Origin of the sequence: Escherichia sp. KTE31, from assembly GCF_000407925.1 — a bacterium.
GTDB classification, from domain to species: Bacteria; Pseudomonadota; Gammaproteobacteria; order Enterobacterales; family Enterobacteriaceae; genus Escherichia; species Escherichia ruysiae.
Genome location: NZ_KE136726.1, coordinates 816001 through 916354, shown reverse-complemented (window position 1 = coordinate 916354; position 100354 = coordinate 816001). Strand labels below are relative to the sequence as shown.

Sequence of the window (100354 nt, the reverse complement as noted above, 5' to 3'; positions counted from 1 at the left end):
GTAGGTGAAGCGACTTGCTCGTGGAGCTGAAATCAGTCGAAGATACCAGCTGGCTGCAACTGTTTATTAAAAACACAGCACTGTGCAAACACGAAAGTGGACGTATACGGTGTGACGCCTGCCCGGTGCCGGAAGGTTAATTGATGGGGTCAGCCGCAAGGCGAAGCTCTTGATCGAAGCCCCGGTAAACGGCGGCCGTAACTATAACGGTCCTAAGGTAGCGAAATTCCTTGTCGGGTAAGTTCCGACCTGCACGAATGGCGTAATGATGGCCAGGCTGTCTCCACCCGAGACTCAGTGAAATTGAACTCGCTGTGAAGATGCAGTGTACCCGCGGCAAGACGGAAAGACCCCGTGAACCTTTACTATAGCTTGACACTGAACATTGAGCCTTGATGTGTAGGATAGGTGGGAGGCTTTGAAGCGTGGACGCCAGTCTGCGTGGAGCCGACCTTGAAATACCACCCTTTAATGTTTGATGTTCTAACGTGGACCCGTGATCCGGGTTGCGGACAGTGTCTGGTGGGTAGTTTGACTGGGGCGGTCTCCTCCTAAAGAGTAACGGAGGAGCACGAAGGTTGGCTAATCCTGGTCGGACATCAGGAGGTTAGTGCAATGGCATAAGCCAGCTTGACTGCGAGCGTGACGGCGCGAGCAGGTGCGAAAGCAGGTCATAGTGATCCGGTGGTTCTGAATGGAAGGGCCATCGCTCAACGGATAAAAGGTACTCCGGGGATAACAGGCTGATACCGCCCAAGAGTTCATATCGACGGCGGTGTTTGGCACCTCGATGTCGGCTCATCACATCCTGGGGCTGAAGTAGGTCCCAAGGGTATGGCTGTTCGCCATTTAAAGTGGTACGCGAGCTGGGTTTAGAACGTCGTGAGACAGTTCGGTCCCTATCTGCCGTGGGCGCTGGAGAACTGAGGGGGGCTGCTCCTAGTACGAGAGGACCGGAGTGGACGCATCACTGGTGTTCGGGTTGTCATGCCAATGGCACTGCCCGGTAGCTAAATGCGGAAGAGATAAGTGCTGAAAGCATCTAAGCACGAAACTTGCCCCGAGATGAGTTCTCCCTGACACCTTAAGACTCCTGAAGGAACGTTGAAGACGACGACGTTGATAGGCCGGGTGTGTAAGCGCAGCGATGCGTTGAGCTAACCGGTACTAATGAACCGTGAGGCTTAACCTTACAACGCCGAAGATGTTTTGGCGGATTGAGAGAAGATTTTCAGCCTGATACAGATTAAATCGGCATGTCAGAAGAGGACGTGTTGATAAAACAGAATTTGCCTGGCGGCCGTAGCGCGGTGGTCCCACCTGACCCCATGTCGAACTCAGAAGTGAAACGCCGTAGCGCCGATGGTAGTGTGGGGTCTCCCCATGCGAGAGTAGGGAACTGCCAGGCATCAGATAAAGCGAAAGGCCATCCGGAAGGATGGCCTTTTTGCGCTGGTGCAGAAAAAAGTCCGGATGCGACGCTGGCGCGTCTTATCCGTCCTACGCAGGGTTACGGTAGGGGGCAACAGCGCATTATTCCCCCACATACGCCAGATTCAGCAACGGATACGGTTTCCCCAAATCGTCCACCTCAGAGCGTCCTGTAACCTTAAACCCCATCTTCTTATAGAACCCAACCGCCTGCGTATTTTGCTCATTAACGTTGGTTGTTAGTTCCGGTGTCATTGAGAGCGCATGTTTCACCAGCATTCGACCCACGCCAGCGCCACGCACATAAGGATCGATAAACAGCGCATCCATATGCTGCCCGCTTAGCAACATAAACCCAACCGGCCGATCCCGCTCATTAACCGCGACCCACAATGGCGCTTCCGGCAGAAACGAACGTACCAGCTCTTCCAGTTCAGCCCGATACTCTGCTGATAAAAAATCATGGGTGGCATCGACAGAACGACACCAAATCGCAACCAACTCTTCCCCTTCCTCATGCCGTGAGCGGCGAATACTAATAACCATTTTCTCTCCTTTTATTGGTGCTTATATCCTAACGCAATCTTTTCCTTGAAACTTTCTCACCTTCAACATGCAGGCTCGACATTGGCAAATTTTCTGGTTATCTTCAGCTATCTGGATGTCTAAACGTATAAGCGTATATAAAGAGGTAATCAGGTTATGCCGATTCGTGTGCCGGACGAGCTGCCCGCCGTCAATTTCTTGCGTGAAGAAAACGTCTTTGTGATGACAACTTCTCGCGCGTCTGGTCAGGAAATTCGTCCGCTTAAGGTTCTGATCCTTAACCTGATGCCGAAGAAGATCGAAACTGAAAATCAGTTTCTGCGCCTGCTTTCAAACTCGCCCTTACAGGTCGATATTCAGCTGTTGCGCATCGATTCCCGCGAGTCGCGCAACACGCCCGCAGAGCATCTGAACAACTTCTACTGCAACTTTGAAGACATTCAGGAGCAGAACTTCGATGGTCTGATTGTAACTGGCGCGCCACTGGGTCTGGTGGAGTTTAATGACGTCGCTTACTGGCCGCAGATCAAACAGGTGCTGGAGTGGTCGAAAGATCACGTCACTTCAACGCTGTTTGTCTGTTGGGCGGTTCAGGCCGCACTCAATATTCTTTACGGCATTCCTAAGCAAACCCGCACGGACAAACTCTCTGGCGTTTACGAGCATCACATTCTCCATCCTCATGCGCTTCTGACGCGTGGCTTTGATGATTCATTCCTGGCACCGCATTCGCGCTATGCTGACTTTCCGGCAGCGTTGATTCGTGATTACACAGATCTGGAAATTCTGGCAGAGACAGAAGAAGGGGACGCATATCTGTTTGCCAGCAAAGATAAGCGTATTGCCTTTGTAACGGGGCATCCGGAATACGATGCGCAAACGCTGGCGCAGGAATATTTCCGTGATGTTGAAGCCGGGCTAAACCCGGATGTACCGTATAACTATTTCCCGCATAACGACCCGCAAAACAAACCGCGAGCGAGCTGGCGCAGCCACGGCAATTTGCTGTTTACTAACTGGCTCAACTATTACGTCTACCAGATCACGCCATACGATCTACGCCATATGAATCCAACGCTGGATTAATCTTCTGCAGCAAAGGATCGTTAAGCGTTTCAGCACCTTGAATCAAGCACCTTCGGGTGCCTTTTTTATTTCCGAAACACACCTCAATAGGTGAATAAATTTTATTCTTATTGTTATCAGTGAGTTAAATTCAATTTAAATTAAAAATGGAAATTGTTTTTGATTTTGCATTTTAAATGAGTAGTCTTAGTTGTGCTGAACGAAAAGCGCACAACGATCCTTCGTTCACAGTGGGGAAGTTTTCGGATCCATGACGAGGAGCAGCACGATGACTGAACAGGCAACAACAACCGATGAACTGGTTTTCACAAGGCCGTATGGCGAGCAGGAGAAGCAAATTCTTACTGCCGAAGCGGTAGAATTTCTGACTGAACTGGTGACGCATTTTACGCCACAACGCAATAAACTTCTGGCAGCGCGCATTCAGCAACAGCAGGATATTGATAACGGAACGTTGCCTGATTTTATTTCGGAAACAGCTTCCATTCGTGATGGCAATTGGAAAATTCGCGGGATTCCTGCGGACTTAGAAGATCGCCGCGTAGAGATTACCGGGCCGGTTGAGCGCAAGATGGTGATCAACGCGCTCAACGCCAATGTGAAAGTCTTTATGGCTGACTTTGAGGATTCACTGGCTCCGGGCTGGAACAAAGTGATCGACGGGCAAATTAATCTGCGCGATGCGGTTAACGGCACCATCAGTTACACCAACGAAGCCGGCAAAATTTATCAACTCAAACCCAATCCGGCGGTTTTGATTTGTCGGGTACGCGGTCTGCACTTGCCGGAAAAACATGTCACCTGGCGCGGTGAAGCCATCCCTGGCAGCCTGTTTGATTTTGCACTCTACTTTTTCCACAACTACCAGGCTCTATTGGCAAAAGGCAGCGGCCCTTATTTCTATCTGCCGAAAACCCAGTCCTGGCAGGAAGCAGCATGGTGGAGCGAAGTTTTCAGCTATGCCGAAGATCGCTTTAATCTGCCGCGCGGCACTATCAAGGCGACGTTGCTGATCGAAACGCTGCCTGCCGTGTTCCAGATGGACGAAATTCTCTATGCGTTGCGCGACCATATTGTGGGTCTGAATTGCGGTCGCTGGGATTACATCTTCAGCTATATCAAAACGTTGAAAAACTATTCCGATCGTGTCCTGCCAGACAGACAGGCTGTGACGATGGATAAACCGTTCCTTAATGCCTACTCACGCCTGTTAATCAAAACCTGCCATAAACGCGGCGCATTTGCGATGGGCGGCATGGCGGCGTTTATTCCGAGCAAAGATGAAGAGCGCAATAACCAGGTGCTCAACAAAGTGAAAGCGGATAAATCGCTGGAAGCCAATAACGGTCACGATGGCACATGGATCGCCCATCCTAGCCTTGCTGACACGGCAATGGCGGTTTTCAACGACATCCTCGGTTCCCGTAAAAATCAGCTTGAGGTGATGCGCGAACAAGACGCGCCGATTACTGCCGATCAGCTGCTGGCACCTTGTGACGGTGAACGCACCGAAGAAGGTATGCGCGCCAACATTCGCGTGGCTGTGCAGTACATCGAAGCGTGGATCTCTGGCAACGGTTGTGTGCCGATTTATGGCCTGATGGAAGATGCGGCGACGGCTGAAATTTCCCGTACCTCCATCTGGCAGTGGATCCATCATCAAAAAACGTTGAGTAATGGCAAACCGGTGACCAAAGCCTTGTTCCGTCAGATGCTGGGCGAAGAGATGAAAGTCATTGCCAGCGAACTGGGCGAAGAACGTTTCTCCCAGGGGCGTTTTGACGACGCCGCACGCCTGATGGAACAGATCACCACATCCGATGAACTAATTGATTTCCTGACCCTGCCAGGCTACCGCCTGTTAGCGTAAACCACCACATAACTATGGAGCATCTGCACATGAAAACCCGTACACAACAAATTGAAGAATTACAGAAAGAGTGGACTCAACCGCGTTGGGAAGGCATTACTCGCCCGTACAGCGCGGAAGATGTGGTGAAATTACGCGGTTCGGTCAATCCGGAATGTACGCTGGCGCAGCTGGGCGCGGCGAAAATGTGGCGACTGCTGCACGGTGAGTCGAAAAAAGGCTACATCAACAGCCTCGGTGCACTGACTGGCGGTCAGGCACTGCAACAGGCGAAAGCGGGTATTGAAGCGGTTTACTTGTCTGGCTGGCAGGTCGCGGCAGACGCTAACCTCGCGGCCAGCATGTATCCGGATCAGTCTCTCTACCCGGCAAACTCGGTGCCAGCCGTGGTGGAACGGATCAACAACACCTTCCGTCGTGCCGATCAGATCCAGTGGTCTGCTGGTATTGAACCGGGCGATCCGCGTTATGTCGATTACTTCCTGCCGATCGTCGCCGATGCGGAAGCCGGTTTTGGCGGTGTTTTGAATGCCTTTGAACTGATGAAAGCGATGATTGAAGCCGGTGCAGCGGCAGTTCACTTCGAAGATCAGCTCGCGTCCGTGAAGAAATGTGGTCACATGGGTGGCAAAGTGCTGGTGCCAACTCAGGAAGCTATTCAGAAACTGGTCGCAGCGCGTCTGGCAGCCGACGTGACGGGCGTTCCAACTCTGCTGGTTGCACGTACCGATGCTGATGCAGCAGACCTGATCACCTCTGATTGCGATCCGTATGACAGCGAATTTATTACCGGCGAGCGTACCAGCGAAGGCTTCTTCCGTACTCACGCAGGCATTGAACAAGCGATCAGCCGTGGCCTGGCGTATGCGCCGTATGCCGACCTGGTTTGGTGTGAAACTTCTACACCGGATCTGGAACTGGCACGTCGCTTTGCGGAAGCTATCCACGCGAAATACCCGGGCAAACTGTTGGCCTATAACTGCTCGCCATCGTTCAACTGGCAGAAAAACCTCGACGACAAAACTATCGCCAGCTTCCAGCAGCAGCTGTCGGATATGGGCTACAAATTCCAGTTCATCACACTGGCGGGGATCCACAGCATGTGGTTTAACATGTTCGACCTGGCAAACGCCTATGCACAGGGCGAGGGTATGAAGCATTACGTCGAGAAAGTGCAACAGCCAGAATTTGCTGCTGCGAAAGATGGCTATACCTTCGTTTCTCATCAGCAGGAAGTGGGCACAGGCTACTTCGATAAAGTGACGACCATTATTCAGGGCGGCACGTCGTCAGTTACCGCACTGACCGGCTCCACCGAAGAATCGCAGTTCTAATAACCAACGCCCCTTTCCGTAAGGCGAGGGGCGAATTAAGGAGAGGCGATGCCGCGTGGCCTGGAATTACTGATTGCACAAACCATTTTACAAGGTTTCGACGCCCAGTATGGTCGATTCCTCGAAGTGACTTCCGGGGCGCAGCAGCGTTTCGAACAAGCCGACTGGCACGCTGTCCAGCAGGCGATGAAAGACCGTATCCATCTTTATGATCATCACGTGGGGCTGGTAGTGGAGCAACTGCGCTGCATTACCAACGGCCAAAGCACGGACGCGGCATTTTTACTGCGTGTCAAAGAGCATTACACCCGGCTGTTGCCGGATTACCCGCGCTTCGAGATTGCGGAGAGTTTTTTCAACTCCGTATACTGCCGGTTATTTGACCACCGCTCGCTTACTCCCGAGCGGCTTTTTATCTTTAGCTCCCAGCCGGAGCGCCGTTTTCGTACCATTCCGCGCCCGCTGGCAAAAGATTTTTATCCCGATCACGGCTGGGAATCTCTGCTGATGCGCGTTCTCAGCGACCTGCCGCTGCGTCTGCGCTGGCAGAATAAAAGCCGCGATATCAACTACATCATTCGCCATCTGACGGAGACGCTGGGGACAGACAACCTCGCCGAAAGTCATTTACAGGTGGCGAACGAATTGTTTTACCGCAATAAAGCCGCCTGGCTGGTGGGCAAACTGATCACGCCTTCCGGCACGTTGCCCTTTTTGCTGCCGATCCATCAGACGGACAATGGCGAGTTATTTATTGATACCTGCCTGACGACGACCGCCGAAGCGAGCATCGTCTTTGGCTTTGCGCGATCCTATTTTATGGTTTACGCGCCGCTGCCAGCTGCGCTGGTCGAGTGGTTACGGGAAATTCTGCCGGGCAAAACCACCGCAGAACTGTATATGGCTATCGGCTGCCAGAAACACGCTAAAACCGAAAGTTACCGCGAATATCTCGTTTATCTACAGGGCTGTAATGAACAGTTTATTGAAGCGCCGGGCATTCGTGGAATGGTGATGCTGGTGTTCACGCTGCCGGGTTTTGATCGAGTATTTAAAGTGATCAAAGACAAATTCGCGCCGCAGAAGGAGATGTCTGCCGCTCATGTTCGCGCTTGCTATCAACTGGTTAAGGAGCACGATCGCGTAGGGCGAATGGCAGATACCCAGGAGTTTGAAAACTTTGTACTGGAGAAGCGGCATATTTCCCCGGCATTAATGGAATTACTGCTCCAGGAAGCGCCGGAAAAAATTACCGATCTCGGCGAACAGATTGTACTTCGCCATCTCTATATCGAACGGCGAATGGTGCCGCTCAATATCTGGCTTGAGCAAGTTGAAGGCCAGCAACTGCGCGACGCTATTGAAGAGTATGGCAACGCCATTCGCCAGCTCGCCGCCGCCAATATCTTCCCCGGCGATATGCTGTTTAAAAACTTTGGCGTCACTCGTCACGGGCGCGTGGTGTTTTATGATTACGATGAAATTTGCTACATGACGGAAGTGAATTTCCGCGACATACCGCCACCGCGCTACCCGGAAGACGAACTCGCCAGCGAACCGTGGTACAGCGTCTCCCCCGGCGATGTTTTCCCGGAAGAGTTCCGTCACTGGCTATGCGCCGACCCGCGCATTGGCCCGCTGTTTGAAGAAATGCACGCTGACCTGTTCCGCGCCGACTACTGGCGCGCGTTACAAAACCGTATCCGTGAAGGGCATGTTGAAGATGTCTATGCGTATCGGCGCAGGCAAAGATTTAGCGTACGGTTTGTATAAATAGGAGGCGAAAAGTTACCGCATTCCACCATACGCCAGCGTGACTTCCTTCGCCGCTTTAATCACCATTGCGCCAAACTCGGTTACGCGGTCATCGGTAATACGTGAAATCGGCCCGGAAATCGAAATTGCGGCAAACGGTTCGCGATGCTCATCGAAAATACACGCCGCGAGACAACGAAGTCCCAGCGCATGTTCCTCATCGTCAAATGAATAACCCCGCTTGCGCGTTTGCGCGAGGTCTTCTTTTAAATGCACAGGAGAAACCAGCGTTGCGTGGGTATAGGCATGTAACCCTTTACGATGCAGCAGTTTCGTCACCTGTTCTTCGCTCAGTTGGGCTAAAAAGGCTTTACCGGCACCGGAAGCGTGCATCGGTAATTTACCGCCGATAGGAGCGGACATACGCATCAGATGCGTACACTGTACCTGGTCGATAATAATCGCTTCGTGATCGCTTTGATCCAGCACCGCCATATTGACCGTTTCGCCAGACTCTTCCATCAGGTTGCGCAGAATAGGATGGACAATGGCTAACAAATTACGGCTCTGGAGAAAGCTGCTACCGACCATAAAGGCATGTGCGCCGATCGCCCAGTGACCCAGTTCGCCAACCTGACGGACGAAGCCCTGCTGTTGCATCGTGGTTAGCAGTCGGTGGGTGGTAGAGTTGGGTAATCCGGCTTGTTGCGCCAGTTCGGTTAACGCTACGCTGCCATTGGATTCGGCAATCCACTCCAGTAATTTCAGGCCACGCGTTAAAGACTGAACCTGTCCGGTCGCAGGTGCGGTGGCAACGGCGGGTTTTCTGCCGCGTTTTGCGGGGATGGGTGCGACCATGACAGCCTCCTTTTTCTGTATCGTGGAAATCATTTTCATTTTTATTGTTAACTAATGCAATAGCTGCTGCACTGATCCGATGAGTTAATGTTGAACAAATCTCATGTTGCGTAGTGGTCGCTTTTACCACAGATGCGTTTATGCCAGTATGGTTTGTTGAATTTTTATTAAATCTGGGTTGAGCGTGTCGGGAGCAAGTGTGAGCAGCAAAGTGGAACAACTGCGTGCGCAGTTAAATGAACGTATTCTGGTGCTGGACGGCGGAATGGGCACCATGATCCAGAGTTATCGACTGAACGAAGCCGATTTTCGTGGTGAACGCTTTGCCGACTGGCCGTGCGATCTCAAAGGCAACAATGACCTGCTGGTGCTCAGTAAACCGGGCGTGATTGCTGCTATCCACAACGCTTACTTTGAAGCGGGCGCGGATATCATCGAAACCAACACCTTCAACTCCACGACCATTGCGATGGCGGATTACCAGATGGAATCCCTGTCAGCGGAAATCAACTTTGCGGCGGCGAAACTGGCGCGTGCCTGTGCCGACGAATGGAGCGCCCGCACGCCAGAGAAACCGCGCTACGTTGCTGGTGTTCTCGGCCCAACCAACCGCACGGCATCTATTTCTCCGGACGTAAACGACCCGGCATTCCGTAACATTACCTTTGATCAGCTGGTGGCAGCCTATCGCGAATCCACTAAAGCACTGGTGGAAGGCGGTGTAGACCTGATTCTGATTGAAACTGTCTTCGACACCCTCAACGCTAAAGCGGCGGTCTTTGCGGTGAAAACGGAGTTTGAAGCCCTGGGCGTGGAATTGCCGATTATGATCTCCGGCACCATCACCGACGCCTCCGGCCGCACGCTCTCCGGGCAAACCACCGAAGCGTTTTACAACTCTCTGCGCCATGCCGAAGCCCTGACTTTCGGCCTCAACTGTGCGCTGGGGCCCGATGAACTGCGCCAGTATGTGCAGGAGCTGTCGCGAATAGCAGAATGCTACGTCACCGCTCACCCGAATGCCGGGCTGCCTAACGCCTTTGGTGAATACGATCTCGACGCCGACACGATGGCAAAACAGATTCGCGAATGGGCGGAAGCGGGCTTCCTGAATATCGTCGGCGGTTGCTGCGGCACCACGCCACAACATATTGCAGCGATGAGCCGTGCAGTAGAAGGATTAGCGCCGCGCAAACTGCCTGAGATCCCCATAGCCTGCCGTTTATCCGGCCTGGAGCCGCTGAATATTGGCGACGATAGCCTGTTTGTGAACGTCGGCGAGCGGACTAACGTCACCGGTTCTGCCAAATTCAAACGCCTGATCAAAGAAGAGAAATACAGCGAGGCGCTGGATGTGGCGCGTCAGCAGGTGGAAGACGGCGCGCAGATTATCGATATCAATATGGATGAAGGAATGCTCGACGCCGAAGCGGCGATGGTGCGTTTCCTCAGCCTGATTGCGGGTGAACCGGATATTGCCCGCGTGCCGATTATGATCGACTCTTCAAAATGGGACGTCATTGAAAAAGGGCTGAAGTGTATTCAGGGCAAAGGCATTGTTAACTCCATCTCGATGAAAGAGGGGGTCGATGCCTTTATCCATCACGCAAAACTGTTGCGTCGTTACGGTGCGGCAGTGGTGGTTATGGCCTTTGACGAACAGGGCCAGGCCGATACCCGCGCGCGGAAAATCGAGATTTGCCGTCGGGCGTACAAAATCCTCACCGAAGAGGTTGGCTTTCCGCCGGAAGATATCATCTTTGACCCGAACATCTTCGCGGTCGCAACTGGCATTGAAGAGCACAATAACTACGCGCAGGACTTTATCGGCGCGTGTGAAGACATCAAACGCGAACTGCCGCACGCGCTGATCTCCGGCGGTGTTTCCAACGTTTCCTTCTCGTTCCGTGGTAACGATCCTGTGCGCGAAGCCATTCACGCGGTGTTTCTCTACTACGCTATTCGCAACGGCATGGATATGGGGATTGTCAACGCTGGGCAACTGGCGATTTACGACGACCTGCCCGCTGAACTGCGCGACGCGGTGGAAGATGTGATCCTCAACCGGCGCGACGATGGCACCGAGCGTTTACTGGAACTTGCCGAGAAATATCGCGGTAGTAAAACAGACGACACCGCTAACGCCCAGCAGGCAGAGTGGCGCTCGTGGGATGTGAAAAAACGCCTGGAGTACTCACTGGTTAAAGGCATTACTGAATTTATCGAACAAGACACCGAAGAAGCGCGCCAGCAGGCTACGCGCCCGATTGAAGTGATTGAAGGGCCGCTGATGGACGGCATGAACGTGGTCGGCGATCTGTTTGGCGAAGGGAAAATGTTCCTGCCGCAGGTAGTGAAATCGGCACGCGTTATGAAGCAGGCGGTGGCATATCTCGAACCGTTTATCGAAGCCAGCAAAGAGCAGGGCAAAACCAACGGCAAGATGGTGATCGCCACCGTGAAGGGTGATGTGCACGATATCGGTAAAAATATCGTTGGCGTGGTGCTGCAATGTAATAACTACGAAATTGTCGATCTCGGCGTTATGGTGCCTGCGGAAAAAATTCTCCGCACCGCCAGAGAAGTGAATGCCGATTTGATTGGCCTTTCGGGGCTGATCACGCCGTCGCTGGACGAAATGGTTAACGTGGCGAAAGAGATGGAGCGTCAGGGCTTCACCATTCCGCTATTGATTGGCGGTGCGACCACCTCAAAAGCGCACACGGCGGTGAAAATAGAGCAGAACTACAGTGGCCCGACGGTGTATGTACAAAACGCCTCGCGCACCGTTGGCGTTGTGGCGGCGCTGCTTTCCGACACTCAGCGTGACGATTTTGTCGCTCGTACCCGCAAAGAGTACGAAACCGTGCGTATTCAGCACGGGCGCAAGAAACCGCGTACACCGCCGGTCACGCTGGAAGCGGCGCGTGATAACGACTTCGCTTTTGACTGGCAGGCTTACACGCCGCCGGTGGCGCACCGTCTCGGCGTGCAGGAAGTCGAAGCCAGCATCGAAACCCTGCGTAATTACATCGACTGGACGCCGTTCTTTATGACCTGGTCGCTGGCCGGGAAGTATCCGCGCATTCTGGAAGATGAAGTGGTAGGCGTTGAGGCGAAACGCCTGTTTAAAGACGCCAATGACATGCTGGATAAATTAAGCGCCGAGAAAACACTGAATCCACGCGGTGTGGTTGGTCTGTTCCCGGCAAACCGTGTGGGCGATGACATTGAAATCTACCGCGACGAAACGCGCACCCATGTGATCAACGTCAGCCACCATCTACGCCAACAGACGGAAAAAACCGGCTTCGCCAACTACTGCCTTGCGGATTTCGTGGCACCAAAGATTTCTGGTAAAGCGGATTACATTGGCGCATTTGCCGTGACTGGCGGGCTGGAAGAGGACGCGCTGGCAGAAGCGTTCGAAGCGCAGCATGATGATTACAACAAAATTATGGTGAAAGCTCTTGCCGACCGACTGGCCGAAGCTTTTGCGGAGTATCTCCATGAGCGTGTGCGTAAAGTTTACTGGGGCTATGCGCCGAACGAGAATCTCAGCAATGAAGAGCTGATCCGCGAAAACTACCAGGGCATCCGCCCGGCACCAGGCTACCCTGCCTGCCCGGAACATACGGAAAAAGCCACCATCTGGGAGCTGCTGGAAGTGGAAAAACACACCGGCATGAAACTCACGGAATCTTTCGCGATGTGGCCTGGTGCTTCGGTTTCGGGTTGGTATTTCAGCCACCCGGATAGCAAGTATTACGCCGTGGCGCAAATTCAGCGCGACCAGGTCGAAGACTATGCCCGCCGTAAAGGAATGAGCGTTGCTGATGTTGAACGCTGGCTGGCGCCGAATCTGGGGTATGACGCGGACTGATTCACAAATCTGTCACTTTTCCTTACAACAAACAGGGCGCTCAATGAGTGCCCTGTCTCTTTATTAATATGAAACACTTATACTGGTCTTATATCAGACCGGAAAAGCGCAGCTCGCCCCCTTCGGTATCTGTTTCAGGAGCATATAACGATAAGGAGAACCTGAACTCGTGTTAACACTGCTTCACCTGCTTTCTGCCGTCGCCCTGCTGGTCTGGGGGACGCATATTGTTCGTACCGGCGTAATGCGCGTCTTCGGTGCGCGCCTACGTACTGTTCTTAGCCGGAGCGTCGAAAAGAAGCCACTCGCCTTTTGCGCGGGAATAGGTGTTACCGCACTGGTACAGAGCAGTAATGCCACCACCATGCTGGTGACCTCGTTTGTCGCTCAGGATCTGGTTGCCCTCGCACCGGCTCTGGTGATTGTGCTGGGGGCAGATGTCGGGACGGCGCTAATGGCGCGTATTCTTACCTTCGATTTATCCTGGCTGTCACCGTTACTTATTTTTATCGGCGTGATTTTTTTCCTCGGACGCAAACAGTCGCGCGCCGGGCAACTGGGGCGCGTCGGTATCGGTCTTGGGCTGATTTTGCTGGCACTGGAGTTGATTGTGCAGGCCGTAACGCCGATCACCCAGGCAAACGGCGTTCAGGTGATCTTTGCCTCGCTGACTGGCGATATTTTACTGGATGCGCTGATTGGCGCGATGTTCGCCATTATCAGCTACTCCAGCCTTGCCGCCGTACTGCTGACCGCCACTCTGACTGCCGCAGGTATTATCTCTTTCCCGGTGGCGCTCTGTCTGGTGATTGGTGCTAACCTTGGCTCCGGCCTGCTGGCGATGCTTAACAACAGTGCCGCCAATGCCGCTGCACGCCGTGTGGCGCTGGGTAGCCTGCTGTTTAAGCTGGTGGGAAGCCTGATTATCCTGCCGTTTGTCCATGTTCTGGCTGAATCCATGGATAAACTGCCTTTGCCGAAAGCGGAACTGGTAATCTATTTCCACGTCTTCTACAACCTTGTGCGCTGTCTGGTAATGCTGCCATTTGTTGACCCGATGGCGCGGTTTTGCAAAACGATTATTCGCGATGAACCCGAACTGGATGCCCATCTGAAACCGAAACATCTGGACGTTAGCGCGCTGGATACGCCAACGCTTGCTCTGGCCAATGCGGCCCGCGAAACATTGCGCATCGGTGACGCTATGGAACAGATGATGGAAGGGCTGAATAAAGTGATGCACGGCGCGCCTCGTGAAGAGAAAGAGCTGCGTAAGCTGGCGGATGATATCAACGTGTTGTATACCGCGATTAAACTTTACCTGGCGCGGATGCCAAAAGAGGAACTGGCGGAGGAAGAGTCTCGTCGCTGGGCGGAAATCATTGAAATGGCGCTCAATCTGGAACAGGCTTCCGATATTGTCGAGCGTATGGGTAGTGAAATTGCTGACAAATCGCTGGCAGCGCGGCGGGCATTTTCGATTGATGGGTTGAAGGAACTGGATGCGCTCTATGAGCAATTGCTCAGTAATTTAAAACTGGCAATGTCGGTTTTCTTCTCTGGCGATGTCACCAGCGCCCGTCGTTTACGCCGCAGCAAGCATCGTTTTCGCATTCTTAATCGCCGTTATTCCCACGCTCACGTAGATCGCCTGCATCAGCAGAACGTGCAGAGTATTGAAACCAGTTCGCTACATTTAGGCTTGCTGGGAGATATGCAGCGTCTGAACTCGCTGTTTTGTTCAGTCGCTTACAGTGTGCTTGAACAACCAGATGAAGATGAGGGACGGGACGAGTATTAATACCGTGACCCTGTAGGCCTGATAAGACGCGTCAAGCGTCGCATCAGGCATTGTGTACAAGATGCCGGATAATGCATCCGGCAATTTCATTTAAAAACGGTGCCCAGCTTCCAGCGGAACCGCTTCTTCACCAGCCTTAAACACATAGGTGGTATTCGGGCCGCCCAGCGTAGCGTGACCTTTACTCACCGTGATCCAGTTACCTTCCGGCAGACCAATAATCGTCAACTCTGGCGCGACCACCAGCAGTTCGCGAATACGCTGCTCGCGCGTTTCACCTTTATGGCCTTCCGGCAGCGCGTTGGTGAAGTGCGGGTTGATTTGCAGCGGGAACAGATCCAGCGCATCGAAACCTTGTGGATCGACAATTGGCATATCGTTGGTAGTACGGATAGTCGGACAGGCAAGGTTAGCTCCTGCACTCCAGCCAATGTACAGCGCGCCGCGTTTCACCACGTCAACAATTGGTGCCAGCAGACCGCGCACACGGCATTCCTTCAGTAACTGGAAAGTGTTGCCACCGCCGACAATCACGATTTCCGCATTTTCAATTGCGGCAACTGGATCGGCAACGCTATGAATACCGGTGACAGAAACACCCAGCGGAGCGAGAACCGCAGCCGTTTTGGCGGTGTAATCATCCCAGGTTTGCGTTACGCCAGCGAAAGGAATAAACACCGCTGAACGGCGCCCCTGCAACTGTTCAGCAATCAGCGGCAGCGCATGTTCCAGCCAGGCTTTTCCCGGCAGCGTCGAGTTACTCAATAAAAGCAGTTCCATTACTTCTCCGGTTAGTAAGAAATCACGGGAGCCATGCTACCACTGTGATTTTAACCGCTTACTGACATGGCTCACGATGTCGCGTATTGCTTCTGGAAAGCGCCTCGCAAGTTTGAATGATCAGGCGTGACAGGTATTCGTAGTAGATGTATTTTTCGACAAATTTCTAAGGGAACTGGAGGAAAAATGCTCGTTAATTACGCTACTTTTAGACAGAGTATGCGCATCATGATGGAGGGAATTATGCGCACAATATCGAAGGTGAAAAAATCTGTTAATGCCTCGCTGCCACCATAGATTCTGGAAGAAGCTCGTAAACTCAAACTCAATCTCTCGGCGGTATTAACCGAAGCGTTACTGGAAAAAATCCGTCAGAATCAGAGAGAAACCTGGTTGCGAGAAAACAAAGAATCTGTCGACGCGGTTAATCAGTGGGTGGATGAGAACGGTTCATTTAGCGATTACCAAAGGTCATTCTAATGGATCAATATTGTGCTTATGAGAACCTGGGGAGTGGGCGGCACGTTTATCCTTATCTCATCAATCTCCAGCATCCTGTCGCCAATGTATTAAAGCATACCATTGTTGCTCCGGCGGTCAGGCTTGATCGCCGGTAAAAGTTTGTCCGGTGGTTTCAATTGCAGGCCTGGATCACATGGTAATGGCACACATGATGACAGGAATACCGCTAAAAGAGTTGGGAGAACGTTAGTCAACAGCGAATCGTACTGCGTGATGCTATCGATTTTCTATTAAACGGCTATTAATGCAGACGCGTAACTTATCGCATCCCGCATAAATCCTGTTTTTTGGGAGGAAGAGGTACGGTATATTCCGCGTTTTACAGGAGAATTTATGCTGCCCGACTCATCAGTCCGTTTAAATAAATACATCAGCGAAAGCGGAATTTGCTCACGCCGCGAAGCGGATCGCTATATCGAGCAAGGCAATGTGTTCCTTAATGGCAAGCGTGCCACCATTGGCGATCAGGTGAAACCCGGCGACGTTGTGAAAGTAAACGGTCAGTTGATTGAGCCTCGGGAAGCCGAAGATTTAGTGCTTATCGCCCTGAATAAGCCTGTGGGGATTGTCAGTACCACGGAAGATGGTGAGCGCGACAACATTGTCGATTTCGTTAACCACAGTAAACGCGTATTCCCGATTGGTCGCCTTGATAAAGACTCCCAGGGGCTGATTTTCCTCACCAATCACGGCGATCTGGTGAATAAGATCCTCCGTGCGGGTAATGACCATGAGAAAGAGTATCTGGTGACGGTGGATAAACCGATTACCGATGAATTTATTCGTGGCATGGGCGCAGGTGTGCCGATCCTCGGGACGGTGACCAAAAAATGCAAAGTCAAAAAAGAAGCGCCATTTGTCTTTCGCATTACCCTGGTGCAGGGGCTGAACCGACAGATTCGTCGCATGTGCGAGCACTTTGGCTACGAAGTGAAGAAGCTGGAACGTACTCGGATTATGAACGTCAGCTTAAGCGGCATTCCGCTGGGGGAGTGGCGCGATTTAACTGATGATGAGTTAATCGACCTCTTTAAGCTCATTGAAAATTCCTCTTCCGAGGCAAAACCCAAAGCGAAGGCCAAACCGAAAACGGCGGGTATCAAGCGCCCGGTGGTGAAGATGGAAAAAACGGCGGAAAAAGGTAGTCGCCCGGCATCAAACGGTAAGCGTTTCACCTCGCCGGGGCGGAAGAAAAAAGGGCGCTAATCAGCGTTTGCCGCGCGTCGATGTATTTGCCGACCAACTGAATGACGCTTCGGGGTCCGGTTTATAAGCCTGCTTTTTCTTCAACTGGCGGGCTTTTTTCGCTTCAGCCTCACGCTCAACCATCAGCTTATCAATGTACTCTTTTTTAATGCTATTGGTTTCGGCATTGGTCAACACGCGACCATGCGCAATACGCGCCCGATCCAGCAGCGTCTTTAATTCGCGCTGTTCACGCTCGGTCATTTCTTTTTGTGTAATACGGGGGAGTGCCATGATGGTGCCCTCAGTGAGCCAGAGGGTTCAGTGTACGGGAATTTACCCCAGAGCAGAATAGGAGAATGAGTCAGGATGTTTTTTTTTGAAAAAATTATCCATTTGACTGTTTCTTTTAATTCGTGGCTTCAGATCTGGTTGTGATTTTAGGATAAAAAGTAATATACCGGGCATACAGCCCGGCATTGTTTTCTTACCATATCAGTAGTATTTCTGAAAATAAAATTCGTCGCTAAAGTTTTAATTGGAACAATCAAACCAATTGCTAATTACAGTTTCAAACTTGTGAGTAACTTGCCACCATAAATAATTTTCCAGGACAAATTGTTTTCCGTGATGGGCAATACTAAGTAAATCAGGATTGTTAAGTGTTTTTTCTATATCCACAGCAATCGTTTTGGGGGTCATCAGCTCTTGCAGGTGATAGCCAGTATCTTTATCTTTTACAAATTCTATCATTCCACCTCGAGTACTCACCAGTACAGGTTTACCTGCACTCATAGCTTCTATTGCCACCATACAAAATGGCTCCTGAAATTGAGATGGAATAACAACTAAATCAGCCAAACAATAATAACGATGCATTTCCTCAGGAGCGACACCTCCTAACATATGGCAGTGTGAACCTAGTTGCTTTGCTAATTCTCGAATTTTCTGTTGGTAAATTCCTTTTTCACCCTTACTTTTGCTCGCATAATCTCCGATAACAACCAGCTCTATATCATCACGGGTTCTGATGAGTAGTTCAAACGCTTGTAAAAGTAACATCAATCCTTTTTCAGGAGATATTCTTCCCGCATAAAATATAATCTTCTTGTCAGAGGGTATGTTCAGTTCAGATCTGTTGATTTTGGCACAGTGCTTATCCGTATTATATGGATCTGTTCCATTTGGAACTATAGCGATATCTGCATCAGGAAGAAAACCCTGATAATAGTCTTTTAAATAGTTACTGGGGACGAGCATTTTGACATTAGCATCCATTCCTTTTGGCTCATAAGCGTTATGCATATGCATCACTATTTTTGCATGAGGTGAACGCTCACGAATCTGGCTATATAATTTCATGCTATTATGTACAACGATTACACTGTTATCCGTAATATTGAAATCGTTAGCGACATTCAAAATTCGTTGAGAATAAGGCAGGGGGTCTATACGCGTCAATTTCTGAAATATGCGTTTATAAATTCGACCGAATCCGATGCGATGAATTGAGCATCGTTCACTGACAGTAGTGATATCAGAATAACCTTCTTCTTTTATACAAACAATTCTATTCGGTATTCTTGTCATCTTAGCAACCTGATAAATCCAGGTCTCTACAGCAGCAGCGCAACGTGGAGGAATGGAAAAAATTGGCGTAACAGTGAAAATTATTTTATCAACCATGACGTACTATCCTTTCTATTGTTACCTTGCTTTATTGAATTTTTATAAGCAAATGAGGAATCAGTGTATATGCATAGTATGTGAATGTTATCCTACTTAAGCCTCTATCTTTGTGGCGTGCCAGCGGCAACGTGTTATCTGACTCATTTTTATTAGTGATAACCTTACTTTTCCAGAGGAGTGAGGCAGTAAACACGCTGTTTCCTCGCATCGTCTATGAGGGTACCAAAAGGACAAACTATATTTGAAGTGATTTATAACGCAATATATTTATTTTTAAAAATTTATTTTTATTCTTCACATGAATGTTTTGTTTGGAATAATATTTTTTATAAATATGTTATAGCCTAATTCTAAATAGCCAAGCGGAATAGCTCTCCATTTTCGGTCAGCCCTTTCGGAGTAAGGCGCAGAGACCATTTTCTCTGTCTGACCGTGCTTGCATCGGGGAGGTGTCCATATAAGCTATTTAGAGTATATAAGGAACCGGGCATTGTGCCCGGTGTGATTTACGGATGGGATTGCCAGCTACTTACTAAGGCATACAGGTGATTGGGTGAGTATCGCCAGCTGTCTTTTAATTGCAGAAATTCAGCACAAAATTCACTGCAAAACAGGCGATCGCACTGTTCTTTATTGCCGGTGATAATTCCTAAGGCTCCGCGCCAGTCATAGCGTTTGCCATCATGTTTACGGAAAAAAGTTTCCACATCCTGAAGGCTGGCCTGGAGCGGCAATAGATCCCACTTATCCGCAGGTAACGGCATTATCTTTCCGCGTACACCGCGATCGCGCAGTGATGCAGAGTAACAAAGGTAACTCTTTTCACCATGCTTAACGGCTAATTCACAGTGGGAATAACTACCGCGTGTGATTTTACGGGTAAGCCAGTCAGCCAGTCGGGCAATACCACGGTGCTCTGTTCGGCCCTTATAACAAGCGAGCCAGACAGTGGTTTTACTCATGGTTGCCAGCCTGTGGAGTAATCGTAGTCGAGCACTGCCTGAATATCGTCCAGAGCTTCCACCGCCGCGATATGACGCTGGGCGTTGGCGAACAGGCGCATATCGTGATCTATTGTTACCGATTCAAACTGGGCAGCGATTTCGTTGGTTAACTCAATCAGACCGTTATTTTTAGTTTTCCACATTAAACCTGGAAGGATTTTTTTCTCCGCTCCCATTTTAGTGAGTGAAAGCTGTTGGATACGGCTATTTGTATCACTGTGGAAGTGATGGTTGTTGATGATGATGTAATCGGTTGTGATGGTGTCGCGTTGATTTTTGATATCCTCTACTTTATTTTTTTTAGCGGTTACGATTGTTACAGAGCTGATTATACTTTCGCCATTCCAGAGCCATTTCCCATTTGTTGAAAAATCATCAGGAACATTCTCAGATGAGATCTCACTGATAGATAAATTTATTGGCCAAATCGCTGAGGCATCAGTATCCGCAATGCAAATTCTACCTGTGCTATCATAAGCAATTTTTAACGTTTCGGTAGAAAAGTTTTTTTGTGCCTCGTACCAATCAACATCGTCAGCAGATTTTAGATAAAAAATACCACCAATACTTTCTGTTGGTTTATAGAGTGTAAAATTTTTATATTCCATTAAAGTTGCCCTACCGTATACCAAGAATTTCTAACCTTTATCTGAAGTGGGCGAAATATAGCGAGATCATCTCCATCTACTTCTCCGATAATTCTCAACCCAGTCAGAACATTACCAGAGAATTCATAGCGCCCCCCTTTTGCCATAACCTGATCAAATTTAGCACCTAGTCTGACATCTGATATAGATGCAGTGGTGTTATTCAACGCTGTATTTGCTTTGTCCATTGCTGCCTTCACCGCACTGGGTGTCGCTGCCTCTGTCGTACTGGTGCTGTTTGTTGTGTTATTAAGCTTCACAATCCCTTTTTGCGTCAGCGTACCGTCCGGGATACCAGTAATTTGATTCCATGGATGAGCATGGCTTGCCGGAGCTTTAGTGTTCGCAAGGTCATAGGCAACCTTAACTGAGTATGGCGTTGCTGCTTCTGTTGTACTGGTACTAGGGACGATACTGCTTAGCTGAACAATTCCTTTCTTACCAAGAGTTGCGTCGGGAATGTTGGTAATCTGCTCCCATGCGTGCGTATGACTTGCCGAAGCCTTGCCATTAGCAAGGTCATACACCGCCTTAACCGCACTTGGCGTTGCAGCTTCCGTCGTACTGGCGCTATTTGTCGTGTTGTTAAGTTTAACGATCCCTTTCTGCGTCAGCGTACCGTCAGGGATACCAGTAATCTGATTCCAGGCATGAGTATGACTAGTGGCGGCTTTACTATTTGCCAGGTCATACACCGCCTTAACCGCACTTGGCGTTGCAGCTTCCGCCGTACTGGGGCTATTTGTCGTGTTGTTAAGTTTAACGATCCCTTTCTGCGTCAGCGTACCGTCAGGGATACCATTAATCTGATTCCAGGCATGAGTATGACTAGTGGCGGCTTTACTATTTGCCAGGTCATATGCCGCTTTTACCGCTTTTGGCGTGGCCGCTTTGGTTTCATCATCGCTATTGGTCGCATTACTCAGCAGCGTAAAACCTTTCTGCGTCAGCGTCGCATCAGGATGATTCCGTGATTGTTGATGTTCTTTCAGCGTTTCATCGACATATTCTCTGGTTGCTATAACGACTGAAGGGTCGATCAAAAGCGTCACCGCGTCAGCATTGGTCACTTCCATAACTGCGCGAATAACAATTTGCTTACTGGCACCTGCAGGTAATAGCGGTTTATAGGTTTCCGGAAATTTGCCAATAGCAACTAGTGTGCCGTCAGCATCCAGTAGCCCAACCTCGCGGACGTACCAGCCACCTACTTGTTCAGGAATAATCGTCTCTGCGATAACCCAGGCTGGATTATCAGGCGCAATTTTTAAGGTATTTAGTTGCCCACGCCAGACTTCATGCACAACTTTGGTTTGACTTTCTGTCGGCTCGACATAATGACCATTGCCATCGCCGACCACCATAGTTTGTAGGCGGATCTGTTTTTGCTCCGCCAGCGCAGAGGCAATTTTTGATTTGCCTGCGGTGGTTAATATTGTAAAAAATTCACTTGCCATACTTACTCCGGGTATACAGACATAATTTCGGTACTCCAGTATCCTGTGCCGACATGAATCGGTTGGGATTGTGTAATGCGATCAGGTTGATACGGAAAGAGATTTATGTATTCCTCAACACAGTAACCTGTCGCTAAAAATAGTGTCGATGACTGCCAAATACTCTCCGCAATAGGGGGTAATACAGTAATAACCTCCCCACCCTGGATTGCGCTGCCAATAACTGGCATTTGACTTTGGTTAATAAGCCAGATGGTAATGCTTTCAAGTTTTGAACGAACATTTTTATATTCGTGAATTAATGCGATAAGTGCATTAAATTCATCTTCATTTAATCCTTTTTCCTCTAGTGTAATATCAACCTTAAAAAAATAAGCCTTCCCCCCATATTCAAACCATTCTGAAATAGTTCCTGGTAGCGAAAGTATTTCCAGCACCCGCCGTACCGCCCAAATCGTTCCTTTATATTTATGCAGCTCAATGGCTTGCTTAATTAACTCGCGCTTCTCCCGTTCATCAGTGGTAAATAACCAACCTTCCAGCCCCTGAACGTGAAATTGTTCTGCAAGGGCAGGTAATGCCGAAGCATCAACCAGGTCTACCAGATAAACCATCAACGCTGTCAGATCGAGTTGGGCAAAACGCTCGGTGGCGATATTTGCCAGAGTTGAAAAACGCTCATCGCTGGCAAGCGGCGGTGGCGGCAGCAATTTATCCATCGCTGACTCCGGCAATCGTGACGTCTATCGCGGTGCATTCCGCCCACTCATGCGCCTGCAAAATACGTTTTGTAGGCATATTCAGCGCAACGTCATAGACACCATCGACTTGTAACACTTTGATTATCTGGTTTGGCACAATGTCCTGTCCCAGATGTTTCTGCCGCTGTTGCGTCCAGAGGCTAATCGCTTTACGCGCCGCAGCCAGCGTTGTCTCCTGATCGGCAGTGGTAAACAGTGTGAGCTGCGCACGGATTTCATACGGCACCCTAACGGCGCATTTCGCACTTACTTTGTCGGTCAGCGGACGTTTTTTCTCCTTGCTAACCTCCAGTTCAATTTGCGCGAGCAGTTCCACGCCCGGCAGACCATTCAGCGTTAGCGGGTAGATCTCCACGCAGCCTTCTGGCAATCCTTCGTCCGGCCCCAGTACCGCGACGTCAATAATCGACTGGCTTACGGAAAGCGTATGAAAGCGGTAGGCACCATAGCTGCCCGCATTGCTGAAACTTTCCGGCGCCAGTTGGATCCGCTGGCGTAGTGCGTCATCGCTCTCTTCACCGCAGCCGCCGGTTGAGGCCGTCAGGTTGGTCACGCTGATATCGTAATAACCAATCCTGTCAACAAGGGCGCTAATCTGTGCAGGCTGCCAGCCATTGCCCGCTTCGCCTGTTGCCAGACTGGTGGCGGGAACGGCTATATGCAAACTTCCCGCCGGAATCAGAACATCTTCATCGGTAGCAAACATCACGCTGTCAGAGGCGCTGGCACGTGTTCCTTGTGGAATTAGAATGTTATTTCGATTCTTACTGGCTACCGAAAACTGCAACGTGGTTTTTGCCGGTTGTGCAGGTAAGCGGTGAACGCCCACCAGCTCACCTAAATAATCCAGCATTGGCGCGCGGGAATACGCGACCAGATTCTGTTTCGCCACTTCCTGAATGGCGATGCGTACAAGGTTTTCACGATAGGCAAAAAGGTCAATCAGCAACCGCTCGGCCTGTGCCGGGTAGAGCTTTTTGCCGCTGGCATCTTCGTACTGCGCAATCATCTCGCTGGTAATTTGCGCAGGATCGCGGTCAATAAAATCGGGTTCGGCTATCGCCATAACACCTCCGTTGAGTTGATTACGCCGTCAGCGGCGCGCCATTGCACACGTAACGTCAGATGTTCCCCGTCGATTACCGGTGTCACCTTCAGCAACCGGCAGCGCGGTTCCCACTGGCGGATGGCCTCTACCGACTCCCTTACCACATGCGGGATCGCCCGCTCGATGGGATAATCGATGTAGTGCCACAAGTTGCTGCCAAACAGCGGTCTGTGGGGATCACTGCCGCGCGGTGTGCGCAGAATGATGTGTATTGCCTGGTGAATATCATCCAGTCCGCAGACGTATTCTTCAGGCCGCTGCAAGGCGGGTTGCCAGTGCAGCGTAGAGGGGCGTGTTTTCGTGTTCATGAGGGTATTTTCGCCCTGAACAGGCGGCGGGGATATTAAAGCGATTTAGAAAACTGATTGATTAAAAAGAGAAAACCCGCCATCAGGCGGGTTAAACGTCAGTGTGAATGGTGGTTGGAGTTGCCACCGCTGTCCTGCAATGTGCCGCTGGCCTGAACGTTACCAATCACGTTGACATTGCCGGTTATCGTGGCGGCGTTGCCGATGCCTCCACTTCCTGCCATGCCACCAAGCCAGGTGAGTTTTTTCATCACCGTGACGTTGCCGGTAAAGGTGCTCATGGGCGCATCTACCGTCACTGCTGCCGCTTTAACATCGACCTTACTGGCTTCAATGCTGACATCGGTGGCTTTCACATCAACAGTGTCGGAAGTCACGGTGACGTGTTGGGCTTTAACCTCAACGTTGGGCGATGTCAGGCTGGTACGGTCAATAACCTCAATCACGATTTTTTCGATGCCACCATTAATCGTAAGCTGGTGGGTGCTGCGGTCATATTCAAACGCTGCGCCATCAGAAAACTGGACATAGCGTTTGTCGCGCGATGCTACTGGCGCAGTGTCTACCGTTGAATATACTGCGCCCAGCACCACGCCATCTTCACCGTTATCATCCAGCAGAACTTCCACCTGTTCGCCCATATCCGGTAGCCAGTAATCCTTATTGTCCTGAGAATTGCGCTGCAGCACCGCAAGCCAGTTACTCTTCAGATTGTCACACTCTGGTAGCGTGACCCGCACCCGAACGCTGGTTTCGTCAATATCGCTGATAATCCCCGTTTGCCGGGTTACTCCTTTCATATTGCCTCCTTACTGGCTGGTTGCTGGCCCGCGTGAAATGTCGATTTCAGTGATATAGCCGCTGCGCACAAAACTGTGAGTCGATTTATCAATCAGCCACTGACCGGAAAGTACACCAAAATCGGTTAGCTCGATTTTATTGCCTGCCGTCAGTTCCGGGCAGCCCATCATCCTGAGCGTTCCGGTTTGTTGATATTCGTTGTGGCTGTCGAGCGCGGCGTTGGCCTTTGCCTGCGCCGCGCCAACGTCCGGCGCCCGACTGTTCAGTTTCAGCGTGTCGGCACTGGTGCCGACTCCACGGGCAGACGGCTTTTGCTGGCTGTCGTGAGTGTAGATAACCAGTTCTTTTTTCTTACTATTTTGATGCTGTACGGTGGCGTTTTTGTAGATGCGGTTAATGGTATCTTTGAAGGTGAAATGCGAAACGTCTTTGCGGTCGATCTTTTTCACCGGCGCCAGGCAGCGCAGCGTGGGTAAATGCGAAAAAATCAGTTCTTTGGTGGTCACCTTTACCGCATAGCCATATTCGCTGGCCAGGCGCTTGAGAAATCCGACATCGGTTTCGCCGTACTGTGTCACCCGGTCAATCGTCAGCGGCTCGATTTTGCCCACCAGCGTCAGGCCGTGAGTTTGCGCGATACGGCTGGCGATGGCTGAAAGCGTTGTCTCTTCAAAGCCCTGACTGTTACGGGTGCGCAGCGCCTGATTGACGGAAGTGGCGATGCCATCAATATTTACCGTGGAAGGTGGTGCTGAAATGTCAATTTTATCAATGATATATTGACCACAATCGAGCAGTTTTTCCCCCTGATAACCTATGTGCAGCGCCAGCGTATCGCCTTTGCCGGGATACCACTCTTTTATCCAGCGTCCATCGGTGTCATCCAGTGTAATCGCGATGGTATCCGACTCGTTTTTAATACTGTCCTGGTAACTGATGCTGGTGACATAAGGCGTGATGTCATAAGTGATATCTTTATGCCCATACCAGAGGGTAAAAATGGGCGCGAGCGTGGCAAAGACGCCGCCAGTTACGCTTATCTCAGCCATGGTGGGATCTCCGATACGGTCTTGTTGACGGTAATGACCGGAATAATGAGCTGAATACCGGCAGGCAGTACCGGATAAATGGCGACATGTGGATTGGCGGCGATAATGCGTTCATAAGCCAGTGCATCACCGTAGTAATGCCATGCCAGGTTATCCCAGCGTTCGCCGTCGGTGGTGATATGTTCAAGGTATCGCATTACCAGCTCCTCGTAATGGTCGCGGCAGCGAGCTGAGTCACTGCGGGAGTGGTTTGCTGTACCGTTGTACGCGCCTGCTCAACCAACGTTGTGGCTTTATCGAAAGTTGCTTCGGCGATGGCGCTGGTGATGCTGCCAAACAGTTCTTGTGCATGGTCAACCAGTGTCCCGGCGTCTTTGGCGCAGTCGCGGATACCCGGCAGGCTACCCAGCAATGCTTTAATCTGCGCCGACAACGCTTTTGGTAATCCTGCCAGCGTTTGCAGATCCATCGGCTGTTTAAACAGGGTTTCGATGGCATCGATAGTCTTTTTCAACGACGTAATTATCTTTTCACACTTTTCTTTTAACGCTTTGGCCTCTTTAATCAGTGCTTTAACCTTTGCCACTGTTTTTTTAATATCTTCAATGGATTGCGCCAGTTCATCGATCATCTCTTTGGCTTTGCGCATACCTTCTTCAATGGCGTTCAATATCTGATCCAACCAGGACTCCACCTTGTCCGGAAAATCGCTCGCCTTTTCGTCAATATTAGGCTCCTGGGTGGTAATCGCCGGGGGCAGGAGTGGGTTTTTCGGATCGCCGGTATACTCCTGGAGCGACATTGTTCCGCTTTGGGCAATGACATTGCCCCAGGGATCGGTGTGCTGGTGAGTGGCGGTTAACTCTGTAATTACAAACCAGCCGCGATAATCACCGTTGCCAAACACCAGCGCCATTGCTTTGTGGGCAAGCATGGCTTCACGCAGTCGATTCAGCTCTGTTGTGGGTTGGCAAAACTGGCTGTGCAGGGAAAATTCCAGCGCCAGCATGTCCAGCTTATCGCCAATAAACTGCACGCCAGGTTTGCCTTCAATACGGGCATGTGTGGCGTAATCCACGCCCATTGTGCTTTTAAAGCCGTCCCAGAATGTGACAACCTTAAATTCAATCTCTCCTAAAACGGCATACATCAGGCATACCCCCGGCGCTGTTGCTGCGCCATTACGTCGTTAATCATTCTTTCCAGTTCGCGTTTACTCATCGTCAACACGTTCTGAATGTCTTTAGTGGTGTTTTGTCCGTTACCCTGCACGGTAATTTGTGGCGAAAAATTCACCTGGACTTTTCCTGGGGAACGGGAGGGTAGCGTCGCCGGTTTGGTTACGGATTTACTTGGTAAAGAGGCCGACGCGGGTTTTGCCACTGGCGCCGATGACGGCGTTGTCGTTTTGCTGGATGGCGCGAGTTGTTTGCCCACAGGCGGCGTTAAAAGCGCACCGGCAACGCCTGGAACAACGGTCGCGGGGGAGACTGATGCGGTATTAGTCGTGCCTGTAACAGTCGCAGCCGATGCTTCTGTGCCGATCCCCATTGTGGCTTTTAGCCAGTCTGGCATGGCGTTTTTGACCTGATCAATAATGCCTTTCAGAGCGGGGAAAGCATTCATTATGCCGTCGGCCAGGCTACCCAGTATATTGCTGCCGAACTCGCTAAAACTCGCAGGCATCTCAACACCAAACCAATTCATCACACCGGAAAAGGCGCTGTAGAACAGCCCCAGTGGCGACCAGTCGAGAATCAACCGGCTAATACCTGCAATGCCACCGTCAAAGGCCGTGGTAATACGTTTCCAGATGGCGGAAAAGAACCTGGTGATAGGTTCCCAGTTGCGATAAATCAGATAAGCCGCGCCCGCAATCGCAGTGATGACCAGACCAATGGGATTCATCAGTAGCACCCGGCCTAGTGAGAGAACGGTCCGACCAACCAGTTTCAATGCTCCGCTCAGGCCACGACCAAGCAGTTGCGTTAGCCATTTTGCGCCGCCACCCAATGACTTAACCGCCGATAGCACCTTACTCGCTGCGCCTCCGAGCGCCAGACTTGCCCTGACTTTCAGGAAGATATCGACCAGACGAATAAACGGCGAGGCGATGAAGTTCGCGCCCAGCTTTAAAACATTCAGCGCACCGTTAAACAGCCAAATCGCCCCGACGATTTTCGCAATGTTTTGCACTAGTGCCGGGTGTTCGCGTAGCCAGGCGCTGAACTGGCGAATAACCGGCGCAAGGCTTTGCGCCAGCTCGCCAATCGCCGGCATAAGCTGCAAGCCAATGCTGAGCCATAAATCATTTAACGCCAGTTGTAACGCTTTAGTCTGTTCAATGGGCGAAGCCATTTGCGCAGAAAAGTCGGCATCAATCAGATTCTTGCTGGTGGCTTGCATGGCAGAGGCTTTTAGCTGGCGATACTCTTCCATGTTCGCCAGCATAGGGGCCAGGAATTCCACCGTTTGCGCATCGCCGAACATTTCGCCCAGATTAAACTGCGTCACCATCGATTGCAGCGCATTGCTGCGGGCAGATAAATCTTCAATCTGCATGGTGCGTTTGAAGGTATCGAGGATCGCCGGATTCATCTTCTCAAGCTGCATTTGCACGATATGAGTCATAGCTTCGCTAACACCCATACCGTTTTGCTGATGCTCCAGCAGAGAACCTTGCAGATCGACGCCCTGGCTGGCGAACCAGTTATCGGTTTTTTTCGAAAATGTGGTTTGTAGAAAATGGTCGAAATTCTCCGCCGCTGCACTGGCGCTGGCACCGTTTTTCATGGCGATCTGCATGGTGGCGGTCAGTTCAGCCATACCTTCCAGACCCTGAGCGCCGGTTTTACCTGCAAATTTCTCTATCCACTGCGTTTGTTCGGCAATGGCAGGCCCACCGCTTTTGGTAACGCTGTACATCATGTTTTGCGCAGCGTGGAAATTTTCCGGGGCAATATTCAGTCGATCATGAGTCGCGAGCGCGGCTTTCGCCCATGTTTCGGCGCTGTCGCGCGTGGCGGTGGCGGCTTTGGCGATCTCCGGCATATAGCGGTTGAGATCCTGCAAGGACGATATGTTGCCTTCAACTAAGGTCAGAGCGGCGGACTGTAACGTGGTCTGCTGCTGGTTAAAATCCATACTCCAGTCGCGCAGATTAAGGCTGAGCGTCTCGCGAGTGGCATCACTCATCCCACCTTTGGTCGCCATATTGACCATATTGTCCTGAAACTCATACGGCAACTTCCAGTCGGGGGCTTCAACATTGAATACTTTGCTAAATTGCCCGGCAAATGTTTGGGTTTTCTCCATCAGATTAGCGCGGCTGCGGCTATTTTCCTCCAGGCGGAGAGCGGAATCGGCAAGTCGCTGCGTTAGTTTGATAACTGTCGCTTGCTGAGTAGAGAGAGTTAACAATGTTCTGGCGTTGAGTGAGCCGTAACGGGCTATTGCCTGCGTCAACGTCTCATTACGCGCCTGAAGCTGGGTAATAATATCGTTGGCCAAAATTGTTTCTCTTTAAATATTGATAATGGCCCGCTGGTTATTTTTCTAAAAAAAAGGGCAGGGAAGAAATAAACCTGACGGGCTTGGGAAACTCGCAGACATCAGGTCTGCGAGTCATATTCGATTTTTATTTGGGCGTTGGCTTCATCCAGCCAGTTGCTAAAGTCATCGACGGTAAGGGCGTCTATCTCACTGGGCGGAAAGCGAAACCATCTCGCCAGTAACGCCATCGCTTGCCATAACAGTGGCGGATTCTGTAGCCACGCTAAGCATGGATTGAAATCGTTTCTGCAATGCCTGGTAATCCAGCAAATCCATTTCAGCTAAATCTTCTGGCACCAGTCCGGTCATTGCAGCCATTAGCGGTTCATCCCATTCTTCTGGTTTTTCGCTGATCCGGCGCGCGTTGCGCATATCTTTTACTTTCAGGCGACGTAATTGCAGAGTGTTAATTACGTCTCCCGCCGCTGAAGTAAACGGGAACTGTAAGGTATAATGTTCTTTCATTTTGTATCCTTATTGGTCATGCGGAAATCGGGGCCGTAGCCCCGAATAACTTAGCCACCGATGTTATTGCGATAGGTACTTAATTGATCCACGCCGTTAACGCGGAAAATATTCGCCAGGTAATCCAGTTCCAGTAGTGTTTCACCATCGACCACCTGTTTAATATAGGTACAACCAAAGGCGCTGCTGAATTCCGGGTTTTCATTCTGTTTAAATGTTCCCAATGGATTCTTTTTAAACATAACAGTCAAATGAGTGACTAACGCTAATTGATTCGCTTTCCCCTGGGAGTTATAGCAATCAATACTGGAGCGGCACTGTAATGCTACCGCCTGCCACGGGTTTGCCGTTTTACGCATGACGTCTTGATAAAAGGAGTTCCATTTAATTTCCCCTTCCAGTTTATCGAAACCTGCCGGGAGTTCGATTTTGCCGACCATGCCCAGTGCTTTATGCTCCTGCATAATTAAACTGACATCCGGTAATTTAATTTCGGTTGCACGACCTAAAAGGTTATTACCATCGAGATAAATATTGGCATTGGTAATACGGTTAATTTGAATTTTTCCAGCCATTAGCTATTGCTCTCCAGAGAGACTAAATATTCAGAGGTAATTTCAGTTTCAAACGTCAGACGTTCCAGCGGCGGTGGCGGGGTGAATTTATAGCTCAGCAATAAATGCCCGGCACTGAGTTCGGTCGGTGAATTTCGCGCCGGATCGTACCAGCACTCAAAGCCAAGCAGTGCGCCGTCGGCAATCAGCTTACGGCCCCAGGTATTTACCGACTCGGTCAGGGCATCAATTAGTGCCTGATTAATCGGCATATCGATATACTGCTGGCTGAAATAACGGATCGACTCGTTAATCACATCACCCGTGCGGCGAACGTTTTCAAAGTTACGCATATGGGTCACGGTTGGCCATGCCGCAGTGCGGTTGCCCCATAAACGCAGACCAGAGCCGTAACTATTGAAAACAGTGGTAATGCCGTTTTCGTTGAGCTGATTCACTTCACTTTGCGGGTCATCAACCATTGCGGAAAGTGAACGTTCGATACCGATAATGCCCTGAATTTCCTGGTTTGAGTTGCTCCACCAGAAACCTTTCTCCAGGTCTACTTTGGCACGCAGTCCGGCAGCGCGTGAAGATAGCGGTTCGAGAACTTCCTGGTTGGTTGAGCCGTCATAAACTTTGACGTGCGGATAGCACAAACGCGCACGGTCAGAACTGGTGTTGAAGTTGATTGCGCCTTTCGAGCCGCGACCAGCCAGTACCTGCTGGAATGTAGTACCGATTGGGGCGTCAATGTAGGCGATAGCACCGAGTTTTTCCGCCTGAGCAATCAGTTCGGTGGTGACCGATTTTTGCGTACAGAAAACGGGAGCAAGCAGGATTTTGGCGTAGAAACCATACAGGTTATAGGTATCCTGTAGCAGTTTCATCCCCGTGCGATCGCCTGCGGTATTAACGGCGCCAATAATATCGGCTGCGGTAACTTTTGTTGGATCGGCCCATGAGTAATAGGCGCAAACTTTCGCTCCGGCAGGGATCTCAGTTTCTGCACGAGTGATTATTCCTGTTTGTTCATCAACATGAAACGCTGCGCTGCTATACGTAGTGGCTGATGTTGAAGAGGGTTTCAGGACGACATTGCGCACCGCACGATGAGCCAGTTTTGCCTGGTTGTTGGAATCAAAAGTGATACTCTCATTGCTGATGCTGGAGCCATGTTTTGCCGGATCCAGTACGTTAATCACCACCACCGTACCGGCGCCGTGGTCATAAATCGCCTTCAGCGCCTGCGGGATAGTAAAGTTAGCCTGAGTCGAGCCAAACTGCGCGGCATCGCTTTCAGAAAGGCACAATGTTGGTTTGTTTACCGGACCGCATGGTGCACTACCGATTAAAGCGATTACAGCGGATTTTACCGCTTTAACCGGGCGCGGACCGGTTTCAATTTCAATGGTTTCTACACCGTGCAGGTAATTAGCTGCCATGTACAATTTCCTCTCCGTTATTTTGTTCTTCCTGAGTGATGACAGGAGTCAGGTGATTGCGGGCAATCATGGTCATAACCCACTCGTTTTCTTCTGGCAGATCAATTTCACTGTTCGGCCACAATAAGATTTCTTGTCCGTCGGCAAGGGTGACGCCGCTTGCCGGGCCGTTGTAGATGTATTTCATTCAGTTTCCTCGTAATTAACTTCAGTAAGCAGGGTAAGGTCCGTGCTTTCCCGTTTTGCGATAAACAGCGATCTGGTCGCCATTTCCAGGATGTAGCGGCAGAAACCACCGCTCTTGCCTGCATTGATTTCTGTTTCAAGCCAAAGAAGACGCTCGCAATCAGGAAGCTGGATCCCCCCCAGTGCGCTGCGTATGCGATCCAGTGCGTTTAACGCGTCACAATTTTTGCCAACAATAACGGTGGCAGTTAAACGGAGCGTTTGCTGTTGCACGAGGGCATCACTGCTTTCAGGCATGGCAAATAGAGAACCGCTATAATTAATAATCACTGTAACTTGCTGCGTCTGCGGAATATATTTATTGGCATCAACCGATGAAATAAATACGTCCATTTCGGGATTCTGTTCACGTAATCTGGTCACAACAGAATTAATTACAGATAAAATTTCCATATAGGGTGTTCCTTAATTACTGCTCACTTCGTTATCGTTGAAATGTATTCTGAAGCAGTGAAGGTGAAGAATCTTTTAATGTGATTTAGAGAAAAAATTGAATGGCTATAAAAAATCCCCACACTTATGTAAAGGTGGGGATGTATTTAATAGCTGCCACGTTGTAATAGCTCTATTTTGCTATATAAGGCATCCAGCTTTGCTTCTAATACTGCCTGGCCACGAAGATAATCTTCTCTGCGGACATAATGCAGCGGAAGCTCGGCACGAAATTCGAGAAATTCTCTTTCCAGTTTCGACCAGCTTGTTTCTGATTCCCGGCGCGCGTTTTCCAGAGATTCAAAACGCTCATTAAGTCTTTTTTCAATTTGCGCTAACAGCAATTTTCCGGCAGCAAACATTAATCCAACGAAGGAAAGCATAAGGGAGATCACTTCCCAAAAATCGATACTGAGTTTCATCGGCCCCTCTGATTAGTGAAGACAGCTTGCCTGCCCCCAGAGTAAGTAGCGGGCGGCATGTTGATAGAGGATCATCTTCGGATAGTGACGATTTTCTCGCCAGTTTGCGGCACTACGCCCGGCGTTGACGTGCTCAACATGACCAAACCAGATGGTGGCATCTAACCCTTTGGATGCGGCCAGTTTTTTATCCCGATTAACCCATCCCTGACCACCGTTATAGGCGCTTAGGGTAAACGCCATACGCTGGCAGCCATTTTTCGCCGAGATGTTTTTCCACAAATGCTGGTCATATTGCACCAATGCGCGAATCGCCCAGGTTGGGTTATAGGGCTTGTTTTCACGTAGCTGTGGATACAACTGGCTTATCCATGTCGCTGTGGCAGGCATAAATTGCGCCATACCCTGTGCGCCGACGGGGGAACGCGCCATTGGCTGCCAGGCTGATTCCTGGTGCAACTGCCCGGCGAAGTCTGCCACCGGGGCGTTCAGTCCCCAGACTTCTCGTGCAGTTCGAATCAGTTCGTTTCGCCATGCCAGAGATGCTCGCGGTGGTTCAGATGCGTTAAGCGGGAAGAACGCGAACAGAGTAATTAGCGCGAGAAATTTTACCTGCATCACTAAAGTCCTAACGCGACGGAAAGGCAGACGGCTGCAACGATGATAGCCCGACGAATCATTGCCGCCGCGCAGCATCGCGCCTCTTCCCAGGGGCAAAATGAGTCAGGCCGCGCCCAGGGAAACAGACTGCGATCGAGCCAGTATCCCAGCACAGCGGCGAGCGAAACCAGACTTAGTTTATAAATGACAACCGGGATCTGTGCGGAAGATGTCCAGCCGATCGCGACAAACAGCGCGACGGAAGCGACCAGCCAGCCGGAAAGACGGGGAAAAGTGACTTTTTTCATACGATATCTCCTGATAAGTGAGCGTTTAGTGTCGCCAGATCCCTCCAGTGAAGAATGAAAAAAGCTTTAATAAATAACTTTAAAAAATAGATCCTCTATAAATGAACATGCTTGCTAATAAATCCACCCATTAATAAAAGAGCAAAAGGTGTCCTGGAGAATAAGCGCGTCATTATGTAGGGAAAAGAGGACGGTGAATCGTAGGAATAGTCCATAGTCATTTGATTTTTAAAGTTTGTTTAAGAAAGTCAGCGACTGTGAGGGAAACGATCTTTTTACACTACAGGTAAAAATAATACTGTATGCACATACAGCATCGTGTAAAATGATACTCCAGTTGACAAGAAACATAACGCAAACAATATATTTATTTTGTGAATTTATGACGTTCATTAATATTAAAAATTTATATTTTTGGTGATTGTTTATTTGTTTGTTGAATGTATTGAGTGGCAGTAATGACAACTGCTTAGCGTATATCCGTGGTTTTACACGCATCGGGTCTTATACAGGATGCAAGATATATGGAGATGAAAAATGATACGAAAATCAAAAGAGATGGCCCGGACACCGGAGATCATTAACGACCTGGCGTTTCATGCATCGCAAGTTCTGATTGAGAGCATCAATCTCGACAGCTCATCGGCGGAAAATGTGGGCTTTGCCATTGCCGACCGAATGATGCGTAACTGGGGTGGGCAAAGCATTTATTTCCCGAAAGGGATCTCCGGACGGGCGTCGGAGCGTGACTACCAAATCTATAGCGAGTGCGATGGTCGCAACTACGCCGAATTAGCGAAGAAATATAATCTGACGCTGCAATGGATTTATAAGATAGTGAAACGCGTACATGCGGAAAAGCAACAGCGCCGTAGTAATTCGTAATTGATCCGGCATGGTGAATAGCGACGTGGGTCGCTATTCACCTGTACTGGTCATTTACTCAAACAAATTACTATGCAATTTCTGCACTACCTGCTCTGCATCAGCACCTGGCACCAGGAAGCACAGGTTATTGCTGGACGCGCCGTAGCAAATCATGCGGATGTTGAACGGTTCCAGCACACCAAATACTTCTTTGCCGACGCCGCAGGCTTTGGACAGGTCGTTACCAATCAGCGCCACCAGTGCCAGGCCTTCTTCCACTTCTACACGGCACAGTGCTGAAAGCTCCATCAGCAGTGATTGCGTCAACAATGTATCGCCGGTAGAAGTTGAACCAGTAGTATCAAGAGTTAATGCCACGCTCACTTCGGACGTAGTAATTAAATCCACCGAAATATTATGCCGCGCGAGGATACCGAAAACTTCCGCGAGGAAGCCACGGGAATGCAGCATATTCAGGCTGTGCAGGGTTAATAGCGTTTGTTTACGGCGCAGAGCCAGTGCACGGAACAGCGGTGGATTTTCGGTTTTATTACACACCAACGTACCGCCAGCACGTGGGTCTTTGCTGGAACCGACAAATACCGGAATATCGCTGCGCACTGCGGGCAGCAACGTCGCTGGATGCAGCACTTTCGCGCCAAAGGTCGCCATTTCAGCGGCCTCTTCAAAAGCGATTCTATCAATGCGTTTTGCTGCCGGCACCACGCGTGGATCGGTAGTGTAGATGCCAGGGACGTCAGTCCAGATATCAACGCGAGATGCGTGTAAGGCTTCCGCCAACAAGGCTGCCGTATAATCGCTGCCGCCACGTCCAAGTGTTGTTGTACGCCCTTTACTTTCGCTACCAATAAAGCCCTGGGTGATGACTAAACCTTCACTGAGCCGTGGAGTCAGATGCAACGCAGCCAGTTCCGCCAGTGCAACAACATCTGGCTCCGCACGACCAAAACGGTCGTTGGTGCGCATCACTTTACGCACATCAAACCACTGCGCCTGGACATCGCGTTCGCGCAGGATTTCAACAAACAGCAGAGTAGACATCAGTTCGCCGTGGCTGACCAGTTCATCCGTCAGTGCCGGAGATGTTGCCAGTGCCGCCGCTTCGGCCAGAACAGTAATGTTCTCCAACAAACGTTCAATCTCTTCACGGATGACGTTCGGGTAACGCAGACGCTCCAGAATGGCGAACTGAATATTGCGAATAGCATCGAGTTTTTCGAAACGCTCAACCGGTTCCAGACCTTCAGCCAGTGCAACCAACAGATTGGTAATCCCCGCAGAAGCAGAAAGCACAACCAAACGAACATTCACATCAGAAAGCACAATGTCGGCGCTGCGGTTCATGGCGTCGAAATCAGCCACGCTAGTACCACCAAATTTGGAGACAACAATATCGGGCATAACAACCTCGTGTCAGGGAATGAAAGAAGCGACCTTGGCACAAAGGCAAAATAGAAACCGGTGCAGGCGCAGACCGTATTTATAAATAAAAGGTGTAGGGGAGTGTGTCAACGCTGGGATTATGCGGATTATTCATGCAGCGGGCGTGGTCAGAAATTGTGCTTATAACGTCTATACTTTTTATCCTCTTCAGTAGTTAGCTGAGCTAACGGCACTAAAACCATCACATTTTTCTGTGACTGGCGCTACAATCTTCCACAGTCACAATTCTCAATATCAGAAGAGTATTGCTAATGAAAAACATCAATCCAACGCAGACCGCTGCCTGGCAGGCACTACAGAAACACTTCGATGAAATGAAAGACGTTACGATCGCCGATCTTTTTGCTAAAGATGGCGATCGTTTTTCTAAGTTCTCCGCAACCTTCGACGATCAGATGCTGGTGGATTACTCCAAAAACCGCATCACCGAAGAAACGCTGGCGAAATTGCAGGATCTGGCGAAAGAGTGCGATCTGGCGGGCGCGATTAAGTCGATGTTCTCTGGCGAGAAGATCAACCGCACCGAAAACCGTGCCGTGCTGCACGTGGCACTGCGTAACCGTAGCAATACGCCGATTCTGGTTGATGGCAAAGACGTAATGCCGGAAGTTAACGCGGTGCTGGAGAAGATGAAAACCTTCTCGCAAGCGATTATTTCCGGTGAGTGGAAAGGTTATACCGGCAAAGCAATCACCGACGTGGTGAACATCGGGATCGGCGGTTCTGACCTCGGCCCGTACATGGTGACTGAGGCACTGCGTCCGTACAAAAATCACCTGAACATGCACTTTGTTTCTAACGTTGACGGAACTCACATCGCAGAAGTGCTGAAAAAAGTGAACCCGGAAACGACGCTGTTCCTGGTGGCGTCTAAAACCTTCACCACTCAGGAAACCATGACCAATGCCCATAGCGCACGTGACTGGTTCCTGAAAGCGGCAGGTGATGAGAAGCACGTTGCGAAACACTTTGCGGCGCTTTCCACCAATGCGAAAGCCGTTGGCGAGTTTGGTATTGATACCGCCAACATGTTCGAGTTCTGGGACTGGGTCGGCGGTCGTTACTCTTTGTGGTCAGCGATTGGCCTGTCGATTGTTCTCTCCATCGGCTTTGATAACTTCGTTGAACTGCTTTCCGGCGCACATGCCATGGACAAGCATTTCTCCACTACTCCAGCAGAGAAAAACTTGCCTGTATTGCTGGCGCTGATTGGCATCTGGTACAACAATTTCTTTGGCGCGGAAACTGAAGCGATTCTGCCGTATGACCAGTATATGCACCGTTTTGCGGCGTACTTCCAGCAGGGCAATATGGAATCCAACGGCAAATACGTTGACCGTAACGGTAACGTCGTGGATTACCAGACTGGCCCGATTATCTGGGGTGAGCCAGGTACTAACGGTCAGCACGCGTTCTACCAGCTGATCCACCAGGGAACCAAAATGGTGCCATGCGATTTCATCGCGCCAGCTATCACCCATAACCCGCTCTCTGATCACCACCAGAAACTGCTGTCTAACTTCTTCGCCCAGACCGAAGCTCTGGCCTTTGGTAAATCCCGCGAAGTGGTAGAGCAGGAATATCGCGATCAGGGTAAAGATCCGGCGACGCTCGACTATGTAGTGCCGTTTAAAGTGTTCGAAGGTAACCGTCCGACCAACTCCATCCTGCTGCGCGAAATCACCCCGTTCAGCCTGGGGGCGTTGATTGCGCTGTATGAGCACAAAATCTTTACTCAGGGCGTGATCCTGAACATCTTCACCTTTGACCAGTGGGGCGTGGAGCTGGGTAAACAGCTGGCTAACCGCATTCTGCCGGAGCTGAAAGATGACAAAGAAATCAGCAGCCACGATAGCTCGACCAATGGTCTGATTAACCGCTATAAAGCGTGGCGCGGTTAATTTAAAAACCTTAATAACAATGCCGACGTTATGTCGGCATTTTTTTATCAGATAAATCCCCTTGTCTGTGATTTAACGGAAATCATACCGTGAGGTTAATCCTAAAATATATTTTTAATCGTGATTAATTTCGGAAAATACGCAGATCAATTGCTTTTGTTTTTATTTTAAGCTTATGATTTTTAGTGTTATTTAAATATAAGTCGAAGCTTATATTTGCTATTCATTCCAATTATCCTAAAACCCCATAACTAATTCCCCACGCCGTAATCCACATGCTTTAGTTGTGTATACTCGATTCCGCCCGAAATGTTTTTGGGTAAATCTCCATTCATTCAATGAAGGGAAATTGTTATGAAAAAAGTTCTGTATGGCATTTTTGCCATATCTGCGCTTGCGGCGACTTCTGCGTGGGCTGCACCTGTACAGGTGGGCGAAGCGGCAGGGTCGGCAGCAACGTCGGTTTCGGCGGGTAGTTCCTCCGCGACCAGCGCCAGCACCGTAAGCTCGGCGGTGGGTGTCGCGCTCGCGGCAACCGGTGGCGGCGATGGTTCTAATACCGGGACCACCACAACCACGACCACCAGTACCCAGTAATAACGTATGTATCCCCAAAATAATTCGAGTCATTGCATCTGTGGCTTGAAGTATGAAGGGATTTACCATAACCACACTCCGGTGTGGTTATTCTGCCCCTCTGGAGAAGAGTCGTGAAGCGACCAGCACTCATTCTTATCTGCCTGTTATTACAGGCGTGTTCAGCCACGACTAAAGAGCTGGGCAATTCACTGTGGGACAGTCTGTTCGGCACGCCAGGCGTACAGCTGACGGACGATGATATTCAAAATATGCCCTACGCCAGCCAGTACATGCAGTTTAATGGCGGGCCGCAGTTATTTGTGGTGCTGGCCTTCGCTGAAAACGGACAACAAAAATGGGTCACTCAGGATCAGGCCACTCTCGTTACCCAACATGGCCGTCTGGTGAAGACTCTGCTCGGCGGCGACAACCTGATTGAGGTGAATAACCTTGCTGCCGATCCGCTGATCAAACCTGCACAAATCGTTGATGGCGCAACCTGGACGCGCACGATGGGCTGGACCGAGTACCAGCAGGTGCGCTATGCCACCGCACGCTCGGCCTTCAAATGGGCTGGCACCGATACCGTCAAAGTCGGCAGCGATGAAACCCCGGTTCGCGTGCTGGACGAAGAAGTCTCCACCGACCAGGCGCGATGGCATAACCGCTACTGGATCGACAGCGAAGGGCAAATTCGCCAGTCGGAACAGTATCTCGGCGCGGATTACTTCCCGGTGAAAACCACTCTCATCAAGGCGGCAAAACAATGATTAAACAAACTATTGTCGCGTTGCTTTTGAGCGTGGGAGCGTCATCGGTCTTTGCGGCAGGCACCGTCAAGGTGTTCAGCAATGGTAGTAGTGAGGCCAAAACGCTGACGGGCGCGGAGCATTTAATCGATCTGGTAGGCCAACCACGGCTGGCAAACAGCTGGTGGCCTGGTGCGGTGATTAGCGAAGAGCGGGCAACGGCGGCAGCATTGCGGCAGCAGCAGGCGTTGTTGACGCGGCTGGCAGAACAGGCCGCAGATTCCAGCGCCGACGATGCAGCCGCGATCAACGCCTTACGCCAGCAAATTCAGGCGTTGAAAGTGACGGGCAGGCAAAAAATCAATCTTGATCCCGATATCGTCCGCGTTGCCGAACGCGGCAACCCGCCGTTGCAGGGTAATTACACGCTGTGGGTGGGTTCCGCGCCGTCCACGGTCACGTTGTTCGGACTTATCAGCCGTCCTGGCAAGCAGCCATTCACTCCAGGTCGCGACGTGGCGAGCTATCTCTCCGGTCAGAACCTGCTTAGCGGTGCAGATCGCAGCTACGCGTGGGTCGTTTATCCGGATGGACGCACGCAAAAAGCGCCGGTGGCTTACTGGAACAAGCGTCACGTAGAGCCGATGCCCGGCAGCATTATTTATGTTGGCCTGGCGGACTCCGCCTGGAGTAAGACGCCTGATGCCCTGAACGCCGACATTCTTCAGACTCTGACGCAGCGGATACCGCAATAATGAAAAAAAGACATCTGCTTAGCTTACTGGCGCTGGGCATTAGCACGGCCTGCTACGGCGAAACGTATCCTGCGCCTATTGGCCCATCGCAATCGGACTTCGGCGGCGTCGGTCTGTTACAAACGCCTACCGCCCGTATGGCGCGGGAAGGGGAGTTGAGTTTGAACTATCGTGATAACGATCAGTACCGTTATTACTCTGCTTCAGTGCAACTCTTCCCGTGGCTGGAAACAACGCTGCGCTACACCGATGTGCGCACCCGGCAGTACAGCAGCGTCGAAGCGTTCTCTGGCGATCAAACGTATAAAGATAAAGCCTTCGATCTCAAACTGCGTTTGTGGGAAGAGAGTTACTGGCTGCCGCAAGTGGCGGTTGGTGCGCGGGATATCGGCGGTACGGGGCTGTTTGATGCGGAATATCTTGTTGCCAGCAAAGCCTGGGGGCCGTTCGATTTTACGCTCGGCCTGGGCTGGGGATATCTGGGCACCAGCGGTAATGTGAAAAATCCGCTCTGTTCAGCCAGTGATAAATATTGCTATCGCGATAACAGCTACAAACAGGCGGGATCTATCGACGGTAGCCAGATGTTCCACGGCCCAGCCTCACTGTTTGGCGGCGTGGAATACCAGACCCCCTGGCAGCCGCTGCGCCTGAAACTGGAGTATGAAGGCAATAATTATCAGCAGGATTTTGCCGGGAAGCTGGAGCAAAAAAGTAAGTTTAACGTCGGGGCGATTTATCGCGTTACCGATTGGGCCGACGTTAACCTTAGCTATGAACGCGGTAACACCTTTATGTTTGGCGTTACGCTGCGCACCAACTTTAACGATCTACGTCCTTCGTACAACGATAACGCCCGACCGCAATATCAACCGCAGCCACAGGATGCCATTTTGCAGCATTCGGTGGTGGCGAATCAGCTAACACTGTTGAAATATAACGCCGGACTGGCCGATCCGCAGATCCAGGCGAAAGGCGATACGCTGTATGTTACCGGCGAGCAGGTGAAATATCGTGATTCGCGCGAAGGGATCATTCGCGCTAATCGGATCGTGATGAACGATCTGCCGGATGGGATCAAAACGATCCGTATCACGGAAAACCGCCTTAACATGCCGCAGGTGACGACGGAAACCGATGTCGCCAGCCTGAAAAACCATCTCGCCGGCGAGCCGCTTGGGCATGAAACGAAGCTGGCGCAAAAACGCGTCGAGCCGGTGGTTCCGCAGTCCACCGAGCAGGGCTGGTATATCGACAAATCGCGCTTTGATTTCCATATCGATCCTGTGCTGAACCAGTCAGTCGGTGGCCCGGAAAACTTTTACATGTACCAACTGGGCGTGATGGGAACGGCGGATTTGTGGCTGACGGACCATCTGCTCACCACCGGCAGCCTGTTTGCTAACCTTGCCAACAATTACGACAAGTTTAACTACACCAATCCACCGCAGGACTCGCACTTACCGCGCGTTCGTACCCATGTGCGCGAGTATGTGCAGAACGATGTCTATGTGAATAACCTGCAAGCCAACTACTTCCAGCATCTGGGCAACGGCTTCTATGGTCAGGTCTACGGTGGTTATCTCGAAACCATGTTTGGCGGCGCGGGGGCAGAGGTGTTGTATCGTCCGCTGGATAGCAACTGGGCGTTTGGTCTGGACGCCAACTACGTTAAACAGCGCGACTGGCGTAGTGCAAAAGATATGATGAAATTCACCGACTACAGCGTGAAAACCGGACATCTGACCGCCTACTGGACGCCATCTTTCGCTCAGGATGTGTTAGTGAAAGCCAGCGTCGGGCAGTATCTGGCAGGGGATAAAGGCGGCACGCTGGAGATCGCTAAACGCTTTGACAGCGGCGTGGTGGTTGGCGGCTATGCCACGATCACCAACGTTTCGAAAGAGGAGTACGGCGAAGGGGACTTCACCAAAGGCGTGTATGTCTCTGTACCGTTGGATCTCTTCTCGTCTGGCCCGACACGCAGCCGTGCGGCGATTGGCTGGACGCCGCTGACGCGTGACGGTGGTCAGCAACTTGGGCGTAAGTTCCAGTTGTATGACATGACCAGCGACCGAAGCGTGAATTTCCGCTAAGTCTTGGGAAAGGTGCCAGTTTTCGCAATCACTGGCACCCTCATTCTTAATGACCTGTTGAGCCATCAGGAACGCAGTTCACCCCCGGTTTGCGATCTGGTGTGTAAAGGCGAAAACATTCTGTCTTCCTGTCCGTCGATATCGGTTGCAGGTCTGATTGCCTGAGCGACTGAGCCATCATTGGGCTGGAGACATTGCTTTGCGGAAGGTCGGATTTGTCAGCAGTACCGAGCGGACCGGCAAAAGCAGGAAGAACAGAGACTGATAACAACAAAGCAGCAAAATAAGGCTTCATTTTTACCACCTTTATCAGGTTACGTTTCATTTGTTCCAGAGGAACATTGTCGATTTTTCGCGCATTGCTGGTGGCTGGGAATCACCTGAATGGGTGATTTTTGCAGTACAGGCTATGGTGCGGTTTGTCTTGCCGGATGCGCCGCCAGGCGCGGCTTATCCAGCCTACGGGTAGGCACATCCGATGTTGGTGGGGGCGTCCTAACACCAGGTTGAACAAAACATACACAAAAAATATAGATCCCCGTCACATTTTTGCGTTATACAGGAAGCTCGCCACTGAGTTGGAGGGCTGTTATGACGTCGTTATCTCGTCCGCGCGTGGAGTTTATCTCCACCATTTTGCAGACCGTACTCAATCTTGGCCTGTTGTGCCTCGGCCTGATTCTGGTTGTCTTCCTCGGCAAAGAAACGGTGCATCTGGCTGATGTGCTGTTCGCGCCAGAACAAACCAGCAAATATGAGCTGGTGGAAGGGCTGGTGGTTTACTTTCTCTATTTCGAATTTATCGCCCTGATTGTGAAGTACTTCCAGTCCGGTTTTCACTTCCCGCTACGTTACTTTGTCTATATCGGGATCACCGCCATTGTGCGCTTGATCATCGTCGATCATAAATCGCCACTGGATGTGTTGATCTACTCGGCAGCGATCCTGCTACTGGTGATCACTCTGTGGTTGTGTAATTCGAAACGGCTGAAGCGGGAGTAAAAAAAGGCGCTCCAGGGAGCGCCGAATAACAGTCACAAGTTGGGATAACGTAAGTTGAGGGTGCAGCGGCATAACATTGGCAGAACAACATCTTTAACCTTTCACACCACCTGCCGTCAGGCCGTTGACCAGCCAGCGTTGAGCCAGCAAGAAGACGATGGTGATCGGTAATGCAGACATTACGGCAGCGGCGGCAAAATCGCCCCACAGGTAGTTTTGCGGGTTGAGGTATTGCTGCATTCCCACGGCCAGGGTGTAGCTGTTCACGTCACGCAGTAACAACGACGCGACCGGAACTTCAGTAATGGCAGCGATAAACGACAGGATGAACACCACCGCCAGAATCGGTACTGACAGCGGCAGCAGTACGAGGCGGAAGGCCTGCCACGGTGTCGCACCGTCCAGCGCCGCCGCTTCTTCCAGCGAGCCGTCGATCGTTTCGAAATAACCTTTAATCGTCCAGACGTGCAGCGCAATCCCGCCCAGGTAAGCAAAGATAACGCCGCCGTGGGTATTCAGACCGATAAACGGAATGTACTCACCCAGACGGTCAAACAACGCATACAACGCCACCAGTGAGAGTACCGCCGGGAACATCTGGAAAATCAGCATTCCTTTCAGCAGCGTCGCTTTGCCAGGGAAGCGCATACGGGCGAAGGCGTAGGCGCAGGTGGTAGAGAGCGCCACGATACCAATCGCGGAAATCCCGGCGACCTTTACCGAGTTCCACAGCCACAGCAGTACCGGGAATGGCGGTGGCGTAATGCGACCATCGGCCTGTTCAACGCTAAAGCCTAACGCCAGTTTCCAGTGATCCCACGAGATTTGTTCCGGGATCAGGCTGCCTGTCGCGAAGTTCCCCTGGCGCAGCGAGATTGCGACGACCATCAGCAGCGGGAACATAATCGCCGCGATAAAAAGTAGCAGTAGCAGGTGAGTAATAAACAAACGTGCTTTTTGTGATTTCGGTTGGACCATTGCCATTTTTGTTATCTCCCTTAATCAAACTTCATTCGCGTGGCTTTCAGGTTCACTATCGCCAGCGCGCCTACCAGCAGGAAGATCAGCGTGGCAATTGCTGCCGCCAGACCGAAGTCCTGACCTCCGCCGCCTTCAAAGGCGATACGGTAGGTGTAGTTAACGAGCAGGTCGGTATAACCGGCTGGCGTGGTGGTGCCAAGGCGATCCGGGCCACCGTTGGTCAACAGTTGGATCAGCACGAAGTTGTTAAAGTTAAAGGCGAAGCTGGCGATCATCAGCGGCGTCAGCGGCTTGATCAGCAGCGGCAGCGTGATTTTAAAGAAGTTCTGGAATGGACCTGCGCCATCCATCGCTGAGGCTTCATACAGATCGTCAGGAATCGCTTTCAGCAAGCCCATGCAGAGGATCATCATGTACGGATAACCCAGCCAGGTGTTGACGATAATCAGCATCGTCCGTGCGGTAGTCGGGTCGCTGAACCAGGCGGGCTTCACGCCAAACAGCGCGCTCAGCATCATGTTGATTTCACCAAAGCTCTGGTTGAACAATCCTTTGAAAATCAAAATGGAAATAAACGATGGCACCGCGTAGGGCAGAATCAGCAGTACGCGGTAGATAGCTTTGCCGCGCAACGCTTCCCATTGCACCAGACAGGCCAGCACCATGCCGACTGCAACCGTTAAAAAGACAGTGATCAGTGAGAACATCACGGTCCAGACGAAAATCGCGAGGAACGGTTTCTGAATGCCTTCGTCGGTGAAGACGCGGGTAAAGTTTTTCCAGCCGGTAGTCACGGTGTAACCGGGGCTGAGTTTGTCGTCGCCCCAGTTGCCATCGGCGGTGATGGACTGGTAAAAGCCGATCTGGTCATTCGGACGATATTTTACGCCACTCTGGTTATTGGTCAGCGTACCGTCATCGCCCAGTGTGTAGAGCGGTTGTGTGCCAGAGAACTGGCGCAGGGAGCTCATCATCACTTTGTTGCCATCCGGGAGGATAGCGGTAATGTTGCTCAGTGCCTGACGATTTTGGGTAATCACGCGCAGATTTGCGCGCTCGCCTTCAGGTTGTGTGGCGCTTTCTTTCAGTTGCAGCTTTTGCTCGCCGCCAAATTTAAAGGCGTCGGAGAGATAATGCTTACCGGTTTCGCCATCGGTGAGCGCCAGTTGCCACTCATCACCTGTCGGATAAAGCCCAAAGTTATAGGTTTTGCCCGCTTGCCAGGAACGATCTAACAGAACTTCCTGGGCGCGTTCAAAAGTTAGCTGGTTAGTGCTGCTGTAGTTGGTAAAAGCAATGGCGATGGTACACACCAGAGGGAAGAGCACGAACAGCCCCATTCCTGCCATTCCCGGATAAACATAGCGCCAGGCGTAGGCTTTCCGGTTGGCGAAAATATACAGTCCCGCAGAACTTAAAATCAGCGTGGTAATGGCGAACAGGTACTCCCCTTGTGCGTACATTAAAACAACAAGGTAACCCACCAGCAGGCCAAGCAGACCTAACACTGACCATTTCAGTGCGTCGCTTTGCCACCAATGTTTCTTTTTAATGACATCCATGGGGTTCTTCCTCATTCCTGGACGGATAAATGATTACACCGCATCCGGCAACAACTGCCTGATGCGGCGCTGGCGCGTCTTATCAGGCTTACGTACAGTTCGTTTTTCCAGGTCGGATGAAGCATTACGCCGCTCCGACAACAACCGCCTGATGCGACGCTGACGCGTCTTATCAGGCCTACATATGTTTCGGTTTCGTAGGCCGGATAAGGCGTTCACGCCGCATCCGGCATTTAGTTTTGTATGTCGGATGAAGCATTTACGCCGCTCCGACAACAACCGCCTGATGCGACGCTGAGGCGTCTTATCAGGTCTACATATGTTTCGGTTTCGTAGGCCGGATAAGGCGTTCACGCCGCATCCGGCATTTAGCAGCATTACTTGGTGATACGACCCTGTGCATCTTTCAGCGCGGCATCAACAGTCTGACGACCGCTGGCGGCGTTGATCACTGCGGTACGCACGGCATACCAGAAGGCGGACATCTGCGGGATGTTCGGCATGATTTCACCGTTCTTGGCGTTATCCATAGTGGCGGCAATGCGTTGATCTTTCGCCAGCTGATCCTGGTAAGACTTCAGCGCCACGGCGCCCAGCGGTTTATCTTTATTTACCGCTTCCAGCCCTTCGTCAGTCAGCAGGTAGTTTTCGAGGAACTCTTTCGCCAGTTCTTTGTTCGGGCTGGCAGCGTTAATGCCTGCACTCAGAACGCCAACGAACGGTTTGGAAGGTTGTCCCTTGAAGGTCGGCAGCAGCGTCACACCGTAGTTCACTTTGCTGGTGTCAATGTTGGACCATGCCCACGGACCGTTGATGGTCATCGCCGTTTCACCTTTGTTAAAGGCCGCCTCTGCGATGGAGTAATCAGTATCTGCATTCATGTGTTTGTTTTTAACCAGATCAACCAGGAAGGTCAGACCTGCTTTCGCGCCAGCATTATCCACACCAACGTCTTTCACATTGTATTTGTCGTTTTCATACTTGAACGCATAACCACCGTCGGCAGCAATCAGCGGCCAGGTGAAGTACGGTTCTTGCAGGTTGAACATCAGCGCGCTCTTACCTTTCGCTTTCAGTTCTTTATCCAGCGCCGGGATTTCTTCCCAGGTTTTTGGCGGGTTCGGCAGCAGGTCTTTGTTATAAATCAGCGATAACGCTTCAACGGCAATCGGATAAGCAATCAGTTTGCCGTTATAACGTACAGCATCCCAGGTAAACGGATACAGCTTGTCCTGTAACGCTTTGTCTGGGGAGATTTCAGCCAACAGGCCAGATTGGGCATAGCCACCAAAGCGGTCGTGCGCCCAGAAAATAATGTCCGGACCATCGCCAGTGGCCGCAACCTGAGGGAATTTCTCTTCCAGCTTATCTGGGTGCTCAACGGTGACTTTAATTCCGGTATCTTTCTCGAATTTCTTACCCACTTCTGCGAGGCCGTTGTAGCCTTTATCGCCGTTGATCCAGATTACCAGTTTACCTTCTTCGATTTTGGCGAGAGCCGAGGCGGAAAACATCATCGTCGTCAAAACAGATAATGCGAGGATGCGTGCACCTGTTTTTATTTTCATAATCTCTGGTCCTTGTTGGTGAAGTGCTTGTGAAAACGCCTGAACGGACTCTAGTTTCTTTATACGGCAACCTCTTTCCATCCTCCTTGCCCCTACGCCCCACCTTCGTTTTATGTGATCTGCATCGCAGAAACAGCAGTATTGCGGGAAGGCGCACACAAAATTGCCATGTTTTTTGCAAGCAATATCACGAATTTCCTTACTTTCCCTCGGATTAGTATGCAGACCCCATCTTCTCATCCTCCCGCCTCCTCCCCCATAAAAAAGCCAGGGGGTGGAGGATTTAAGCCATCTTCCGATGACGCATAGTCACTGCATCATGAATGTTGCTGTCGATGACAGGTTGTAACGAAGGGAGAAGGGCATGGCGAGCGTACAGCTACAAAATGTAACGAAGGCCTGGGGGGATGTGGTGGTATCGAAAGATATCAACCTCGACATCCACGAAGGTGAGTTCGTGGTGTTTGTCGGGCCATCTGGCTGCGGTAAATCTACTTTACTGCGCATGATTGCCGGTCTTGAGACGATCACCAGCGGCGACCTGTTCATCGATGAAAAACGAATGAATGACACCCCGCCAGCAGAACGCGGCGTCGGCATGGTGTTCCAGTCCTATGCGCTCTATCCCCATCTGTCTGTGGCAGAAAATATGTCGTTTGGCCTGAAACTGGCAGGCGCGAAGAAAGAGGTCATCAACCAGCGTGTTAACCAGGTGGCGGAAGTGCTGCAACTGGCGCATTTGCTGGATCGCAAACCGAAGGCGCTCTCCGGCGGACAGCGTCAACGTGTGGCGATTGGTCGTACGCTGGTGGCCGAGCCAAGCGTGTTTTTACTCGATGAACCGCTTTCTAACCTTGACGCCGCGCTGCGTGTACAGATGCGTATCGAAATTTCCCGTCTGCATAAACGCCTGGGGCGCACGATGATTTACGTCACCCACGATCAGGTCGAAGCGATGACGTTGGCCGACAAAATCGTGGTGCTGGACGCCGGTCGCGTGGCGCAGGTCGGGAAGCCGCTTGAGTTGTATCACTATCCGGCCGACCGCTTTGTCGCCGGTTTTATCGGTTCACCGAAGATGAACTTTTTGCCGGTGAAAGTAACTGCCGTTGCAATCGATCAAGTCCAGGTTGAGCTGCCGATGCCAAACCTCCAGCAGGTCTGGCTGCCGGTTGAAAGCCATAACGTTCAGGTCGGCGCCAACATGTCGCTGGGCATTCGCCCAGAACATTTACTGCCAAGCGATATCGCCGACGTCATCCTTGAGGGTGAAGTTCAGGTGGTCGAGCAGCTCGGCAACGAAACGCAAATTCATATCCAGATCCCTTCCATTCGTCAAAACCTGGTGTACCGCCAGTCTGACGTGGTGTTGGTAGAAGAAGGTGCCACATTCGCTATCGGCCTGCCGCCAGAGCGTTGCCATCTGTTCCGTGAGGATGGCACTGCATGTCGTCGACTGCATCAGGAGCCGGGCGTTTAAGCACCCCTACAAAAGACACAAAGCCTGTAACAGGCGATGTGAAAAAAGAAAAGCAATGACTCAGGAGATAGAATGATGATTACTCTGCGCAAACTTCCTCTGGCGGTTGCCGTCGCAGCAGGCGTAATGTCTGCTCAGGCAATGGCTGTGGATTTCCACGGTTACGCCCGTTCCGGGATCGGCTGGACAGGGAGCGGCGGTGAACAACAATGTTTCCAGACCACTGGCGCTCAAAGTAAATACCGTCTTGGCAACGAATGTGAAACTTATGCTGAATTAAAATTGGGTCAGGAAGTGTGGAAAGAGGGCGATAAGAGCTTCTATTTCGACACTAACGTGGCCTATTCCGTAGCACAACAGAATGACTGGGAAGCCACCGATCCGGCCTTCCGTGAAGCGAACGTGCAGGGGAAAAACCTGATTGAATGGCTGCCTGGTGCCACCATTTGGGCCGGTAAGCGTTTCTATCAGCGTCATGACGTTCATATGATCGACTTCTACTACTGGGATATTTCTGGTCCTGGTGCCGGTCTGGAAAACATCGACGTTGGCTTCGGTAAACTTTCTCTGGCAGCAACGCGTTCTTCTGAAGCGGGCGGTTCTTCTTCTTTCGCCAGCAACAATATCTATGACTATACCAATGAGACTGCGAACGACGTCTTCGACGTGCGTTTAGCGCAGATGGAAATTAACCCCGGCGGCACCCTGGAGCTGGGTGTTGACTACGGTCGCGCTAACCTGCGTGATAACTATCGTCTGGTTGATGGCGCATCGAAAGATGGCTGGATGTTCACTGCCGAGCATACCCAGAGCATCCTGAAAGGCTTCAACAAGTTTGTTGTTCAGTACGCTACTGACTCGATGACCTCGCAGGGTAAAGGTCTGTCGCAGGGTTCTGGCGTTGCGTTTGATAACGAAAAATTTGCCTACAATATCAACAATAACGGTCACCTGCTGCGTATCCTCGATCACGGTGCGATCTCCATGGGCGACAACTGGGACATGATGTACGTGGGTATGTACCAGGATATCAACTGGGATAACGACAACGGCACCAAATGGTGGACCGTCGGTATTCGTCCAATGTACAAGTGGACGCCTATCATGAGTACCTTGCTGGAAGTGGGCTACGACAACGTCGAATCCCAGCGTACTGGCGACAAGAACAATCAGTACAAAATCACCCTCGCACAACAATGGCAGGCTGGCGACAGCATCTGGTCACGCCCGGCTATTCGTGTCTTCGCAACCTACGCCAAGTGGGATGAGAAATGGGGTTATGACTACAACGGTAGCTCCTCTTCCAACCCGAACTACGGCAAAGCTGTTCCGGCGAATTTCGAAGGCGGTAGCTTCGGTCGCGGTGATAGCGATGAGTGGACCTTCGGTGCCCAGATGGAAATCTGGTGGTAATAGCAATGTGTAGGCCGGATAAGGCGTTTACGCCGCATCCGGCATAAAAATAGGTTGTCATTATCTATAAGGGGCGTAAGCCCCTCTGATTATCGGGTTAAGCGCGCTATTGCCTGGCTACCGCTGAACTCCAGATTTTGAGGTGAAAACAATGAAAATGAATAAAAGTCTCATCGCCCTCTGTTTATCAGCAGGGTTGCTGGCAAGCGCGCCTGGAATCAGCCTTGCCGATGTTAACTACGTGCCGCAAAACACCAGCGATGCGCCAGCCATTCCATCTGCCGCGCTGCAACAATTAACCTGGACGCCAGTCGATCAATCTAAAACCCAGACCACCCAATTGGCAACTGGCGGGCAACAACTGAACGTCCCTGGCATCAGCGGTCCAGTCGCCGCATACAGCGTCCCGGCAAACATTGGCGAGCTGACCCTGACTCTGACCAGTGAAGTGAACAAACAAACCAGCGTATTTGCACCGAACGTGCTGATTCTTGATCAGAACATGACACCATCGGCCTTCTTTCCCAGCAGTTATTTCACCTACCAGGAACCTGGTGTGATGAGTGCAGATCGTCTGGAAGGCGTTATGCGCCTGACACCGGCGTTGGGGCAGCAGAAACTTTATGTACTGGTCTTTACCACTGAAAAAGATCTCCAGCAGACGACGCAACTGCTCGATCCGGCAAAAGCCTATGCCAAAGGCGTCGGTAACTCGGTGCCGGATATTCCAGACCCGGTTGCCCGTCATACCACTGATGGTCTGCTGAAACTGAAAGTGAAAACCAACTCCAGCTCCAGCGTGTTGGTGGGGCCTCTATTTGGTTCTTCCGCTCCGGCTCCGGTTACGGTAGGCAACACGGCGGCACCAGCCGCAGCCGTACCTGCTCCGGCGAAGAAAAGTGAACCTATGCTCAACGACACGGAAAGTTATTTTAATACCGCGATTAAAAACGCTGTCGCGAAAGGTGATGTTGATAAGGCGTTAAAACTGCTTGATGAAGCTGAACGCCTGGGCTCGACATCTGCCCGTTCCACCTTTATCAGCAGTGTAAAAGGCAAGGGGTAATTACGCCCCACAGTGCTGATTTTGCAACAACTGGTGCGTCTTCGGGCGCACCTTTTTTTCTCTCCTTCCTGTGATTGTTGCGTTATTGTTGCGTATTAGATCACTTAATATGCTTTACATCTCCCGTTAACGCTTTTCTGCGATACAATGCCTTTACGTTATGTAACGGAGAGTTCGGCATGTCACACCCCGCGTTAACGCAACTGCGTGCGCTGCGCTATTTTGCAGAGATCCCTGCGCTGGAACCGCAACTGCTCGACTGGTTGTTGCTGGAAGATTCCATGACCAAACGTTTTGAACAGCAGGGAAAAACGGTGAGCGTGACGATGATCCGCGAAGGGTTTGTCGAGCAGAATGAAATCCCCGAAGAATTACCGCTGTTGCCGAAAGAATCCCGTTACTGGTTACGTGAGATTTTGTTATGCGCTGATGGAGAACCCTGGCTCGCCGGGCGTACCGTCGTTCCTGTGTCAACGTTAAGCGGCCCCGAGCTGGCGTTACAAAAATTGGGTAAAACGCCGTTAGGTCGCTATCTGTTCACATCATCGACATTAACCCGGGACTTTATTGAGATAGGCCGTGATGCCGGACTGTGGGGGCGACGTTCCCGCCTGCGATTAAGCGGTAAGCCGCTGCTGCTGACCGAACTGTTTTTACCGGCATCACCGTTGTACTAAGAGGAAAAAAATATGGAGTGGAGTCTGACGCAAAATAAGCTGCTGGCGTTTCACCGCTTAATGCGTACGGATAAGCCAATTGGTGCGTTACTGCTGCTCTGGCCAACTTTATGGGCGCTATGGGTGGCGACACCCGGTGTTCCCCAACTCTGGATCCTGGCGGTGTTTGTCGCTGGCGTCTGGCTGATGCGTGCCGCCGGTTGTGTAGTGAATGACTATGCTGACCGTAAGTTTGATGGTCATGTTAAGCGCACGGCAAACCGACCGCTTCCCAGTGGCGCGGTGACGGAGAAAGAGGCGCGCGCGCTGTTTGTCGTGCTGGTGCTAATTTCGTTCTTACTGGTGCTGACGCTGAATACGATGACTATTCTGTTGTCGATTGCCGCGCTGGTGCTGGCGTGGGTTTACCCGTTTATGAAGCGTTACACCCATCTACCGCAAGTAGTGCTGGGGGCGGCGTTTGGTTGGTCGATTCCAATGGCTTTTGCCGCTGTGAGTGAATCGGTGCCGTTAAGCTGCTGGTTAATGTTCCTCGCCAATATTCTGTGGGCGGTGGCTTACGACACGCAGTATGCGATGGTTGACCGTGACGACGACGTGAAGATTGGCATTAAATCCACTGCGATTCTGTTTGGTCAATACGATAAATTGATTATTGGCATTTTGCAGGTTGGCGTACTGGTACTGATGGCGATTATTGGTGAGTTAAATGGATTAGGCTGGGGATATTACTGGTCAATTCTGGTCGCGGGCGCGCTGTTTGTTTATCAACAAAAACTGATTGCCAATCGCGAGCGTGAAGCCTGTTTTAAAGCGTTTATGAATAATAACTATGTTGGCCTGGTACTGTTTTTAGGGCTGGCAATGAGTTACTGGCATTTCTGATGATGTAAAAAAGCCGGATGGTCATGGTCATCCGGCTTTTGTTCTGGGAAAAGCTGCCTGATGCGCTGCGCTTGTCAGGCCTCCATAACACATCGCAATTTATTGAATTTGCAGGTCATGGTAGGCCGGATACATCCGGCAACGCTCACCAGTTACCCTTCGCCCTGCGTCGCACTCTCAATCGTTAAGCGCACATCGGACGTAATCAACTCCGCCAGCAACTGATAAACCTTCATCGTTTCTGCCGGTTCGGCGTCGCCGCTGTCGCTGATATACCCTTCATCACGCAGCGTCAGCACCAGAGAACTGAACACCGCTTTGTCGAAGAACTCCGGCGCGTTGATGCCGTGCAGCACGGAAAGACGTTGTGCCACAGTGCGGCTCTCTTTCTCCAGCGTACCGCGATTGATCGACGGGTTGGCGCTCAACAGCCAGAAAGTAATCGCATAACGTTGCAGCGTTTCGCGCGCACCTGCGGCAAGCAACTGAAGCGTGCGGGAGTGCGCCGGATTGATATGCAACTCATCATCTTGCAGCGTAATCAGCCCCTGGCGTTGCATTTCATTCGCCAGCGCATCAATAACGCCCGGCAACTCGTCACGCTCCCAGCGCAGGAACAGCTCCGCTTTTAGCATTGGGTAAAGCACATTGACGTGCTCCATCAACACTTCGCGGGAGATGTGCCGATGCTGGGTGACAATTGCTGCCATCAGCGAAGGCAGAACCAACATATGCGCAATGTTGTTGCGATAGTAGGTCATCAGCACCGCTTGCTCGCGCGGCAGGATAATAATGTCGCCGATGGTGTCTTTCTCGACTTCAAACTTGTTCATTTGCAGCGCGTGATCAATCAGCTCACCGGCGCTGGCTGAAGGAACGGTAGAGTCCGTGGAGTAAGGCACGTTGCGCATCAAATCGAGATAACAATTAAGCTGCTCAGTCAATTGCTCGCGAGTGAGTGAACGCTGACGTGACGCCAGCAGCGCAGTACAGCACAGGTTCATGGCGTTAGCCGCGCCTGCGTTGTTAATGCGCACCATCAGATCGGCAGCAATGTTATTGACCGTCGGCGTTAACCAGGCCGGGCGTACAGCTTCGATGGGATCAATAGATTCACGCCAGTCCGGCACGTGCTGGTTGAGATAGGTCATCAACGGCATTGGTTCACCGAAGTTGACATACCCCTGACCGAGATTACGCAGCTTGCTTAAACCGCGCAGCATCTGCGGCAGGCTCTCTTTCTCTTTCGTCGCGCCGCGCAGCTCTTTGGCGTAAGTACCCACTTCCATGACGTGCTCATAACCGATGTAGATCGGAATCAACGTAATCGGACGTGTACCGCCACGCAGCATCGCCTGAATGGTCATCGACAGCGTACCGGTTTTCGGATCAAGCAAACGCCCTGTACGCGAACGACCGCCTTCCACAAAGTACTCAACGGAATAACCACGGCTGAACAGTTCGCCGAGATATTCACGGAAGACGGTAGAGTAGAGTTTATTGCCTTTAAAAGTACGGCGAATAAAGAACGCACCCAGACGGCGGAAAATCGGCCCGGCAGGCCAGAAGTTCAGGTTGATCCCGGCGGCGATATGCGGTGGCACCAGCCCCTGGTGATACAACACGTAGGAGAGCAGCAGGTAGTCCATGTGGCTACGGTGGCATGGCACATACACCAGCTCATGACCGTCATGAGCCAGCTGGCGAACGCGTTCGGCATTATGGACGTTGATGCCCTGATAGAGCCGGTTCCAGGTGAAGCCCAGAATACGGTCAGTCAGGCGGATCATCTCGTAAGAGAAATTCGCCGCAATCTCTTCCATCAGCGCAATCGCGTTCTGCTGCGCTTTTTCATGGGAGATTTTTTTGCTGCGTGCTTCATCTTCTACCGCTTTGGCAATTGCACGCGAGGCGAGCAGCTTATTGAACAAATCCTGACGAGCAGGCAAGCGTGGACCCACGGCAGCAAGACGCTGACGGGCAAAGTGCATACGCGCCACACGCGCCAGTTTTTGGGCGATAGTTTTATCTGTGCCGTGTTCATCAGCCATGCGGCGTAGCGAAACTGACGGCGAGAAACGCACAAAGCTATCGCGACCAAGCCACAGTACGGCGAAAAATTTCTGTACGCCGTTGAGCATACGTAGTGGCGGGTTTACTTCGCCTTTTTCACGTCCTGGCGCACGACCAAACATCACCGATACCGGCACCATCTGCACATCCAGATTTGGGTTGCTACGGTGCAGATCGAGATAGTCGTGGAACAGCTTGATAGACTCTTCTTTCGGCGTGTAATAGGTGAAAACACGCGGCCCGCCATGAATAAACACATAGCGCGGCAGTAGCGTGCCGTCTACCTCCAGCGGCTCTAATGGATCAGGCAGGTCATGCGCCAGACACTGGGCGCGCAACGTCAGCAAATCCGCTTTTGAGTTGTACGGTAAAACGTACATAATTGGACGAGAGGTATCGAGCCCCAATTCCGGGGCAGGATCTGCCGGAATAGACTTGCTTTTTACCAGGATGCTTAATGGTAAATTCAGTAATTTGTAGTAAATTCGTGGCCAGCCGGACATAAACGATGTAAAGCCTCTGGTTAATAATGCAAATGCGCGGGAAGGATAGCAGAAAGTCATGGGAAATTCTGTGGTATCCGCTTATGTTTCGCGCGGCGCTACGCTACCGGAATCATCGGATTCAACGGTACACTGATATTGACGCTCATAATGTAAAAAGGTTCTTTCAATGGCCAATAATACCACTGGATTCACTCGAATTATCAAAGCCGCTGGCTATTCCTGGAAAGGTTTACGCGCTGCATGGATCAACGAAGCGGCATTCCGTCAGGAAGGCGTGGCGGTATTGTTGGCGGTGGTCATCGCTTGCTGGCTGGATGTGGACGCGATTACCCGCGTACTGCTTATTAGCTCCGTTATGTTGGTGATGATTGTGGAAATTCTCAATAGCGCCATCGAAGCGGTGGTTGATCGTATTGGCTCTGAATACCACGAGCTTTCCGGGCGGGCAAAAGATATGGGGTCCGCAGCGGTGCTGATCGCGATTATCGTCGCTGTGGCAACCTGGGTCATTCTCTTATGGTCACATTTTGGATAACCCTTCCAGAATTCGATAAATCTCTGGTTTATTGTGTAGTTTATGGTTCCAAAATCGCCTTTTGCTGTATATACTCACAGCATAACTGTATATACACCCAGGGGGCGGAATGAAAGCGTTAACGGCCAGGCAACAAGAGGTGTTTGATCTCATTCGTGATCACATCAGCCAGACAGGTATGCCGCCGACGCGTGCGGAAATCGCGCAGCGTTTGGGGTTCCGTTCCCCAAACGCGGCTGAAGAACATCTGAAGGCGTTGGCACGCAAAGGCGTGATTGAAATTGTTTCCGGCGCATCGCGTGGGATTCGTCTGTTGCAGGAAGAGGAAGAAGGGTTGCCATTAGTAGGTCGTGTGGCTGCCGGTGAACCGCTTCTGGCGCAGCAGCATATTGAAGGTCATTATCAGGTCGATCCTTCCTTGTTCAAGCCGAATGCCGATTTCCTGCTGCGCGTCAGCGGAATGTCGATGAAAGATATCGGCATTATGGATGGCGACTTGCTGGCAGTGCATAAAACTCAGGATGTACGTAATGGTCAGGTCGTTGTCGCACGTATTGATGACGAAGTTACCGTTAAACGTCTGAAAAAACAGGGCAATAAAGTCGAATTATTGCCAGAAAACAGCGAGTTTAAACCGATTGTCGTTGACCTTCGTCAGCAGAGCTTCACCATTGAAGGGCTGGCGGTTGGGGTTATTCGCAACGGCGACTGGCTGTAACATATCTCTGAGACCGCGATGCCGCCTGGCGTCGCGGTTTGTTTTTCATCTCTCTTCATCAGGCTTGTCTGCATGGCATTCCTCACTTCATCTGATAAAGCTCTCTGGCATCTCGCCTTACCTATGATTTTCTCCAATATCACCGTTCCGTTGCTGGGGCTGGTTGATACGGCGGTCATTGGTCATCTTGACAGTCCGGTTTATCTGGGCGGCGTGGCGGTTGGCGCAACGGCGACCAGCTTTCTCTTTATGCTGTTGCTATTTTTGCGCATGAGCACCACCGGGCTTACTGCGCAGGCGTATGGTGCCAAAAATCCTCAGGCATTAGCCCGTGCGCTGGTGCAACCGTTGCTGCTGGCGCTGGGGGCTGGGGCGTTAATTGCACTATTGCGTACACCGATTATCGATCTGGCGCTGTATATTGTTGGTGGCAGTGAAGCCGTGCTGGAACAGGCGCGGCGCTTTCTTGAAATTCGCTGGCTAAGCGCACCGGCGTCACTGGCAAACCTGGTATTACTTGGCTGGTTGCTCGGCGTGCAATATGCCCGTGCGCCGGTTGTCCTGTTAGTGGTGGGTAATATCCTCAACATTGTGCTGGATGTCTGGCTGGTGATGGGGCTGCATATGAACGTGCAGGGCGCGGCGCTGGCAACGGTCATCGCAGAATATGCGACGTTGCTGATCGGCCTGCTAATGGTGCGTAAAATCCTCAAACTACGCGGAATTTCCGGCGAAATGCTGAAAACTGCCTGGCGAGGAAACTTCCGTCGCTTGCTGGCGCTTAACCGCGATATCATGCTGCGCTCGCTGTTGTTGCAACTCTGTTTCGGCGCGATCACCGTACTTGGCGCGCGACTGGGGAGTGATATTATCGCTGTTAACGCGGTTCTGATGACGCTACTCACCTTTACCGCCTATGCGCTGGATGGTTTTGCCTACGCGGTTGAAGCGCATTCAGGTCAGGCGTACGGTGCGCGCGACGGGAGCCAGTTACTGGATGTCTGGCGCGCAGCGTGCCGTCAGTCGGGGATCGTAGCGTTGCTGTTTTCTGTGAGTTATTTGCTGGCAGGGGAACACATTATTGCGTTGCTGACGTCATTAACCCAGATTCAGCAGCTAGCCGATCGCTATCTTATCTGGCAGGTCATTTTACCGCTGGTTGGTGTCTGGTGTTATCTGCTGGACGGCATGTTTATAGGTGCAACGCGCGCCGCCGAAATGCGAAACAGTATGGCGGTGGCAGCAGCAGGGTTTGCTCTTACGCTCCTCACGCTGCCGTGGTTGGGTAATCATGGTTTGTGGCTGGCGTTAACCGTCTTTCTGGCGCTGCGCGGGCTTTCTCTGGCGGCTATCTGGCGGCGTCACTGGCGCAACGGAACCTGGTTTGCCGGAGCGTGACGGTTAAATATTCTGAATAAATAATCCTAAGCCAAATTCCTGACTACACTTAATCCCACGTTCAGAAGAAAAGCGAGCGTACTCTCATTCACCACCTAACGATGAGGACTTGAATATGAATAAAGACGAAGTCGGCGGTAACTGGAAACAGTTCAAAGGTAAAGTGAAAGAGCAATGGGGCAAACTGACCGATGATGATATGACGGTCATTGAAGGTAAACGTGATCAGTTAGTGGGTAAAATCCAGGAACGTTACGGTTACCAGAAAGATCAGGCAGAGAAAGAGGTCGTGGACTGGGAAACCCGCAATGAATACCGCTGGTAATTAATCCCTCCTGCCCGACGTGTACAAGGATGTACGCCCTCTTAACGAGGTTTCTTTTTCACCTGAATAGAGTGGTCATGATGGCACTGTTCAGGGTGACGACACGCTTCTACTTCTACACATGCTGAACATAATCCATGCGCTTCAATCACATTATGCCGCAGGGCAAAACCCATTTTTGCCGCCAGTGTATGCATGATGTCTTCCACACCTTCCGCACACTCTTCTTTCACTGCGCCGCAGCGATCGCAAATAAACATAGCTGAAGTATGCGTTGGTTGATCGAACAGGTGACAGAGCACATAGCTGTTGGTGGACTCAACTTTATGCACAAACCCTTGCTCAAGCAGAAAATCGAGCGCGCGATAAACCGTTGGCGGCTTGGCCTGCGGCTCTGCTTCACGCAGTAAATCAAGCAGATCGTAGGCGCTGATTGCTCCTTCCTGCAGACTCATCAGGCGCAACACTTCAAGGCGCTGCGGGGTCAGGCGCACATTACGCTGCGCACAGAGTTTTTCAGCCTGCGCTAATAACTCCTGCGTTGTGGTCTTTTCCATTGGGCACCTCAAAGTGGGGTTAAGAATGTCCTTACTTTACCATAGTTCTCACTTAAACGCCGAGAACAGGGCGTCATAGCTGCCGCATTGCCTGATCGCATATTCGTTATGCTATAGTAGCGCCCCCAATTCACCAGGTGCTTAAAAAAACGCCATGTCAGCAGAATCACAAACCGCTTATCCCGCATACCGTTTCTCCATTGCCCCGATGCTCGACTGGACGGACAGACACTGCCGTTATTTCCTGCGTCTGCTTTCCCGTAATACGCTTCTCTATACCGAAATGGTGACCACGGGGGCAATTATTCACGGTAAAGGTGATTACCTGGCGTACAGTGAAGAAGAGCATCCGGTGGCGTTGCAACTGGGTGGAAGCGATCCAGCGGCGCTGGCGCAGTGTGCGAAGCTGGCGGAAGCGCGCGGGTACGATGAAATCAACCTGAATGTCGGCTGCCCGTCTGACCGGGTACAGAACGGGATGTTTGGCGCGTGCCTGATGGGTAATGCACAACTGGTAGCCGACTGCGTGAAAGCGATGCGCGATGTAGTGTCGATTCCAGTCACGGTGAAAACGCGTATTGGTATTGACGACCAGGACAGCTATGAATTTCTTTGTGATTTCATCAACACCGTTTCCGGTAAAGGCGAATGTGAGATGTTTATCATCCACGCGCGTAAAGCCTGGCTTTCTGGGTTAAGTCCGAAAGAAAACCGTGAAATCCCGCCGCTCGATTACCCGCGCGTCTATCAACTGAAGCGTGACTTTCCGCATCTGACGATGTCGATTAACGGTGGCATCAAGTCGCTGGAAGAGGCTAAAGCGCATTTGCAACATATGGATGGTGTGATGGTCGGACGCGAGGCGTACCAGAATCCGGGGATTCTGGCGGCGGTGGATCGAGAGATCTTTGGTTCCTCGGATACCGATGCCGATCCGGTGGCGGTGGTGCGCGCTATGTACCCATACATTGAGCGTGAGCTTAGTCAGGGGACGTATCTCGGCCATATTACCCGGCATATGCTGGGTCTGTTCCAGGGTATTCCTGGTGCGCGGCAGTGGCGTCGTTATTTAAGTGAAAATGCCCATAAAGCGGGTGCTGACATTAGCGTGCTGGAACATGCGCTCAAACTGGTGGCGGATAAGCGTTAATTTTTCACCACAAAGTAGTCAAATTCACTATGCCCTGCGCACCGTCGCGGGGTATATTTTTTTATAAATCATAATGTTAGGTTTTGGCATGATTCTTGTAATGGCTGCAAGAGATTTCATTTTTGGGAGAACATCATGCTGGAACTACTTTTTGTGATTGGCTTTTTTGTCATGTTGATGGTCACCGGCGTTTCGTTGCTGGGCATTATCGCCGCGCTGGTTGTGGCGACGGCCATTATGTTCCTCGGTGGTATGCTGGCGTTGATGATCAAGTTGCTGCCGTGGCTGCTATTGGCGATTGCAGTAGTGTGGGTAATAAAGGCGATTAAAGCACCAAAAGTGCCGAAATATCAGCGTTATGACCGCTGGCGTTACTAAGGGATTGTGCGGATGATCACAACCTAAGGTTTTATCCTTAGAACAAAATAGGAATTGATTATCAAATCTGTCACTATTGCGCCTCTAACAGATTCATCGTGCTGTACCCTACATACAGCCGAACTATAAAAGAAAGGGCTTCCCAGGTGGAAGCCCAATTTCTTTATGGGATCAGTAAGCTGGAACCCTGCGTCGCCCGGCTTTCCAGAATCTCATGCGCACGCCGCGCATCCTTCAGCGGATATTTCTGCTGCTCTGCGACATCGACCTTAATCACGCCGCTGGCAATCAATGAAAACAGTTCGTTACTGGCTTCGGTTAACTCATCCCGCGTGGTGATATAGCCTTGCAGGGAAGGGCGTGTCACATACAGCGAGCCTTTCTGATTGAGAATGCCTAAGTTCACCCCCGTCACCGCGCCTGATGAATTACCAAAACTGACCATTAAACCGCGACGTTGCAGGCAATCCAGCGACCGTTCCCAGGTATCTTTGCCTACGGAATCGTACACCACGCGCACTTTCTTGCCGTCGGTGATCTCTTTTAATCGCTCGACCAGATTTTCGTCGCGATAGTTAATTACCTGCCACGCTCCCGCTTTTAATGCACTTTGCGCTTTTTGCGCGCTGCCCACAGTGCCAATAAGTTTTGCCCCTAAGGCTTTTGCCCACTGGCAGGCAATTAAGCCCACGCCGCCAGCAGCCGCATGGAACAGGAACTGTTCGTCAGGTTTGATTTCATACGTTTTGCGCAGCAGATAATAAACCGTTAAGCCTTTCAGGAACGACGCGGCAGCTTGCTCAAAAGAGATCGCCGCTGGCAGAATTGCCGCTTTATCGGCATTGACGTTATGCACAGAGCTGTAAGCCCCTAACGTTGACTGCGCATAAACCACACGATCGCCTGCTTTAATATGTTTCACGCCGCTGCCGACTTTGCTCACAATGCCAGCCGCTTCGGTGCCTAATCCGCTGGGTAGCGATGGCGGCGGATAAAGGCCGCTGCGGATATACGTGTCGATAAAATTGATGCCAATGGCTTTATTTTCGACCTGGACTTCATTCTCTGCCGGATCGGCAGGAGTAAATTCCACAGTCTGAAGTACTTCCGGGCCACCGTGCTTGTGAAATTCAATTCGTGTTGCCATGTGTCCTCCAGAACGTATCGTCAGGGTCTGCTTCATATGGTAAAGTTTCGACCCATTCTTTATCTCGGTAACTCCATTCACTATGGCAGGAAATAAACCCTTCAACAAACAGCAGGCTGAACCCCGCGATCGCGATCCACAAGTTGCCGGGCTGAAAGTGCCTCCGCACTCGATCGAAGCGGAGCAGTCGGTGTTGGGCGGTTTAATGCTGGATAACGAACGCTGGGACGATGTGGCCGAGCGAGTGGTGGCAGATGATTTCTACACCCGTCCGCACCGCCATATCTTTACCGAAATGGCGCGTTTGCAGGAAAGCGGTAGCCCAATTGACCTGATCACCCTGGCGGAATCGCTGGAACGTCAGGGGCAACTTGATAGCGTCGGTGGTTTTGCTTATCTGGCGGAGCTGTCAAAAAATACGCCAAGTGCAGCGAACATCAGTGCCTATGCCGACATCGTGCGCGAACGTGCCGTTGTCCGCGAGATGATCTCTGTTGCGAATGAGATTGCCGAAGCCGGTTTTGATCCGCAAGGGCGCACCAGCGAAGACTTGCTCGACCTTGCTGAATCCCGCGTCTTTAAAATTGCCGAAAGCCGTGCCAATAAAGACGAAGGGCCGAAGAACATCGCCGATGTGCTCGACGCCACGGTGGCGCGTATTGAGCAGTTGTTTCAGCAGCCACACGATGGCGTTACCGGGGTAAATACCGGCTATGACGATCTCAACAAAAAAACCGCTGGCTTGCAGCCGTCGGATTTGATCATCGTCGCCGCGCGTCCGTCGATGGGTAAAACGACATTTGCGATGAACCTCGTCGAAAATGCGGCGATGTTGCAGGATAAACCAGTATTGATCTTCTCGCTGGAGATGCCATCGGAACAGATTATGATGCGTTCTCTGGCATCGTTGTCGCGCGTTGATCAGACCAAAATTCGTACCGGGCAACTGGATGATGAAGACTGGGCGCGCATTTCCGGCACGATGGGCATTTTGCTGGAAAAACGTAATATCTACATTGATGACTCCTCCGGTCTGACGCCAACGGAAGTGCGCTCCCGCGCGCGCCGTATTGCCCGTGAACACGGTGGCATCGGACTCATCATGATCGACTACCTGCAATTGATGCGCGTACCGGCGCTTTCAGACAACCGTACGCTGGAAATTGCAGAAATCTCCCGCTCGCTAAAAGCCCTGGCGAAAGAACTGAATGTGCCGGTGGTGGCACTGTCTCAGTTGAACCGTTCTCTGGAACAACGTGCCGACAAACGCCCGGTCAACTCCGACCTGCGTGAATCCGGTTCCATCGAGCAGGATGCGGACTTGATCATGTTTATCTATCGTGATGAGGTTTATCACGAAAACAGTGACTTAAAAGGCATCGCGGAAATTATTATCGGTAAACAACGTAACGGCCCAATCGGGACGGTACGCCTGACCTTTAACGGTCAATGGTCGCGTTTCGACAACTACGCGGGACCACAGTACGACGACGAATAATAATTATTTTATGAATTAGGTAATTAAAGCAAACACTTATCAAGGAACACAAATGCAAGCGGCAACTGTTGTGATTAACCGCCGCGCTCTGCGACACAACCTGCAACGTCTGCGTGAACTGGCACCTGCCAGTAAACTGGTTGCGGTGGTGAAAGCGAACGCCTACGGTCACGGTCTGATTGAGACCGCGCGAACGCTCCCCGATGCCGACGCCTTTGGCGTTGCCCGTCTCGAAGAAGCCCTGCGGCTTAGGGCGGGGGGCATCACGCAACCTATTTTGTTACTGGAAGGCTTTTTTGAAGCAGACGATCTGCCGACGATCTCCGCTGAACATCTGCATACCGCCGTGCATAACGAAGAACAGCTTGCTGCTCTGGAAGAGGCCAATCTGGAGGAGCCAGTTACCGTCTGGATGAAACTCGATACCGGTATGCACCGGCTGGGCGTGTTACCGGAACAAGCTGAGGCGTTTTATCAACGTCTTACGCAATGCAAAAACGTCCGTCAGCCGGTGAATATTGTCAGCCACTTTGCTCGTGCCGATGAGCCCAAATGCGGCGCGACTGAGAAACAACTCGATATCTTCAATACCTTTTGCGAAGGCAGACCTGGCAAGCGTTCAATCGCCGCATCGGGCGGAATTTTGTTATGGCCGCAGTCGCATTTTGATTGGGTGCGCCCAGGCATCATTCTTTATGGCGTGTCACCGCTGGAAGATGGCTCCACCGGTGCCGATTTCGGTTGCCAGCCAGTGATGTCACTGACCTCCAGCCTGATTGCCGTGCGTGAGCATAAAGCAGGTGAACCGGTAGGCTATGGCGGCACCTGGATTAGCGAGCGCGATACCCGCCTTGGCGTGGTGGCGATGGGCTATGGCGATGGCTACCCGCGCGCCGCGCCGTCCGGTACGCCAGTGCTGGTGAACGGTCGCGAAGTGCCGATTGTGGGGCGAGTCGCGATGGACATGATCTGCGTAGATTTAGGTCCACAGGCGCAGGATAAAGCCGGGGATCAGGTCATTTTATGGGGCGAAGGTCTGCCCGTAGAGCGTATCGCAGAAATGACGAAAGTGAGTGCTTACGAACTTATCACGCGCCTGACGTCAAGGGTGGCGATGAAGTACGTGGATTAATCGTTCTGCAATAGTTGATTGTCTGTGCCGGATGCGGTGTGAAAACCTTATCCGGCCTGCAAAGTTATGTGAATTCAATAAATTGATACACTCTTGTCGTTCGTACCTCTGAAGGTTTTGCGTTTTTTATCAGCCTCGCTGCGTTATTAATTGCCGCTCATTGCTAAACATCCTCTCGATCTTCCCCATCTTCCGGTTTATTGTGTTTTAACCACCTGCCCGTAAACCTGGAGAACCATCGCGTGTTTCAAAAAGTTGACGCCTACGCTGGCGACCCGATTCTTTCGCTTATGGAGCGTTTTAAAGAAGACCCTCGCAGCGACAAAGTGAATTTGAGTATCGGTCTGTACTACAACGAAGACGGGATTATTCCACAATTAAAAGCCGTCGAAGAAGCGCAAGCGCGCCTGAATGCGCAGCCTCATGGCGCTTCACTTTATCTGCCGATGGAAGGGCTTAACAGCTATCGTCATGCTATTGCACCACTGCTGTTTGGCGCTAATCATCCGGTGTTACAACAACAGCGCGTGGCGACTATTCAAACGCTTGGCGGTTCAGGGGCATTGAAAGTGGGGGCTGACTTCCTGAAACGCTACTTCCCGGATTCAGGTGTGTGGGTCAGCGATCCCACCTGGGAAAACCACGTAGCAATATTCGCCGGGGCTGGATTCGAAGTGAGCACTTACCCCTGGTATGATGAAACGACCAACGGTGTGCGCTTTGACGATCTGTTGGCGACGCTGAAAACATTGCCTGCCCGCAGTATTGTGCTGCTGCATCCGTGCTGTCATAACCCAACGGGCGCCGATCTCACCAACGACCAATGGGACGCAGTCATTGAAATTCTCAAAGCACGCGAGCTTATCCCATTCCTCGATATCGCCTATCAAGGATTTGGTGCCGGTATGGATGAAGATGCCTACGCCATTCGCGCCATTGCCAGCGCCGGATTACCTGCACTGGTAAGCAATTCATTCTCGAAAATTTTCTCCCTGTACGGCGAGCGTGTCGGCGGTCTTTCGGTGGTGTGTGAAGATGCTGAAGCCGCAGGTCGCGTGCTGGGGCAACTGAAAGCTACTGTGCGCCGTATTTACTCCAGCCCGCCGAATTTTGGTGCGCAGGTAGTGGCAACGGTGCTGAACGATGAGGCGTTGAAAGCCAGTTGGCTGGCGGAAGTAGAAGAAATGCGGACCCGTATTCTGGCAATGCGGCAGCAATTGGTACAGGTGTTGAGCACTGAGATGCCGGAGCGCAATTTTGATTACCTGCTTAAGCAACGCGGCATGTTCAGCTATACCGGCTTAAGCGCCGCCCAGGTCGATCGCCTGCGCGAGGAGTTTGGCGTTTACCTGATCGCCAGCGGTCGTATGTGTGTTGCCGGGCTTAACTCTGCGAACGTGCAGCGCGTTGCAAAGGCGTTTGCTGCAGTGATGTAAGGTTAACCAGCAGGCGGTTGAAAAGCCGCCTGCTCTATTATAAATAAGGGGTGCTATGTATTATCCAGGCAAATAGTACGAAGGAGATGAAGACTTATTTCTTATAAACGTGAATAAAATAGGCGTTTTATTTCCGAACATTTTTATACTATGGAAATACATTAAGTTATTAAATAGTCACAAACACGGGCTGGTCTCATGTGATCCTGCACCCTTTCTTCACAAAAGCCGCAGATAATCCTTCCTTTCCCTTGCTGCTGGCGTTATGGTCAGATGGTTTTTTCAACAAACTTCATAATAAAAAGTTTCAACTTACTGACTATTTAGGGAAAAATATGCGCAAGATCACACAGGCATTGAGTGCCGTTTGCTTATTGTTCGCTCTAAACAGTTCTGCTGTTGCGTTGGCCTCTTCACCTTCACCGCTTAATCCCGGCACTAATGTTGCCAGACTCGCTGAACAGGCTCCTGTCCATTGGGTATCAGTCGCACAAATTGAAAATAGTCTTGCTGGTCGCCCACCGATGGCGGTTGGGTTTGATATCGATGATACCGTTTTGTTTTCCAGCCCCGGATTCTGGCGCGGCAAGAAAATATTCTCACCAGAAAGCGAAGATTATCTGAAAAACCCGGCATTCTGGGAAAAGATGAACAACGGTTGGGATGAATTCAGCATTCCAAAAGAGGTCGCACGTCAGCTGATTGATATACATGTCCGCCGTGGCGATACCATCTTTTTTGTGACTGGTCGTAGTCCAACGAAAACAGAAACGGTTTCAAAAACATTAGCCGATGATTTCCACATTCCGGCAAGTAGTATGAATCCGGTAATTTTTGCGGGTGATAAACCAGGACAAAACACGAAAACGCAGTGGTTGCAGGATAAAAATATCCGAATGTTTTATGGCGATTCCGATAATGATATGACTGCTGCGCGTGATGTCGGCATTCGTGGTATCCGTATTCTGCGTGCCTCCAACTCTACCTACAAACCCTTGCCACAAGCGGGTGCTTTTGGTGAAGAGGTGATCGTTAATTCAGAATACTGATAGTGCGGGAGAGTGTTTCACTCTCCCGAATGCTGTTTTTTTAATCACACCTTTATCCTTTCGCTGTCTTGCTGCAAACTGAATAAGAGAGTTTTATCAAGGAGCAGCACATGTGGTATCAAAAGACGCTCACGCTTAGCGCCAAATCTCGTGGGTTTCATCTGGTAACGGATGAAATTCTGAATCAACTGGCTGATATGCCGCGTGTTAATGTCGGTTTACTGCACCTGTTGCTGCAACACACTTCCGCCTCTCTGACACTTAATGAGAATTGCGACCCCACGGTACGCCAGGACATGGAGCGTTTTTTCCTCCGCACTGTTCCCGATAACGGAAACTATGAGCATGATTATGAAGGAGCAGACGATATGCCTTCACATATCAAATCTTCCATGCTGGGAGTATCGCTTGTTTTGCCAGTGCATAAAGGACGTATTCAGACCGGCACCTGGCAGGGTATCTGGCTGGGGGAACATCGTGTCCACGGCGGATCGCGTCGCATCATCGCGACACTACAAGGGGAGTAAAAAATGACCATATCGGAGTTGCTACAATATTGCATGGCAAAACCTGGCGCTGAACAGAGCGTTCACAGCGACTGGAAAGCGACGCAAATCAAAGTGGAAGATGTGCTGTTTGCGATGGTGAAAGAAGTGGAAAATCGCCCGGCAGTTTCGCTGAAAACCAGCCCGGAACTGGCGGATCTTCTGCGTCAGCAGCACAGCGATGTACGTCCCAGCCGACATCTGAATAAAGCGCACTGGAGTACCGTATATCTCGACGGATCGTTGCCGGATTCACAAATCTATTATCTGGTCGATGCGTCGTATCAGCAGGCAGTGAATTTGCTGCCGGAAGAAAAACGTAAATTGCTGGTGCAACTCTGAAAGGAAAAGACCGTTCAGAAAGCGGCCTGATATTGCTGAAAAACTGGCTTAAAAGTCAAAAGCGGCACGGTTTTCCCCCTCGCCCTTTTAGGGAGAGGGCCGGGGTGAGGGTAAATAATCACGCCAGTGCTGGTCTGTTCCCCTTACCCTAACCCTCTCCCCGGAGGGGCGAGGGGACTGTCCGAGCACATTTTTAGACTTTGTCATCAGTCTGAGGCCGCTCAGAAAGCGGCCTTTGTGATTACAGCATTGGCTTGAGGAATCGCGCTGTATGCGAAGCTTCGCACTCTGCGACGGTTTCTGGCGTGCCGGAGACGAGGATCTCGCCGCCGCCGCTGCCGCCTTCCGGACCAAGATCGACAATCCAGTCGGCGGTTTTAATCACGTCGAGATTGTGCTCAATCACCACAATGGTATTGCCCTGATCGCGCAGTTTATGCAGTACGTCGAGCAGTTGCTGAATATCGGCGAAGTGCAGACCGGTGGTCGGCTCGTCGAGAATATACAGTGTCTGCCCGGTGCCGCGTTTTGACAGCTCACGCGCCAGCTTCACGCGCTGGGCTTCACCACCGGAAAGTGTGGTGGCGGACTGCCCGAGGCGGATGTACGTCAGGCCAACATCCATCAGCGTTTGCAGTTTACGCGCCAGAGCTGGCACCGCATCAAAGAATTCACGCGCCTCTTCGATGGTCATATCCAGCACTTCGTGGATGGTTTTGCCTTTGTACTTTATCTCCAGCGTTTCGCGGTTATAGCGTTTACCTTTGCACTGGTCGCACGGTACGTAAATATCCGGCAGGAAGTGCATTTCAACTTTGATCACGCCATCGCCCTGACAGGCCTCGCAGCGTCCGCCACGGACGTTGAAGCTGAACCGTCCTGGCGTATAGCCGCGCGCACGGGATTCCGGTACGCCCGCAAACAGTTCACGTACAGGCGTAAACACGCCGGTATAGGTCGCCGGGTTGGAACGCGGAGTACGGCCAATTGGGCTTTGGTCGATATCGATGACTTTATCGAAATGCTCCAGCCCCTGAATATCGCGATAGGGTGCCGGTTCGGCGATAGTCGCGCCGTTCAACTGGCGTTGGGCAATCGGGAACAGCGTGTCGTTAATCAGCGTCGATTTACCAGAACCTGAAACCCCTGTGATGCAGGTAAACAGACCCACTGGCAGCGTTAGCGTCACATCTTTCAGGTTGTTGCCGCGTGCGCCAGTCAGCTTCAGCACTTTTTCCGGATTCGCCGGAACGCGTTTCTTCGGCACTTCAATCTTGCGTTTACCACTCATGTACTGCCCGGTCAACGACTCTGGCACTGCCATAATCGCTTCTAGCGGCCCTTCCGCGACCACTTCGCCACCGTGAACACCTGCGCCCGGACCGATGTCGATAACGTGGTCAGCGGCGCGAATCGCATCTTCGTCGTGCTCCACTACAATCACGGTATTACCAAGATCGCGCAGATGGATAAGCGTACCCAGCAGGCGCTCGTTATCGCGCTGGTGCAGGCCGATAGACGGCTCATCCAGCACGTACATAACGCCAACCAGGCCCGCACCAATCTGGCTCGCCAGACGGATACGCTGGGCTTCGCCGCCGGAAAGTGTCTCTGCCGAGCGGGAAAGTGTCAGGTAATTCAGCCCAACGTTAACGAGGAATTTCAGGCGGTCGCCAATCTCTTTGAGGATTTTTTCCGCAATCTTCGCCCGTTGTCCGGCGAGTTTAAGATTGTTGAAGAACTCCATCGCATGACCGATGCTCATGTCGGAGATTGCAGGCAGCGGCGTATTCTCGACATAAACATGGCGCGCTTCACGGCGCAAACGCGTCCCTTCACAACTGGCGCACGGGCGATTGCTGATAAATTTGGCTAACTCTTCACGTACCGCGCTGGATTCCGTCTCTTTATAACGGCGCTCCATATTGTGCAGCACGCCTTCGAACGGATGACGACGAATAGAGGTATCGCCGCGATCGTTCATGTATTTAAATTCGATATTTTCTTTGCCAGAACCGTACAGCACCACTTTATGCACGTTTGCGCTCAGGCTGCCCCACGGCGCTTCGACGTCGAACTTATAGTGATCTGCCAGTGATTTCAGCATCTGGAAATAATAGAAATTGCGGCGATCCCAGCCACGGATCGCACCGCCAGCCAGCGACAGTTCCGGATTCTGGATCACGCGATCGGGATCGAAATATTGCTGTACGCCGAGGCCGTCACAGGTCGGGCAGGCACCCGCCGGGTTGTTAAACGAGAACAGGCGTGGTTCCAGTTCGCGCATACTGTAGCCGCAAATCGGGCAGGCGAAGTTCGCGGAGAACAGCAGTTCTTCCGCTTTGGGATTGTCCATATCCGCAACAACCGCTGTACCGCCGGAAAGCTCCAGTGCGGTTTCAAACGATTCCGCCAGACGCTGGGTCAGATCGTCACGCACCTTGAAGCGATCGATAACCACTTCAATGGTGTGTTTCTTTTGCAGTTCCAGTTTGGGCGGATCGGAAAGATCGCAGACTTCGCCATCAATGCGCGCGCGGATGTAACCCTGACTCGCCAGATTCTCCAGCGTTTTAGTGTGTTCGCCTTTGCGCTCTTTGATGATGGGCGCGAGTAGCATCAGACGTTTACCTTCAGGCTGCGAAAGCACGTTATCCACCATCTGGCTGACGGTTTGCGCCGCCAGCGGAACGTCGTGATCCGGGCAGCGCGGCTCGCCGACGCGAGCGTACAGCAGACGCAAATAGTCGTGGATTTCAGTGATGGTCCCCACTGTGGAACGCGGGTTATGAGACGTCGATTTCTGTTCAATTGAGATGGCGGGAGAAAGCCCCTCAATATGATCGACATCCGGTTTTTCCATCAGTGACAGAAACTGCCGCGCGTAGGCAGAAAGGGATTCAACGTAACGACGCTGCCCTTCGGCATATAAGGTGTCGAAAGCGAGCGAGGATTTGCCAGAACCCGAAAGCCCGGTGACGACAATCAGTTTGTCGCGGGGGATAACGAGGTTGATATTCTTGAGATTATGGGTGCGGGCGCCCCGAACTTCGATCTTATCCATTCACCTTTCCCGGATTAAACACTTTTTTGCCCGGCGGCATGGCGCTACCGGCGATCACAAACGGTTAATTATGACACAAATCGACCTGAATGAATATACAGTATTGGAATGCAAAACCCGGAGTGCTGTGTAACAATGTCGGGCCATGTTTGTTTACCGGAACCGAGGTCACATCGTGGTAAAACCGCTATTGGTAATGCTACAATCGCGCGTTTACACTTATTAGAACGTTTTTTTCAGGAGACACGACATGGCCAGCAGAGGCGTAAATAAGGTTATTCTCGTTGGTAATCTGGGCCAGGACCCGGAAGTACGCTATATGCCAAATGGTGGCGCAGTTGCCAACATTACGCTGGCTACTTCCGAATCCTGGCGTGATAAAGCGACCGGCGAGATGAAAGAGCAGACTGAATGGCACCGTGTTGTGCTGTTCGGCAAACTGGCGGAAGTTGCCAGCGAATATCTGCGTAAAGGTTCTCAGGTTTATATCGAAGGTCAGCTGCGTACCCGCAAATGGACTGACCAATCCGGTCAGGATCGCTACACCACGGAAGTGGTGGTGAACGTTGGCGGCACCATGCAGATGCTGGGTGGTCGCCAGGGCGGCGGCGCACCGGCAGGCGGTAACGTCGGTGGCGGTCAGCCGCAGGGCGGTTGGGGTCAGCCTCAGCAGCCGCAGGGTGGCAATCAGTTCAGCGGCGGTGCGCAGTCTCGCCCGCAGCAGTCCGCTCCGGCAGCGCCGTCTAACGAGCCGCCGATGGATTTCGATGACGACATTCCGTTCTGATTTGTCATTAAAACAATAGGTTATATTGTTTTAAGGTGGATGATTAAAGCATCCGCCAGTCATAAAAAAGAAGCCTCCGTTATGGAGGCTTCTGCATATCAGGTCAAAATCATCGGCCACTGTGGTGGAGTTTGACTCATCCCTTCCACCATCACCGACTCAATGTTGTGCCAGATGGCGGTAATATCGGTCATTGTGATGCCAAGCAACCCCATTGCGAACCAACAGGCGGAAACCACGCCCAGACCGCTACTGATCACTGCCAGCCCGACATAATCAGAGCGCCGAAAACGGATGTTGAGCGTGCTGGCCAGAAACATCAATACGGCGCTAAGCAGCTGCCAGCGAAGAAGAACCACGCCAGTGGTGAGGGTAGCCATCAAACATTTCCTCTGAAAATTACCAAGCCCTGGATAGCGCGACATTACTCACGGGGGGCGTGGTACACTCTGGCTATCGCGGGACTTTCAGAACATAAAATGAAACACTTAGTTTGTTTCATAAATTTTTGTGAACTATATCACAATTGCTCGTTTGTTAGCCAGATTATGCAGCTACTTTTATTGCTGCACTAATTATGTGGTTTTTCAGTGAAATCGAGACAATGCACAATAAAGAAATATTGTAACTTCCTGCCTGACCTGCATTTTTTCAACAAAGCCCTTTTGATATCAGCGAGTTATTTTCATTTAAACAACAATTATAAAGGTATCAATTTCAAATCAGGCAAAAGTGCTATTTATACCGTAAGATTTATCTAACGTCGTCGGTAGTCAGGGTTTTCACCTTGCAATGACCAGGTATAACCAGGCAGGGAATTGATAGAAATGAGCCATAGTGTGCGACACAAATTGCTGGCGTTGCCGGGTATTATCTTTGTAGTCCTCCTTCCCATCATTCTGTCGCTATGGATTGCCTTTCTTTGGGCTAAAGCGGAAGCGAATAATCAACTGCGTGCTTTTGCTCTGTTGGCACTGGAGAAATCCGAGCTGGTCATTCGCCAGGCAGATTTAGCAAGCGACGATGCGGAACGCTATCAGGGACAAATTTGTACTCCCTCTCATCAACAACAAATGCTGAATATTATCCGTGGTTATCTTTATATCAACGAATTGATCTATGCCCACGATAACCTTTTTTTATGCTCAACATTAATGGCTCCCGTTAACGGCTATACGATGCCGCCAGCGAACTATAAGCGTGAACCTAATGTCTCAATCTATTATTATCGCGACACTCCTTTTTTTGCCGGTTATAAAATGACTTATATGCAGCGAGGAAACTATGTCGCGGTAATTAACCCTTTATTCTGGAGCGAGGTGATGTCTGACGATCCAACGCTGCAATGGGGGGTATATGATACGGTGACGAAAACCTTTTTCTCTTTAAGCAAACAAGCCTCAGCAGAAAAATTTTCACCATTGATTCATCAAAGGGAAATAACCGTACAGCATAACGGTTATTTATATGCGATAGTCCATTCAACAAAACGTCCCATTGCTGCTATCGTTGCAACCTCAACTCAGCGCATTTTGTCACATTTTTATAATCACCTTGTATTTGCCTTACCGGCAGGCATTATGGGCAGCCTGGTGTTGCTTTTACTCTGGCTGCGTATAAACCAGAAGTACCAGTCACCTAAGCGTAAATTGCAACGTGCCCTCGAAAAACGGCAGCTTTGTCTCTATTACCAACCGATTATTGATATTAAAACGAATAAATGTATTGGCGCTGAGGCATTGCTACGCTGGCCGGGGAATCAGGGACAGGTAATGACGCCAGCAGAGTTTATTCCGCTGGCGGAACAAGAGGGGCTAATTGCGCAGGTGACAGATTATGTTATTAATATGGTGTTTGACGATCTCGGTTCCTGGCTGGAAAAACACCCTGAATTATCTACTTCAATTAATTTGTCTGCCTCCGATTTTCATACTTCAAGGGTGATTGCCTTAACTAATCAAAAAATAGAGCAATTCACGGTGCGTCCGCAGCAAATTAAATTTGAAGTCACTGAACATGCATTTCTTGATGTTGCCAAAATGACGCCGATTATTCTGGCTTTCCGTCAGGCTGGTTACGAAGTGGCGATCGATGACTTTGGTATTGGCTACTCCAACCTGCATAACCTTAACTCATTGAATATTGATATCCTGAAAATCGATAAATCGTTTGTTGAGACGTTGACCACGCATAAAACCAGCCATTTGATAGCGGAACACATCATCGAACTGGCACACAGTCTGGGTCTAAAAACGATTGCAGAAGGGGTGGAAACTGAGGATCAGGTCAACTGGCTGCGCAAACGCGGCGTGCGCTATTGTCAGGGCTGGTACTTTGCAAAGGCGATGCCGCCGCAGGTTTTTATGGCATGGGCAGAGCAATTACCCGCGCATGACGCCATGCGCGGGCAGTAACCCTAGAGCCGGTGGCGGTAATCGCTGGGAGTGCGATCAAATTGCCGACGGAAAACGCGGGAAAAGGTCTGCTGTGAGACGTAACCCAGATCCATCGCGATATCAAAAATAGGGCGCTCGGTGGTGCGCAGTTCAACGGCAGCCAGTAGCAGGCGGCGTTGACGAATGTAATCGCCAAGCGTCTGATGCGTCACTGTGCGGAACATCCGCTGTAAATACCACTTTGAATAACCTGATTTTTTCGCCACCACATCAATGTTCAGCGGCTGGTCGATATGCTCGTCAATCCATGCGATAAGATCCTGAATAATTTTCTGATGGGACATAAATCTGCCTCTTTTCAGTGTTCAGTTCGTTAATTCATCTGTTGGGGAGTATAATTCCTCAAGTTAACTTGAGGTAAAGCGATTTATGGAAAAGAAATTACCCCGCATTAAAGCCTTGCTTACTCCAGGCGAAGTGGCGAAACGTAGCGGCGTGGCGGTATCGGCGCTGCACTTCTATGAAAGCAAAGGATTGATTACCAGTATCCGCAATAGCGGTAATCAGCGGCGATATAAGCGTGATGTGTTGCGATATGTCGCAATTATCAAAATTGCTCAACGCATTGGCATTCCGCTGGCGACCATTGGTGAAGCGTTTGGTGTGTTGCCCGAAGGGCATACGTTAAGTGCGAAAGAGTGGAAACAGCTATCTTCGCAATGGCGAGAAGAATTGGATCGGCGCATTCATACCTTAGTCGCGCTGCGTGATGAACTGGACGGTTGTATTGGCTGCGGCTGCCTTTCGCGTAGCGACTGCCCGTTGCGTAACCCTGGCGACCGCTTAGGGGAAGAAGGCACCGGCGCACGCTTGCTGGAAGATGAACAAAACTAAAGCGCCACAAGGGCGCTTTAGTTTGTTTTCCGGTCTTTGTCTTTCACTCTATCCCGCTGGTACACGGGAGGGTTTCCCCCGACGTCAACACACCTCATTCGAGCACGTGGTGGAGGTTCCGGTTAGTGTTGATACTTTAATTGTATGTCACCGCTGTTTCTTCGCCAGTGCAAAGTGATCCTTTTTAGCCGCAATATTTTTGTCATCTTGCGTGATTTTTTACCGCGAACCTTCGCCACAAGTTGCCTACAAATGCCGTAATTTTGCGCATCAACGATAACGTTTGCGCATCAATTGCCTGGTTTTTCATCGTCAACACAAGAAAAGGGAAAAAAGCAGCAAACTTCGGTTGAAAAAGCCGCTATGATCGCCGGATAATCGTTTGCTTTTTTTTACCACCCGTTTTGTATGCGCGGAGCTAAACGTTTGCTTTTTTGCGACGCCCCAGATTGTCGCAAACCTGAAGCAGGAAGATAACGTTTCGCTGGCAGGGGATTGTCCGCCACGCATCTTGACGAAAAATAAACTCTCAGGGGATGTTTTCTTATGTCTACGCCATCAGCGCGTACCGGCGGTTCACTCGACGCCTGGTTTAAAATTTCACAACGCGGAAGCACCGTCCGTCAGGAAGTGGTTGCCGGGTTAACAACGTTTCTGGCGATGGTTTACTCGGTTATCGTCGTTCCAGGTATGTTGGGTAAAGCGGGCTTCCCGCCAGCGGCAGTTTTTGTTGCGACTTGTCTGGTTGCCGGGATTGGCTCTATCGCGATGGGGTTATGGGCCAATCTGCCGTTGGCTATCGGCTGCGCCATCTCTCTGACGGCGTTTACCGCATTCAGCCTGGTGCTGGGGCAACATATTAGCGTACCTGTCGCGCTGGGTGCCGTGTTCCTGATGGGTGTGCTGTTTACGGTAATTTCTGCCACGGGTATCCGTAGCTGGATTTTGCGCAACTTGCCGCACGGCGTGGCGCACGGCACGGGGATTGGTATCGGCCTGTTCTTGCTGCTGATTGCTGCCAATGGCGTCGGTCTGGTGATTAAAAACCCGCTCGATGGTCTGCCAGTGGCGCTGGGTGATTTCGCGACCTTCCCGGTGATTATGTCGCTGGTAGGTCTGGCGGTGATTATCGGCCTGGAAAAACTGAAAGTACCAGGCGGTATCCTGTTAACCATTATCGGCATCTCGATTGTGGGTCTGCTTTTTGATCCTAACGTCCACTTCTCTGGCGTTTTCGCCATGCCTTCATTGAGCGATGAGAACGGTAATTCGCTAATTGGTAGCCTGGATATTATGGGGGCGCTGAACCCTGTGGTACTGCCGAGCGTACTGGCGTTGGTGATGACTGCTGTTTTCGATGCCACCGGAACCATCCGTGCGGTAGCCGGTCAGGCGAACCTGCTGGATAAAGACGGGCAGATTATCGACGGCGGCAAAGCTCTGACCACCGACTCCCTGAGCAGTGTTTTCTCTGGCCTGGTCGGTGCGGCTCCGGCTGCGGTATACATTGAGTCTGCGGCGGGTACAGCGGCGGGCGGTAAAACCGGTCTGACGGCAATCACGGTTGGCGTGCTGTTCCTGCTGATTCTGTTCCTCTCTCCGCTCTCTTACCTCGTTCCGGGTTACGCAACAGCTCCGGCGCTGATGTACGTTGGCCTGTTGATGTTGAGCAACGTGGCGAAAATCGACTTTGCTGATTTCGTCGATGCAATGGCGGGTCTGGTAACGGCAGTATTCATCGTGCTGACCTGTAATATCGTAACTGGCATCATGATCGGCTTCGCGACCCTGGTGATTGGTCGTCTGGTTTCTGGCGAATGGCGTAAGCTGAACATCGGTACGGTCGTTATCGCCGTGGCGCTGGTCACCTTCTATGCCGGAGGCTGGGCCATCTAAGCTTAATAAGATTCTGAAAACGGGTGGCAATGGCTGCCCGTTTTTATTTTTCTCCGTACATTGTGTGAGCTTTTGCGATATTCTGAAAAACTGAGAGTCCGGGCATAACGCCTTTCTCAAATCATAAAAAACATTGCAAACAGGGAACGCATGGAAATCTTCTTCACCATACTGATAATGACCCTCGTGGTCTCGCTGTCCGGGGTGGTCACTCGTGTCATGCCCTTTCAGATCCCGCTTCCGCTTATGCAAATTGCCATCGGTGCGCTACTGGCGTGGCCGACGTTTGGTTTGCATGTGGAGTTTGATCCTGAACTCTTTTTAGTCTTGTTTATCCCGCCGTTGCTGTTTGCTGATGGCTGGAAAACACCAACCCGCGAATTTCTCGAACATGGTCGGGAAATATTCGGCCTCGCGCTGGCGCTGGTGGTGGTCACCGTGGTCGGCATTGGCTTCCTTATTTACTGGGTGGTGCCGGGTATCCCGCTGATACCCGCCTTTGCGCTGGCGGCGGTGCTCTCTCCGACCGATGCCGTGGCGCTCTCCGGGATTGTTGGCGAAGGGCGCATTCCGAAAAAAATCATGGGCATTTTGCAGGGCGAAGCGTTGATGAATGACGCCTCCGGCCTGGTGTCGCTGAAGTTTGCTGTAGCAGTTGCGATGGGGACGATGATCTTCACCGTCGGCGGTGCGACGGTCGAATTTATGAAAGTGGCCATTGGCGGCATTCTGGCGGGCTTCGTGGTGAGCTGGCTGTATGGTCGCTCGTTGCGTTTCCTCAGTCGCTGGGGCGGCGATGAACCCGCGACGCAGATCGTATTGCTGTTCCTGCTGCCGTTTGCCTCTTATCTGATTGCCGAACATATTGGCGTTTCCGGCATCCTCGCAGCAGTTGCCGCCGGGATGACCATCACCCGTTCCGGCGTGATGCGCCGTGCGCCGCTGGCGATGCGATTGCGCGCGAACAGCACCTGGGCGATGCTGGAATTTGTCTTTAACGGCATGGTGTTCTTGCTGCTGGGCCTGCAACTGCCAGGGATTCTGGAAACGTCGCTGGTTGCGGCGGAAATTGACCCTAACGTCGAAATCTGGATGCTGTTTACCGACATCATCTTGATTTATGCGGCGCTGATGCTGGTGCGTTTTGGCTGGCTGTGGACGATGAAAAAGTTCAGCAACCGTTTCCTGAAGAAGAAGCCGATGGAGTTTGGTTCGTGGACTACACGAGAAATTCTGATCGCGTCTTTCGCTGGGGTGCGCGGGGCAATCACTCTTGCTGGTGTGCTCTCTATCCCTCTGCTGTTGCCGGATGGAAATGTCTTCCCGGCGCGTTATGAGCTGGTGTTCCTGGCGGCTGGCGTCATTCTCTTTTCGCTGTTTGTCGGTGTAGTGATGCTGCCTGTTCTGCTGCAACACATTGAAGTCGCGGACCACTCTCAACAGTTGAAAGAGGAGCGAATCGCGCGTGCAGCAACCGCTGAAGTGGCGATTGTGGCGATCCAGAAAATGGAGGAGCGTCTGGCGGCGGACACCGAAGAGAATATCGACAACCAGTTGCTCACTGAAGTCAGCTCTCGCGTCATTGGTAATCTGCGCCGTCGCGCCGATGGTCGCAACGACGTCGAAAGTTCGGTTCAGGAAGAGAACCTGGAGCGTCGCTTCCGTCTGGCGGCGCTGCGTTCTGAACGCGCTGAACTCTACCACCTGCGCGCCACGCGGGAGATCAGCAACGAAACGCTGCAAAAATTACTGCACGATCTCGATTTGCTGGAAGCGTTGTTGATTGAGGAAAATCAATAATCTGCATGGTTGGCGGGTGAGCCCGCCAACCTGCCTTACTCTGGGGTTAACCAGTATCCTTCACAACAGGTCAGCCACGCCTGGGCACAGTGGGAAAGGTAAACGCCCTCACGCCAAATCATGCCTAATTTCCAGCGTAGTTCGCTTTCCAGCGGCAGCCATTTTAAGGTGTTTTTATCTAATCGCTGGCAAATGGGTTCCGGCAAAATGGCTATTCCGACACCGGCCTGAACCATCGCGGCGAGAAAATCCCATTGCCCGCTGCGAACCGCAATCCTCGGCTTAACGCCATGTTCATCGAATAACGCCATTAATTGCTTACTTAAGGCAAAATCTTCGTTATAGATAAGTAGAGGATGTTCCGCCAGTGTCTCTGGTGAGACGGCATCACGCTCAAGCCATTTACCTGAACGCGGCGCCAGCACACAAAGCGGATGACTAAACAGCGATAACGTTGTCAGGCCACTTTCTTCTACTGGCAGGGCGGTCAGTGCCATATCCAGTTCGCCGTTCATTACCGCTTGTTGTACCGTCAGACCACCAAACTCCGAAATCTTTAGTTCCACGCCGGGGTAACACTGGCGGAACAGCCCCACAGGTCCAGCCATTAACATGCCAACCATTGGCGGAATTCCCAGCCGCAATATGCCTTTATTGAGTTGGTTTATATCGTCCAGCTCGGCCTCCAGTTGCCGAAACTCAGCAAGAATTGCCAGTGCACGCTCAAACACGACGCGACCAGTATCAGTGAGAAGCAGCCGACGGCCATCGCGGATCAACAATATACAGTTCAGCTCATCTTCGAGATTCTTCAGCATTTTGCTGATGGTGGGCTGGGTCACAAACAGCTTCTCCGCTGCGCGGGTGAAGCTCTGCTGGCGCACGACTTCGACAAAATAACGCAGCGTTCTGATATCCATAACTATTCCCTTTGACTATACCTGCAATGATTTTAATTCATTTCAGTAGCGGCATGAGGCTCTCTATACTTAGCGTTCTGTTTTATTTTCAGGATATCCCCTCATGTCCGTGGCGCTTCGCCGCATTACCCCTGCCGTTGTGCAATCTATGCAGGTATTTGTGCAGGTTGTGCTGTATGCAGGTTTATTTATTTTTGCGCAATATCTCGTCTCCTGGCTGCATTTGCCGCTACCCGCCAATCTGGTGGGGATGATCCTGATGCTGGCGCTGATTGTTTGCCGCATTATTCCTCTGCAATGGGTACGTGCCGGGGCGCGCTGGTTACTGGCCGAAATGCTGCTGTTTTTTGTCCCTGCCGTAGTGGCGGTGGTGAACTATGCACAACTATTACTGGTGGATGGCTGGCGTATTTTTGCGGTGATCGCGTTGAGCACGGTGATGGTTCTGGGCACGACCGCCTGGGTAGTGGAAAAAGTCTATCGCTATGAAATGCGCAGGTTAAACCGTGACTAATTTTCAGCTAAGTATGCTCTGCCTGGCGATTACGCTGGTTATCTATTTTCTTAACAAACGCCTTTATCGCCGCTTTCGTAAACTGCCGTTGATGCCTCTGGTGCTGACGCCTGCGCTACTGGTTATGCTGCTGGTTTTTGGCAATATTTCCTGGCAAAACTATATTGGCGAAGCGCACTGGCTACTATGGCTATTAGGCCCGGCAACCATCGCCTTTGCGGTGCCGGTATATGACAATCGGGCGATCATTAAACGTCACTGGATGTCGCTGACGGCGGGCGTACTGACGGCAACGGTGGTGGCAGTGACCAGCTCGGTGTGGCTGGCGCGATTATTTACCCTGCCGGATGAGATCCAGCGGAGCCTGGCGGTGCGTTCGGTCACTACGCCATTTGCTCTGGCAGCGAGCCAGTCGCTCGGCGGACAGCCCGATCTGGTGGCGCTGTTTGTGGTGGTCACCGGCGTGTTTGGTATGGCGATTGGCGACGTGCTGTTTTTACGTCTATCTATTCGCGAAGGGATGGCGAAAGGTGCTGGATTTGGCGCGGCGTCTCATGGCGCCGGGACTGCGCGATCGTATGAACTGGGTCAACAAGAGGGAGTGGTTGCCAGTCTGGTCATGATGCTTTCTGGCGTATTGATGGTACTGGTGTCGCCGCTGGTGGCCTGGATGATGTTCTGAAGGAATTCCCCGATCAGGCGACCGGGGAAGGGTAGAGATTAATGCGCGCGGCCTTGCTCAACGCCAAAGCCGGTCTGGGAACGGATAAATTGCGCACGGAACAGTTCACGCTCACGCGCCCCTTCCGCTGAGTTATCGGTTGCCGAGAAGAACCAGATGCCGAGGAATGCCACGGTGATCGAGAACAGCGCCGGGTATTCATACGGGAAGATGGCTTTTTCGTGACCGAGGATCTGTACCCAAATAGTCGGGCCGAGGATCATCAGTACCACCGCAGTAATCAATCCTAACCAGCCGCCCAGCATCGCACCACGCGTGGTCAGTTTCGACCAGTACATAGAAAGCAGAATGATTGGGAAGTTACAGCTCGCCGCGATGGCAAACGCCAGACCCACCATGAAGGCGATGTTCTGATTCTCAAACAGGACGCCGAGGATAATGGCAATCACGCCCAAAATTAGCACGGTGATTTTCGATACCCGCAGCTCTTCACGTTCGGTCGCGCCTTTTTTGAAGACGTTGGCGTACAGGTCATGCGAAACCGCCGATGCACCTGCCAGCGTCAGACCCGCAACCACCGCGAGGATGGTGGCGAAAGCAACCGCTGAAATAAAGCCGAGGAACAGGTTACCGCCTACCGCATTGGCCAGGTGAACCGCCGCCATGTTGTTACCGCCAATCAGCGCCCCTGCCGCGTCTTTATAGGCCGGATTCGCACCGACCAGCATGATCGCGCCAAAACCGATAATAAAGGTCAGGATATAGAAGTAACCCATAAATCCGGTGGCGTAGAACACGCTCTTACGCGCTTCACGGGCATCGCTGACCGTAAAGAAACGCATTAGAATATGCGGCAAGCCAGCCGTACCAAACATCAGTCCCAGCCCCAGTGACAGCGCGGAGATCGGATCTTTCACCAGCCCGCCCGGCTTCATGATGTCGACACCTTTCGGGTGTACCGCCATCGCTTCGCTGAACAGATTGTTGAAGCTAAAGCCGACGTGTTTCATCACCATAAAGGCCATAAAGCTGGCACCGAACAGCAACAGTACGGCTTTGATAATCTGTACCCAGGTGGTCGCCAGCATTCCGCCGAACAGGACGTACATCATCATCAGTACGCCGACCAGAACCACCGCAATGTGATAGTTAAGGCCAAACAGCAGTTCGATCAGTTTACCTGCGCCTACCATCTGGGCGATAAGGTAAAGTGCCACGACCACCAGAGAACCACAGGCCGAAAGAATACGAATTGGTCCCTGCTTCAGACGGTACGAGGCCACATCGGCAAAGGTATAGCGACCGAGATTACGCAGACGTTCGGCAATCAGGAACAGAATGATCGGCCAGCCCACCAGGAAGCCCAGCGAGTAAATTAAGCCGTCATAGCCGGAAGTAAACACCAGCGCGGATATCCCCAAAAATGAGGCGGCAGACATATAGTCACCCGCAATCGCCAGCCCGTTCTGGAAACCGGTGATATTGCCGCCTGCGGTGTAGTAGTCATTACGAGAACGTACGCGTTTTGACGCCCAGTAGGTAATACCGAGCGTAAACACGACGAAAATCAGGAACATAATAATCGCCTGCCAGTTCGTTGGCTGGCGCTCTACGGCCCCGCTAATAGCATCCGCCGCGTTAGCTGCGAAAGGGAGTGTGGCGGCAAGCGCCGTCAGAACTCTTTTCATGATGCTTGTACCTCATGCAGGACTTCATTATTAAGACGGTCAAATTCGCCGTTCGCCCGCCAGATGTAGATACCAGTGAGAACAAAGGAGATCACAATCACTCCAACACCGACTGGAATCCCGCGTGTGACGCTGGTGTTCGGGTTCAGCGGAGTGCCCAGCCAGCCGGGCGCGAAGGCGATCAGTAAAATAAAGCCGATATAAACTGCCAGCATAATAATCGACAGGATGGTGGCAAACCGTTGCCGTTTTTCGACTAACTCCCTGAAATGCGCATTGTCTTCTATCCGCTGATAAATAGTGCCATTCATCACAGATTCTCCAGAGGTAATGTAGGGATTGTTTTAATTCCTGCTCCCTTATGGGAGAAGGTTAACGCTCAGGTAACCCATCGCCTGATGCGCCGCTGTCGCGTCTTATCAGGCCTACAGCCGTTGCCAAATGTAGACCGGATAAGGCGTTATACGCCGCATCCGGCAATTGTGGGTTACGATGGCATCGCGATAGCCTGCTTCTCTTCAAGCAGCTTCTCGACTACGCCAGGATCGGCAAGCGTCGAGGTATCGCCCAGGTTGCTGGTATCGCCCGCCGCAATTTTGCGCAGAATACGGCGCATAATTTTGCCGGAGCGGGTTTTAGGCAGGGAGTCGGTCCAGTGCAGCACGTCTGGCGTCGCCAGCGGGCCAATCTCTTTACGCACCCAGTTGCGGACTTCTGCGTACAGTTCTGGTGACGGTTCCTCCCCGTGATTAAGCGTGACGTAGGCGTAAATCGCCTGACCTTTAATATTGTGCGGAATACCGACGACAGCGGCTTCGGCTATCTTCGGATGCGCCACCAGCGCCGACTCAATCTCTGCCGTTCCCAGACGGTGACCAGAGACGTTCAGCACGTCGTCCACGCGCCCGGTGATCCAGTAATAGCCATCTTCATCACGACGCGCGCCGTCGCCGCTGAAATACATATTTTTGAAGGTGGAGAAGTAGGTCTGCTCAAAACGCTCGTGATCGCCAAACAGCGTGCGCGCCTGACCCGGCCAGGAGTCGGTGATCACCAGGCTGCCTTCGGTAGCGCCTTCCTGCGGGTTACCTTCGTTATCGACCAGCGCCGGTTGCACGCCGAAGAACGGACGCGTAGCAGAACCAGCTTTCAGCTCGGTAGCGCCTGGCAGTGGGGTAATCATGAAACCGCCGGTTTCGGTCTGCCACCAGGTATCAACCACCGGGCATTTCTCGTTGCCTATCTTCTTCCAGTACCACTCCCACGCTTCCGGGTTGATTGGCTCGCCCACGGAGCCGAGAATACGCAGCGACGAACGGTCGGTGCCTTCAATCGCTTTATCGCCTTCCGCCATCAGTGCGCGAATGGCTGTTGGCGCGGTATAGAGAATATTGACCTGATGCTTATCTACCACCTGCGCCATACGGGCAGGCGTCGGCCAGTTCGGTACGCCTTCAAACATCAGCGTGGTCGCCCCACAGGCCAGCGGGCCGTACAGCAAGTAACTGTGTCCGGTAACCCAGCCCACATCGGCGGTGCACCAGTAGATATCGCCCGGATGATAATCAAAAACATATTTAAAGGTCAGCGCCGCGTACACCAGATAACCGCCGGTAGTGTGCAGCACGCCTTTCGGCTTACCGGTAGAACCGGAGGTGTAGAGAATAAACAACGGATCTTCGGCGTTTACTTCTTCCGGCTGGTGCTGATCGCTGGCTTGCTCAACCAGGTCGTGCCACCACAGGTCGCGCCCTTCCTGCCAGTCAATTTTCCCGCCAGTACGCTTCAGTACAACCACATGTTCAATGCTGGTGACGTTCGGATTTTTCAGCGCGTCATCGACGTTTTTCTTCAGCGGAATGCTGCGCCCGGCGCGTACACCTTCGTCGGAAGTGATCACCAACCGTGAGTTAGAATCAATAATGCGTCCGGCAACGGCTTCCGGCGAGAAGCCGCCGAATATCACCGAATGCACCGCACCAATGCGGGCGCAGGCCAGCATCGCGACTGCGGCTTCTGGCACCATTGGCATATAAATCGCCACCACATCACCTTTTTTAATGCCCAGCTCGAGCAGGGTATTGGCGAAGCGGCAGACGTCGCGGTGCAGCTCTTTATAGCTGATATGTTTGCTCTGGCTGGCGTCATCGCCTTCCCAGATGATGGCGGTACGATCGCCGTTTTCTTGCAGATGGCGGTCAAGGCAGTTTGCCGCCAGATTCAGCGTGCCGTCCTCGTACCATTTAATTGACACATTACCGGGGGCAAAGGAGGTGTTTTTCACCTTCTGGTAGGGTTTGATCCAGTCGAGAATTTTTCCCTGTTCGCCCCAGAAGGTATCTGGTGCGTTAATAGATTGTTGATACATCGCCTCGTACTGCTGAGGGTTTATCAGGCAATGGTCTGCGATGTTGGCAGGAATGGTGTGTTTGTGAATTTGACTCATGCTTTTGTTCTCCTTGTAGGATGTTAATAATATGTGGCATAAGCGTTAAATGTAGGGGTATTGGCAGTTTTGTTTAGTATTTGGGCGACAGATCACGCAAAAGTAGAATTGTGCAAATAAACGGCAGGGTAATTTTTGAAGGTCACCAACAAAAGTTGATTAATTCTTTGAGGAACATGCAGTTATGCATGCTGTTGAAAACGAGGAAGATACTGACTAACTCTAAAGTGGTATTTTACATGCACTTACAATTGATTAAAGACAACATTCTGAGTGTGGTTATTTGTTACACATAGGGGCGAGCAATGTCATAACAGTGTATGTGCGGTTACTGTTATGAAAAAACAATAAAAACTGCCATTTCCTCAATGGCAAAATTTGGATGAAGCCCCTATGACAAGGATAAAAATAAACGCACGCCGTATCTTCAGCTTATTGATTCCTTTTTTCTTTTTCACTTCTGTTCACGCTGAACAAACGGCCGCTCCCGCGAAACCTGTAACTGTGGAAGCGAAGAATGAAACCTTTGCCCCGCAGCACCCCGATCAATATCTCTCCTGGAAAGCCACCTCGGAACAATCAGAGCGTGTTGACGCACTGGCGGAAGATCCACGTCTGGTGATCCTGTGGGCGGGATATCCCTTCTCACGCGATTACAACAAGCCGCGCGGACATGCCTTTGCTGTGACCGATGTGCGTGAAACTTTGCGTACCGGTGCGCCGAAAAATGCCGAAGATGGCACGATGCCAATGGCCTGCTGGAGTTGTAAAAGCCCGGATGTGGCGCGTCTGATCCAGAAAGACGGCGAAGATGGCTACTTCCACGGTAAATGGGCGCGCGGCGGCCCGGAAATCGTCAACAACTTGGGTTGTGCTGACTGCCATAACACTGCTTCGCCAGAGTTCGCCAAAGGCAAACCGGAGTTAACCCTTTCACGTCCGTATGCGGCTCGTGCGATGGAAGCGATTGGTAAACCTTTTGAGAAAGGCGGACGCTTCGACCAGCAGTCGATGGTCTGCGGTCAATGCCACGTGGAGTATTACTTTGACGGTAAAGATAAAGCCGTTAAATTCCCGTGGGATAACGGCATGAAAGTCGAAAACATGGAGCAGTATTACGACAAAATTGCCTTCTCTGACTGGACTAACTCCCTGTCCAAAACGCCAATGCTGAAAGCGCAGCATCCGGAATATGAAACCTGGAGTGCGGGCATTCACGGCAAAAATAACGTGACCTGTATCGACTGTCACATGCCGAAAGTGCAGAACGCCGAAGGCAAACTCTACACCGACCATAAAATTGGTAATCCGTTTGATAACTTCGCCCAGACCTGTGCGAACTGCCATACCCAGGACAAAGCTGCCTTGCAAAAAGTGGTCGCGGAACGTAAGCAGTCGATTAACGACCTGAAAATCAAGGTTGAAGATCAACTGGTTCACGCTCACTTCGAAGCGAAAGCGGCGCTGGATGCAGGCGCGACGGAAGCCGAAATGAAGCCGATTCAGGACGATATCCGTCATGCTCAGTGGCGTTGGGATCTGGCGATCGCTTCCCACGGCATTCATATGCACGCACCGGAAGAAGGTCTGAGGATGCTCGGTACGGCGATGGATAAAGCGGCGGATGCGCGCACTAAACTGGCGCGCCTGCTGGCGACCAAAGGCATCACCCATGAAATCCAGATCCCGGATATCTCGACCAAAGAGAAAGCCCAGCAGGCAATTGGCCTGAACATGGAGCAAATCAAGGCCGAGAAGCAGGACTTCATCAAAACGGTGATCCCGCAGTGGGAAGAGCAGGCACGTAAAAACGGTCTGTTAAGCCAATAACCCCCGTTCCGCCTCGCAAGGGGCGGAAAACACAATGGAGTGAATATGAGCGTATTACGTTCGTTATTAACTGCCGGGGTGCTGGCGTCGGGCCTGTTGTGGAGCCTGAACGGAATTACCGCTACCCCTGCGGCGCAGGCATCTGAAGATCGCTACGAAGTTACCCAGCAGCGTAACCCGGATGCCGCCTGTCTGGACTGTCATAAGCCAGACACCGAAGGTATGCATGGCAAACATGCTTCCGTTATCAACCCAAATAATAAACTGCCGGTCACCTGCACCAACTGTCACGGCCAGCCGTCACCGCAACACCGTGAAGGGGTGAAAGATGTGATGCGCTTTAACGAGCCGATGTACAACGTTGGTGAGCAGAACAGCGTTTGTATGTCCTGCCATCTGCCGGAACAGTTGCAAAAAGCGTTCTGGCCGCACGATGTCCACGTGACCAAAGTGGCGTGCGCCAGCTGCCATTCCCTGCATCCACAGCAAGATACGATGCAGACGTTAAGTGACAAAGGACGGATTAAGATTTGCGTCGATTGCCACAGCGATCAGCGCACCAATCCGAACTTTAACCCGGCGTCTGTTCCGTTGCTTAAGGAGCAGCCATGACCTTGTCACGTCGCCAGTTTCTCACCGGCGTCGGCGTGCTGGCAGTCGTCAGCGGCACCGCAGGGCGCGTGGTGGCGAAAACGTTGAATATTAATGGCGTGCGTTACGGCATGGTGCATGACGAGTCGTTATGCATCGGCTGTACCGCCTGTATGGATGCTTGTCGGGAAGTGAACAAGGTGCCGGAAGGTGTCTCGCGCCTGACGATTATTCGTAGCGAGCCACAGGGCGAATTTCCTGATGTGAAATATCGCTTCTTCCGTAAGTCTTGCCAGCACTGCGACCATGCGCCGTGCGTTGACGTCTGCCCGACAGGTGCGTCTTTTCGCGATGCTGCCAGCGGGATTGTCGATGTTAACCCGGATCTCTGCGTCGGTTGTCAGTACTGCATCGCCGCCTGTCCGTACCGCGTGCGCTTTATCCATCCGGTCACGAAGACGGCGGACAAATGCGATTTCTGCCGTAAGACCAATTTGCAGGCCGGTAAGCTGCCCGCGTGCGTTGAGGCTTGCCCGACGAAGGCGCTGACGTTTGGCAATCTGGACGATCCTAACAGTGAGATTTCGCAACTGCTGCGCCAGAAGCCCACTTACCGCTACAAGCTGGCGCTGGGAACCAAACCGAAGCTGTACCGCGTACCGTTTAAATACGGGGAGGTGAGCCAATGACGCAGGCTTCCGCATTTCATTTTGAATCACTGGTGTGGGACTGGCCGATTGCCATCTATCTGTTTTTGGTGGGGATTTCTGCCGGGCTGGTGACGCTGGCGGTGTTGCTGCGTCGCTTCTACCCGCAGGCGGGCGGCGCAGACAGTACGTTGCTGCGAACCACGCTGATTGTCGGGCCTGGCGCGGTGATCCTCGGTCTGTTGATCCTCGTCTTCCACCTGACGAGACCGTGGACCTTCTGGAAGCTGATGTTCCACTACAGTTTTACCTCGGTGATGTCGATGGGGGTAATGCTGTTTCAGCTCTACATGGTGGTGCTGGTGCTGTGGCTGGCGAAAATCTTTGAACACGATTTGCTTGCCCTGCAACAACGCTGGTTGCCGAAGCTGGGGATCGTGCAAAAGGTTTTGAACCTGCTGACGCCCGTTCATCGCGGACTGGAAACGCTGATGCTGGTGCTGGCGGTGTTGTTGGGGGCTTATACCGGCTTTCTGCTGTCGGCGCTGAAATCGTATCCGTTCCTCAATAACCCGATCCTGCCGGTGCTGTTCCTGTTCTCCGGTATCTCGTCCGGTGCGGCGGTGGCGCTGATCGCCATGGCGATACGCCAGCGCAGTAATCCGCATTCTACGGAAGCGCACTTTGTTCACCGTATGGAAATTCCCGTGGTATGGGGTGAAATCTTCCTGCTGGTGGCGTTTTTCGTCGGTCTGGCGCTGGGCGATGACGGTAAAGTGCGTGCGCTGGTGGCGGCGTTGGGCGGCGGTTTCTGGACGTGGTGGTTCTGGCTTGGTGTTGCCGGGCTGGGGCTGATTGTGCCAATGCTGCTCAAACCGTGGGTGAATCGCAGTTCCGGCATTCCTGCCGTGCTGGCGGCGTGTGGAGCCAGCCTGGTCGGTGTATTGATGCTGCGCTTTTTCATTCTCTACGCCGGACAGTTGACGGTGGCATAAACCAGAAAAGAGGTGGTTTCTGGACGTATTCCTTCCTGAAGTCGGTTTTCTGGCGTTGTTGTTAAGTCTTGGGGTCAATGTGTTGACCCCGTTGACGACCTTCGCGGGAGTGCGGTTGCGCTGGCCTGCCATGATGCGACTCACTTGCATCGGCATTCTGGCGCAGTTCGTGCTCCTGCTGCTCGCCTTTGGCGTGCTGACATATTGTTTTCTCATCAGCGATTTCTCGGTCATTTATGTCGCCCAACATAGCTACAGCCTGCTGTCGTGGGAACTCAAACTGGCGGCGGTGTGGGGCGGTCATGAAGGTTCGTTGCTACTTTGGGTGTTGTTACTTTCCGCCTGGAGCGCGCTGTTTGCCTGGCATTATCGGCAGCAAACCGATCCGTTATTTCCGCTGACGTTAGCCGTTTTATCTCTCATGCTCGCCGCACTGTTGCTGTTTGTGGTGCTGTGGTCCGATCCCTTTGTACGGATATTTCCGCCAGCAATTGAAGGTCGCGATCTCAATCCGATGCTGCAACATCCCGGTCTTATCTTTCATCCACCGCTGCTTTATCTCGGTTATGGCGGTTTGATGATGGCGGCGAGCGTGGCGCTGGCGAGTTTACTGCGCGGCGAGTTTGATGCGATCAGCGCCCGAATTTGCTGGCGCTGGGCACTACCTGGCTGGAGCGCATTAACGGCGGGGATCATCCTCGGTTCCTGGTGGGCCTATTGCGAACTGGGCTGGGGTGGCTGGTGGTTCTGGGATCCGGTGGAAAACGCCTCTTTATTACCCTGGCTTTCTGCCACTGCGCTGCTGCACAGTTTGTCCCTGACACGCCAGCGGGGGATTTTCCGCCACTGGTCGCTGCTGCTGGCGATAGTTACCCTGATGTTGTCCTTGCTGGGCACGTTGATTGTCCGTTCTGGCATTCTGGTTTCGGTTCATGCGTTCGCGCTGGATAATGTCCGCGCTGTGCCGCTGTTTAGCCTGTTTGCGCTGATTAGCCTTGCGTCTCTGGCGCTATATGGCTGGCGAGCGCGGGACGGTGAGCCGGCGGGGCGTTTTTCGGGGTTATCGCGAGAAATGTTAATCCTCGCTACGCTGTTGCTGTTTTGCGCAGTGCTACTGATCGTGCTGGTGGGAACGCTTTATCCGATGATTTACGGCCTGCTGGGCTGGGGACGCCTCTCCGTTGGCGCGCCGTATTTTAACCGCGCGACGTTACCGTTTGGTCTGTTGATGCTGGTGGTGATTGTGCTGGCGACGTTTGTCTCTGGCAAACGCGTGCAGCTTCCGGCGCTGGTAGCTCATGCGGGCGTGCTGTTATTTGCCGCCGGGATCGTGGTCTCCAGCGTCAGCCGTCAGGAGATCAGCCTGAATTTACAGCCGGGTCAGCAGGTGACGCTGGCAGGATACACCTTCCGTTTTGAGCGCCTCGATCTACAAGCCAAAGGTAATTACACCAGCGAAAAAGCGATAGTGGCGTTATTTGACCATCAGCAACGCATTGGTGAACTGACACCGGAGCGGCGTTTTTACGAAGCACGTCGTCAGCAAATGATGGAGCCGTCAATTCGCTGGAACGGCATCCATGACTGGTATGCGGTCATGGGTGAAAAAACCGGAGCGGATCGTTACGCTTTTCGTTTGTATGTACAAAGCGGTGTGCGCTGGATCTGGGGGGGAGGATTGTTGATGATTGCGGGCGCATTGTTAAGCGGATGGCGGGGGAGGAAGCGCGATGAATAAAGGACTTCTCACGCTACTGCTGTTATTTACCTGTTTTGCGCGCGCTCAGGTTGTAGACACCTGGCAATTCGCCAATCCGCAACAACAGCAACAGGCGTTAAATATTGCCAGCCAGTTACGTTGTCCGCAGTGCCAAAATCAGAACTTACTGGAATCCAACGCGCCGGTGGCAGTCAGTATGCGCCATCAGGTTTACAGCATGGTGGCGGAGGGGAAGAACGAAGTCGAAATCATTGGCTGGATGACCGAACGCTACGGAGATTTTGTTCGCTATAACCCACCGTTAACGGGTCAGACGCTGGTGTTGTGGGCGCTGCCTGTGGTGTTGTTACTGCTGATGGCACTGATCCTCTGGCGAGTGAGGGCGAAGCGATGAAACAGCCCAAAATACCGGTGAAAATGCTGACAATACTCACGATTTTGATGCTATTTCTCTGTGTCGGCAGTTATCTGTTAAGCCCAAAATGGCAGGCGGTACGTGCGGAGTATCAGCGTCAGCGCGATCCGCTACATCAGTTTGCCAGCCAGCAAACCCCGGAAGCGCAGCTTCAGGTATTGCAGGATAAAATCCGCGCTAATCCACAAAACAGCGAACAATGGGCGTTACTGGGCGAGTACTATCTGTGGCAAAACGATTACAGCAATTCGCTGCTGGCGTACCGTCAGGCGTTGCAACTACGTGGTGAGAACGCTGAACTGTATGCGGCGCTGGCGACGGTGCTTTATTACCAGGCCACCCAGCATATGACCGCCCAGACTCGCGCGATGATCGACAAAGCTCTCGCGCTGGACGAAAACGAAATCACCGCCCTGATGCTGCTGGCTTCCGATGCGTTTATGCAGGCGAATTACGCGCAGGCCATCGAACTATGGCAAAAAGTGATGGATCTCAATTCACCCAGGGTCAACCGGACACAGTTGGTTGAGTCGATTAATATGGCAAAACTCCTTCAACGGCGATCGGACTAATCATTCGGTGTTGCAGATTATGTTATTGAGCTGCGTAAAAAATAATCGAATGAACATATGACAAAAATAATCACCAATCAGTATTATTGCAGATTAAACAAATAAAAATCTTTCCATAACAAATGGTTATTCATTAATCCTGCCATAAACTCGCGTTATTATGCATTAATGCAGCGAAAAGCTCTGTTGTTAAAGGGTTGCGCAACATACCGCGCAAATGATACTGATCATAAGCGTTAAAAAAATCTACAAACCAACGCAACACAATTCATGCCCTGGCAGTATGTCACGTTCTCGCGTTTCTGAGCGGGGAACGGCGCTCCATTGAGGAAGTCATTCATATGAAAAATATAAAATTCAGCCTGGCCTGGCAGATTCTGTTTGCTATGGTGCTGGGCATTCTCCTGGGAAGCTACCTGCACTACCATAGCGACAGTCGCGAATGGCTGGTCGTCAATTTGCTCTCTCCGGCGGGTGATATCTTCATCCACCTGATCAAAATGATTGTTGTGCCGATTGTGATCTCCACGCTGGTGGTGGGTATCGCGGGTGTGGGTGATGCCAAACAGCTCGGGCGTATTGGCGCGAAAACCATTATCTACTTCGAGGTGATCACCACCGTCGCCATCATTTTGGGGATCACTCTGGCGAACGTCTTCCAGCCCGGTGCCGGGGTGGATATGTCGCAGCTGGCGACCGTTGATATCTCGAAATATCAGAGCACTACGGAAGCGGTACAAAGCAGTTCCCACGGCATTATGGGCACGATTTTGTCGCTGGTGCCGACGAACATTGTGGCGTCGATGGCGAAAGGCGAAATGCTGCCGATCATCTTCTTCTCGGTGCTGTTTGGTCTGGGGCTTTCCTCCCTGCCCGCGACGCATCGTGAACCGCTGGTGACCGTGTTCCGCTCCATCTCTGAAACCATGTTTAAAGTGACTCACATGGTGATGCGTTATGCACCGGTGGGTGTATTTGCGCTGATTGCGGTGACGGTGGCTAACTTCGGTTTCTCTTCTCTGTGGCCACTGGCGAAACTGGTGCTGCTGGTGCATTTCGCCATTCTGTTCTTCGCGCTGGTAGTGCTGGGAATTGTGGCGCGCCTGTGTGGGTTAAGCGTCTGGATCCTGATTCGTATTCTGAAAGATGAGCTGATTCTGGCGTACTCCACTGCCAGCTCTGAAAGCGTACTGCCGCGAATTATTGAGAAGATGGAAGCCTACGGAGCACCGGCGTCGATCACCAGCTTCGTGGTGCCGACCGGTTACTCTTTTAACCTTGATGGTTCGACGCTGTATCAAAGTATTGCCGCTATCTTCATCGCGCAGTTGTATGGCATTGATTTGTCCATCTGGCAGGAAATCATTCTGGTGCTGACGCTGATGGTGACCTCGAAAGGGATTGCTGGCGTGCCTGGCGTGTCGTTTGTGGTGTTGCTGGCAACGCTGGGGAGCGTGGGTATTCCGCTGGAAGGCCTGGCGTTTATTGCCGGTGTTGACCGTATCCTCGACATGGCACGTACCGCGCTGAACGTGGTGGGTAATGCGCTGGCGGTGCTGGTGATTGCCAAGTGGGAACACAAATTTGACCGCAAAAAGGCGCTGGCTTATGAGCGTGAAGTGCTGGGCAAATTTGATAAGACTGCGGATCAATAATTGAAGATTGCCGGGAGGTTATATCCACCCGGCAATGTGTGGATGCCTGATGCGACGCTTGCCGCGTCTTATCAGGCCTACGCCAGGCAGCGCAATAGCCTGATTTAGCTTGATTTTGTAGGTCGGATAAGGCGTTTACGCCGCATCCGACATCAATGCCTGATGCGACGCTGTCGCGTCTTATCAGGCCTACGCCAGACAGTGCAATAGCCTGATTTAGCGTGATTTTTGTAGGTCGGATAAGGCGTTTACGCCGCATCCGACATCAACGCCTGATGCGACGCTTAACGCGTCTTATCAGGCCTGGCTTAGCCGTTGGTTAATTTCTCAAACTCTTCACATCCGGTATCAAACCCTTCCATACAGCTCAGGTTCAACCAATGCAGCGCCTTTTGTTTGTTCTTCTCGATAAAACCCTCTTCACCGTTTAAGAACATCATCCCCGCCCAGTACTCGGAATAACCGGTACGGGAAATCGCGGAGCTGCGTTTGAAATACCAGGTTGCTTTGTCATCGTCAGCGGTAATGCCCACGCCGTTGGCGTAAATCAAGCCAAGCAGCATCTGGGCATCAACGGCAGTATCATTCTCTAAATCTTCCGAAGCGTTTTCTAACAGCGAAATCGCCTTCGGATAATCTGGTTTACCCGCCTGACTATTAACCAGAATATGCGCCAGCGTCACTTCACCTTCTTTACTGCCCGCCTGTGCCGCTTTCTCGGCAAGAACTTTTGCTTGTGGATAGTCCAGACTGACCGGATTGGTGATTTTGATCTGCGCTAACAGCGCGCAGGCATCGGCATCACCGCTGTCAGCGGCTTTCTGTGCCCAATATTCGGCTTTGCTCAAATCGCCGGAGCTAAACCAGCTATCGGCAAGAAAATATTGTGCGCGTTTATCTCCGGCCTCTGCTGCCTTTACATACTGGCTGCCGGGTTCGGAGTCGTTTGCGTGGGCAAAGAATGTCAAAAATAACATCAATGCGATAATTTTTTTCATTTTGATAATACGATTGGGTAGGGAGTAACCAGTATAAAGAGTTCGAATAGATAAAAAAACAGCCTCCGAAAGGAGGCTGTAAGAGGGACTGATTTACGCCAGTGCCGCTTCGCGCAGGCGAGTTTTCAACTTGTTGTACTCGTCAATCACGTACTGCTCGGCGGCGCGCTGATCGGCGATCGGCTCGACGCGCACGGCGCAGTATTTGTACTCCGGCGTTTTCGTAATCGGGCTTAAGTTTTCGGTAACCAGCTCGTTACAGGCACCAATCCACCACTGGTAGGTCATGTAAATCGCCCCTTTGTTCGGACGATCGCTGACCTGCGCGCGGGTGATAATTTTGCCTTTACGCGAGTGCACCCAAACCAATGCCTCGTCTTCAATACCCAGACGTTTGGCGTCTTCGGTATTGATTTGTGCGTAGCCAGGTTCATCAGCCAGCGCCGCCAGCGCCGCACAGTTACCGGTCATCGAACGACAAGAGTAGTGACCGACTTCACGCACCGTTGACAGTACCATTGGGTACTCGTCGGTGAGCTTGTCGATTGGCGCTACCCAGTCGCAGGTGAAGAACTGCGCCAGACCGTTCGGGGTATCAAACTTCTCTTTAAACAGATAGGAAGTCCCCTGATCGGCATCTGATGTATCGCGGCAAGGCCACTGAATGAAGCCCAGTTCGCCCATTTTCTCGTAAGTCGCACCGTAGAAATCCGGGCACAGATGACGCAACTCATCCCAGATCTCCTGGGTGTTGTTGTAGTGCATCGGATAACCCATACGGGTGGCGATTTCACTGATGATTTGCCAGTCCGTTTTCAGATCCCACTTCGGTTCAACCGCCTTGAAGAAACGCTGGAAGCCACGGTCAGCCGCAGTGTAGACACCTTCATGCTCGCCCCACGAGGTTGACGGTAAAATAACATCCGCCGCCGACGCGGTTTTGGTCATAAAGATATCCTGGACGATGACCAGTTCCAGATCTTCAAAGGCTTTACGTACTGCCGACAGTTCCGCATCAGTTTGCAGCGGATCTTCGCCCATAATGTACGCGGCACGCACTTCGCCATGCGCTGCGCGGTGCGGCAGCTCGCTGATGCGATAACCGGTATGAGCAGGCAGGCTTTCCACGCCCCAGGCTTTGGCGAATTTCTCGCGGTTAGCCGGATCTTTCACGTACTGGTAGCCTGGGTACGTATCTGGCAGCGCGCCCATATCGCAGGCACCCTGCACGTTGTTCTGACCACGAACCGGGTTAACGCCCGCATGTGGCTTACCGAGGTTACCCGTCAGCATTGCGAGGCTGGTCAGAGAACGTACGGTTTCCACGCCCTGATAGAACTGGGTAACACCCATGCCCCACAGAATGGATGCGCTTTCGGCCTGGGCATACATCCGCGCCGCCTGACGAATCTCACTGGCGCTGACGCCGGTGATATCTTCAACCGACTCCGGCGTGTAGCCTTCAACGATTTTACGATACTCTTCAAAGCCTTCTGTGCGAGAAGCGACGAACGCTTTGTCGTACAGATTTTCTTCAATAATGACATGGCCCATCGCATTTAACAGCGCGATGTTCGAGCCGTTTTTCAGTGCGATGTGCATGTCAGCAATGCGCGCGGTTTCAATTTTACGCGGATCGCAGACGATAATTTTCGCCCCGTTACGTTTAGCGTTAATCACATGATTCGCCACGATCGGGTGGGAATCTGCCGGGTTGTACCCGAAAACGAACACTAAATCGGTATTATCAATTTCGTTAATGGCATTGCTCATTGCGCCGTTACCGACCGATTGGTGCAGACCTGCAACCGATGGGCCGTGTCAGACGCGAGCGCAGCAGTCAACGTTATTAGTACCAATAACGGCGCGCGCAAATTTTTGCATTACATAGTTGGTTTCGTTACCCGTACCACGCGAGGAGCCGGTCGTCTGGATGGCATCCGGACCGTACTTCTCTTTGATGGCGCTCAGGCGCTCGGCAACGTAATTCAGTGCCTCATCCCAGGAAACAGGTTCGAGTTTGCCGCCACGCTGGCGACGGATCATGGGGGTTTTCAGGCGCGGGGTCAGGATCTGGGTATCGTTAATGAAATCCCAGCCATAATAACCCTTCAGACACAGAGTACCCTGGTTGGTTTTCCCCTGCGCTGCCTCCGCCCGGACGATTTTGCCGTTATCGACGACCAGGTTGATTTTGCAACCTGATGCGCAATAGGGGCAAACCGTGACGACTTTTTTCATCGGTCTCGCTCCAGTTAATCAAATCACGCATACGCGCTCTCGACTACAGTATGCATCTTTTATGCCACATTTTATTTGGGGACATTCCTTGATATTACGGGCACTATTTATTCAAAACTCTGACGAAAAACAGGCTGTCGTCAGTTTTGACGTGACGAAACGAAATACCGCGTGACAGCCATCACGCGGCAGACATTTTATTTTTTCTCGGTGATGGGAGCCGCCTGATACCCGCCGCCCAGCGATTTCATCAACTGAATGCTTTGGATCACGCGGCGGCTATCCAGCATCAGTAATGACATCTCTTCGGCAAGCAGCGGCAATTCGGCTTCGGTTGCCTGTAAGCGGCTGGTTAAACCGCGCTTGTAGGCGGCGTCGGCGGCGCGCTGGGTGAAGCGGGTCGCTTCTACGCGTTCTGCCTGCATCTTCCGCTCGTCATTCAGCGTTTGCAGACGCGTGCCATTGACTGCAACGTCGCGCACTGCGTTCAGCACGGACTGGTTGTAACGTTCAATCATCATGTTGCTGGCGGCACGAGTGCCTTCGAGATTGGCATTCAACCGTCCACCGTCAAACAACGGCAATTTCAGACCCGGAATGAAGTTGAACTGGCGACTGGTTTTTTTGAATAAGGTATCCAGGTGGATGGAATCCAGGCCGAAAAACGCTTTGATATCAAAGCTTGGGTAGAACAGCGCCCGTGCGGAATCCACCTGATCTAATGACGCCTGAACATACCAGCGCATGGCTTGCAGATCCGGACGTCTGGCGAGCAACTCATAAGAGAGTGTCGCCGGAATACCGGTCTGGACTTGCGGTAATGCCACTGGTTTGATCTCCGGCATATCGCTGGCGCCCGCGCCAGTCAATGCGCGCAGAGATTCTCGCGTTTCAGTGATTTGCCCTTTGATGGCAGCAATTTGTTTATCGACCGCCAGAATCTGCGCCCGCGCGCCGTGGAACGGTACTTGCGCTTCCAGGCCGTGCGCCACTTTACTCTGGTGCGCTCTCACTGCGTAATCAATCACGCTGCGGGTTTGCTCTAACAGATCGAGCATCTGGTAGCTGGCCTGCATACTGTAATAAAGCTGCGCTACGCCTGTAGTGAGCGACAGTTCCACTGCCGCAGTTTCTGCCAGCGCGGCGTTATGCGCGCCAATGGCTGCGGCAACCGCTGAGCGATGTACGCCCCATAAATCGAGATCTAATCCGGCAAATAAACCTACGGTGGCTTCGGTGTAGTACGGACCATCCATTCCCAGTGCAGGCGCATCCATCGCATAAGGGCTTAAAAAGCCGTTGGCAGAGACGCGCTGGCGGTTGAGCATCCCTAATGCCGCCACCTGCAATTGTGAACCAGCATCTAACAAATCTGCCTGCGACTGCGCTTTTTCTTCCCGCAATTTCGCTTCGGCGAGGGTGTGAGAACCGCTTAACGTCCGTTGGATCAGCGCATCCAGTTGTGGATCATTAAACAGTCTCCACCACTGCGCTTGCGGCCAGCCGGAACTGGCAAGATGAATATCATCGGCAAGTTTGATCTGTTCTGGTTTAAGCTGTTGATGAGGGGCTGAATCCTTACGCACTAACGCACAGCCGGAAATCAGCGTCGCGCTGCCGAGAATGCTGCACAACAACAAGCATGAAAGTTGACGATTGATCATTGAGTGGCTCCTTGTGCCTGTTCCGTGGCGGGCGTTAATGCCGGGGCTGTCCAGTCTGGCAAGCGGGCGATGAGCTGACAGACGTGTTGCTCTTGTTTTAATAAGGTGGGCAGGATGGCCTGCGAGGCGGGTATCTCTTCAAGCGTTATCAGGGGAGAATGGCTGAGTGCGGTTGCCAGACCGGCAGCGTATTTCTCCAGTGCGTCGGCAAAGTGGCTGGCTCTGTCCGGCTGGAGCGCGTGATCCAGCGCCTGCGCCGAGTTCCAGGTGGCATCCCAGGCGTGAAGAATGTCGCGTCCCTGACGAATAACTGTTTGCGAGCGTTCAATCAGTAAGGCGCGTTCATCGCCGTCCAGTTGACGTTCAAGCGCCACGCGTTGGCACATTTCTTCACAGGCATTAAACGCCGCATGTAGACCTATACGAATTTGCAGATAAGTGCGCAGAGCCGTGACTTCCTGCTGGCGCGGGATACGCATCAGTTTGCTTAACATACCCAGCGCGCCAGCCAGTTTTTGCGGCAGCGCGCGCGCTTCGCTTTCAGGCCAGACAAAGGTGTAAATCACCGCCGATACCGCCGTACCGATAAGAATGCCGATGGCACGATCGCGTATTTCCACCAGGTCGTAAACCGGACCAAAGACGTTTTCGAGCGTGGCGAGAGCAAAGGTCACCACCATCTGCGTGCCGATATAAGAAGAACGCTCAGAGCTGGTGGCGAACCACGCGCCCACCAGGAAAATCGGTGCCAGTACGAGCAGCAATTCGACAATATTGTCCAGCCATGGCATGACCAGTAGCGTAAACAGCAACGCCAGAATTGCACCGCAAAAAGCTCCGCCAAAACGTAGCGCCATCTTCTGGTACGAAGAACCGATATTGGGGTTAGCGACGATCACGCAGGTCAGCATACAGGTGTGAATGCCTTCCCAGTCCACGCCGCTGTAGAAGGTGTAACAGATCAAACAGGCCAGCAGCGTTTTTACCGCGTAACGCATATAGTCCGGATTAGTAAAGGCATCGGCGACCATTGACGGCGGTTTGGCGGCGGGCGTTGGCGGCGTGTGCGGATCCATCTGACCAAGCTGTAACAGTGTCTGGCAGATATTCTCCAGGTTACATTCCCGTGCCGCCATCGCTTCATCTTCACTAAGCCGCCAGTCGCTTTGCCAGCACTGCCCTTTGGCAATAGCATGTTGCAGCTTGTTGATTTCAGAGGCTAATTTTTGCCGAAACTCAATGATTACCTGCGAATCCGCAAAAGAGGTGGGATCGTAGCGATTCAGCGTCGAGTAAATGTAGGTTACCGTTGCCACGCAGCTTTGCCACCATGCGCTATGGGTTCGCCAGTCGGCGTCGTCCGCGAGGCAAAAGACATTCAGTTTTTGCAGCGCCAGCGCCTCTCTTTCAATCCGCGTTTCGGGTAGCGGCGCAAGACTTTCTGTCAGGTGACGTACCGCGTCATCAAGCCGATCATTAAGCGCCTGATGCATCTGCGTAATGGCGCGGCTGGGAAACCACAGCACGCCGATTAACGTCATCAATAAGGTTGGATAGAGGCCGACAACGATACACCACAGGGTTAAGCGCACGACCACTTCCGGGTAGTCGAGCATGGCGGGGAAGGTTTGCCCGTAAATGGCGACAATGGCGACGGCAAAAAAGACCAGCCCCAGCCGATGAGTGCGCATCAAAAACATGCAGCCCATCAGGACAGGACCTGCGATGATCAATCTGATCAACGGTTCGCCGTATGACCATTTGTAGATCAAAAACAGGCTGCCGATTTCCAGCACCGTGGCGACCACAAACAAGATCGCGACAAATTTGGTGTAAAACGCGTTCGACTGAATACCGTAAAACAGCACCGCCAGTGATAACGCCACGAAAGGGATCTCGAAGGTCATTGAGATCAGAATCACCAGCAGGCAGCCTACCCAGAGCTGCACGGTCTGCGGCATACGGCCAGGCCGCCGCTCGCTTAACTCTTCATGAAAGAACGCCAGCAGCCTGACCACCGGTAATGGCAGGGAGTTGAGGGCGCTCATTATTGCGGCTCAAGATTAGCGACTGCCGACGCGCCGATGCGAAACATTTCCGGGTCAGGTTTATCGACCATGATTTTGACCGGAAAACGCTGGGCAACGCGAACCCAGTTAATAGAACGAGACACTTTCGGCAGGCCGCCAAGCACCAGACCGCCGTC

Annotated in this window: 91 protein-coding genes, 1 rRNA gene, 1 pseudogene and 2 other annotated features (1 of these 95 cut by a window edge); of the genes and pseudogenes, 49 read left to right on the top strand and 44 right to left on the bottom strand. The window is 51.8% G+C overall.

The window, feature by feature from the left end; genetic code table 11:
• Positions 1 to 42: 42 nt before the first annotated feature.
• Positions 43 to 276, top strand: a sequence feature (23S ribosomal RNA rRNA prediction is too short).
• 30 nt (positions 277 to 306) lie between these two features.
• Positions 307 to 1179 (top strand) — a sequence feature (23S ribosomal RNA rRNA prediction is too short).
• Positions 1180 to 1292: 113 nt separating this feature from the next.
• Positions 1293 to 1408 (top strand): 5S ribosomal RNA (gene rrf, locus WES_RS01395).
• A 125-nt stretch (positions 1409 to 1533) separates the two neighbouring features.
• Here rrf and WES_RS01400 read toward each other — a convergent pair.
• Complete coding sequence (locus tag WES_RS01400) at positions 1534 to 1977, bottom strand: acetyltransferase (protein ID WP_016159845.1); 444 nt, start codon at positions 1975 to 1977, stop codon at positions 1534 to 1536.
• Between the two features lie 156 nt (positions 1978 to 2133).
• Here WES_RS01400 and metA point away from each other — a divergent pair, with 156 nt between their 5' ends.
• The 4 genes from metA to aceK all read left to right on the top strand — a co-directional run bounded on the left by metA (position 2134) and on the right by aceK (position 8040).
• Complete coding sequence (metA, locus tag WES_RS01405; protein WP_001122790.1) at positions 2134 to 3063, top strand: homoserine O-acetyltransferase MetA; 930 nt, start codon at positions 2134 to 2136, stop codon at positions 3061 to 3063.
• A gap of 268 nt (positions 3064 to 3331) precedes the next feature.
• Complete coding sequence (aceB, locus tag WES_RS01410) at positions 3332 to 4933, top strand: malate synthase A (protein ID WP_016159846.1); 1602 nt, start codon at positions 3332 to 3334, stop codon at positions 4931 to 4933.
• Positions 4934 to 4962: 29 nt separating this feature from the next.
• The gene (aceA, locus tag WES_RS01415) at positions 4963 to 6267 is read left to right on the top strand and encodes an isocitrate lyase (RefSeq protein ID WP_000857853.1); all 1305 of its coding nucleotides are present in this window, start codon (positions 4963 to 4965) and stop codon (positions 6265 to 6267) included.
• A gap of 48 nt (positions 6268 to 6315) precedes the next feature.
• Positions 6316 to 8040, top strand: a complete 1725-nt coding sequence (aceK, locus tag WES_RS01420; RefSeq protein WP_016159847.1) for a bifunctional isocitrate dehydrogenase kinase/phosphatase — start codon at positions 6316 to 6318, stop codon at positions 8038 to 8040.
• A 15-nt stretch (positions 8041 to 8055) separates the two neighbouring features.
• On the opposite strand, the gene iclR is transcribed toward aceK, so the two are convergent.
• Complete coding sequence (iclR, locus tag WES_RS01425) at positions 8056 to 8880, bottom strand: glyoxylate bypass operon transcriptional repressor IclR (RefSeq protein WP_000226403.1); 825 nt, start codon at positions 8878 to 8880, stop codon at positions 8056 to 8058.
• A gap of 199 nt (positions 8881 to 9079) precedes the next feature.
• Between iclR and metH the strand changes: the two genes are divergently transcribed.
• Both metH and WES_RS01435 read left to right on the top strand, forming a co-directional pair.
• Positions 9080 to 12763, top strand: coding sequence for a methionine synthase (gene metH / locus WES_RS01430; RefSeq protein ID WP_016235260.1), 3684 nt, complete (start codon positions 9080 to 9082; stop codon positions 12761 to 12763).
• A 169-nt stretch (positions 12764 to 12932) separates the two neighbouring features.
• Complete coding sequence (locus WES_RS01435) at positions 12933 to 14564, top strand: Na/Pi cotransporter family protein (RefSeq protein WP_000956836.1); 1632 nt, start codon at positions 12933 to 12935, stop codon at positions 14562 to 14564.
• A 90-nt stretch (positions 14565 to 14654) separates the two neighbouring features.
• Here the strand turns inward: WES_RS01435 and pepE are convergent, their stop codons facing one another.
• The gene (gene pepE, locus WES_RS01440; RefSeq protein WP_000421752.1) at positions 14655 to 15344 is read right to left on the bottom strand and encodes a dipeptidase PepE; all 690 of its coding nucleotides are present in this window, start codon (positions 15342 to 15344) and stop codon (positions 14655 to 14657) included.
• Between the two features lie 186 nt (positions 15345 to 15530).
• On the opposite strand from pepE, the pseudogene WES_RS23280 reads away from it, so the two are divergent.
• Positions 15531 to 15824: pseudogene (locus WES_RS23280) on the top strand (type II toxin-antitoxin system CcdA family antitoxin).
• 375 nt (positions 15825 to 16199) lie between these two features.
• The gene (gene rluF / locus WES_RS01445) at positions 16200 to 17072 is read left to right on the top strand and encodes a 23S rRNA pseudouridine(2604) synthase RluF (protein WP_000936363.1); all 873 of its coding nucleotides are present in this window, start codon (positions 16200 to 16202) and stop codon (positions 17070 to 17072) included.
• Here rluF and WES_RS01450 read toward each other — a convergent pair whose 3' ends face one another.
• The 21 genes from WES_RS01450 to WES_RS01550 all read right to left on the bottom strand — a co-directional run bounded on the left by WES_RS01450 (position 17073) and on the right by WES_RS01550 (position 33899).
• Positions 17073 to 17345 (bottom strand): YjbD family protein, encoded by a 273-nt coding sequence (locus WES_RS01450; protein ID WP_001207629.1) that lies wholly within the window; start codon positions 17343 to 17345, stop codon positions 17073 to 17075.
• Between the two features lie 240 nt (positions 17346 to 17585).
• Positions 17586 to 18737 carry a lipopolysaccharide N-acetylglucosaminyltransferase gene (locus tag WES_RS01455; protein WP_016159851.1) on the bottom strand — a complete coding sequence of 384 codons (1152 nt, stop codon included), beginning with the start codon at positions 18735 to 18737 and terminating at the stop codon, positions 17586 to 17588.
• A 509-nt stretch (positions 18738 to 19246) separates the two neighbouring features.
• Positions 19247 to 19702: a hypothetical protein gene (locus WES_RS01460; RefSeq protein WP_016159852.1), complete on the bottom strand. Its 456-nt coding sequence runs from the start codon at positions 19700 to 19702 to the stop codon at positions 19247 to 19249.
• Entirely contained in the window at positions 19699 to 20352 is a 654-nt protein-coding gene (locus WES_RS01465; protein WP_016159853.1) for a DUF4376 domain-containing protein, read from the bottom strand. The genes WES_RS01460 and WES_RS01465 overlap by 4 nt, the downstream gene beginning before the upstream one ends.
• Entirely contained in the window at positions 20352 to 21848 is a 1497-nt protein-coding gene (locus tag WES_RS01470) for a tail fiber protein (protein WP_016235259.1), read from the bottom strand. Before WES_RS01470 ends, WES_RS01465 begins: the two co-directional genes overlap by 1 nt.
• Positions 21849 to 21850: 2 nt before the next feature.
• Positions 21851 to 22567: a phage tail protein I gene (locus WES_RS01475; RefSeq protein WP_016159855.1), complete on the bottom strand. Its 717-nt coding sequence runs from the start codon at positions 22565 to 22567 to the stop codon at positions 21851 to 21853.
• Positions 22560 to 23675: a baseplate assembly protein gene (locus WES_RS01480; RefSeq protein WP_016159856.1), complete on the bottom strand. Its 1116-nt coding sequence runs from the start codon at positions 23673 to 23675 to the stop codon at positions 22560 to 22562. The genes WES_RS01475 and WES_RS01480 overlap by 8 nt, the downstream gene beginning before the upstream one ends.
• On the bottom strand, positions 23666 to 24025 hold the full coding sequence (locus tag WES_RS01485; RefSeq protein ID WP_001093498.1) for a GPW/gp25 family protein: 360 nt from the start codon (positions 24023 to 24025) through the stop codon (positions 23666 to 23668). The genes WES_RS01480 and WES_RS01485 overlap by 10 nt, the downstream gene beginning before the upstream one ends.
• Before the next feature lie 98 nt (positions 24026 to 24123).
• Positions 24124 to 24825: a phage baseplate assembly protein V gene (locus tag WES_RS01490; protein ID WP_016159857.1), complete on the bottom strand. Its 702-nt coding sequence runs from the start codon at positions 24823 to 24825 to the stop codon at positions 24124 to 24126.
• 9 nt (positions 24826 to 24834) lie between these two features.
• Positions 24835 to 25875: a phage late control D family protein gene (locus WES_RS01495; protein WP_016159858.1), complete on the bottom strand. Its 1041-nt coding sequence runs from the start codon at positions 25873 to 25875 to the stop codon at positions 24835 to 24837.
• Positions 25863 to 26072: a tail protein X gene (locus tag WES_RS01500; RefSeq protein ID WP_016159859.1), complete on the bottom strand. Its 210-nt coding sequence runs from the start codon at positions 26070 to 26072 to the stop codon at positions 25863 to 25865. Before WES_RS01500 ends, WES_RS01495 begins: the two co-directional genes overlap by 13 nt.
• A complete protein-coding gene (locus WES_RS01505) occupies positions 26072 to 27025 on the bottom strand; it encodes a phage tail protein (protein WP_016159860.1) in 954 nt (317 codons plus the stop codon). The genes WES_RS01500 and WES_RS01505 overlap by 1 nt, the downstream gene beginning before the upstream one ends.
• Positions 27025 to 29385, bottom strand: a complete 2361-nt coding sequence (locus WES_RS01510; RefSeq protein ID WP_016159861.1) for a phage tail tape measure protein — start codon at positions 29383 to 29385, stop codon at positions 27025 to 27027. The genes WES_RS01505 and WES_RS01510 overlap by 1 nt, the downstream gene beginning before the upstream one ends.
• 189 nt (positions 29386 to 29574) lie before the next feature.
• A complete protein-coding gene (locus WES_RS01515) occupies positions 29575 to 29892 on the bottom strand; it encodes a phage tail assembly protein (protein WP_016159862.1) in 318 nt (105 codons plus the stop codon).
• Positions 29893 to 29942: 50 nt separating this feature from the next.
• Complete coding sequence (locus WES_RS01520) at positions 29943 to 30467, bottom strand: phage major tail tube protein (protein WP_000907501.1); 525 nt, start codon at positions 30465 to 30467, stop codon at positions 29943 to 29945.
• Positions 30467 to 31891 carry a phage tail sheath subtilisin-like domain-containing protein gene (locus tag WES_RS01525; protein WP_016159863.1) on the bottom strand — a complete coding sequence of 475 codons (1425 nt, stop codon included), beginning with the start codon at positions 31889 to 31891 and terminating at the stop codon, positions 30467 to 30469. Before WES_RS01525 ends, WES_RS01520 begins: the two co-directional genes overlap by 1 nt.
• Positions 31881 to 32078 carry a hypothetical protein gene (locus WES_RS01530; RefSeq protein WP_016159864.1) on the bottom strand — a complete coding sequence of 66 codons (198 nt, stop codon included), beginning with the start codon at positions 32076 to 32078 and terminating at the stop codon, positions 31881 to 31883. The genes WES_RS01525 and WES_RS01530 overlap by 11 nt, the downstream gene beginning before the upstream one ends.
• Positions 32075 to 32530: a Gp37 family protein gene (locus tag WES_RS01535; protein WP_016159865.1), complete on the bottom strand. Its 456-nt coding sequence runs from the start codon at positions 32528 to 32530 to the stop codon at positions 32075 to 32077. Before WES_RS01535 ends, WES_RS01530 begins: the two co-directional genes overlap by 4 nt.
• A gap of 146 nt (positions 32531 to 32676) precedes the next feature.
• Positions 32677 to 32991, bottom strand: coding sequence for a membrane protein (locus WES_RS01540; protein ID WP_000777272.1), 315 nt, complete (start codon positions 32989 to 32991; stop codon positions 32677 to 32679).
• Positions 32992 to 33003: 12 nt separating this feature from the next.
• A complete protein-coding gene (locus tag WES_RS01545) occupies positions 33004 to 33609 on the bottom strand; it encodes a transglycosylase SLT domain-containing protein (RefSeq protein ID WP_016159866.1) in 606 nt (201 codons plus the stop codon).
• A gap of 2 nt (positions 33610 to 33611) precedes the next feature.
• Positions 33612 to 33899, bottom strand: a complete 288-nt coding sequence (locus tag WES_RS01550; protein WP_016159867.1) for a putative holin — start codon at positions 33897 to 33899, stop codon at positions 33612 to 33614.
• Positions 33900 to 34436: 537 nt separating this feature from the next.
• Here WES_RS01550 and WES_RS01555 point away from each other — a divergent pair.
• Positions 34437 to 34784, top strand: a complete 348-nt coding sequence (locus tag WES_RS01555; protein WP_000619864.1) for a Mor transcription activator family protein — start codon at positions 34437 to 34439, stop codon at positions 34782 to 34784.
• 54 nt (positions 34785 to 34838) lie between these two features.
• Here the strand turns inward: WES_RS01555 and lysC are convergent, their stop codons facing one another.
• Positions 34839 to 36188: a lysine-sensitive aspartokinase 3 gene (lysC, locus tag WES_RS01560; RefSeq protein ID WP_001112918.1), complete on the bottom strand. Its 1350-nt coding sequence runs from the start codon at positions 36186 to 36188 to the stop codon at positions 34839 to 34841.
• A gap of 293 nt (positions 36189 to 36481) precedes the next feature.
• Between lysC and pgi the strand changes: the two genes are divergently transcribed.
• The 5 genes from pgi (at position 36482) to WES_RS01585 (ending at position 42310) form a co-directional block, all read left to right on the top strand.
• Positions 36482 to 38131, top strand: a complete 1650-nt coding sequence (gene pgi / locus WES_RS01565; protein WP_000789996.1) for a glucose-6-phosphate isomerase — start codon at positions 36482 to 36484, stop codon at positions 38129 to 38131.
• 354 nt (positions 38132 to 38485) lie between these two features.
• Entirely contained in the window at positions 38486 to 38728 is a 243-nt protein-coding gene (gene yjbE / locus WES_RS01570) for an exopolysaccharide production protein YjbE (RefSeq protein WP_016159868.1), read from the top strand.
• A 113-nt stretch (positions 38729 to 38841) separates the two neighbouring features.
• Entirely contained in the window at positions 38842 to 39480 is a 639-nt protein-coding gene (locus WES_RS01575) for a YjbF family lipoprotein (protein ID WP_016159869.1), read from the top strand.
• Positions 39477 to 40214 carry a capsule biosynthesis GfcC family protein gene (locus WES_RS01580; RefSeq protein ID WP_016159870.1) on the top strand — a complete coding sequence of 246 codons (738 nt, stop codon included), beginning with the start codon at positions 39477 to 39479 and terminating at the stop codon, positions 40212 to 40214. The genes WES_RS01575 and WES_RS01580 overlap by 4 nt, the downstream gene beginning before the upstream one ends.
• Positions 40214 to 42310 (top strand): YjbH domain-containing protein, encoded by a 2097-nt coding sequence (locus tag WES_RS01585; protein ID WP_000745771.1) that lies wholly within the window; start codon positions 40214 to 40216, stop codon positions 42308 to 42310. The genes WES_RS01580 and WES_RS01585 overlap by 1 nt, the downstream gene beginning before the upstream one ends.
• Positions 42311 to 42356: 46 nt before the next feature.
• Here WES_RS01585 and WES_RS23800 read toward each other — a convergent pair whose 3' ends face one another.
• Positions 42357 to 42635, bottom strand: a complete 279-nt coding sequence (locus WES_RS23800; protein ID WP_024195210.1) for a hypothetical protein — start codon at positions 42633 to 42635, stop codon at positions 42357 to 42359.
• On the opposite strand from WES_RS23800, the gene WES_RS24305 reads away from it, so the two are divergent.
• Positions 42636 to 42779, top strand: a complete 144-nt coding sequence (locus WES_RS24305) for a hypothetical protein (RefSeq protein ID WP_000487762.1) — start codon at positions 42636 to 42638, stop codon at positions 42777 to 42779.
• 122 nt (positions 42780 to 42901) lie between these two features.
• On the top strand, positions 42902 to 43312 hold the full coding sequence (gene psiE / locus WES_RS01590) for a phosphate-starvation-inducible protein PsiE (protein WP_000202902.1): 411 nt from the start codon (positions 42902 to 42904) through the stop codon (positions 43310 to 43312).
• Positions 43313 to 43405: 93 nt separating this feature from the next.
• Here the strand turns inward: psiE and malG are convergent, their stop codons facing one another.
• From malG to malE, 3 genes are all read right to left on the bottom strand, one after another.
• Positions 43406 to 44296 carry a maltose ABC transporter permease MalG gene (gene malG / locus WES_RS01595; RefSeq protein ID WP_001252052.1) on the bottom strand — a complete coding sequence of 297 codons (891 nt, stop codon included), beginning with the start codon at positions 44294 to 44296 and terminating at the stop codon, positions 43406 to 43408.
• Between the two features lie 14 nt (positions 44297 to 44310).
• The gene (malF, locus tag WES_RS01600) at positions 44311 to 45855 is read right to left on the bottom strand and encodes a maltose ABC transporter permease MalF (protein ID WP_016159871.1); all 1545 of its coding nucleotides are present in this window, start codon (positions 45853 to 45855) and stop codon (positions 44311 to 44313) included.
• Positions 45856 to 46232: 377 nt separating this feature from the next.
• Positions 46233 to 47423, bottom strand: coding sequence for a maltose/maltodextrin ABC transporter substrate-binding protein MalE (gene malE, locus WES_RS01605; protein WP_000695404.1), 1191 nt, complete (start codon positions 47421 to 47423; stop codon positions 46233 to 46235).
• A gap of 364 nt (positions 47424 to 47787) precedes the next feature.
• Here malE and malK point away from each other — a divergent pair, with 364 nt between their 5' ends.
• From malK to ubiA, 5 genes are all read left to right on the top strand, one after another.
• Positions 47788 to 48903 (top strand): maltose/maltodextrin ABC transporter ATP-binding protein MalK, encoded by a 1116-nt coding sequence (malK, locus tag WES_RS01610; protein WP_000179159.1) that lies wholly within the window; start codon positions 47788 to 47790, stop codon positions 48901 to 48903.
• A gap of 72 nt (positions 48904 to 48975) precedes the next feature.
• Positions 48976 to 50316, top strand: a complete 1341-nt coding sequence (gene lamB / locus WES_RS01615) for a maltoporin LamB (RefSeq protein ID WP_000973648.1) — start codon at positions 48976 to 48978, stop codon at positions 50314 to 50316.
• Positions 50317 to 50467: 151 nt separating this feature from the next.
• Positions 50468 to 51382: a maltose operon protein MalM gene (gene malM, locus WES_RS01620; protein WP_016159872.1), complete on the top strand. Its 915-nt coding sequence runs from the start codon at positions 50468 to 50470 to the stop codon at positions 51380 to 51382.
• A gap of 179 nt (positions 51383 to 51561) precedes the next feature.
• Positions 51562 to 52059: a chorismate lyase gene (gene ubiC, locus WES_RS01625; protein ID WP_000019214.1), complete on the top strand. Its 498-nt coding sequence runs from the start codon at positions 51562 to 51564 to the stop codon at positions 52057 to 52059.
• A gap of 12 nt (positions 52060 to 52071) precedes the next feature.
• Positions 52072 to 52944: a 4-hydroxybenzoate octaprenyltransferase gene (gene ubiA / locus WES_RS01630; protein ID WP_000455232.1), complete on the top strand. Its 873-nt coding sequence runs from the start codon at positions 52072 to 52074 to the stop codon at positions 52942 to 52944.
• Between the two features lie 152 nt (positions 52945 to 53096).
• On the opposite strand, the gene plsB is transcribed toward ubiA, so the two are convergent.
• The gene (plsB, locus tag WES_RS01635; RefSeq protein WP_016159874.1) at positions 53097 to 55520 is read right to left on the bottom strand and encodes a glycerol-3-phosphate 1-O-acyltransferase PlsB; all 2424 of its coding nucleotides are present in this window, start codon (positions 55518 to 55520) and stop codon (positions 53097 to 53099) included.
• 169 nt (positions 55521 to 55689) lie between these two features.
• Here plsB and dgkA point away from each other — a divergent pair, with 169 nt between their 5' ends.
• The 4 genes from dgkA to WES_RS01655 all read left to right on the top strand — a co-directional run bounded on the left by dgkA (position 55690) and on the right by WES_RS01655 (position 58499).
• Positions 55690 to 56058: a diacylglycerol kinase gene (gene dgkA / locus WES_RS01640; protein ID WP_000002906.1), complete on the top strand. Its 369-nt coding sequence runs from the start codon at positions 55690 to 55692 to the stop codon at positions 56056 to 56058.
• A gap of 109 nt (positions 56059 to 56167) precedes the next feature.
• A complete protein-coding gene (gene lexA / locus WES_RS01645) occupies positions 56168 to 56776 on the top strand; it encodes a transcriptional repressor LexA (RefSeq protein ID WP_000646078.1) in 609 nt (202 codons plus the stop codon).
• A 72-nt stretch (positions 56777 to 56848) separates the two neighbouring features.
• Complete coding sequence (gene dinF, locus WES_RS01650; RefSeq protein WP_016159875.1) at positions 56849 to 58174, top strand: MATE family efflux transporter DinF; 1326 nt, start codon at positions 56849 to 56851, stop codon at positions 58172 to 58174.
• Between the two features lie 115 nt (positions 58175 to 58289).
• Positions 58290 to 58499, top strand: a complete 210-nt coding sequence (locus WES_RS01655; protein WP_001030603.1) for a CsbD family protein — start codon at positions 58290 to 58292, stop codon at positions 58497 to 58499.
• A 41-nt stretch (positions 58500 to 58540) separates the two neighbouring features.
• Here the strand turns inward: WES_RS01655 and zur are convergent, their stop codons facing one another.
• Positions 58541 to 59056 (bottom strand): zinc uptake transcriptional repressor Zur, encoded by a 516-nt coding sequence (zur, locus tag WES_RS01660; RefSeq protein WP_000416266.1) that lies wholly within the window; start codon positions 59054 to 59056, stop codon positions 58541 to 58543.
• A 154-nt stretch (positions 59057 to 59210) separates the two neighbouring features.
• Here zur and dusA point away from each other — a divergent pair, with 154 nt between their 5' ends.
• Positions 59211 to 60206: a tRNA dihydrouridine(20/20a) synthase DusA gene (gene dusA, locus WES_RS01665; RefSeq protein WP_016159876.1), complete on the top strand. Its 996-nt coding sequence runs from the start codon at positions 59211 to 59213 to the stop codon at positions 60204 to 60206.
• Between the two features lie 135 nt (positions 60207 to 60341).
• The gene (pspG, locus tag WES_RS01670) at positions 60342 to 60584 is read left to right on the top strand and encodes an envelope stress response protein PspG (RefSeq protein ID WP_000891404.1); all 243 of its coding nucleotides are present in this window, start codon (positions 60342 to 60344) and stop codon (positions 60582 to 60584) included.
• A gap of 163 nt (positions 60585 to 60747) precedes the next feature.
• Here pspG and WES_RS01675 read toward each other — a convergent pair whose 3' ends face one another.
• Positions 60748 to 61731, bottom strand: coding sequence for a quinone oxidoreductase (locus WES_RS01675; RefSeq protein ID WP_000235547.1), 984 nt, complete (start codon positions 61729 to 61731; stop codon positions 60748 to 60750).
• Between the two features lie 82 nt (positions 61732 to 61813).
• On the opposite strand from WES_RS01675, the gene dnaB reads away from it, so the two are divergent.
• The 6 genes from dnaB to WES_RS01705 all read left to right on the top strand — a co-directional run bounded on the left by dnaB (position 61814) and on the right by WES_RS01705 (position 67733).
• On the top strand, positions 61814 to 63229 hold the full coding sequence (gene dnaB / locus WES_RS01680; RefSeq protein ID WP_000918355.1) for a replicative DNA helicase: 1416 nt from the start codon (positions 61814 to 61816) through the stop codon (positions 63227 to 63229).
• A gap of 52 nt (positions 63230 to 63281) precedes the next feature.
• Positions 63282 to 64361 (top strand): alanine racemase, encoded by a 1080-nt coding sequence (gene alr / locus WES_RS01685; protein WP_001147290.1) that lies wholly within the window; start codon positions 63282 to 63284, stop codon positions 64359 to 64361.
• Positions 64362 to 64603: 242 nt separating this feature from the next.
• Positions 64604 to 65797 carry an aromatic amino acid transaminase gene (gene tyrB, locus WES_RS01690; RefSeq protein ID WP_016159879.1) on the top strand — a complete coding sequence of 398 codons (1194 nt, stop codon included), beginning with the start codon at positions 64604 to 64606 and terminating at the stop codon, positions 65795 to 65797.
• A 335-nt stretch (positions 65798 to 66132) separates the two neighbouring features.
• Complete coding sequence (gene aphA / locus WES_RS01695) at positions 66133 to 66846, top strand: acid phosphatase AphA (RefSeq protein WP_010344812.1); 714 nt, start codon at positions 66133 to 66135, stop codon at positions 66844 to 66846.
• A gap of 110 nt (positions 66847 to 66956) precedes the next feature.
• On the top strand, positions 66957 to 67373 hold the full coding sequence (locus tag WES_RS01700; RefSeq protein WP_000270381.1) for a secondary thiamine-phosphate synthase enzyme YjbQ: 417 nt from the start codon (positions 66957 to 66959) through the stop codon (positions 67371 to 67373).
• 3 nt (positions 67374 to 67376) lie between these two features.
• Complete coding sequence (locus tag WES_RS01705; RefSeq protein ID WP_000155671.1) at positions 67377 to 67733, top strand: MmcQ/YjbR family DNA-binding protein; 357 nt, start codon at positions 67377 to 67379, stop codon at positions 67731 to 67733.
• Positions 67734 to 67974: 241 nt separating this feature from the next.
• Here the strand turns inward: WES_RS01705 and uvrA are convergent, their stop codons facing one another.
• On the bottom strand, positions 67975 to 70797 hold the full coding sequence (uvrA, locus tag WES_RS01710) for an excinuclease ABC subunit UvrA (protein WP_016159880.1): 2823 nt from the start codon (positions 70795 to 70797) through the stop codon (positions 67975 to 67977).
• A 250-nt stretch (positions 70798 to 71047) separates the two neighbouring features.
• On the opposite strand from uvrA, the gene ssb1 reads away from it, so the two are divergent.
• The gene (ssb1, locus tag WES_RS01715; protein WP_000168309.1) at positions 71048 to 71584 is read left to right on the top strand and encodes a single-stranded DNA-binding protein SSB1; all 537 of its coding nucleotides are present in this window, start codon (positions 71048 to 71050) and stop codon (positions 71582 to 71584) included.
• A gap of 98 nt (positions 71585 to 71682) precedes the next feature.
• Here the strand turns inward: ssb1 and WES_RS01720 are convergent, their stop codons facing one another.
• Positions 71683 to 71964, bottom strand: a complete 282-nt coding sequence (locus WES_RS01720) for a YjcB family protein (RefSeq protein ID WP_016159882.1) — start codon at positions 71962 to 71964, stop codon at positions 71683 to 71685.
• A gap of 447 nt (positions 71965 to 72411) precedes the next feature.
• Here WES_RS01720 and WES_RS01725 point away from each other — a divergent pair, with 447 nt between their 5' ends.
• Positions 72412 to 73998 carry an EAL domain-containing protein gene (locus WES_RS01725; RefSeq protein WP_000019885.1) on the top strand — a complete coding sequence of 529 codons (1587 nt, stop codon included), beginning with the start codon at positions 72412 to 72414 and terminating at the stop codon, positions 73996 to 73998.
• Positions 73999 to 74000: 2 nt separating this feature from the next.
• On the opposite strand, the gene soxS is transcribed toward WES_RS01725, so the two are convergent.
• Positions 74001 to 74324, bottom strand: a complete 324-nt coding sequence (gene soxS / locus WES_RS01730) for a superoxide response transcriptional regulator SoxS (protein ID WP_000019358.1) — start codon at positions 74322 to 74324, stop codon at positions 74001 to 74003.
• An 85-nt stretch (positions 74325 to 74409) separates the two neighbouring features.
• Here soxS and soxR point away from each other — a divergent pair, with 85 nt between their 5' ends.
• The 3 genes from soxR (at position 74410) to WES_RS01745 (ending at position 78570) form a co-directional block, all read left to right on the top strand.
• Positions 74410 to 74874, top strand: coding sequence for a redox-sensitive transcriptional activator SoxR (gene soxR, locus WES_RS01735; protein WP_000412428.1), 465 nt, complete (start codon positions 74410 to 74412; stop codon positions 74872 to 74874).
• Between the two features lie 546 nt (positions 74875 to 75420).
• Positions 75421 to 76770 carry a guanine/hypoxanthine transporter GhxP gene (gene ghxP / locus WES_RS01740; protein WP_000106865.1) on the top strand — a complete coding sequence of 450 codons (1350 nt, stop codon included), beginning with the start codon at positions 75421 to 75423 and terminating at the stop codon, positions 76768 to 76770.
• A 150-nt stretch (positions 76771 to 76920) separates the two neighbouring features.
• Entirely contained in the window at positions 76921 to 78570 is a 1650-nt protein-coding gene (locus WES_RS01745; protein ID WP_000402211.1) for a Na+/H+ antiporter, read from the top strand.
• Positions 78571 to 78605: 35 nt separating this feature from the next.
• On the opposite strand, the gene WES_RS01750 is transcribed toward WES_RS01745, so the two are convergent.
• The gene (locus tag WES_RS01750; RefSeq protein WP_016159883.1) at positions 78606 to 79490 is read right to left on the bottom strand and encodes a LysR family transcriptional regulator; all 885 of its coding nucleotides are present in this window, start codon (positions 79488 to 79490) and stop codon (positions 78606 to 78608) included.
• Positions 79491 to 79593: 103 nt separating this feature from the next.
• Between WES_RS01750 and WES_RS01755 the strand changes: the two genes are divergently transcribed.
• Both WES_RS01755 and WES_RS01760 read left to right on the top strand, forming a co-directional pair.
• Complete coding sequence (locus WES_RS01755) at positions 79594 to 80004, top strand: CidA/LrgA family protein (protein WP_000109438.1); 411 nt, start codon at positions 79594 to 79596, stop codon at positions 80002 to 80004.
• Entirely contained in the window at positions 79997 to 80686 is a 690-nt protein-coding gene (locus tag WES_RS01760; RefSeq protein ID WP_000181101.1) for an LrgB family protein, read from the top strand. The genes WES_RS01755 and WES_RS01760 overlap by 8 nt, the downstream gene beginning before the upstream one ends.
• A 38-nt stretch (positions 80687 to 80724) precedes the next feature.
• Here WES_RS01760 and actP read toward each other — a convergent pair whose 3' ends face one another.
• The 3 genes from actP to acs form a co-directional block, all read right to left on the bottom strand.
• Positions 80725 to 82374 (bottom strand): cation/acetate symporter ActP, encoded by a 1650-nt coding sequence (actP, locus tag WES_RS01765; RefSeq protein WP_000832546.1) that lies wholly within the window; start codon positions 82372 to 82374, stop codon positions 80725 to 80727.
• Positions 82371 to 82685 (bottom strand): DUF485 domain-containing protein, encoded by a 315-nt coding sequence (locus WES_RS01770; RefSeq protein WP_001296646.1) that lies wholly within the window; start codon positions 82683 to 82685, stop codon positions 82371 to 82373. Before WES_RS01770 ends, actP begins: the two co-directional genes overlap by 4 nt.
• Before the next feature lie 176 nt (positions 82686 to 82861).
• The gene (gene acs / locus WES_RS01775) at positions 82862 to 84820 is read right to left on the bottom strand and encodes an acetate--CoA ligase (protein WP_016159884.1); all 1959 of its coding nucleotides are present in this window, start codon (positions 84818 to 84820) and stop codon (positions 82862 to 82864) included.
• 393 nt (positions 84821 to 85213) lie between these two features.
• On the opposite strand from acs, the gene nrfA reads away from it, so the two are divergent.
• From nrfA to gltP, 8 genes are all read left to right on the top strand, one after another.
• Positions 85214 to 86650 (top strand): ammonia-forming nitrite reductase cytochrome c552 subunit, encoded by a 1437-nt coding sequence (gene nrfA / locus WES_RS01780; RefSeq protein WP_016159885.1) that lies wholly within the window; start codon positions 85214 to 85216, stop codon positions 86648 to 86650.
• Between the two features lie 45 nt (positions 86651 to 86695).
• On the top strand, positions 86696 to 87262 hold the full coding sequence (gene nrfB, locus WES_RS01785; RefSeq protein WP_010354304.1) for a cytochrome c nitrite reductase pentaheme subunit: 567 nt from the start codon (positions 86696 to 86698) through the stop codon (positions 87260 to 87262).
• Positions 87259 to 87930 carry a cytochrome c nitrite reductase Fe-S protein gene (gene nrfC, locus WES_RS01790; RefSeq protein ID WP_016159886.1) on the top strand — a complete coding sequence of 224 codons (672 nt, stop codon included), beginning with the start codon at positions 87259 to 87261 and terminating at the stop codon, positions 87928 to 87930. Before nrfB ends, nrfC begins: the two co-directional genes overlap by 4 nt.
• The gene (gene nrfD / locus WES_RS01795; RefSeq protein ID WP_016159887.1) at positions 87927 to 88883 is read left to right on the top strand and encodes a cytochrome c nitrite reductase subunit NrfD; all 957 of its coding nucleotides are present in this window, start codon (positions 87927 to 87929) and stop codon (positions 88881 to 88883) included. The genes nrfC and nrfD overlap by 4 nt, the downstream gene beginning before the upstream one ends.
• Positions 88884 to 88902: 19 nt before the next feature.
• Positions 88903 to 90621, top strand: a complete 1719-nt coding sequence (locus WES_RS01800) for a heme lyase CcmF/NrfE family subunit (protein ID WP_071599089.1) — start codon at positions 88903 to 88905, stop codon at positions 90619 to 90621.
• Entirely contained in the window at positions 90614 to 90997 is a 384-nt protein-coding gene (nrfF, locus tag WES_RS01805; RefSeq protein ID WP_001032546.1) for a heme lyase NrfEFG subunit NrfF, read from the top strand. Before WES_RS01800 ends, nrfF begins: the two co-directional genes overlap by 8 nt.
• Positions 90994 to 91590: a heme lyase NrfEFG subunit NrfG gene (gene nrfG / locus WES_RS01810; protein ID WP_016159889.1), complete on the top strand. Its 597-nt coding sequence runs from the start codon at positions 90994 to 90996 to the stop codon at positions 91588 to 91590. The genes nrfF and nrfG overlap by 4 nt, the downstream gene beginning before the upstream one ends.
• A 341-nt stretch (positions 91591 to 91931) precedes the next feature.
• Positions 91932 to 93245 (top strand): glutamate/aspartate:proton symporter GltP, encoded by a 1314-nt coding sequence (gene gltP, locus WES_RS01815; protein WP_001361135.1) that lies wholly within the window; start codon positions 91932 to 91934, stop codon positions 93243 to 93245.
• Positions 93246 to 93553: 308 nt separating this feature from the next.
• Here the strand turns inward: gltP and yjcO are convergent, their stop codons facing one another.
• From yjcO to mdtN, 5 genes are all read right to left on the bottom strand, one after another.
• Positions 93554 to 94243 carry a Sel1 family TPR-like repeat protein YjcO gene (yjcO, locus tag WES_RS01820; RefSeq protein WP_000719891.1) on the bottom strand — a complete coding sequence of 230 codons (690 nt, stop codon included), beginning with the start codon at positions 94241 to 94243 and terminating at the stop codon, positions 93554 to 93556.
• A gap of 93 nt (positions 94244 to 94336) precedes the next feature.
• Entirely contained in the window at positions 94337 to 96484 is a 2148-nt protein-coding gene (gene fdhF, locus WES_RS01825) for a formate dehydrogenase subunit alpha (protein WP_077629246.1), read from the bottom strand.
• Positions 96485 to 96681: 197 nt separating this feature from the next.
• A complete protein-coding gene (gene mdtP / locus WES_RS01835) occupies positions 96682 to 98148 on the bottom strand; it encodes a multidrug efflux transporter outer membrane subunit MdtP (RefSeq protein ID WP_016159891.1) in 1467 nt (488 codons plus the stop codon).
• A complete protein-coding gene (mdtO, locus tag WES_RS01840; RefSeq protein WP_016159892.1) occupies positions 98145 to 100196 on the bottom strand; it encodes a multidrug efflux transporter permease subunit MdtO in 2052 nt (683 codons plus the stop codon). The genes mdtP and mdtO overlap by 4 nt, the downstream gene beginning before the upstream one ends.
• On the bottom strand, positions 100196 to 100354 hold the final stretch of the coding sequence (mdtN, locus tag WES_RS01845; RefSeq protein WP_016159893.1) for a multidrug efflux transporter periplasmic adaptor subunit MdtN. It continues 873 nt past the right edge of the window; the window shows 159 of its 1032 coding nt (coding positions 874–1032); its start codon lies beyond the right edge, outside the window — the gene reads right to left on this strand; its stop codon occupies positions 100196 to 100198. Before mdtN ends, mdtO begins: the two co-directional genes overlap by 1 nt.

Bases quoted from the DNA above. Each gene is read 5' to 3' on its own strand.
- WES_RS01515 (WP_016159862.1), bottom strand. From the start codon at position 29,892: ATGAAAGAACATTATACCTTACAGTTCCCGTTTACTTCAGCGGCGGGA.
- ghxP (WP_000106865.1), top strand. From the start codon at position 75,421: ATGTCTACGCCATCAGCGCGTACCGGCGGTTCACTCGACGCCTGGTTT.
- ubiA (WP_000455232.1), top strand. From the start codon at position 52,072: ATGGAGTGGAGTCTGACGCAAAATAAGCTGCTGGCGTTTCACCGCTTA.
- WES_RS01500 (WP_016159859.1), bottom strand. From the start codon at position 26,072: ATGCGATACCTTGAACATATCACCACCGACGGCGAACGCTGGGATAAC.
- zur (WP_000416266.1), bottom strand. From the start codon at position 59,056: ATGGAAAAGACCACAACGCAGGAGTTATTAGCGCAGGCTGAAAAACTC.
- WES_RS01700 (WP_000270381.1), top strand. From the start codon at position 66,957: ATGTGGTATCAAAAGACGCTCACGCTTAGCGCCAAATCTCGTGGGTTT.
- WES_RS01495 (WP_016159858.1), bottom strand. From the start codon at position 25,875: ATGGCTGAGATAAGCGTAACTGGCGGCGTCTTTGCCACGCTCGCGCCC.
- aceB (WP_016159846.1), top strand. From the start codon at position 3,332: ATGACTGAACAGGCAACAACAACCGATGAACTGGTTTTCACAAGGCCG.
- WES_RS01545 (WP_016159866.1), bottom strand. From the start codon at position 33,609: ATGCAGGTAAAATTTCTCGCGCTAATTACTCTGTTCGCGTTCTTCCCG.
- WES_RS01465 (WP_016159853.1), bottom strand. From the start codon at position 20,352: ATGGAATATAAAAATTTTACACTCTATAAACCAACAGAAAGTATTGGT.
- malF (WP_016159871.1), bottom strand. From the start codon at position 45,855: ATGGATGTCATTAAAAAGAAACATTGGTGGCAAAGCGACGCACTGAAA.
- malG (WP_001252052.1), bottom strand. From the start codon at position 44,296: ATGGCAATGGTCCAACCGAAATCACAAAAAGCACGTTTGTTTATTACT.
- dinF (WP_016159875.1), top strand. From the start codon at position 56,849: ATGGCATTCCTCACTTCATCTGATAAAGCTCTCTGGCATCTCGCCTTA.
- WES_RS01460 (WP_016159852.1), bottom strand. From the start codon at position 19,702: ATGAGTAAAACCACTGTCTGGCTCGCTTGTTATAAGGGCCGAACAGAG.
- WES_RS01550 (WP_016159867.1), bottom strand. From the start codon at position 33,899: ATGAAAAAAGTCACTTTTCCCCGTCTTTCCGGCTGGCTGGTCGCTTCC.
- ubiC (WP_000019214.1), top strand. From the start codon at position 51,562: ATGTCACACCCCGCGTTAACGCAACTGCGTGCGCTGCGCTATTTTGCA.
- rluF (WP_000936363.1), top strand. From the start codon at position 16,200: ATGCTGCCCGACTCATCAGTCCGTTTAAATAAATACATCAGCGAAAGC.
- WES_RS01580 (WP_016159870.1), top strand. From the start codon at position 39,477: ATGATTAAACAAACTATTGTCGCGTTGCTTTTGAGCGTGGGAGCGTCA.
- dnaB (WP_000918355.1), top strand. From the start codon at position 61,814: ATGGCAGGAAATAAACCCTTCAACAAACAGCAGGCTGAACCCCGCGAT.
- yjbE (WP_016159868.1), top strand. From the start codon at position 38,486: ATGAAAAAAGTTCTGTATGGCATTTTTGCCATATCTGCGCTTGCGGCG.
- nrfD (WP_016159887.1), top strand. From the start codon at position 87,927: ATGACGCAGGCTTCCGCATTTCATTTTGAATCACTGGTGTGGGACTGG.
- WES_RS01450 (WP_001207629.1), bottom strand. From the start codon at position 17,345: ATGGCACTCCCCCGTATTACACAAAAAGAAATGACCGAGCGTGAACAG.
- aphA (WP_010344812.1), top strand. From the start codon at position 66,133: ATGCGCAAGATCACACAGGCATTGAGTGCCGTTTGCTTATTGTTCGCT.
- WES_RS01480 (WP_016159856.1), bottom strand. From the start codon at position 23,675: ATGGCGATAGCCGAACCCGATTTTATTGACCGCGATCCTGCGCAAATT.
- WES_RS01745 (WP_000402211.1), top strand. From the start codon at position 76,921: ATGGAAATCTTCTTCACCATACTGATAATGACCCTCGTGGTCTCGCTG.
- pepE (WP_000421752.1), bottom strand. From the start codon at position 15,344: ATGGAACTGCTTTTATTGAGTAACTCGACGCTGCCGGGAAAAGCCTGG.
- WES_RS01755 (WP_000109438.1), top strand. From the start codon at position 79,594: ATGTCCGTGGCGCTTCGCCGCATTACCCCTGCCGTTGTGCAATCTATG.
- WES_RS01520 (WP_000907501.1), bottom strand. From the start codon at position 30,467: ATGGCTGGAAAAATTCAAATTAACCGTATTACCAATGCCAATATTTAT.
- WES_RS01770 (WP_001296646.1), bottom strand. From the start codon at position 82,685: ATGAATGGCACTATTTATCAGCGGATAGAAGACAATGCGCATTTCAGG.
- alr (WP_001147290.1), top strand. From the start codon at position 63,282: ATGCAAGCGGCAACTGTTGTGATTAACCGCCGCGCTCTGCGACACAAC.
- mdtO (WP_016159892.1), bottom strand. From the start codon at position 100,196: ATGAGCGCCCTCAACTCCCTGCCATTACCGGTGGTCAGGCTGCTGGCG.
- metA (WP_001122790.1), top strand. From the start codon at position 2,134: ATGCCGATTCGTGTGCCGGACGAGCTGCCCGCCGTCAATTTCTTGCGT.
- actP (WP_000832546.1), bottom strand. From the start codon at position 82,374: ATGAAAAGAGTTCTGACGGCGCTTGCCGCCACACTCCCTTTCGCAGCT.
- WES_RS01725 (WP_000019885.1), top strand. From the start codon at position 72,412: ATGAGCCATAGTGTGCGACACAAATTGCTGGCGTTGCCGGGTATTATC.
- soxS (WP_000019358.1), bottom strand. From the start codon at position 74,324: ATGTCCCATCAGAAAATTATTCAGGATCTTATCGCATGGATTGACGAG.
- WES_RS01505 (WP_016159860.1), bottom strand. From the start codon at position 27,025: ATGTATGCCGTTTTAGGAGAGATTGAATTTAAGGTTGTCACATTCTGG.
- WES_RS01675 (WP_000235547.1), bottom strand. From the start codon at position 61,731: ATGGCAACACGAATTGAATTTCACAAGCACGGTGGCCCGGAAGTACTT.
- nrfF (WP_001032546.1), top strand. From the start codon at position 90,614: ATGAATAAAGGACTTCTCACGCTACTGCTGTTATTTACCTGTTTTGCG.
- WES_RS01655 (WP_001030603.1), top strand. From the start codon at position 58,290: ATGAATAAAGACGAAGTCGGCGGTAACTGGAAACAGTTCAAAGGTAAA.
- lamB (WP_000973648.1), top strand. From the start codon at position 48,976: ATGATGATTACTCTGCGCAAACTTCCTCTGGCGGTTGCCGTCGCAGCA.
- WES_RS01475 (WP_016159855.1), bottom strand. From the start codon at position 22,567: ATGGATAAATTGCTGCCGCCACCGCCGCTTGCCAGCGATGAGCGTTTT.
- uvrA (WP_016159880.1), bottom strand. From the start codon at position 70,797: ATGGATAAGATCGAAGTTCGGGGCGCCCGCACCCATAATCTCAAGAAT.
- acs (WP_016159884.1), bottom strand. From the start codon at position 84,820: ATGAGTCAAATTCACAAACACACCATTCCTGCCAACATCGCAGACCAT.
- aceK (WP_016159847.1), top strand. From the start codon at position 6,316: ATGCCGCGTGGCCTGGAATTACTGATTGCACAAACCATTTTACAAGGT.
- WES_RS01720 (WP_016159882.1), bottom strand. From the start codon at position 71,964: ATGGCTACCCTCACCACTGGCGTGGTTCTTCTTCGCTGGCAGCTGCTT.
- plsB (WP_016159874.1), bottom strand. From the start codon at position 55,520: ATGTCCGGCTGGCCACGAATTTACTACAAATTACTGAATTTACCATTA.
- soxR (WP_000412428.1), top strand. From the start codon at position 74,410: ATGGAAAAGAAATTACCCCGCATTAAAGCCTTGCTTACTCCAGGCGAA.
- WES_RS01705 (WP_000155671.1), top strand. From the start codon at position 67,377: ATGACCATATCGGAGTTGCTACAATATTGCATGGCAAAACCTGGCGCT.
- WES_RS01455 (WP_016159851.1), bottom strand. From the start codon at position 18,737: ATGGTTGATAAAATAATTTTCACTGTTACGCCAATTTTTTCCATTCCT.
- WES_RS01485 (WP_001093498.1), bottom strand. From the start codon at position 24,025: ATGAACACGAAAACACGCCCCTCTACGCTGCACTGGCAACCCGCCTTG.
- ssb1 (WP_000168309.1), top strand. From the start codon at position 71,048: ATGGCCAGCAGAGGCGTAAATAAGGTTATTCTCGTTGGTAATCTGGGC.
- pgi (WP_000789996.1), top strand. From the start codon at position 36,482: ATGAAAAACATCAATCCAACGCAGACCGCTGCCTGGCAGGCACTACAG.
- dgkA (WP_000002906.1), top strand. From the start codon at position 55,690: ATGGCCAATAATACCACTGGATTCACTCGAATTATCAAAGCCGCTGGC.
- aceA (WP_000857853.1), top strand. From the start codon at position 4,963: ATGAAAACCCGTACACAACAAATTGAAGAATTACAGAAAGAGTGGACT.
- gltP (WP_001361135.1), top strand. From the start codon at position 91,932: ATGAAAAATATAAAATTCAGCCTGGCCTGGCAGATTCTGTTTGCTATG.
- nrfG (WP_016159889.1), top strand. From the start codon at position 90,994: ATGAAACAGCCCAAAATACCGGTGAAAATGCTGACAATACTCACGATT.
- malK (WP_000179159.1), top strand. From the start codon at position 47,788: ATGGCGAGCGTACAGCTACAAAATGTAACGAAGGCCTGGGGGGATGTG.
- pspG (WP_000891404.1), top strand. From the start codon at position 60,342: ATGCTGGAACTACTTTTTGTGATTGGCTTTTTTGTCATGTTGATGGTC.
- WES_RS01585 (WP_000745771.1), top strand. From the start codon at position 40,214: ATGAAAAAAAGACATCTGCTTAGCTTACTGGCGCTGGGCATTAGCACG.
- psiE (WP_000202902.1), top strand. From the start codon at position 42,902: ATGACGTCGTTATCTCGTCCGCGCGTGGAGTTTATCTCCACCATTTTG.
- nrfC (WP_016159886.1), top strand. From the start codon at position 87,259: ATGACCTTGTCACGTCGCCAGTTTCTCACCGGCGTCGGCGTGCTGGCA.
- lexA (WP_000646078.1), top strand. From the start codon at position 56,168: ATGAAAGCGTTAACGGCCAGGCAACAAGAGGTGTTTGATCTCATTCGT.
- yjcO (WP_000719891.1), bottom strand. From the start codon at position 94,243: ATGAAAAAAATTATCGCATTGATGTTATTTTTGACATTCTTTGCCCAC.
- iclR (WP_000226403.1), bottom strand. From the start codon at position 8,880: ATGGTCGCACCCATCCCCGCAAAACGCGGCAGAAAACCCGCCGTTGCC.
- lysC (WP_001112918.1), bottom strand. From the start codon at position 36,188: ATGCCCGATATTGTTGTCTCCAAATTTGGTGGTACTAGCGTGGCTGAT.
- mdtP (WP_016159891.1), bottom strand. From the start codon at position 98,148: ATGATCAATCGTCAACTTTCATGCTTGTTGTTGTGCAGCATTCTCGGC.
- WES_RS01470 (WP_016235259.1), bottom strand. From the start codon at position 21,848: ATGGCAAGTGAATTTTTTACAATATTAACCACCGCAGGCAAATCAAAA.
- WES_RS01540 (WP_000777272.1), bottom strand. From the start codon at position 32,991: ATGAAACTCAGTATCGATTTTTGGGAAGTGATCTCCCTTATGCTTTCC.
- nrfB (WP_010354304.1), top strand. From the start codon at position 86,696: ATGAGCGTATTACGTTCGTTATTAACTGCCGGGGTGCTGGCGTCGGGC.
- malM (WP_016159872.1), top strand. From the start codon at position 50,468: ATGAAAATGAATAAAAGTCTCATCGCCCTCTGTTTATCAGCAGGGTTG.
- WES_RS01400 (WP_016159845.1), bottom strand. From the start codon at position 1,977: ATGGTTATTAGTATTCGCCGCTCACGGCATGAGGAAGGGGAAGAGTTG.
- malE (WP_000695404.1), bottom strand. From the start codon at position 47,423: ATGAAAATAAAAACAGGTGCACGCATCCTCGCATTATCTGTTTTGACG.
- WES_RS01525 (WP_016159863.1), bottom strand. From the start codon at position 31,891: ATGGCAGCTAATTACCTGCACGGTGTAGAAACCATTGAAATTGAAACC.
- nrfA (WP_016159885.1), top strand. From the start codon at position 85,214: ATGACAAGGATAAAAATAAACGCACGCCGTATCTTCAGCTTATTGATT.
- WES_RS23800 (WP_024195210.1), bottom strand. From the start codon at position 42,635: ATGAAACGTAACCTGATAAAGGTGGTAAAAATGAAGCCTTATTTTGCT.
- WES_RS01490 (WP_016159857.1), bottom strand. From the start codon at position 24,825: ATGAAAGGAGTAACCCGGCAAACGGGGATTATCAGCGATATTGACGAA.
- WES_RS01555 (WP_000619864.1), top strand. From the start codon at position 34,437: ATGATACGAAAATCAAAAGAGATGGCCCGGACACCGGAGATCATTAAC.
- WES_RS01530 (WP_016159864.1), bottom strand. From the start codon at position 32,078: ATGAAATACATCTACAACGGCCCGGCAAGCGGCGTCACCCTTGCCGAC.
- dusA (WP_016159876.1), top strand. From the start codon at position 59,211: ATGTCAGCAGAATCACAAACCGCTTATCCCGCATACCGTTTCTCCATT.
- WES_RS01535 (WP_016159865.1), bottom strand. From the start codon at position 32,530: ATGGAAATTTTATCTGTAATTAATTCTGTTGTGACCAGATTACGTGAA.
- WES_RS01750 (WP_016159883.1), bottom strand. From the start codon at position 79,490: ATGGATATCAGAACGCTGCGTTATTTTGTCGAAGTCGTGCGCCAGCAG.